This is a genomic window from Pantoea sp. Ap-967, from assembly GCF_011752565.1.
Lineage (GTDB): Bacteria > Pseudomonadota > Gammaproteobacteria > Pseudomonadales > Pseudomonadaceae > Aquipseudomonas.
Window position 1 is genome coordinate 1 of record NZ_VWXK01000016.1, and the last position, 114,651, is coordinate 114,651.

General features: G+C 64.8%; 97 protein-coding genes, 1 other RNA gene and 2 pseudogenes (1 of these 100 only partly in view). 49 read left to right on the forward strand and 51 right to left on the reverse strand.

Translation table 11 applies throughout. The features are described 5' to 3' along the window. The 8 genes from F3J45_RS17510 to F3J45_RS17545 all read left to right on the forward strand — a co-directional run. The coding region (locus tag F3J45_RS17510; RefSeq protein ID WP_167065282.1) for a chemotaxis protein CheA at window positions 1–1,200 on the forward strand (1,200 nt) is incomplete at its 5' end. A 47-nt stretch (window positions 1,201–1,247) separates the two neighbouring features. After that, on the forward strand, window positions 1,248–2,381 hold the full coding sequence (locus tag F3J45_RS17515) for a chemotaxis response regulator protein-glutamate methylesterase (protein ID WP_167065285.1): 1,134 nt from the start codon (window positions 1,248–1,250) through the stop codon (window positions 2,379–2,381). Then, entirely contained in the window at window positions 2,381–3,121 is a 741-nt protein-coding gene (locus F3J45_RS17520; RefSeq protein WP_167065288.1) for a flagellar motor protein, read from the forward strand. The genes F3J45_RS17515 and F3J45_RS17520 overlap by 1 nt, the downstream gene beginning before the upstream one ends. Window positions 3,122–3,124: 3 nt before the next feature. Beyond that, window positions 3,125–3,973, forward strand: a complete 849-nt coding sequence (gene motD, locus F3J45_RS17525) for a flagellar motor protein MotD (protein ID WP_167065291.1) — start codon at window positions 3,125–3,127, stop codon at window positions 3,971–3,973. 154 nt (window positions 3,974–4,127) lie between these two features. After that, window positions 4,128–4,919 (forward strand): ParA family protein, encoded by a 792-nt coding sequence (locus F3J45_RS17530; protein WP_167065294.1) that lies wholly within the window; start codon window positions 4,128–4,130, stop codon window positions 4,917–4,919. Then, on the forward strand, window positions 4,916–5,788 hold the full coding sequence (locus F3J45_RS17535) for a CheW domain-containing protein (protein WP_167065297.1): 873 nt from the start codon (window positions 4,916–4,918) through the stop codon (window positions 5,786–5,788). Before F3J45_RS17530 ends, F3J45_RS17535 begins: the two co-directional genes overlap by 4 nt. A 44-nt stretch (window positions 5,789–5,832) precedes the next feature. Then, window positions 5,833–6,312, forward strand: coding sequence for a chemotaxis protein CheW (locus F3J45_RS17540; protein ID WP_016393802.1), 480 nt, complete (start codon window positions 5,833–5,835; stop codon window positions 6,310–6,312). A 1-nt stretch (window position 6,313) separates the two neighbouring features. Then, window positions 6,314–6,709, forward strand: coding sequence for a DUF2802 domain-containing protein (locus F3J45_RS17545; RefSeq protein WP_167065299.1), 396 nt, complete (start codon window positions 6,314–6,316; stop codon window positions 6,707–6,709). A gap of 1,428 nt (window positions 6,710–8,137) precedes the next feature. On the opposite strand, the gene F3J45_RS17550 is transcribed toward F3J45_RS17545, so the two are convergent. From F3J45_RS17550 to F3J45_RS17565, 4 genes are all read right to left on the reverse strand, one after another. Further along, window positions 8,138–10,891 carry a dermonecrotic toxin domain-containing protein gene (locus F3J45_RS17550; protein ID WP_167065302.1) on the reverse strand — a complete coding sequence of 918 codons (2,754 nt, stop codon included), beginning with the start codon at window positions 10,889–10,891 and terminating at the stop codon, window positions 8,138–8,140. An 83-nt stretch (window positions 10,892–10,974) separates the two neighbouring features. After that, window positions 10,975–13,704: a dermonecrotic toxin domain-containing protein gene (locus tag F3J45_RS17555; RefSeq protein ID WP_167065305.1), complete on the reverse strand. Its 2,730-nt coding sequence runs from the start codon at window positions 13,702–13,704 to the stop codon at window positions 10,975–10,977. A gap of 64 nt (window positions 13,705–13,768) precedes the next feature. After that, complete coding sequence (locus F3J45_RS17560) at window positions 13,769–14,104, reverse strand: EscU/YscU/HrcU family type III secretion system export apparatus switch protein (RefSeq protein WP_167065308.1); 336 nt, start codon at window positions 14,102–14,104, stop codon at window positions 13,769–13,771. Further along, complete coding sequence (locus F3J45_RS17565; protein WP_167065311.1) at window positions 14,101–15,657, reverse strand: flagellar hook-length control protein FliK; 1,557 nt, start codon at window positions 15,655–15,657, stop codon at window positions 14,101–14,103. Before F3J45_RS17565 ends, F3J45_RS17560 begins: the two co-directional genes overlap by 4 nt. A gap of 246 nt (window positions 15,658–15,903) precedes the next feature. On the opposite strand from F3J45_RS17565, the gene ccmA reads away from it, so the two are divergent. The 17 genes from ccmA (at window position 15,904) to F3J45_RS17650 (ending at window position 28,578) form a co-directional block, all read left to right on the forward strand. Then, window positions 15,904–16,536 (forward strand): cytochrome c biogenesis heme-transporting ATPase CcmA, encoded by a 633-nt coding sequence (gene ccmA, locus F3J45_RS17570; RefSeq protein WP_167065314.1) that lies wholly within the window; start codon window positions 15,904–15,906, stop codon window positions 16,534–16,536. Beyond that, window positions 16,533–17,201, forward strand: coding sequence for a heme exporter protein CcmB (gene ccmB / locus F3J45_RS17575; protein WP_167065317.1), 669 nt, complete (start codon window positions 16,533–16,535; stop codon window positions 17,199–17,201). The genes ccmA and ccmB overlap by 4 nt, the downstream gene beginning before the upstream one ends. A 45-nt stretch (window positions 17,202–17,246) precedes the next feature. Continuing rightward, a complete protein-coding gene (locus tag F3J45_RS17580; protein WP_167065319.1) occupies window positions 17,247–18,014 on the forward strand; it encodes a heme ABC transporter permease in 768 nt (255 codons plus the stop codon). Next, the gene (gene ccmD, locus F3J45_RS17585; RefSeq protein ID WP_084858204.1) at window positions 18,011–18,187 is read left to right on the forward strand and encodes a heme exporter protein CcmD; all 177 of its coding nucleotides are present in this window, start codon (window positions 18,011–18,013) and stop codon (window positions 18,185–18,187) included. Before F3J45_RS17580 ends, ccmD begins: the two co-directional genes overlap by 4 nt. Next, window positions 18,184–18,639 (forward strand): cytochrome c maturation protein CcmE, encoded by a 456-nt coding sequence (ccmE, locus tag F3J45_RS17590; RefSeq protein WP_167065322.1) that lies wholly within the window; start codon window positions 18,184–18,186, stop codon window positions 18,637–18,639. The genes ccmD and ccmE overlap by 4 nt, the downstream gene beginning before the upstream one ends. After that, entirely contained in the window at window positions 18,636–20,624 is a 1,989-nt protein-coding gene (locus F3J45_RS17595) for a heme lyase CcmF/NrfE family subunit (protein WP_167065325.1), read from the forward strand. The genes ccmE and F3J45_RS17595 overlap by 4 nt, the downstream gene beginning before the upstream one ends. Continuing rightward, window positions 20,621–21,157: a DsbE family thiol:disulfide interchange protein gene (locus F3J45_RS17600; RefSeq protein WP_167065328.1), complete on the forward strand. Its 537-nt coding sequence runs from the start codon at window positions 20,621–20,623 to the stop codon at window positions 21,155–21,157. The genes F3J45_RS17595 and F3J45_RS17600 overlap by 4 nt, the downstream gene beginning before the upstream one ends. After that, on the forward strand, window positions 21,154–21,630 hold the full coding sequence (locus tag F3J45_RS17605) for a cytochrome c-type biogenesis protein (protein WP_167065331.1): 477 nt from the start codon (window positions 21,154–21,156) through the stop codon (window positions 21,628–21,630). The genes F3J45_RS17600 and F3J45_RS17605 overlap by 4 nt, the downstream gene beginning before the upstream one ends. Further along, complete coding sequence (ccmI, locus tag F3J45_RS17610) at window positions 21,623–22,813, forward strand: c-type cytochrome biogenesis protein CcmI (protein ID WP_167065334.1); 1,191 nt, start codon at window positions 21,623–21,625, stop codon at window positions 22,811–22,813. The genes F3J45_RS17605 and ccmI overlap by 8 nt, the downstream gene beginning before the upstream one ends. A gap of 12 nt (window positions 22,814–22,825) precedes the next feature. Further along, a complete protein-coding gene (locus tag F3J45_RS17615; RefSeq protein WP_167065337.1) occupies window positions 22,826–23,233 on the forward strand; it encodes a hypothetical protein in 408 nt (135 codons plus the stop codon). A gap of 218 nt (window positions 23,234–23,451) precedes the next feature. Continuing rightward, window positions 23,452–24,390 carry a 2-hydroxyacid dehydrogenase gene (locus tag F3J45_RS17620; RefSeq protein ID WP_167065340.1) on the forward strand — a complete coding sequence of 313 codons (939 nt, stop codon included), beginning with the start codon at window positions 23,452–23,454 and terminating at the stop codon, window positions 24,388–24,390. 49 nt (window positions 24,391–24,439) lie between these two features. Further along, complete coding sequence (locus F3J45_RS17625; RefSeq protein WP_167065342.1) at window positions 24,440–25,228, forward strand: PhzF family phenazine biosynthesis protein; 789 nt, start codon at window positions 24,440–24,442, stop codon at window positions 25,226–25,228. 63 nt (window positions 25,229–25,291) lie between these two features. Continuing rightward, on the forward strand, window positions 25,292–25,630 hold the full coding sequence (locus tag F3J45_RS17630; RefSeq protein ID WP_167065344.1) for an FKBP-type peptidyl-prolyl cis-trans isomerase: 339 nt from the start codon (window positions 25,292–25,294) through the stop codon (window positions 25,628–25,630). 123 nt (window positions 25,631–25,753) lie between these two features. Beyond that, window positions 25,754–25,936: a hypothetical protein gene (locus F3J45_RS17635; RefSeq protein ID WP_167065346.1), complete on the forward strand. Its 183-nt coding sequence runs from the start codon at window positions 25,754–25,756 to the stop codon at window positions 25,934–25,936. 5 nt (window positions 25,937–25,941) lie between these two features. Continuing rightward, on the forward strand, window positions 25,942–26,445 hold the full coding sequence (locus F3J45_RS17640; protein ID WP_167065348.1) for a hypothetical protein: 504 nt from the start codon (window positions 25,942–25,944) through the stop codon (window positions 26,443–26,445). A gap of 237 nt (window positions 26,446–26,682) precedes the next feature. Continuing rightward, window positions 26,683–27,345 carry a histidine phosphatase family protein gene (locus F3J45_RS17645; RefSeq protein ID WP_167065350.1) on the forward strand — a complete coding sequence of 221 codons (663 nt, stop codon included), beginning with the start codon at window positions 26,683–26,685 and terminating at the stop codon, window positions 27,343–27,345. Between the two features lie 45 nt (window positions 27,346–27,390). Further along, complete coding sequence (locus F3J45_RS17650) at window positions 27,391–28,578, forward strand: D-amino acid dehydrogenase (RefSeq protein WP_167065352.1); 1,188 nt, start codon at window positions 27,391–27,393, stop codon at window positions 28,576–28,578. A gap of 83 nt (window positions 28,579–28,661) precedes the next feature. On the opposite strand, the gene F3J45_RS17655 is transcribed toward F3J45_RS17650, so the two are convergent. The 3 genes from F3J45_RS17655 to F3J45_RS17665 all read right to left on the reverse strand — a co-directional run bounded on the left by F3J45_RS17655 (window position 28,662) and on the right by F3J45_RS17665 (window position 31,868). After that, complete coding sequence (locus F3J45_RS17655) at window positions 28,662–29,390, reverse strand: aspartate/glutamate racemase family protein (RefSeq protein WP_167065354.1); 729 nt, start codon at window positions 29,388–29,390, stop codon at window positions 28,662–28,664. A gap of 16 nt (window positions 29,391–29,406) precedes the next feature. Continuing rightward, window positions 29,407–30,939: an NCS1 family nucleobase:cation symporter-1 gene (locus tag F3J45_RS17660; protein WP_167065357.1), complete on the reverse strand. Its 1,533-nt coding sequence runs from the start codon at window positions 30,937–30,939 to the stop codon at window positions 29,407–29,409. 491 nt (window positions 30,940–31,430) lie between these two features. Next, window positions 31,431–31,868, reverse strand: a complete 438-nt coding sequence (locus tag F3J45_RS17665; RefSeq protein WP_167065360.1) for an Lrp/AsnC family transcriptional regulator — start codon at window positions 31,866–31,868, stop codon at window positions 31,431–31,433. Window positions 31,869–32,000: 132 nt separating this feature from the next. On the opposite strand from F3J45_RS17665, the gene F3J45_RS17670 reads away from it, so the two are divergent. Then, entirely contained in the window at window positions 32,001–32,897 is an 897-nt protein-coding gene (locus tag F3J45_RS17670; RefSeq protein ID WP_167065363.1) for a DMT family transporter, read from the forward strand. A 32-nt stretch (window positions 32,898–32,929) separates the two neighbouring features. After that, a complete protein-coding gene (locus tag F3J45_RS17675) occupies window positions 32,930–33,856 on the forward strand; it encodes a class I SAM-dependent methyltransferase (RefSeq protein WP_167065366.1) in 927 nt (308 codons plus the stop codon). 70 nt (window positions 33,857–33,926) lie between these two features. Here F3J45_RS17675 and F3J45_RS17680 read toward each other — a convergent pair whose 3' ends face one another. The 9 genes from F3J45_RS17680 to gcl form a co-directional block, all read right to left on the reverse strand. Then, window positions 33,927–35,951 (reverse strand): mechanosensitive ion channel domain-containing protein, encoded by a 2,025-nt coding sequence (locus F3J45_RS17680; RefSeq protein ID WP_167065369.1) that lies wholly within the window; start codon window positions 35,949–35,951, stop codon window positions 33,927–33,929. Between the two features lie 177 nt (window positions 35,952–36,128). Then, window positions 36,129–37,130 carry a sulfate ABC transporter substrate-binding protein gene (locus F3J45_RS17685; RefSeq protein WP_167065372.1) on the reverse strand — a complete coding sequence of 334 codons (1,002 nt, stop codon included), beginning with the start codon at window positions 37,128–37,130 and terminating at the stop codon, window positions 36,129–36,131. 133 nt (window positions 37,131–37,263) lie between these two features. Further along, entirely contained in the window at window positions 37,264–38,085 is an 822-nt protein-coding gene (locus tag F3J45_RS17690; RefSeq protein WP_167065375.1) for an ion transporter, read from the reverse strand. A gap of 45 nt (window positions 38,086–38,130) precedes the next feature. Continuing rightward, on the reverse strand, window positions 38,131–39,003 hold the full coding sequence (locus F3J45_RS17695) for an urea transporter (protein WP_167065379.1): 873 nt from the start codon (window positions 39,001–39,003) through the stop codon (window positions 38,131–38,133). Window positions 39,004–39,188: 185 nt separating this feature from the next. Beyond that, on the reverse strand, window positions 39,189–40,604 hold the full coding sequence (gene pyk, locus F3J45_RS17700) for a pyruvate kinase (RefSeq protein WP_167065383.1): 1,416 nt from the start codon (window positions 40,602–40,604) through the stop codon (window positions 39,189–39,191). Further along, window positions 40,601–41,875 (reverse strand): glycerate kinase, encoded by a 1,275-nt coding sequence (locus F3J45_RS17705; protein WP_167065386.1) that lies wholly within the window; start codon window positions 41,873–41,875, stop codon window positions 40,601–40,603. Before F3J45_RS17705 ends, pyk begins: the two co-directional genes overlap by 4 nt. Window positions 41,876–42,093: 218 nt before the next feature. Further along, complete coding sequence (locus F3J45_RS17710; protein WP_167065389.1) at window positions 42,094–42,987, reverse strand: 2-hydroxy-3-oxopropionate reductase; 894 nt, start codon at window positions 42,985–42,987, stop codon at window positions 42,094–42,096. Between the two features lie 170 nt (window positions 42,988–43,157). Further along, on the reverse strand, window positions 43,158–43,940 hold the full coding sequence (hyi, locus tag F3J45_RS17715; RefSeq protein WP_167065392.1) for a hydroxypyruvate isomerase: 783 nt from the start codon (window positions 43,938–43,940) through the stop codon (window positions 43,158–43,160). Window positions 43,941–44,008: 68 nt separating this feature from the next. Next, the gene (gcl, locus tag F3J45_RS17720; RefSeq protein WP_159411457.1) at window positions 44,009–45,784 is read right to left on the reverse strand and encodes a glyoxylate carboligase; all 1,776 of its coding nucleotides are present in this window, start codon (window positions 45,782–45,784) and stop codon (window positions 44,009–44,011) included. A 256-nt stretch (window positions 45,785–46,040) separates the two neighbouring features. On the opposite strand from gcl, the gene F3J45_RS17725 reads away from it, so the two are divergent. Then, window positions 46,041–46,481, forward strand: a complete 441-nt coding sequence (locus F3J45_RS17725; protein ID WP_167065395.1) for a heme-binding protein — start codon at window positions 46,041–46,043, stop codon at window positions 46,479–46,481. 97 nt (window positions 46,482–46,578) lie between these two features. Here the strand turns inward: F3J45_RS17725 and F3J45_RS17730 are convergent, their stop codons facing one another. After that, on the reverse strand, window positions 46,579–47,190 hold the full coding sequence (locus tag F3J45_RS17730) for a TetR/AcrR family transcriptional regulator (protein WP_167065398.1): 612 nt from the start codon (window positions 47,188–47,190) through the stop codon (window positions 46,579–46,581). Between the two features lie 148 nt (window positions 47,191–47,338). Between F3J45_RS17730 and F3J45_RS17735 the strand changes: the two genes are divergently transcribed. Genes F3J45_RS17735 through F3J45_RS17755 form a run of 5 tightly spaced genes read left to right on the forward strand, consistent with a single transcriptional unit; the run spans window position 47,339 to window position 57,004 of the window. Beyond that, a complete protein-coding gene (locus F3J45_RS17735; RefSeq protein ID WP_167065401.1) occupies window positions 47,339–48,466 on the forward strand; it encodes an efflux RND transporter periplasmic adaptor subunit in 1,128 nt (375 codons plus the stop codon). Window positions 48,467–48,476: 10 nt separating this feature from the next. Next, window positions 48,477–51,548 carry an efflux RND transporter permease subunit gene (locus F3J45_RS17740; RefSeq protein ID WP_167065405.1) on the forward strand — a complete coding sequence of 1,024 codons (3,072 nt, stop codon included), beginning with the start codon at window positions 48,477–48,479 and terminating at the stop codon, window positions 51,546–51,548. Continuing rightward, entirely contained in the window at window positions 51,545–54,625 is a 3,081-nt protein-coding gene (locus F3J45_RS17745) for an efflux RND transporter permease subunit (RefSeq protein WP_167065408.1), read from the forward strand. Before F3J45_RS17740 ends, F3J45_RS17745 begins: the two co-directional genes overlap by 4 nt. Then, entirely contained in the window at window positions 54,622–56,040 is a 1,419-nt protein-coding gene (locus tag F3J45_RS17750) for an efflux transporter outer membrane subunit (RefSeq protein WP_167065411.1), read from the forward strand. Before F3J45_RS17745 ends, F3J45_RS17750 begins: the two co-directional genes overlap by 4 nt. Window positions 56,041–56,089: 49 nt before the next feature. Then, window positions 56,090–57,004: a DUF808 domain-containing protein gene (locus tag F3J45_RS17755; RefSeq protein ID WP_167065414.1), complete on the forward strand. Its 915-nt coding sequence runs from the start codon at window positions 56,090–56,092 to the stop codon at window positions 57,002–57,004. A 181-nt stretch (window positions 57,005–57,185) separates the two neighbouring features. Here F3J45_RS17755 and F3J45_RS17760 read toward each other — a convergent pair whose 3' ends face one another. Then, the gene (locus tag F3J45_RS17760) at window positions 57,186–57,902 is read right to left on the reverse strand and encodes an LTA synthase family protein (RefSeq protein ID WP_370526404.1); all 717 of its coding nucleotides are present in this window, start codon (window positions 57,900–57,902) and stop codon (window positions 57,186–57,188) included. Between F3J45_RS17760 and F3J45_RS30530 the strand changes: the two genes are divergently transcribed. Beyond that, window positions 57,901–58,179, forward strand: a complete 279-nt coding sequence (locus tag F3J45_RS30530; protein ID WP_167065417.1) for a hypothetical protein — start codon at window positions 57,901–57,903, stop codon at window positions 58,177–58,179. The genes F3J45_RS17760 and F3J45_RS30530 overlap by 2 nt on opposite strands. Before the next feature lie 64 nt (window positions 58,180–58,243). On the opposite strand, the gene F3J45_RS17770 is transcribed toward F3J45_RS30530, so the two are convergent. The 7 genes from F3J45_RS17770 to puuE all read right to left on the reverse strand — a co-directional run bounded on the left by F3J45_RS17770 (window position 58,244) and on the right by puuE (window position 65,253). Beyond that, on the reverse strand, window positions 58,244–59,026 hold the full coding sequence (locus F3J45_RS17770) for an outer membrane protein OmpK (RefSeq protein WP_167065420.1): 783 nt from the start codon (window positions 59,024–59,026) through the stop codon (window positions 58,244–58,246). Between the two features lie 354 nt (window positions 59,027–59,380). Then, window positions 59,381–60,166: an outer membrane protein OmpK gene (locus F3J45_RS17775; protein WP_167065423.1), complete on the reverse strand. Its 786-nt coding sequence runs from the start codon at window positions 60,164–60,166 to the stop codon at window positions 59,381–59,383. A gap of 144 nt (window positions 60,167–60,310) precedes the next feature. Then, entirely contained in the window at window positions 60,311–61,666 is a 1,356-nt protein-coding gene (locus F3J45_RS17780; protein WP_167065426.1) for a nucleobase:cation symporter-2 family protein, read from the reverse strand. A 212-nt stretch (window positions 61,667–61,878) separates the two neighbouring features. Next, the gene (locus tag F3J45_RS17785) at window positions 61,879–63,207 is read right to left on the reverse strand and encodes a urate hydroxylase PuuD (RefSeq protein ID WP_167065429.1); all 1,329 of its coding nucleotides are present in this window, start codon (window positions 63,205–63,207) and stop codon (window positions 61,879–61,881) included. A gap of 45 nt (window positions 63,208–63,252) precedes the next feature. Beyond that, a complete protein-coding gene (locus F3J45_RS17790) occupies window positions 63,253–63,756 on the reverse strand; it encodes an ureidoglycolate lyase (protein WP_167065432.1) in 504 nt (167 codons plus the stop codon). Between the two features lie 55 nt (window positions 63,757–63,811). Beyond that, a complete protein-coding gene (uraD, locus tag F3J45_RS17795) occupies window positions 63,812–64,327 on the reverse strand; it encodes a 2-oxo-4-hydroxy-4-carboxy-5-ureidoimidazoline decarboxylase (protein WP_167065435.1) in 516 nt (171 codons plus the stop codon). Then, the gene (puuE, locus tag F3J45_RS17800; protein ID WP_167065438.1) at window positions 64,327–65,253 is read right to left on the reverse strand and encodes an allantoinase PuuE; all 927 of its coding nucleotides are present in this window, start codon (window positions 65,251–65,253) and stop codon (window positions 64,327–64,329) included. Before puuE ends, uraD begins: the two co-directional genes overlap by 1 nt. A 376-nt stretch (window positions 65,254–65,629) precedes the next feature. Between puuE and uraH the strand changes: the two genes are divergently transcribed. Further along, on the forward strand, window positions 65,630–65,983 hold the full coding sequence (gene uraH / locus F3J45_RS17805; protein ID WP_054884130.1) for a hydroxyisourate hydrolase: 354 nt from the start codon (window positions 65,630–65,632) through the stop codon (window positions 65,981–65,983). Window positions 65,984–66,043: 60 nt separating this feature from the next. Here uraH and F3J45_RS17810 read toward each other — a convergent pair whose 3' ends face one another. Together F3J45_RS17810 and F3J45_RS17815 are read right to left on the reverse strand one after the other, a co-directional pair. Beyond that, window positions 66,044–66,784, reverse strand: coding sequence for an RHS repeat-associated core domain-containing protein (locus tag F3J45_RS17810; protein WP_167065441.1), 741 nt, complete (start codon window positions 66,782–66,784; stop codon window positions 66,044–66,046). Between the two features lie 150 nt (window positions 66,785–66,934). Beyond that, window positions 66,935–68,284 carry an NCS2 family permease gene (locus tag F3J45_RS17815; RefSeq protein ID WP_167065444.1) on the reverse strand — a complete coding sequence of 450 codons (1,350 nt, stop codon included), beginning with the start codon at window positions 68,282–68,284 and terminating at the stop codon, window positions 66,935–66,937. 284 nt (window positions 68,285–68,568) lie between these two features. Here F3J45_RS17815 and F3J45_RS17820 point away from each other — a divergent pair, with 284 nt between their 5' ends. Then, window positions 68,569–69,324 carry a GntR family transcriptional regulator gene (locus F3J45_RS17820; protein WP_167065447.1) on the forward strand — a complete coding sequence of 252 codons (756 nt, stop codon included), beginning with the start codon at window positions 68,569–68,571 and terminating at the stop codon, window positions 69,322–69,324. Window positions 69,325–69,457: 133 nt separating this feature from the next. Here the strand turns inward: F3J45_RS17820 and guaD are convergent, their stop codons facing one another. From guaD to xdhA, 4 genes are all read right to left on the reverse strand, one after another. Then, window positions 69,458–70,762, reverse strand: coding sequence for a guanine deaminase (gene guaD, locus F3J45_RS17825; RefSeq protein ID WP_167065450.1), 1,305 nt, complete (start codon window positions 70,760–70,762; stop codon window positions 69,458–69,460). 10 nt (window positions 70,763–70,772) lie between these two features. Next, complete coding sequence (xdhC, locus tag F3J45_RS17830; protein ID WP_167065453.1) at window positions 70,773–71,618, reverse strand: xanthine dehydrogenase accessory protein XdhC; 846 nt, start codon at window positions 71,616–71,618, stop codon at window positions 70,773–70,775. 147 nt (window positions 71,619–71,765) lie between these two features. Beyond that, the gene (gene xdhB, locus F3J45_RS17835; RefSeq protein ID WP_167065456.1) at window positions 71,766–74,165 is read right to left on the reverse strand and encodes a xanthine dehydrogenase molybdopterin binding subunit; all 2,400 of its coding nucleotides are present in this window, start codon (window positions 74,163–74,165) and stop codon (window positions 71,766–71,768) included. Then, entirely contained in the window at window positions 74,158–75,612 is a 1,455-nt protein-coding gene (xdhA, locus tag F3J45_RS17840) for a xanthine dehydrogenase small subunit (protein WP_167065463.1), read from the reverse strand. Before xdhA ends, xdhB begins: the two co-directional genes overlap by 8 nt. A gap of 267 nt (window positions 75,613–75,879) precedes the next feature. On the opposite strand from xdhA, the gene F3J45_RS17845 reads away from it, so the two are divergent. From F3J45_RS17845 to ffs, 6 genes and pseudogenes are all read left to right on the forward strand, one after another. Further along, entirely contained in the window at window positions 75,880–76,539 is a 660-nt protein-coding gene (locus tag F3J45_RS17845) for a GntR family transcriptional regulator (RefSeq protein ID WP_167065470.1), read from the forward strand. A gap of 3 nt (window positions 76,540–76,542) precedes the next feature. After that, window positions 76,543–80,031 (forward strand): chromosome segregation protein SMC, encoded by a 3,489-nt coding sequence (gene smc / locus F3J45_RS17850; RefSeq protein WP_167065491.1) that lies wholly within the window; start codon window positions 76,543–76,545, stop codon window positions 80,029–80,031. A 204-nt stretch (window positions 80,032–80,235) separates the two neighbouring features. After that, on the forward strand, window positions 80,236–81,114 hold the full coding sequence (gene zipA, locus F3J45_RS17855) for a cell division protein ZipA (RefSeq protein WP_167065498.1): 879 nt from the start codon (window positions 80,236–80,238) through the stop codon (window positions 81,112–81,114). Window positions 81,115–81,313: 199 nt separating this feature from the next. Further along, window positions 81,314–83,119 (forward strand): annotated as a pseudogene (gene ligA, locus F3J45_RS17860) (NAD-dependent DNA ligase LigA); the annotation flags it as partial. Between the two features lie 282 nt (window positions 83,120–83,401). Then, window positions 83,402–83,644, forward strand: a pseudogene (locus F3J45_RS30535) (BRCT domain-containing protein); the annotation flags it as partial. 201 nt (window positions 83,645–83,845) lie between these two features. After that, window positions 83,846–83,942: signal recognition particle sRNA small type (gene ffs, locus F3J45_RS17865), an RNA gene on the forward strand. Window positions 83,943–84,299: 357 nt separating this feature from the next. Here the strand turns inward: ffs and F3J45_RS17870 are convergent. Beyond that, window positions 84,300–85,034 carry an ABC transporter substrate-binding protein gene (locus F3J45_RS17870; RefSeq protein WP_167065521.1) on the reverse strand — a complete coding sequence of 245 codons (735 nt, stop codon included), beginning with the start codon at window positions 85,032–85,034 and terminating at the stop codon, window positions 84,300–84,302. A gap of 124 nt (window positions 85,035–85,158) precedes the next feature. Here F3J45_RS17870 and dnaX point away from each other — a divergent pair, with 124 nt between their 5' ends. The 3 genes from dnaX (at window position 85,159) to recR (ending at window position 88,373) form a co-directional block, all read left to right on the forward strand. Beyond that, the gene (gene dnaX / locus F3J45_RS17875) at window positions 85,159–87,216 is read left to right on the forward strand and encodes a DNA polymerase III subunit gamma/tau (RefSeq protein ID WP_167065524.1); all 2,058 of its coding nucleotides are present in this window, start codon (window positions 85,159–85,161) and stop codon (window positions 87,214–87,216) included. A gap of 64 nt (window positions 87,217–87,280) precedes the next feature. Next, complete coding sequence (locus tag F3J45_RS17880; protein ID WP_167065527.1) at window positions 87,281–87,616, forward strand: YbaB/EbfC family nucleoid-associated protein; 336 nt, start codon at window positions 87,281–87,283, stop codon at window positions 87,614–87,616. A 154-nt stretch (window positions 87,617–87,770) separates the two neighbouring features. Further along, complete coding sequence (recR, locus tag F3J45_RS17885) at window positions 87,771–88,373, forward strand: recombination mediator RecR (RefSeq protein ID WP_167065530.1); 603 nt, start codon at window positions 87,771–87,773, stop codon at window positions 88,371–88,373. Between the two features lie 82 nt (window positions 88,374–88,455). Here recR and F3J45_RS17890 read toward each other — a convergent pair whose 3' ends face one another. From F3J45_RS17890 to ccoN (F3J45_RS17965), 16 genes are all read right to left on the reverse strand, one after another. Beyond that, entirely contained in the window at window positions 88,456–89,004 is a 549-nt protein-coding gene (locus tag F3J45_RS17890; RefSeq protein ID WP_054573138.1) for an adenine phosphoribosyltransferase, read from the reverse strand. Window positions 89,005–89,059: 55 nt separating this feature from the next. Next, window positions 89,060–89,794 carry a Crp/Fnr family transcriptional regulator FnrA gene (fnrA, locus tag F3J45_RS17895; protein WP_167065533.1) on the reverse strand — a complete coding sequence of 245 codons (735 nt, stop codon included), beginning with the start codon at window positions 89,792–89,794 and terminating at the stop codon, window positions 89,060–89,062. A gap of 182 nt (window positions 89,795–89,976) precedes the next feature. Then, complete coding sequence (gene hemN / locus F3J45_RS17900) at window positions 89,977–91,359, reverse strand: oxygen-independent coproporphyrinogen III oxidase (RefSeq protein ID WP_167065536.1); 1,383 nt, start codon at window positions 91,357–91,359, stop codon at window positions 89,977–89,979. Between the two features lie 151 nt (window positions 91,360–91,510). Next, complete coding sequence (locus F3J45_RS17905) at window positions 91,511–92,194, reverse strand: sulfite exporter TauE/SafE family protein (RefSeq protein WP_167065539.1); 684 nt, start codon at window positions 92,192–92,194, stop codon at window positions 91,511–91,513. Beyond that, window positions 92,187–92,399, reverse strand: coding sequence for a cbb3-type cytochrome oxidase assembly protein CcoS (ccoS, locus tag F3J45_RS17910; RefSeq protein WP_167065542.1), 213 nt, complete (start codon window positions 92,397–92,399; stop codon window positions 92,187–92,189). The genes F3J45_RS17905 and ccoS overlap by 8 nt, the downstream gene beginning before the upstream one ends. Next, the gene (locus F3J45_RS17915) at window positions 92,378–94,852 is read right to left on the reverse strand and encodes a heavy metal translocating P-type ATPase (protein WP_167065545.1); all 2,475 of its coding nucleotides are present in this window, start codon (window positions 94,850–94,852) and stop codon (window positions 92,378–92,380) included. The genes ccoS and F3J45_RS17915 overlap by 22 nt, the downstream gene beginning before the upstream one ends. Window positions 94,853–95,018: 166 nt before the next feature. After that, on the reverse strand, window positions 95,019–95,546 hold the full coding sequence (locus tag F3J45_RS17920) for a FixH family protein (protein WP_167065548.1): 528 nt from the start codon (window positions 95,544–95,546) through the stop codon (window positions 95,019–95,021). Between the two features lie 15 nt (window positions 95,547–95,561). Further along, window positions 95,562–96,977 (reverse strand): cytochrome c oxidase accessory protein CcoG, encoded by a 1,416-nt coding sequence (gene ccoG / locus F3J45_RS17925; RefSeq protein ID WP_167065551.1) that lies wholly within the window; start codon window positions 96,975–96,977, stop codon window positions 95,562–95,564. Window positions 96,978–97,246: 269 nt separating this feature from the next. After that, window positions 97,247–98,218: a cytochrome-c oxidase, cbb3-type subunit III gene (ccoP, locus tag F3J45_RS17930; RefSeq protein WP_167065554.1), complete on the reverse strand. Its 972-nt coding sequence runs from the start codon at window positions 98,216–98,218 to the stop codon at window positions 97,247–97,249. Continuing rightward, entirely contained in the window at window positions 98,215–98,406 is a 192-nt protein-coding gene (locus F3J45_RS17935; protein WP_167065557.1) for a cbb3-type cytochrome c oxidase subunit 3, read from the reverse strand. The genes ccoP (F3J45_RS17930) and F3J45_RS17935 overlap by 4 nt, the downstream gene beginning before the upstream one ends. Window positions 98,407–98,411: 5 nt before the next feature. Further along, window positions 98,412–99,020 (reverse strand): cytochrome-c oxidase, cbb3-type subunit II, encoded by a 609-nt coding sequence (gene ccoO, locus F3J45_RS17940; RefSeq protein ID WP_012315407.1) that lies wholly within the window; start codon window positions 99,018–99,020, stop codon window positions 98,412–98,414. Continuing rightward, the gene (ccoN, locus tag F3J45_RS17945; RefSeq protein WP_167065560.1) at window positions 99,020–100,462 is read right to left on the reverse strand and encodes a cytochrome-c oxidase, cbb3-type subunit I; all 1,443 of its coding nucleotides are present in this window, start codon (window positions 100,460–100,462) and stop codon (window positions 99,020–99,022) included. Before ccoN (F3J45_RS17945) ends, ccoO (F3J45_RS17940) begins: the two co-directional genes overlap by 1 nt. 411 nt (window positions 100,463–100,873) lie before the next feature. Continuing rightward, window positions 100,874–101,815 (reverse strand): cytochrome-c oxidase, cbb3-type subunit III, encoded by a 942-nt coding sequence (gene ccoP, locus F3J45_RS17950; RefSeq protein ID WP_167065563.1) that lies wholly within the window; start codon window positions 101,813–101,815, stop codon window positions 100,874–100,876. Then, a complete protein-coding gene (locus F3J45_RS17955) occupies window positions 101,812–102,012 on the reverse strand; it encodes a CcoQ/FixQ family Cbb3-type cytochrome c oxidase assembly chaperone (RefSeq protein WP_205299867.1) in 201 nt (66 codons plus the stop codon). The genes ccoP (F3J45_RS17950) and F3J45_RS17955 overlap by 4 nt, the downstream gene beginning before the upstream one ends. 11 nt (window positions 102,013–102,023) lie before the next feature. Beyond that, window positions 102,024–102,632 carry a cytochrome-c oxidase, cbb3-type subunit II gene (gene ccoO / locus F3J45_RS17960; protein WP_054884101.1) on the reverse strand — a complete coding sequence of 203 codons (609 nt, stop codon included), beginning with the start codon at window positions 102,630–102,632 and terminating at the stop codon, window positions 102,024–102,026. A 13-nt stretch (window positions 102,633–102,645) separates the two neighbouring features. Beyond that, entirely contained in the window at window positions 102,646–104,070 is a 1,425-nt protein-coding gene (gene ccoN / locus F3J45_RS17965; protein ID WP_167065569.1) for a cytochrome-c oxidase, cbb3-type subunit I, read from the reverse strand. A gap of 49 nt (window positions 104,071–104,119) precedes the next feature. Between ccoN (F3J45_RS17965) and F3J45_RS17970 the strand changes: the two genes are divergently transcribed. After that, window positions 104,120–104,812 carry an alpha/beta family hydrolase gene (locus tag F3J45_RS17970; RefSeq protein WP_167065572.1) on the forward strand — a complete coding sequence of 231 codons (693 nt, stop codon included), beginning with the start codon at window positions 104,120–104,122 and terminating at the stop codon, window positions 104,810–104,812. Window positions 104,813–104,922: 110 nt separating this feature from the next. On the opposite strand, the gene F3J45_RS17975 is transcribed toward F3J45_RS17970, so the two are convergent. Together F3J45_RS17975 and F3J45_RS17980 are read right to left on the reverse strand one after the other, a co-directional pair. Continuing rightward, window positions 104,923–105,207: a pyrimidine/purine nucleoside phosphorylase gene (locus F3J45_RS17975; RefSeq protein WP_013973489.1), complete on the reverse strand. Its 285-nt coding sequence runs from the start codon at window positions 105,205–105,207 to the stop codon at window positions 104,923–104,925. A gap of 74 nt (window positions 105,208–105,281) precedes the next feature. Beyond that, window positions 105,282–105,833, reverse strand: a complete 552-nt coding sequence (locus F3J45_RS17980) for an exonuclease domain-containing protein (RefSeq protein ID WP_167065575.1) — start codon at window positions 105,831–105,833, stop codon at window positions 105,282–105,284. 163 nt (window positions 105,834–105,996) lie between these two features. Here F3J45_RS17980 and F3J45_RS17985 point away from each other — a divergent pair, with 163 nt between their 5' ends. Together F3J45_RS17985 and F3J45_RS17990 are read left to right on the forward strand one after the other, a co-directional pair. Next, entirely contained in the window at window positions 105,997–106,797 is an 801-nt protein-coding gene (locus tag F3J45_RS17985; protein ID WP_167065578.1) for an ABC transporter substrate-binding protein, read from the forward strand. Window positions 106,798–106,860: 63 nt separating this feature from the next. Next, on the forward strand, window positions 106,861–107,871 hold the full coding sequence (locus tag F3J45_RS17990; protein WP_167065581.1) for a GNAT family N-acetyltransferase: 1,011 nt from the start codon (window positions 106,861–106,863) through the stop codon (window positions 107,869–107,871). 98 nt (window positions 107,872–107,969) lie between these two features. Here the strand turns inward: F3J45_RS17990 and F3J45_RS17995 are convergent, their stop codons facing one another. Next, window positions 107,970–108,500 carry an RNA polymerase factor sigma-70 gene (locus F3J45_RS17995; RefSeq protein WP_167065584.1) on the reverse strand — a complete coding sequence of 177 codons (531 nt, stop codon included), beginning with the start codon at window positions 108,498–108,500 and terminating at the stop codon, window positions 107,970–107,972. 304 nt (window positions 108,501–108,804) lie between these two features. Here F3J45_RS17995 and F3J45_RS18000 point away from each other — a divergent pair, with 304 nt between their 5' ends. After that, window positions 108,805–114,651, forward strand: the 5' portion of a protein-coding gene (locus tag F3J45_RS18000; protein WP_167065587.1) for a non-ribosomal peptide synthetase. It continues 7,095 nt past the right edge of the window; 5,847 of the gene's 12,942 nt are visible here — the first part of the coding sequence; the start codon lies at window positions 108,805–108,807; its stop codon lies beyond the right edge, outside the window.

Genomic DNA, 114,651 nt, shown 5'->3' on the forward strand with positions numbered 1-114,651 from the left:
TCGCCGGCCGCGGAAAAGCACGCCAGCGAAGCGGAAACCACGGTGCGGGTCGACACCGCCCGCCTGGACGAGATCATGAACATGGTCGGCGAGCTGGTGCTGGTGCGTAACCGCCTGGTGCGCCTGGGCCTGAACAGCGGCGACGAGGCCATGTCCAAGGCCGTGTCCAACCTCGACGTGGTGACCGCCGACCTGCAGACCGCGGTGATGAAAACCCGCATGCAGCCGATCAAGAAAGTCTTTGGTCGCTTCCCACGCCTGGTCCGCGACCTGGCGCGCCAGTTGAAGAAAGAAATCAACCTGGAGCTGGTGGGCGAAGAAACCGACCTGGACAAAAACCTGGTCGAGGCCCTGGCCGACCCGCTGGTGCACTTGGTGCGCAACGCCGTCGACCACGGCGTGGAAATGCCCGATGAGCGCGAAGCCTCTGGCAAGGCGCGTACCGGCCGCGTGGTGCTCTCGGCCGAGCAGGAAGGCGACCACATCCTGCTGTCGATTTCCGATGATGGCAAGGGCATGGACCCGAACATCCTGCGCGCCAAGGCCGTGGAAAAGGGCCTGATGGACAAGGACGCTGCCGAGCGCCTGAGCGAGTCGGACTGCTACAACCTGATCTTCGCCCCAGGCTTCTCGACCAAGACCGAGATTTCCGACGTGTCTGGCCGTGGCGTGGGCATGGACGTGGTGAAAACCAAGATTTCCCAGCTCAACGGCTCGATCAACATCTTCTCGGCCAAGGGCCAGGGTTCGAAGATCGTCATCAAGGTGCCGCTGACCCTGGCGATCATGCCAACCCTGATGGTGATGCTGGGCAACCAGGCGTTCGCCTTCCCGCTGGTCAACGTCAACGAAATCTTCCACCTCGACCTGTCGCGCACCAACGTGGTGGACGGCCAGGAAGTGGTGATCGTGCGCGACAAGGCGCTGCCGTTGTTCTACCTCAAGCGCTGGCTGGTACAGGGCCAGGTGCACGAGGAGCAGCACGAGGGCCATGTGGTGATTCTTTCGGTTGGCACCCAGCGCATCGGCTTCGTGGTCGACCAGTTGGTGGGCCAGGAAGAGGTGGTGATCAAGCCGCTGGGCAAGATGCTGCAGGGCACCCCGGGCATGTCTGGCGCCACCATCACCGGTGACGGGCGCATCGCGCTGATCCTCGACGTGCCGAGCATGCTCAAGCGCTACGCGGCGCGGCGTATCTGATTTTCGGCGGCGCACCCTGGCCGGGGGCGCCGCCTAATGGAGTGTTTATGGCAGTCAAGGTCCTGGTGGTGGATGATTCCGGTTTCTTCCGCCGCCGCGTTTCGGAAATCCTCTCGGCGGATCCGACGATCCAGGTCGTGGGCACCGCAACCAACGGCAGGGAAGCGATCGACCAGGCACTGGCGCTCAAACCCGATGTCATCACCATGGACTACGAAATGCCCATGATGGACGGCATCACCGCAGTGCGCCACATCATGCAGCGCTGCCCGACGCCGGTGTTGATGTTCTCCTCGCTGACCCATGAAGGCGCCCGGGTGACCCTCGATGCGCTGGATGCCGGGGCAGTGGACTACCTGCCGAAGAACTTCGAAGACATCTCGCGCAACCCGGAGAAGGTCAAGCAGTTGCTGTGCGAGAAGGTCCACACCATTTCCCGCAGCAACCGCCGCTTCGGCAGCTATGCCAGCCCCGCGCCGGTGCCTGCGCCAGCGCCCACTGCTGCCCCTGCCAGCCATGCCCCGGCCAGCAGCCTGGCCAGTGCTGCGCCAGCGCGCACTGCCGTGCCTGCCCGGGCACCCGCGCCTGCCGCCGCCCACGCCCCGGCACCCAAGCGCAAGCCCTACAAGCTGGTGGCCATCGGCACTTCCACCGGCGGCCCGGTAGCCCTGCAGCGGGTGCTGACCCAGCTGCCGGCCAGCTTCCCGGCGCCGATCGTGCTGATTCAGCACATGCCGGCGGCGTTCACCAATGCCTTCGCCGAACGCCTCGACAAACTGTGCAAGATCAACGTCAAGGAAGCCGAGGACGGCGATGTGCTGCGCCCTGGCCTGGCCCTGCTGGCCCCAGGTGGCAAGCAGATGATGATCGACGGCCGTGGCACGGTGAAAATCCTGCCCGGCGACGAGCGCCTGAACTACAAGCCGTGCGTGGACATCACCTTCGGCTCGGCGGCCAAGTCGTATGGCGACAAGGTGTTGTCGGTGGTGCTCACCGGCATGGGCGCCGATGGCCGTGAAGGCGCGCGCCTGCTCAAGCAGGGCGGCAGTACCGTGTGGGCCCAGGATGAGGCCAGCTGTGTGATCTACGGCATGCCCATGGCCATCGTCAAAGCCAACCTGGCCGATGCGGTGTACAGCCTGGATGAAATCGGCAAACACCTGGTCGAGGCGTGTGTCTGATGGACGTGCTTAGCCTGATAGGCCTGATTCTGGCCTTCGTCGCCATCGTCGGCGGCAATTTCCTGGAGGGCGGCCACGTTGGCGCCCTGCTCAATGGCCCGGCTGGCCTGATCGTGCTCGGCGGCACCCTGGCGGCGGCGCTGCTGCAGTCGCCGCTGTCGGCGTTCAAGCGTGCGCTGCAGATTCTGCGCTGGATCATCTTCCCGCCGCGGGTGGACCTGGCCGGCGGTATCGACCGGGTGGTCAACTGGAGCCTGGTGGCGCGCAAGGAAGGCCTGCTGGGGCTGGAAGGGGTGGCCGATGCCGAACCCGACCCCTATGCGCGCAAGGGCCTGCAGCTGCTGGTGGACGGTGCTGAGCCGGAGGCGATCCGCAGCATCCTCGAAGTGGACTTCCTGACCCAGGAAAGCCGCGATATCCAGGCTGCCAAGGTGTTCGAGAGCATGGGCGGCTACGCGCCGACCATCGGTATCATCGGCGCGGTGATGGGCCTGATCCACGTGATGGGCAACCTCGCCGACCCGTCGCAGCTGGGCAACGGCATTGCCGTGGCCTTCGTCGCCACCATCTACGGCGTGGCCAGCGCCAACCTGGTGCTGCTGCCCATCGCCAACAAGCTCAAGGCCATTGTCATGCGCCAGTCGCGCTACCGGGAAATGCTGCTCGAAGGCCTGTTGTCGATTGCCGAGGGGGAAAACCCGCGCTCGATCGAACTGAAGCTGCAAGGCTTCATGGAGTAAGCCATGCGCCGCCGTCGTCATGTCGAAGAGCACGAGAATCACGAACGCTGGCTGGTGTCGTACGCCGACTTCATCACCTTGCTGTTCGCGTTTTTCGTGGTCATGTATTCGATTTCCTCGATCAACGAGGGCAAGTACAAGGTGGTTTCGCAGGCGCTGCTGGGGGTGTTCAACGACCCCGAGCGCAGCATGCGGGCGATCCCCATTGGTGATGAGCAGCCGCTGTCGGTCAAGCCGGCCGAGCCGTTGATCAAGGACAGCGAGCAGACCGACGCAGGCCTTGCGCAAACCAATGTCGACCCGCTCAAGACCATCAGCGACGACGTGCGCGATGCCTTTGGCGACCTGATCAACTCCAACCAGATGACCGTGCGCGGCAACGAGTTGTGGGTGGAGATCGAACTCAATTCCTCGTTGCTGTTCGGCAGTGGCGATGCCATGCCCAGTGACAAGGCGTTCAACATCATCGACAAGGTGGGGGAAATCCTCAAGCCGTTCGCCAACCCGGTACATGTCGAAGGCTTCACCGATAACCAGCCGATCCGTACCGCCCAGTACCCGACCAACTGGGAGCTGTCGGCGGCGCGGGCGGCGAGCATCGTGCGCTTGCTGGCGATGGAAGGGGTGAACCCGGCGCGCATGGCCTCGGTGGGCTACGGCGAGTACCAGCCGGTGGCCAGCAACGACACGGCCGATGGCCGTGCGCGCAACAGGCGCGTAGTGCTGGTGATTTCCCGCAACCTTGAGGTGCGCCGCAGCCTGACCGGCTCTGGCACTGCCAATGCCACGCCGGATGCGGCCTTGCGCCGTGCTGGCACACAAAGTGCACCGGCAGCGGGAAGCAGCCCATAAGTCAATTCTCCGTCACTGCGTGTCGCCTGTGCAGGCGCGGGCTTGCCCCGTGAACGGGGCGATGCGGTGGAGGGCACGGGCCACGCCCGTGTTCGCGGGACAAGCCCGCTCCTACAAGGGAGGGGTTAACATTCAATGAGTCATGAGTTGTCCTATGAGAGTCTGGGCAGTAGCCAATCAAAAAGGTGGAGTCGGCAAGACCACCAGCACCATCGCCCTGGCCGGGCTGCTGGCCGAGGCAGGCAAGCGCGTGGTCGTGGTTGACCTCGACCCGCATGGCTCGATGACCAGCTATTTCGGGCACAACCCGGACGTTCTGGAACACAGCTGCTACGACCTGTTCCTGCACAAGGGCAGCGTGCCTGAAGGCCTGCCGGGGCAGCTGCTGCTGCCCACCAGCGACGAGCGTATTTCGCTGCTGCCCTCCAGCACCGCGCTGGCGGTGCTGGAGCGCCAGTCACCGGGGCAGAACGGCCTGGGCCTGGTGATCGCCAAGAGCCTGGCGCAGCTGTGGCAGGATTTCGACTTTGCCTTGATCGACAGCCCGCCGCTGCTGGGTGTGCTGATGGTCAACGCCCTGGCTGCCAGCCAGCAACTGGTGATTCCGGTGCAAACCGAGTTCCTGGCGGTCAAGGGCCTGGAGCGCATGATCGGCACCTTGGGCATGGTCAACCGCTCGCGCCGCCAGGCGTTGCCGTACCAGATCGTGCCGACCCTGTTCGACCGCCGCACCCAGGCCTCGCTGGGCACCCTCAAGGCGTTGCGCGATACCTATGAACACCAGGTGTGGCAAGGCTACATCCCGGTGGATACGCGCCTGCGCGATGCCAGCCGCAACGGTGTCACGCCGTCGCAATTCGATGGCAAGAGCCGCGGCGTGATCGCCTACCGGGCGCTGCTCAAGCACTTGCTCACCTACAAGCCCGCCGCGCAGGTGGTCTCATGAATCAGCCCGTCGGCACCCGGCCGCAACTGGCCCTGCAGTCCTACCTCGATGGTTTGCTGCAGGAAGCCACCGAAGCCGAAGAAAGCCTGCCGCCACCGGCCGCGCCGGCACCCAGCGACGAATTCGCCGCTGCGGTGCGCGAAGAGCAGGCACGCGATGCGCGCCAGGCGGTGCCTGCAGCGGTCGCCCGGCCATTTGCCGAGCCCCAGCGCAAGGTGCTGCCAACCCTGCTGCCGGTAGAAAAGCCGGTGGTGACGGTGGTCGAGGAGGCGGTGGTGGCCGAGGCCAGCATCCCGGTACTGACCGAGGTGGAACCGGTTGCGCCGCTGGTCGATGTGCACCTGCCCGCCGCCAGCGCTGCGCTGCCGCCCACCCCACCGCGCACCATCGATGGCCGCCCGCAGTGGGCGGCCGAGCCGTTCGAATGCCTGCTGTTCGACGTCGCCGGGCTGACCCTGGCGGTGCCGTTGGTGTGCCTGGGCTCGATCTACAGCCTGGAAGGCCAGGAACTGACACCGCTGTTCGGCCAACCCGACTGGTTCCTTGGCATCCTGACCTGCCAGGCCGGCAACCTCAAGGTGCTGGACACGGCGCGCTGGGTGATGCCCGACCGCTACCGCGACGACTTCCGCCAGGGCCTGCATTATGTGATTTCCGTGCAGGGCTACGAGTGGGGGCTGGCGGTGCACCAGGTCAGCCGCTCGCTGCGCCTGGACCCTTCCGAGATCAAGTGGCGCAGCCAGCGGGGCCAACGCCCGTGGCTGGCCGGCACGGTCATTGAACACATGTGTGCGCTGCTGGATGTTGCCGAACTGGCCGAGCTGATTGCCAGCGGTGCGGTCAAGCAGCTGCACGCGAAACAGAAATAACACCGAACACAACCGCCAACGAGCGGATTTAGAGGGCTAGGGGAATGAAAAAGTCGTCTGCGCAAGGTTCTGAAGATCCGATCCTGCAGTGGGTAACCTTCCGTTTGGACAACGAGTCCTACGGCATCAACGTCATGCAGGTGCAGGAAGTGCTGCGCTACACCGAGATCGCCCCGGTGCCGGGAGCGCCGAGCTATGTGCTGGGCATCATCAACCTGCGCGGCAATGTGGTGACGGTGATCGACACCCGTCAGCGCTTTGGCCTGATGCCATCGGATGTGACCGACAACACCCGTATCGTCATCATCGAGGCCGACAAGCAAGTGGTCGGCATCCTGGTCGACAGCGTTGCCGAGGTGGTGTACCTGCGCCAGTCGGAAATCGAAACGGCGCCGAACGTGGGCAACGAAGAGTCGGCCAAGTTCATCCAGGGCGTGTGCAACAAGAACGGCGAGCTGCTGATTCTGGTTGAGCTGGACAAGATGATGACCGAGGAAGAATGGTCCGAGCTGGAGAACATCTGAGTTGATCTTCGAGGCGGCGGTAATTTTCCTGGCCTTGCTGTGGGCCCTCAGCCTGTGGTTCTTCCTCAACTACAGCAAGCGCCAGCGTGAGCTGGCCGCGCAGCAGGCGCTGGGCGATGCCTTGCGCGACCAGCGCATCAAGGATTTGGCCAAGCGCCTGGACGACTACCAGAACGGCAGCGTGCGCATGGGTGAGGCCATCCATGAGCTGCGCACCACCCTGGCGCCGCTGCCGGAGAAGGTCCAGCAGCTGGAGCAGCGCGACCCCAACAGCGTGACCTTCACCCAGGCCGCCAAGCTGGTGGGCATGGGCGCCAGCGTGGCAGAGCTTACCGAAACCTGCGGCCTGACCCAGGCCGAGGCGGAGTTGATGAGCAAGCTGCACCGCAGCGGCTAACCAGGTATACCGAGCGTTTGGCCGGGGCTGCTTTGCAGCCCATCGCGAGCTGCGCTCGCTCCTACCAGGTATACCGCCAATGGGTGAAAACGCACCTCAGGTGTTGGCCCAGGCCGAGGCGGAGTTGATGAGCAAGCTGCATCGCAGCGAATAGCTCGGTATACCAAACGTTTGGTAGGAGCGAGCGTAGCTCGCGATGGGGCGCGCAGCGGCCCCAGGTTTTCAGCTTCGCGGCACAGGATGCCGGGGCGGCTTTGCAGCCCATCGCGAGCTGCGCTCGCTCCTACCAGGTTTACCGCCAATGGGTGAAAACGCACCTCAGGTGTTGGCCCAGGCCGAGGCGGAGTTGATGAGCAAGCTGCGTCGCAGCGACTAGCCGGGTATACCGAGCGGTTGGTAGGAGCGAGCGTAGCTCGCGATGGCGCGCGCAGCGGCCCCAGGTTTTCAGCTTCGCGGCACAGGACGCCGGGGCTGCTTTGCAGCCCATCGCGAGCTGCGCTCGCTCCTACCAGGTTTACCGCCAATGGGTGAAAACGCACCTCAGGTGTTGGCCCAGGCCGAGGCGGAGTTGATGAGCAAGCTGCATCGCAGCGACTAGCCGGGTATACCGAGCGGTTGGTAGGAGCGAGCGTAGCTCGCGATGGGGCGCGCAGCGGCCCCAGGTTTTCAGCTTCGTGGCACAGGACGCCGGGGCTGCTTTGCAGCCCATCGCGAGCTGCGCTCGCTCCTACCAGGTATACCGCGAATGGGTGAAAACGCACCTCAGGTGTTGGCCCAGGCCGAGGCGGAGTTTATGAGCAAGCTGCATCGCAGCGACTAGCCGGGTATACCGAGCGGTTGGTAGGAGCGAGCGTAGCTCGCGATGGGGCGCGCAGCGGCCCCAGGTTTTCAGCTTCGCGGCACAGGATGCCGGGGCTGCTTTGCAGCCCATCGCGAGCTGCGCTCGCTCCTACCAGGTTTACCGCCAATGGGTGAAAACGCACCTCAGGTGTTGGCCCAGGCCGAGGCGGAGTTGATGAGCAAGCTGCATCGCAGCGACTAGCCGGGTATACCGAGCGGTTGGTAGGAGCGAGCGTAGCTCGCGATGGGGCGCGCAGCGGCCCTGGTTTTTCAGCTTCGCGGCACAGGACGCCGGGGCTGCTTTGCAGCCCATCGCGAGCTGCGCTCGCTCCTACCAGGTTTACCGCCAATGGGTGAAAACGCACCTCAGGTGTTGGCCCAGGCCGAGGCGGAGTTGATGAGCAAGCTGCATCGCAGCGACTAGCCGGGTATACCGAGCGGTTGGTAGGAGCGAGCGTAGCTCGCGATGGGGCGCGCAGCGGCCCCAGGTTTTCAGCTTCGCGGCACAGGACGCCGGGGCTGCTTTGCAGCCCATCGCGAGCTGCGCTCGCTCCTACCAGGTTTATCGCCAATGACTGAAAACACGCCTCAGGTCCTGGCCCACGACAGGTTGCCGCCAACCCTGGCAAACCGGTTCAGGGGCGTGAGCGCACGCCAGGCCTGCTCGACCAGGTCGGGGTCGACGAACAGCCAGCTGTTCACCTTCGGCAACAGCCCCAGGTTGAACGCCTGGCGCAGCCGGTACAGATGCCCCAGGCGCTGGTCGACGATGTCGGTCAGCAGCCTTGGCCCGGTCAGCCTGCTCAGTTCGTTGGCATAGCGATAGAACCCGGCCGGGTCGCTGGCAAAGCTGGGCCTGCTGTCGTAGAAGTCCAGCCTGCCTTGGTACCGTGCGTGCATCTCTTCGAGCAGGGCCTTGAGGGTCGGGTTGTTGGCATGGCTGCCGATCAGGCTGTTGTTGAACAGGCAGTTCATCCCCAGTTTTTCATTGGACACCGGCGGCGGTAGCAACAGGCCGTCGGCGGGCGCCAGCAGCGCAACGTCATCGATCGGCTCGCCAGGCCGGCCCAAGGGAACGCCATTGACCACCTGAGGGTACTGGCCAGGCGCCAGGATGCTGTCGTCGACATCCATGTACAGCCCGCCATCATGGTCGAGCATGAAATAGCGCAGGTTGTCGCACGCCGAGGCGAAATTGCTGGCCACCCCCCCGTTGCCATCCACCGCCGCCTGGTACTGGGCATGGTAGCGGCTGGCGCTGAAGGCTTGATAGAACGGCTGGTCTTCCAACGTCAGCACCTGCAAGCCCGGCGCGTGTTCGGCCAGCAGTCGCAGGTTCTGCTCGTAGGCCGGCAAGGTGGCCCGCGACAGGAACAGCCGGTAGGCATATTGGCTGGACTGCAGCCGGGCGGCATTGGTTGCCATGTTGCGAATCAGTGCCGAGCTGATGGCCTTGTCGCCAACCCACAAGCACGAGATGGTCTTGGGGATCGCTTGGCTATCGGCAGCCGTGACCGGGGCCAGTTCGAACGGCAGTTGCAGGTCGACGCCCAGGGCGCGCAGGGTGGCGCTGCGCATTGGGTGAGTGACGGGGCGGTCACGCGCCACCGGGCGCAAGTCCCGGGAGCCTGCGCGGGCGACATACAGGGTTGGGGAAACCTCGTTGGCGTCCCGTGCGATCATGAACGCATCCTGTTGCATGTCGTACACCACCGCCTCGTTGTAGGTATCGATGCTGCTCTCCAGGCGATCTGGCCGGCCATCGTAGCGGGGCGTGCGGATCACCGCGCCGGCGGTAGCTTCGTCGGCGCCGGGCAGGGGCGCGATGTCGTCGGGAATGTGGAAGTAGCGCGCAACCTCCAGGTCCGGTAACCGAGGTGCGCCCACCGGGCTCAGCGGGTAGCCCCATTGGTCGTTGATCCGGCCGGGCAGGATGAAGCCTTCGCTCTTGACCCGGAACAGCTGGCCGACTTGCTCGGCGGCAGTGGGCAGCACCACGGCATTGAGCAGGCCGGCGCTCAGCGTTTCGACGCCTTCGGCCTGCTGCCGGGCATCCTTGCCTTCGATGGCCTGGTCCAGGCCCAGGCCGAACTGGGCGATGCCACCGGCGGCAACGATCACCAGCAGCTCCGGCACGACGATCGCCAGCGGTGCCAGCAGGGTCATGGCCGAATTCAGGTAGCCGCGCCAGCGGGCCTGGGTCACCTCGCTGTCGCGGGTGATGAGGAAATCGGCGTCGGCATAGCTGCGGGCCTTTTGCCGCAGGGCAAGGGCCTGGAACAGGTCGCCGGTGATGGGCGCGCTGTAGTGCGCGGGCCGGTAGTGCACGTATTGGCGCGGTGCCCACGGGCCATCGGTGGTGAACCCGGAGCGCCGGGGCGAACGGTGGTGAATGGCCGGGTAGCTGCCAAGGCCGATCAGGGCCTCGTCCAGGCCGCTGAAGTCCAGCCCATCCGGCCCGTCGGCCTGGGCGAAATAGCCCTTCAGGGCGGCGCGCTTGAGCGGGTCCTGGCATTGCACGGCTACCCAGTCGCGCAGCGCGTCCAGGTGTGCGAACTCGTGCAGGGGCGCGCTGTTGCCAGGCAGGTAGAGCACGACCAGCGGGCTTTCGCCGCTGCTGAGCAGCAGCGCGTCGGTGCTGGCGTAGCCGTAGATGTTCAGGCTGCAGGCCGTGAACCCGCGCACCGTGGTGCCCAGCCCTGCCGCCTGCCAGGCGAGCTGGCGCGCCGCATCGCTCAGGCTGCCTTGCTGCACCTGTTGGTTGCAGGCGGTGATGAAGGCGAGCTTGGCCGACAGGCGATGGCTGCCCAGGTACGCAGCCCAGTAGTCGTCGAGCATCGCCAGGTAACGGTCGTGCAGGTCCAGGTTGCAGATGAAAGCCTGGAAGGCCTCGGCTGGGAGTAGCACGTGGGTACTGGCATCGAGGTTGCCTGCTGGGGTGATGTGGAACAGGCCGTTGTAGACCTGGTGATGGATGCCCGGTTGCCATTGGCTGAACGCGGGCAGGGTGTCCACCAGGGTCACCTTGCCCACGGGGAACGTGCCGGCCCAGGGGCCGGCGAACAGCGCACCGAGCAGGTTGCGGTTGCTTTCGCCCTGCCAGTTGGCCAGCACCGCCTGGGTCAGGGTCATGCGCTCGGTGATGACGGCCAGGTAGCCCTGGGGGCCGTCTGGCTGGTAATGAAGCGTCACCACCTCGACCCGGTCCGGGTCCAGCGGCTGGCCGCGCTCGGCGCTCCAGGCACGGATGGCATTGGCCGCCTCCCGGTCGGGGCGGGGGAAGCCCTTGAGGTGATTGCGAACGTACTGCACGCCGGTGGCGTTGATGTTGAGTGTGCTCATGGTGCGGGCCCGATGGTGAATGAGGCCTGCATGGTTGGCGCAAAGGCACTGGCGCTTGCGGTACTTAACGCAGCGCCTTGGCGTCATTGGTACTGCCAGCTGTGGGCCTGCCCCATCTCCACGAAGCGGTCCAGCGGTGCATGCTCGCGCATCAGCCGGGTCAATTCGCGCAGGTTGATGGCGCTGTGCAGGTCATGCACCGGCGACACCAGCAGGCTGCACAGCTCACGCAGCTGCCTGAGCCAGGGCAGGCGCGTGTCGATCACATCATTGAGCACGCCAGGGCCGGTCAGGCGGTTCAGGCGCTTGGCGTAGGCGTTGAAACCCACCGGGTTGAACACGGCGTCGGGCCGCCCGGTGTAGAACAGTGGGTCTTGCTGGAAGCGCCGCAGGATCTCGTCGGAAATGGCGTCCAGCGTCGGGTTGTTCGGGTGGCTGCCAATCATGCTGCTGTTGTACTTGATGTACAGCCCCAGCTGGTCGCTGGACACCGGCGGTGACAGCAGCAGGCCGTCAGCGGTGGTTTGCAGGGTATGGTTGGCCAGCGGCAGCCGCCCTGGCCCGGCGCCGATGCTGAACAGGCGATCGTCGGCATCCAGGTAGAGCCCGCCGAAATGCTTGAGTACCCGGTAGCGCAGGATATCGCTGGCAGAACTGAAGTTGGTGGCGTGGCTGCCGCTGTCGCCCAGGGCGGCCTGGTACTGGCGAAAATAGGGGGAGCGGGCGAAGTCCTGGTAGAACGCCTCGTCTTCGAGCGGATGCACGCTCAACTGGGGCGCCCGGGCCTGCAGTTGCCGGAGGTTGGCTTGGTACACCCTGGGGTTCTGCCGCGACAGGAACAGCTGGTACTGGTAGTCGGTGCCCTGCACCGCTGCGGCATTGTGCGCCAGGGCATCGAGGAACAGGCCCGAGATCCGCTGGTCGCCTACCCACAGGCTGGAGATGATCCGCGGTATCGGGGTGCGCTCCAGGTTGTCCAGGAAGGCGTAGTCGATGGGCAGGTCCAGCCGGATGCCCAGTTGCTGCAAGGTGGCGATGCGTTGGGCGTCGCTGACGGTACGCTGCAGGTCGGCCAGGTGCACCAGGGCCTGGGAGGCGCCGCTGCCGAACACCCAGCGCTGCGGCGCTGGCAGTTGGTGTTCACTGGCTTTGATGAAACAGTCGCCTTGCAGGTCATACACCACAGGCTCGGTGCGCGTATCGCCTGCCGTTTCGAAGCGGCCTTCGAAGTAGTGGTTCAGCGCTTCATCCACGCGCGTTACCACCGAGGCTGCTTGCACGTTCTGCGGCGCCGGTGCTCGGAAAGCGTACTCCGCTGGCAGCAATTCGAAGGTTTCCACCGGTGTGGCGGAGCCGGCCAGAGGGCCCAGCAGCTCGGCCAGGCGCGGGGCGCGGAGAAAACCTGGCCTGAGGTAACTGAACAGTTGGCTGGCACGGGCGACGCCGGCTGCCAGCGGCGCGGCGTTGAGCAGGCCGAAGGCCTGGTTCTCCAGCCCTTCGACCTGTTCGTCGAGCGTGTGGCCATTGATCGCCTGGTCCAGCCCCAACCCGAACTGGGCCAGGCCGCCGAGCACCAGCACCGGGATCAGTTCAGGCAGTACCAGGGCGAACGGGCCCAGCATGCCCACTGAAATACTCAGGTAGCTTCCCCAGCGGCGTTTGTCGACCTGGTGGTTGGTGACAACGCGGTAGTCCATGTCGTCGTAGCTGCGTTGTTTCTGCTGCTGGGCCAGGTAGTCGAACAGGTCGCCGGTGATCGGTGGGCTGTGGGTCGCAGCGGCATAGTTGACGGTGTCGTCGGGGTTCCACACGCCGCTGCTGGCGAAACCTGGGTGGTCGATGGGCAGGCGGTGGGGGCGCGGGTACAGGCCAAGCCCCTGCAGGGCGGTGCCCAGGCCGCTGTACTGCAGGCCGTCGGGCCAGGTGCTGGGGGAGAAATACTGCTGCAGCCATTGCTGGCGATCGCTGTCCTGGCACTGGCTGGCGAACCAGTGCTTGAGTGCCAGCTCATTGTCGAATTGGTGCAGTGGCGATGAGTTGCCGGGCACGTACAGCAGCACGGCGTTGCTGTCCGGGCCCTGGATGTACAGCAGCGAAGTGCTGACGTAGCCATACACGTTGAGCAGCCGGCACTGCACCTGGGGCGCACCGGGCAGCAGGCCGGCTGCCTGCCAGGCCAGGCGCCGGGCCGGCTCACTGAGGCTGCCCTCGCTCACCTGCTTGTTGCAGGCGCTGATGAAGGCGATCTTCAATGCCCGTGCGTAGCGCTGCAGGCCGTTTCCCCAATAGTTATTCAGCGCTTGCTTGAGACGCCCATGCAGCGCCAGCCCCCACACGTAGCTCTGGAAATCCTCGGCGCGAATGGCCAGGCGTGTGGCGGGGCCGTAGGCCTGGCTTGCGCTACGCCGGTACAGGCCATTGAAGACCATGTAGGGGGCGGAATTGGACCAGGCCGACAGCGGCTCCAGGCGCTCGACCACGGTCACCGCCTGGGGCGGCGCGATGCCGGCCCAGTCGCCGTAGTGAAAGCCGTTGTAGCCGCCGGCAGGTTCCCCTTGCCAGTTGCCCAGCAAGGCTTCCACCAGGTTTACCCGCTGCCTGATTTGCGCATTCAAGCGGTACTGCGCGGGGTCTTCATCCAGGCGGGTGTATTGGTAGTGCAGGGTGACGACGTCGATTTCCAGGGGGGAGAGGGTGATTCCCCGGCTGCCAAGCCAGTCACGCAACAGTGTTTCGGCCAGGGTATCGGGGCGTGGGAAGTCGACCAGGGCGTTGCGCAGCAGCGGCTGGTGCAGGGGGGCAGGGGTGGTCATCGGAGGCGGTCCTGAGCGGTTGGGCCGACCAGCCTATGCCCCTGCCTGGGCCAGGACGTGTTAGTTAAATGCTGCCTGGCAGCGGCAGCACGGTTGGGGTGATGTCGCGTTCAGCCTCGGGTTCGTCGGCGAAGCCGACCGGCACCTTGCCGCGCAGTTGCCAGGCGAAGGCGATGATCTCGGCGATGGTCAGGTACAGCGCTTCGGGAATCTGCTCGCCCAGCTCCAGGCGTGCCAGCAGGCGCACCAGCTCGGCGTTTTCATAAATCGGCACTTCGTGCTCGCGGGCCAGGGCCAGGATGGCCTCGGCCAGCTCGTCGTCGCCCTTGGCGGTGAGGGTAGGGGCCTGCTGGCCATCGTAGCTCAGGGCGATGGCCTGGCGCGGTTGCTTGTCGATCATGCGGTTTCATCCACCCAACGTTGTTCCACCCGCGTGCGCGGGCCCTGTGGCGGAAGGCCGGGGTGGCATTCCAGGTCGCCGACATCCAGGCCGCGGGCCAGCAGGCGCTCGCGCAGGGTGCCGAGCTGGCTGTCGATCAGCCGTGCGGTTTGTTCGCGTTCTGCCCACAACTGGCCAGACAAGCGGCCGTCAAGCAGCTGCGCCTCGACCTGCAGCGGCCCCAGCGGCGCCAGGTCGAAGGCCAGGTCGATGCGCCATAGCGCCTGCAACGGGTCTTGTGCCTCACGCTGGCGTTGCTGGTGTTGCTCGGGGGTTTCCTCGCGCTGCAGCTTCACCTGCAAGGGGATGAAATCCTGGCCGTGGCGGATCGGCACCTCGGTTTGCCAGGTGGTCTGCTGGTTGCCGTTTTCCAGGCTGCCGGATTGTTGCAGGCTGCTCAGGGCGTGGCTCTGCAGGCGCGAAATGGCGGCAGCAGCCAGGCGCAGCAACTGTTGCAGGTCGCCTTCGTGCTCCATTGCCTGGAGCAGCCGCGAGGGCAGCGGGAAGGCCCCAGGCGGGGTGCGCGGGGTGACGCGGTCGAGCATGCCCAGGGCACTGCGGGCCATGGCCGGCAGCGCCTGGGCCAGGGCGGCAGAGGCGACCGCCGGGTTGTTCGGCGCGCTTGCCGAGGCCTGCGCCACCAGCCGTACCAGTTGCGCCTTGAGGTCGGTGACCACGCTGGCGCCCAGCCCGCCCAGCAGCTTTGCCTCCAGGAAAGCGCCGCTGTTGTTCAGCGCCTGGGCCACCGCCTTGCCATCGCTGAGCTGGCGCGCATCGGGCAGGCTGGCCAGCAGATCGCTGGCCGCACTGCGCAGTTCGCCGTTGCCGCCTGGGCTGCTGGCCAGCTGCTGCAGGGCATTGAGCAGGCCGGGCAGGGACGCTTGGCGGCCTTGCTGGGTGAGCAACTGCTGGGCGATGTTCAACTGCTCCTGGCGGCCACTCAGGGGTACGAAGCGCAGCGACTGGTCGCCTTGTACCAGGGCGCTGAGCAAGCTGCCGACCGGCAGTGGGCGCGGGCTGTCGATGGTCAGGGTGGCGCCGGCCTGGGCGCTGTTGAGCAGGTTGACCAGCGAGCGGAAGCTGGCCGCCTGGCCCGGGTTTGGCGCCAGCGCCTGGCTGGTCAGCACCTTGCCCTGCAACAGGGTGCCGACTGGCACTTTGCTGGTGTCCAGTTGAGTCAGGGTGGCGACATTGCTGGCACTGGCCTGCTGCAGCGTGACCGCCAGGCGGTCGGCCTGCGGCTGGCTGAGCGTGAGCTGGCTGCCTTGGGGAAATGGCTGGTTGGCCGTGACCTGAACCTGGGCCTGGCTGCCGTTGGCCTGCAGCACCTGCAGCACCAGTTGGAAGGTGCTGCCGCTCTGGCGCAGGCTCAGCACATCGGCCTGGGCGGTTTCGCCGGGCTTGATCAGGCCGGGCTGCGCCTGGGTCAGGTTCAGCAGTTCACCGGTCAGTTGCGCCTTGATCGCCTGCGGGTTGAGCGCGGTTTGTGCGCCGAGACTATTGATTTCAGTCATGATTGTATACAACCTGTCGAACCCGTCATCTTGCTTGGCGGGGCAGGCATGTATAATGCCGACCGCTCGTCACTGGCCAGTATAACGGCAGCGTGAAGGGCGACTTGAGACACAGGGTTGAGGATTGGCGGCGCCTGCTTCGCGGGGCAAGCACGCTCCTACAGAAAAAATGCCACCTGTAGGAGCGGGCTTGCCCCGCGAAGCAGGCGCCGCCAATCCCAAACCCGACAAAGATAAGGCGAAACCGTGACCCTCCACCTCCAAGCGGCAGGCCTGGCCTGCGAGCGCGACTGGCGCCTGCTGTTCGAGCACCTGGACTTCGAACTGCACCCCGGCGACATGCTGCAGATCAGCGGCCCCAACGGCAGCGGCAAAACCAGCCTGCTGCGCCTGTTGGCCGGGCTGATGCAGCCGACCGCCGGGCAGATCCTGCTGGGCGGCCAGCCGCTGGCCGAGCAGCGCCATGCCCTGGCCAGCATCTTGCTGTGGATCGGTCATGCCGCCGGCATCAAGGACCTGCTCAGCGCCGAGGAAAACCTCGCCTGGCTGTGCGCCTTGCACCGCCCGGCCAGCCGCGAGGCAATCTGGGCGGCCCTGGCGGCGGTGGGCCTGCGCGGTTTCGAGGACGTACCCTGCCATACCTTGTCGGCCGGGCAGCAGCGCCGCGTGGCGCTGGCCAGGCTGTACCTGGACAGCCCGCCGCTGTGGATTCTCGACGAGCCTTTCACCGCCCTCGACAAACAAGGCGTCGCCCAGCTTGAGGCGCACCTGGCGGCCCATTGCGAGCAGGGCGGCACGGTGGTGCTGACCACCCACCACAGCCTGGCGCACCTGCCGTCGGGGTACCGTGAACTGAACCTGGGGCAGTGGGCGGCATGAGCGTGTTCATCCTGTTGCTGCGCCGCGAAGCGCGCCTGCTGTTCCGTCGCCCGGCAGAGCTGGCCAACCCGCTGGTGTTCTTCGCCATCGTGGTGGCGCTGTTCCCGCTGGCGGTCGGCCCGGAAAGCCAATTGTTGCAAACCTTGTCGCCGGGGCTGGTCTGGGTGGCGGCGTTGCTGGCGGTATTGCTGTCGCTCGATGGCCTGTTTCGCAGCGATTTCGAGGACGGCTCGCTGGAGCAGTGGGTGCTTTCGCCCCACCCGCTGGCGCTGCTGGTGCTGGCCAAGGTGCTGGCGCACTGGATTTTTTCCGGCCTTGCCCTGGTATTGTTGGCGCCCTTGCTAGCCTTGATGCTGGGCCTGCCCGGCCATTGCCTGCCGGTGCTGCTCGGTTCGCTGCTGCTCGGCACCCCGGTACTGAGCCTGCTGGGGGCGGTGGGCGCGGCGCTGACGGTCGGTTTGAAACGCGGTGGGTTGCTGCTGGCGTTGCTGATTCTGCCGTTGTATATCCCTGTATTGATCCTGGGCAGTGGTGCGTTGCAGGCGGCGTTGCAGAATATGCCGGCCACCGGCCACTTGCTCTGGCTTGCCAGCCTGACTGCCCTGGCGGTAACCCTGGCACCTTTTGCGATAGCGGCCGGCCTGAAGATCAGCGTCGGCGAATAACGAGTCCTGGGCTTCCAAGCCCGGCCAACACCCTGGATGTACCTGATGAAAATAAGCTGGACGTGGTTCCACAAACTGGGCTCGCCGAAATGGTTCTACGCCATCAGCGGCCGCATGCTGCCCTGGCTGGCCGTTTCCGCCATCGTGCTACTGGCCACCGGCGTGGTCTGGGGCCTGGCCTTCGCCCCGGAGGATTACCAGCAGGGCAATAGCTTCCGCATCATCTATATCCACGTGCCGGCGGCCATGCTGGCGCAGTCCTGCTACGTGCTGCTGGCGGTGGCCGGGGTAGTGGGGCTGGTGTGGAAGATGAAACTGGCCGACGTGGCCCTGCAGTGCGCGGCGCCCATCGGCGCCTGGATGACCGCCGTGGCGCTGGTCACCGGGGCGATCTGGGGCAAGCCGACCTGGGGCAGCTGGTGGGTGTGGGATGCCCGGCTGACGTCGATGCTGATTCTGCTGTTCCTGTATTTCGGCATCATCGCCCTGGGCCAGGCCATCAGCAACCGCGACAGCGCCGCCAAGGCCTGCGCGGTGCTGGCCATCGTCGGCGTGATCAACATCCCGATCATCAAGTATTCGGTGGAGTGGTGGAACACCCTGCACCAGGGCGCCACCTTCACCCTCACCGAGAAACCGGCGATGCCGGCCCAGATGTGGTTGCCGCTGCTGTGCACGGCGCTTGGGTTCTACTGCTTTTTCGGCGCGGTGCTGCTGCTGCGCATGCGCCTTGAAGTGCTAAAGCGCGAAGCCCGCGCCAGCTGGGTGAGGGAAGAAGTGCTGAACAGCCTGGGGCGGAGGGCCGCACCATGAGTTTCGCATCCTTCGGCGACTTCCTCGCCATGGGCCACCATGGCCTGTACGTCTGGTCGGCCTACGGCATCTGCCTGGCGGTGCTGGCGCTGAATGTCGCCGCCCCGTTGCTGGCCCGCCGTCGTTACCTGCAAGAAGAGGCGCGCCGTTTGCGCCGGGAGAACAACCAGTGAATCCGCAGCGCAAGAAACGCCTGTTCCTGATCCTCGGCCTGCTGGCCGGGGTTGCGGTGGCCGTCGGCTTTGCCTTGAGCGCCCTGCAGCAGAACATCAACCTGTTCTACACCCCCACCCAGATCGCCAACGGCGAGGCCCCGCTGGACACGCGCATCCGCGCCGGCGGCATGGTGGAAAAGGGCTCGGTGCAGCGCTCCTCGGACTCGCTCGACGTGCGCTTCGTGGTCACCGACTTCAACAAGTCGGTGCCGATCACCTACCGCGGCATCCTGCCTGACCTGTTCCGTGAAGGGCAGGGCATCGTCGCCCTGGGCAAGCTCAACGCCGACGGCGTGGTGGTGGCCGACGAGGTGCTGGCCAAGCACGACGAGAAGTACATGCCGCCGGAAGTCACCAAGGCCCTGAAGGAAAGCGGCCAGGCGGCAGCCGGTGCGGAGGCCAAGCCATGAACGCCGCCCTGGTCATTCCCGAACTCGGCCAGTTGGCGATGATTCTGGCGATCTGCTTTGCCGCCGTGCAGGCCACGCTGCCGCTGCTCGGCGCCTGGCGTGGCGACAGCCTGTGGATGAGCCTGGCGCGCCCGGCGGCCTGGGGGCAGTTCACCTTCCTGGCGTTCGCCTTCGCCTGCCTGACCCACGCCTTCATGACCGACAACTTCTCGGTGGCCTATGTCGCCAGCAACTCCAACAGCGCCTTGCCCTGGTACTACAAGTTCAGCGCCGTGTGGGGCGCCCACGAAGGCTCGCTGCTGCTGTGGGCGCTGATCCTCGGCGGCTGGACCTTCGCCGTGTCGATCTTCTCGCGCCAACTGCCACAGGTGATGCTGGCCCGCGTGCTGGCGGTAATGGGCATGATCAGCGTGGGCTTCCTGAGTTTTCTGATCATCACCTCCAACCCGTTCCAGCGCCTGTTGCCGCAAGTGCCGGCCGATGGCCGTGACCTCAACCCATTGCTGCAGGACTTCGGCCTGATCGTCCACCCGCCCATGCTGTACATGGGCTACGTGGGCTTCTCGGTGGCCTTCGCCTTTGCCATTGCGGCATTGCTCGGCGGGCGCCTGGATGCCGCCTGGGCTCGCTGGTCGCGGCCCTGGACCATGGTCGCCTGGGCCTTCCTCGGGGTGGGCATCACCCTCGGCTCGTGGTGGGCCTACTACGAGCTGGGCTGGGGCGGCTGGTGGTTCTGGGACCCGGTGGAAAACGCCTCGTTCATGCCATGGTTGGTGGGCACGGCGCTGATTCACTCGCTGGCGGTGACTGAAAAACGCGGCGTGTTCAAAAGCTGGACCGTGCTGCTGGCGATTGCCGCGTTCTCCTTGAGCCTGCTCGGCACCTTCCTGGTTCGCTCCGGCGTACTGACCTCGGTGCATGCCTTTGCCGCCGACCCGGCGCGCGGTGTGTTCATCCTGATCTTCCTGCTGTGCGTGGTCGGCGGCTCGCTGACCCTGTTCGCCCTGCGCGCCCCGGTGGTCAAGAGCCAGGTGGGCTTTGGCCTGTGGTCGCGTGAAACGCTGCTGCTGGCCAACAACCTGATCCTGGTGGTGGCCGCCTCGATGATTCTGCTGGGCACGTTGTACCCGCTGGTGCTCGATGCCCTGACCGGGGCCAAGCTGTCGGTTGGCCCACCGTACTTCGATGCCCTGTTCCTGCCGCTGATGGCGCTGCTGATGGTGGTGCTGGGCGTGGGCGTGGTGGTGCGCTGGAAGGACACCCCCGGCAAGTGGCTGGCAAGCATGATGACCCCAGTGCTGGTTGGCGCTGCGGTGCTGGCGCCGGTGGCCGGGCTGATCGTCGACGATTTCGACTGGCCTATCTTGAGCGTGTTTGCCCTGGCTGCCTGGGTGGTACTCGGCGGGCTGCGCGATATTGTCGACAAAACCCGCCACAAGGGCCTGGCCAAGGGCGTGCGCGGCCTTACCCGCAGCTACTGGGGCATGCAGCTGGCGCACCTGGGCCTGGTGGTGTGCGCCCTGGGCGTGGTGCTGTCGAGCAACAACAGCGCCGAGCGCGACCTGCGCATGGCGCCGGGTGAGAGCATGGAGCTGGGCGGTTACCACTTCCTGTTCGAGGGTGCCAAGCACTTCGAGGGCCCGAACTTCGTGTCCGACAAGGGCACCATCGTGGTCAGCCGCGAGGGCCGTGAAGTCACCACCCTGCACCCGGAAAAGCGCCTGTACACCGTGCAGCAGTCGATGATGACCGAGGCCGGCATCGACGCAGGCTTCACCCGCGACCTCTACGTTGCCCTCGGCGAGCCGCTGGAAAACGGCGCCTGGGCGGTGCGCGTGCACATCAAGCCTTACGTTCGCTGGATCTGGCTGGGCGGTCTGCTGACCGGCCTGGGCGGCTTGCTGGCGGCCTTCGACCGGCGCTACCGCGTCAAGGTCAAGACCCGGGTGCGTGAAGCCCTGGGCGTGTCTGGAGCAACTGCATGAAGCGTTGGATCTTGGTAGTGCCACTGGCGGTGTTCCTGCTGATGGCGGTGTTTCTCTACAAGGGGTTGTTCCTCAAGCCCGAGGAATTGCCCTCGGCAATGATCGGCAAGCCGTTCCCGGCGTTCGCCCTGGCTTCGACCCAGGGTGAGCGCAACCTGACCCAGGCCGACCTGCAAGGGCGCCCGGCGCTGGTCAACGTGTGGGCCACCTGGTGCCCGTCGTGCAAGGTCGAGCACCCGTATCTGAACCAACTGGCCGAGCAAGGCGTGGTGATTCACGGCATCAACTACAAGGACGACAACGCCGCCGCGCGCAAATGGCTGGCCGAGTTCCACAACCCGTACCAGCTGGACATCCGCGACGAACAAGGCAGCCTGGGCCTGGACCTGGGCGTGTACGGTGCGCCGGAAACCTTCCTGATCGACGCCAAGGGCATCATCCGTTACAAGCACGTGGGCATCATCGATGCCAGCGTATGGCGCGAGCAGCTGGCGCCGCTGTACCAGGGCCTGGTCGACGAGGCCAAGCCATGAGGCGCTGGCTGGCTGCCGCCGTGCTGGTGATGGGGGTGATGGGGGTGGCCAGGGCGGCCATCGACACCTACCAGTTTCGTGACGACGCCGAGCGCGAGCGTTACCAGCAACTGACCAAGGAACTGCGCTGCCCCAAGTGCCAGAACCAGGACATCGCCGACTCCAACGCGCCGATTGCTGCCGACCTGCGCCGGGAAATCTTCCGCATGCTTGGCGAAGGCAAGAGCAACCAGCAGGTTATCGACTTCATGGTCGACCGCTATGGCGACTTCGTGCGCTACAAACCGGCACTCAGTGGCCGCACCTGGCTGCTGTGGTTCGGCCCGGGCATCCTGCTGGCGGGTGGCTTCGTGGTGTTGGCGGTGATCGTGCGCCGCCGCCGCGGGGCGGCGGCGCAAGGGGGCCAGGCATTGTCTGACGAAGAACGCGAGCGTCTCGCCCAATTGCTGGAAAAAGAACAGACCCATGATTGAATTCTGGCTTAGCGCGGGCCTGCTGCTGCTCGCCGCCCTCAGCTTCTTGCTGATCCCGATCCTGCGTGGCCGTCGCCAGCAGCAGGAAGAAGACCGCACCGCCCTGAACGTGGCGTTGTACCAGGAGCGTATCGCGGAACTGGCTGCCCAGCAGGCAGCCGGGGTGCTCGACGATGGGCAGATGGCCAAGGGCCGGGACGAAGCCGCCCGCGAGCTGCTGGCCGACACCGAGGGTGCAGAATCTGCGCGCCAGGCCCGCCTGGGCAAGGCCGTGCCGTTGCTGGCCGCACTGCTGGTGCCGTTGGTGGCACTGGGGCTGTACCTGCATTTTGGCGCGGCAGGCAAGGTCGAGCTGACCCAGGAGTTCGCTGCGGCGCCAAAGAGCCTGGAGGAAATGACCACGCGCCTGGAACGTGCCGTCGAGGCCCAGCCGGACTCAGCCGAAGGCCTGTATTTCCTTGGCCGCGCCTACATGGCCGAACAGCGCCCGGCGGATGCTGCGCGCACCTATGAGCGCGCCGTGGCCCTGGCCGGTCGCCAACCCGAATTGCTCGGGCAATGGGCCCAGGCGTTGTACTTTGCGGCGAACAAGCAGTGGAGTGCACAGGTGCAGGCGCTGACTGACGAGGCGCTGAAGGCCGACCCGAACGAGGTCACCAGCCTTGGCCTGCGGGGCATTGCCGCGTTCGAGGGCGAGCGCTATCAGGAGGCGATCGACTACTGGAAGCGCCTGCTGGCGCAACTGCCTGAAGGCGATGCCTCGCGGGCTGCGCTGCAGGGCGGCATCGACCGCGCCGGCGAACGCCTGGGCAGCAGTGCGGCGCAGCCGGCACCGGCCTCTGCGACGCGCCTGAAGGTGCGGGTGGAACTGGCGGCGGCGCTGAAGGACAAGGTCAGCCCGCAAGATACTGTGTTCATCTTCGCCCGTGCCAGCAACGGCCCGCCGATGCCGCTGGCGGCCAAGCGGGTCACGGTGGCGCAGTTGCCGCTGGAGGTCGAGCTTTCCGATGCCGACGCGATGATGCCGCAGATGAAACTGTCGGATTTTGCCGAAGTCCAACTGGTTGCACGTGTCTCGCGCGCCGGCCAACCGACCCGTGGCGAGTGGGTTGGCAAGGGCGCGCCGCTGGCCAGCAGCACCCAGGCGACCCAGCACCTGACCATCGACAGCCCCGACTTGTAAGAGAGCCCCACCATGCACAGCACCGTTCGCCTGACCCTGATTACCCTGGCACTGGGTTTGTCCGCGTGTACGGTACAGCGGCCGTATGAGCAGCCCTCGCCGCCGATCGAGCGCCTGCCGCCGCAGCAGGGGCCGGTGGTGAAGCCGTTGCCAGGTGGGCAGCCGAGCAAGCCAGCGGCGATTCCAAAGCCGATGCCGCGCACCTCGGCAAGCTTTGCGCCGCCACCGGGTGGGGCTAGCCATTGGGACCCGAAGCTTGGGGTGTATGTGCTGGAGAAAAAGCCCAATACTTTCTATCGCCAGCGTACCTATTACCGGTATGACAACGGCTGGAGCTGGTCGCTGAGCCCGGATGGCCCGTGGCAGGACACCGACAGTAGCGGCGTGCCGGGTGGCTTGGGCCGGGCGTTTGCGCAGTAGACCGAGCGCGAATCTCCCAGGAATAATTGGCCCGAAACAAACGTAGGAGCGAGCGCAGCTCGCGATGCGCCGCGCGGGCGGCGCTCGATCTCCCAGGCGACACACCGCGACCGTCAAACACCCCAACCCATACAGTACAGTTCCCCGCTGTTTTTCCGATTGACTGTACCGCCCGCTAACTCCGCATAATGCCCCTTCGAACAACCCCCGGAGGTGGCATGAGCAAGACAGTCCTGGTACTGGTGGAAACCGTCGACGATTACCTGCCGCTGCTTGAGCAGGCCGGTTACCGCCTGATCCGTGCCCCGTCCCCCCACCTGCGCGCCGAGGCCATCCAGCGCCATGCCGGCGAGATCGACGCGGTGCTCACCCGCGGCCCCTTGGGCCTGACCGCCACCGAAATCGATACCTTGACGCAGTTGCAGATCATCTGCGTGATCGGCGCCGGTTACGAGCAGGTAGACCTGGCCGCCGCCCGCGCCCGTGGCATCACCGTCACCAACGGCGCCGGTGCCAACGCCGCGACCGTTGCCGACCACACCCTGGCCCTGCTGCTGGCGCTGCTGCGCGACATCCCTCGTGGCGATGCCAGCACCCGCCGGGGCGAGTGGAACCGGGTCATCAGCCCATCGGTGAGCGGCAAGCGCCTGGGTATCCTCGGGCTTGGTGCGGTGGGCCTGGCCATCGCCAAGCGGGCGAACCTGGGCTTTGACATGAACATCAGCTACCACAGCCGCACCCCACGCCAGGACGTGCCCTACACCTGGTACGACAGCCCGTTGCACCTGGCCGATGCCGTCGACATCCTGGTGGTCGCCACCCCCGGTGGGGCCGGTACCCAGCACCTGGTCGATGCCCAGGTGCTCGATGCACTGGGCGCCGAGGGTTACCTGGTGAATATCGCCCGCGCCAGCGTGGTCGACACCCAGGCATTGGTCAGCGCCTTGCAGCATGGCCAACTGGCAGGCGCGGCACTGGACGTGTTCGATGACGAGCCGAACGTGCCCGATGCCCTCAAGGCCCTGGGCAACACCGTGCTTACCCCCCATGTGGCCGGCCAGTCGCCGGAAGCTGCCCGCGATACCGTAACCCTGGTGCTGCGCAACCTGCAGGCCTTCTTCGCCGGCGAACCGGTGCTCACCCCCGTCCAGCCCTGACCCATTCGAACAATCGCCCGGTATTGGCCGGGCTACAAGGAGCGTGTGCATGCAACTCGAAATCTTCCAGGTCGATGCGTTCTCTGCCGAGCCGTTCGGCGGCAACCCGGCAGCGGTGATCCCGCTGCAAAGCTGGCTGCCGGACGATGTGCTGCAGCGCATCGCCGAGGAAAACAACCTCTCGGAAACCGCCTACTTCGTGCGCAACGGCGAACGCTTCGACCTGCGCTGGTTCACCCCGACGGTGGAAGTGGACCTGTGCGGCCATGCCACCCTGGCCTCGGCCTATGTGTTGTTCGAGCAGCTGGGCGAGCAGGCCGAGGTGCTGCGCTTCAACACCCGTAGTGGTGAACTGCGCGTCAGCCGTGGTAACGACGGCTTGCTGGCGATGGACTTCCCGGCCAAGCAGCCGCAGCCGGTGGAGGCGCCAGCCGGGTTGCTGCAGGCGTTGGGCCTGGGCAGTGCCAAGGCGGTGTACCGTTCCGACGACTACGTGGTGGTGGTCGATGATGCAAGCGTGATCGCCCCGTTGCAGCCTGATTTTGCCGCCCTGTCGGCAATCGACACCCGCGGCATCGCCGTAACGGCCGCCGGGCGCGGCTTCGATTTCGTCACCCGCTGGTTCGGCCCGCGCGTGGGCGTCAACGAAGACCCGGTAACCGGCTCGGCGCACACCTCGCTGGCGCCGCTGTGGGCTGCCATGCTCGGCAAGGCCGAGCTGAGCTGCGAGCAGGGCGGTGCCCGCAAGGGCCAGCTGCACTGCCAGGTACCGGGCAATGGCCGGGTCATCATCAGTGGGCGCGCGGCGTTGTACCTGCGCGGCACCGTGTTCATCTGAAACTTGCCAAACCCGCGCATTCCTGAGAAAACGGCGCCCCGAACCACAGCTTGGAGCCTGCCCATGAGCAGCGAACTGCAGATCACCGACCTCGTCGAAGGCGACGGCAAGGCCGCCGTCAAAGGCGCCCTGATCACCACCCAGTACACCGGGTGGCTGGCCGATGGCAGCGAGTTCGACTCGTCCTGGTCACGCGGCAAGCCGTTTCAATGCGTGATTGGCACAGGCCGCGTGATCAAGGGCTGGGACCAGGGCCTGATGGGCATGCGCGTGGGCGGCAAGCGCCGGCTGCAGGTGCCAGCGCAGCTCGGGTATGGCGAGCGCAGCGTGGGCAAGATACCACCCGGGTCGGACCTGACCTTCGAGATCGAATTGCTGGAAGTGTTGACGCGGGAGGATTGAGTAGTCCTATTCCGGCTTAAAGCGGAAAAGGACTACACGCCCTGTCGGCCGGCGTCTGATTGAGATGCGTGATAGGGATGGATACCCTTGGAACTCTGATGGAGTGAAAGAGGGAAAATACCCATGAAATCGCACTTTTCGTCGCGTGTGGTGCGTGAAGCGAACGCAATGCTGATCGCATCCGGTGCCCGCATGGAGATCCAACTGCCTAGGGAGCTGGCCGGGGTGCTGAGCAGCACCCGGAAAACCCGGTCGGAACTCAATGCTGCATTTGAAACTGCGCTCAACCGCCTGCGCAAGGCGTAACAGCCATGGCCGGTGGCTGTTACAACCACATCTTTTCGGTTCTGGTCGAGCACGAGCAGGATACGCTGGGGATCATTGCTTATTCGCTCTATAAGCGGCAAAAAATCGAGTTCATCCAGGCCTTCAAGGCCAAGCATGGCAGAGAGCCTAAAGATGAAGAGCTGACACCTTTTCACGATGTGAGCAATAGCCCCTCGCAATTGGAGAGCTATCGGGGCCAGGCAAGCCAGCTTGTTCACGGTTTTCTTGACGCCTCAATCGTCGCGCAGGCTGCGGAGCTTGATCGCTACTACTCCGAGAAGGCGAGTAACGAAATTCGCAGTACCAAGCCTGGGTTTTGGTTGGGGGTCACACAGAGCCTTGTCGGCTCGGTCCTATTCGTTTTCTTGCTTGGTTTTCTGGTGTTCTTCACCTGGAGTTTGAACCAAGGTCCAAAACAGGTCATAGAGCAGGTCTTTGATGTGACCATCACCGACGTGCCAACCCCTGAACCGGCCCCCCTTCCTTGATAGCAACATGGAGGGTGGTCGCGCTCTGCTGGACATAATTGTGCAACACAGCTGCTCTAACGTAGGCCTTGCCTAGGGAACGGCATCCACACCCAGGGAGGAACCAAACGGGTATCGGGCACTCTGACCCCTACTCGTTGCCAAGGACGGCATTCACTACAGGGACGCCCCGCGGCTTCGGCCGCGGGGCAATGTGGCGGGTGAATCCGATTCCTTGCGTCCCAAGAGCCTGCCTCGATGAAGTTGCCCTCATTCTTCCGGCGTCCTCGCCACCTGTTGCCAACGCTGGCACTCATTACCGCTGCCGTGCCGCTGGCCCTGGATATCGTCGAGAGCCGGGCACAACCGGTTGACGGTACCCAGACGCTGGTCTTCCTGCGCCATGCCGAAAAGCCCGGAGAGGGCCTTGGGCAGCTCAATTGCCAGGGGCTCAACCGGGCGATCGACCTGGCGACGTTACTGCCCGAGCGCTTCGGCAAGGCCGACTACGTGTTCGCCGCCAACCCCTCCCGGCATGTCGAGGAAGGCAGCCAGGACCTCAGCTACAGCTATATCCGTCCCTTGATGACCATCACCCCCAGCGCCATCCGCCTGGGCTTGCCGGTGAACATTGACTATGACGCCAATGACACCGACGACCTGGCCGACGAGCTGCTGAGCGAGAAGTACCGCAATGCCACGGTGTACACCGCCTGGTCCCACGGCTACCTGCCCGAGCTGATCAACACGGTTGCCGGCAAGGCCCTGGGTGACAAGCGGATCATCACCCAGGACTGGAGCGGCGATGATTTCGACACCCTCTACGTGCTGACCCTGACCTGGCACAACGGCAAGGCCAGCCTGCTGAGCCGCAACGTGCGCCAGGGCCTCGATGGCGGCGCCCATAGCTGCCCGACCTGATTCGCTGCTACTGTGCCGGTATATGGACCGGGGCAGGGATGAACCATGGGACAACGGGTGACGGTGATCGGTGGCGGGGTGATTGGCCTGGCCACAGCCTATGCGCTGGTGCGCGCGGGGCTGTCGGTGGTGCTGGTCGAGGCGCGCGACAGTTTGGCGCTGGCGACCAGTTACGCCAATGGTGGGCAACTGTCCTACCGCTATGTGGCCCCCCTGGCCGATGCCGGTGTGCCGTGGCAGGCGTTGGGCTGGCTGCTGCAAGGGGATTCACCACTGCGCTTGCGCCTGCGCATGGACCCCACCCAATGGCGCTGGCTGTTGGCCTTCCTGATGGCCTGCCGCAGCAGCGTCAACCGGCGCAGCGGCGCACAGTTGCTGGAGCTGGCGCGGCACAGCCAGGCCACCTTGGCGCGTTGGCGTGATGAAGATGGGCTGAGCGACTTCGCCTGGCGTTGTAACGGCAAGCTGGTGGCATTTCGCAGTGAGCGTGCATTCAGCAAAGGGCGCGCCCACTTGCTTGACCCCGCCCGTCAGCGGGTAGTCGATGGCGCCGAGCTCCGGGCGCTGGAGCCAGCTGTAGCCGAGGCGCCGTTCATCGGTGGCGTGCTGACGCCCGATGAAGAGGTTGCCGATTGCCACCGGTTTTGCGAGCGCCTGGCCGAGCGCCTGCGCGCCTCCGGGCAATGCAGGTTTCTGCTGGGCAAGACCGTGACACGGATGATAACCCGCAAGGACCGCGTGGTTGCCTTGCAGGTGGGCCACAAGCACGTCGAGGTCGAGCGCCTGGTGTTATGTGCCGGGCACCGCAGCGCAGGGTTGGGGTTGCCGGGGATGCGCCTGCCGGTCTACCCACTCAAGGGTTACAGCCTGACCGCCCCTGTCGCGTCGCAACCGCCACAGCTGAGCATCACCGACTATGAGCGCAAGATCGTCTATGCGCGGTTGGACCAGCAGCTGCGCGTGGCGGCGATGGTGGATATCGTCGGCTACGACGATTCAGTGGATGCCGGCAGGCTGCAAAGCATGCGCCAGCTGGCACTGGAGGCGTTGCCACTGGCTGCAGATTACGGCCAGGCGGTGGAATGGGCAGGCATGCGCCCGGCAACGCCTACCGGTGTGCCGATCATCGGGGCTTCTGCCTACCGGAACCTCTGGTTGAACGTGGGGCATGGGGCCCTGGGGTTTACCTTGGCCTGTGGCAGCGGTGAGCGCCTGGCCAGGATGCTGTGTTGATTGTGCGGGCCTCTTCGCGGGGCAAGCCCGCTCCTGTAGGAGCGGGCTTGCCCCGCGAAAGGGCCCGCACAGGCTAAGCCGGCCTAGCGCCCGATTCGCATCGGCCAACCCAGCACTTTCTTCGCCCGGGGCGTGGCATAGGTGCGTACCTTCGAGGTGCTGAGCCCCATGCGCACCAGCGACTCGGCAATGGTCACCGCTGCGCTCACACCATCGACCACCGGCACGCCGGTGCGCTGGCGAATCTGCTCATCCAGCCCGGCCATGCCGCCGCACCCCAGGCAGATCACCTCGGCCTTGTCATCGCGCACGGCGCGCTCGGCCTGCTCGACGATGGCCTCCACCGCGCGCAGCGGGTCTTCTTCGAGCTCCAGTACCGCCAGGCCGCTGGCGCGCACCGAGGCGCAGCGGTCATGGAGGCCTGAGAGTTTCAGGCGGTCTTCGATCAAGGGCACGGTGCGGTCCAGGGTGGTCACCACCGAGTAGGCGTGGCCCAAGTACATCGCGGTGCTGGCGGCGGCATCGGTGATGTCCACCACCGGCACGTTCAGCAGCTCCTGCAGGCCCTCGCGGCCATGCTCACCGTAGCCCGCCTGGATCACCGCGTCATACGGCTGGTCGTAGGCCAGCACGCGGTCCATTACCGCAATGGCAGCCAGGTAGCTTTCGAAATTGCCCTCCACCGACTCGGCACCAAACCATGGGGTCAGGCCGATGATCTCGGTGCCCGGGGCGGCGACGCTGCGGGCTTGTTCGGCAATGGCTTCGGTAATGGCTTCGGTGGTGTTGACGTTAACGATCAGAATACGCATGAACGGTCCTCGCTGATCAGTGGCTGCTGTGGTCGACGGCGATGCATTCGCCGCTGACGTCGTGGTAGTGGCGCTTGCGTGGGGCGATCAGCAGGTACAGCGCAGCGGCGATACCGGCACCGATCAGCCAGGAGAAGGGCGCAATGCCATGGAAGTTCGGCACCAGGGCCAGGACGATGGCCAGCAGCGCAGCTGGCACGAACGCGGCCACGGCGCGCAGGTTGATGCCTTTGCTGTAGTGGTAGGCCCCGGCCGGGTGCTCGGTGTACAGCTCTGGCACGTTGATGCAGCCTTTGCGCAGCAACCAGTAGTCGGCCATGATCACGCCGTACAGCGGGCCGAGCAGGGCGCCAAGGCCCGACAGGAAATACACGATCACCAGCGGGCTGTTGTAGAGGTTCCACGGCAGGATCAGCACCGCCAGGGTGGCGCTGATCAGCCCGGCGCGCTTGAAGTTCAGGTGGCGTGGCGCCAGGTTGCTGAGCACGAAGGCCGGGGCGACGAAGTTGGCCATGATGTTCACCGCCACGGTGACGATCAGGAAGGCCAGGCAGCCGAGCACCAGGAACGCGGTGCTGGGAATGGCGGCGACGATTTGCGTGGGGCTGTCGATGACCTGGCCGTTGATCTGGAACTGCGCGCCGCACAGCACCACGGTGATGACCGCGAACACCAGGATGTTCACCGGCAGGCCCCAGAAGTTACCCACGCGGATGGTCCGGCGGCACGGCGAGGAACGGGCGAAGTCGCAGAAGTTCAGCACCAGGGTGCCGTAGATCGCCAGCCACAGCGCGCCACCGGCAAAGATGTTGCGCCACATCTCATAGCCGGTCAGCGGTTCGGCCACCGACCAGGCGATGCGGGCATCGGCCTTGAAGTACATGAACACCGCCAGGCTCGCCACGGTCAGCAGGATCACGGGGCCTGCGAAGCCTTCGTAGCGGCGCACCATCTCCATGCCGTAGGCCAGGATCACCAGCTGGACCAGCCAGATCGCCACGAAGCACACCCAGCCCAGGCTCGACAGGCCAAGAATGCTGTCGTGGTCGTAGGCGGCCATGTGCGGCCACACGGCGGTCAGCAGCACGCGCAGCACCACCGAGGCCAGGTAGGTCTGGATGCCGAACCAGGCGATGGCGATGACGGCACGGATCAGTGCCGGAATCTGTGCGCCATGGATGCCGAAGGCGATGCGGCTGATGACCGGGAACGGCACGCCGGTTTTCTGCCCCATGTAGCCAGACAGGTTCATGAAGAAGTACACCAGCGCGGCGCCGATGGCCAGGGACATGAGGATTTGCCAGCCACCCAGGCCCAGGGCGAACAAGCCCATGGCGAACGAATAGTTGGCGATATTGTGCACATCGTTTGTCCACAACGCGAAGATGCTGTAGCCGCCCCAACGGCGGCCTTCGGCGCGGGTGGGGGCAAGGTCACGGTTATGCAGGCGTGGGCTCAGGCCAAGCTGCGGCATATCGCCGGCTTGGGCCGTTGTGGGGTTGGTGCTGGCGACGGATTGTTCAGGGGCAAGGTTGAGGCTGGTACTCATTCCGGCAGGCTCCTGATGCGCGCGGACTGCGATGAGCGGGCATGCGCACGGGCTCGCCATCTCGTCGGTGCAGCTTGGCATCACTGGGTTCTGGGCGTGGCGGTCGGCCTGGGGCCGACGTCACGGGTTCTTGTGTATTTATGTTTTGTTTGGTTTGTATACAAAACATGTGCACACGAAAGCGAGTTCCATGCCAGCCGAAAGTCGGTTGCTAGATGGGTATTTTTTGAAAGATCAGTTGTTTGAAGATAAGTGAATGAAATATTGGAAATATAAATTGACTAGATGAACAGGTTTTATTTTTTAGTGGGTCACTTAGTTGATCGAATGGTCAGAATTTAATAAACAAAGTGTGTAACGTATTGGGGCGCTATTGGGGTAAGTGCACACAAAAATGGCACTTAAGGTGACATTCTTGTGTACATAAATTAGTCAGGTTTTTTGCGGCCCTATCGCGAGCTGCGCTCGCTCCTACCACGCGGGGGGCTGGGTCACGCCATCGGGGGTAACCGCCGTTTTACCGGGCTTTTCTTGATGATCGCGGTGTTGGTTTCGGCCAGCACATTGATGCGGTCGAGCAGGGTGTCCAGCTGCTCCATCGACCGCACATGCAGGCGGGCGATGAAGCAATCCTCACCGGTTACCTTGTCGCACTCGGTGAATTCCGTGATGGCGATGATCTGCCGTTCCACTTCCTGCAACTGCCCCGGCAATGGGCGGATGCGCACGATGGCCTGCAGCTGGTAACCGAAACTGCGCGGGTCGACATTGACTGTGTAACCCTGCAACACACCACGTTCTTCCAGGCGTCGCAGGCGTTCGCCAACGCTGGGGGCGGAAAGGCCGCTGAGCTGCGCCAGCGCTTTGAGCGAACGGCGCGAGTCGTCCATCAGGGCGTTGATCAACAGTTGGTCGATGGCATCGGTCATAGGCATCTCGTAAGGCAGTTTTGGGAATTTGCCTTGATAGTAAAGGTGAGCCGAGCAGTTGGCCTTGTTTATCCGCTGGAAGGTGCCCTGCGGCCCGCCGCATACTGAGCCATCGTCAACGGGAGGTACGCGATGGACAGTTCACTGCGCCGCGGCACGCTGGAAATGATCGCCGCCATGCTGATTTCCGGCACCATCGGCTGGTTCGTACTGGTGTCCGGGCAACCGGTGCTGGAGGTGGTGTTCTGGCGCTGCGTGTTCGGCGCCGGCACCTTGCTGGTGATTTGCGCGGCGTTGGGCTTGCTCAGGCCTGGCGTCATCGGCCGCACGGGTTTGCTGTTGGCGGTCGCCAGTGGGGTGGCCATCGTCGGCAACTGGGTACTGCTGTTCGCCTCTTATTCACGGGCGTCGATTGCCATCGGCACCGCGGTGTACAACGTTCAGCCGTTCCTGCTGGTGGGGCTCGCGGCGCTGTTTCTTGGCGAGAAAATCACCGCCGCCAAGCTCACTTGGCTGAGCGTGGCCTTTCTCGGCATGCTGGCCATCGTCAGCGCCCACGGCGCGGGGCAGGGCAGTGGCGACGGCTACCTGGCGGGAATTGCCCTGGCGCTGGGGGCGGCCCTGTTGTATGCCATTGCCGCCTTGATCATCAAGCGCCTCAACGGCACGCCACCGCACCTGATTGCCCTGATTCAGGTGGCCACCGGCGTGCTGTTGCTGGCGCCCTGGGCCAAGCTGGGCGGCTTGCCAGGCGCGCCCACGGCGTTGGCCAGCCTGCTGACCCTGGGCGTGGTGCATACCGGCGTGATGTACGTGTTGCTGTACAGCGCCATCCAGCGCCTGCCCACGGCGCTGACCGGCGCGCTGTCGTTCATCTACCCGATTGCCGCGATCCTGGTCGACTGGGTGGCCTTCGGGCACCGGCTGGCGCCACTGCAGTGGCTGGGGGTTGGCCTGATTCTGCTGGCTGCGGCCGGCATGCAGCAAGGCTGGTGGTTTCGCTCGGCGCGGGTGACGGTCAAGGGGTAGAATGCCGGCTTTTACCCGCCAGTGACCCCGCCATGACTTCGCCAATCCACACCCTGGAGCAGCATCTGCTCACCGCCCTTGACCCTGCCCCGGCAGAAACCCGCCGCCTGTTCCATGGCCGTGGCCGGTGCTGGGAAGGCCTGGAGCAGGTCACGGTGGACTGGCTGCAAGGCGTGCTGTCGGTGGCCCTGTTCCGTGAACCCCCGCAGGGCCAGCTGGCCGAGCTGCAGGCGATGTTGCAGCGCCTGGCCGAGCGCCCGCAATGGGCGGGCCAGGCGATACTCATTCAGCACCGCTACCTGCCCGAAAGCCCCGGCCAGTGGCTGCTGGGCGAGCCGTGCCAGCAGCGCGAGGTGGTCGAGGACGGCCTGACCTACCTGCTGGACCTGGGCGTGCGGCAGAACAACGGCCTGTTCCTCGACATGCGCTATGGCCGCCGCTGGGTGCGCGAGCAGGCTGCAGGCAAGCGCGTGCTCAACCTGTTCGCCTACACCTGCGGGTTTTCGGTGGCGGCGATCGCCGGGGGCGCCGAGCAGGTGGTCAACCTGGACATGGCCAAGTCGGCGCTGTCGCGCGGGCGCGACAACCATCGCCTCAATGGCCACGATGCATCGCGAGTGGCTTACCTTGGCCATGAACTGTTCAAGTCGTGGGGCAAGGTGCGCAAGTACGGGCCGTATGACCTGATTATCATCGACCCACCGACCTTCCAGCGTGGCAGTTTCGTGCTGACCCAGGACTACGCCAAGATCCTGCGGCGCTTGCCTGAGTTGTTGAGTGAGGGCGGGACGGTGCTGGCGTGCGTCAATGACCCGGGGATCGGGCCTGAATTCTTGGTCGAAGGGATGGCCGAGCAGGCGCCTGGGCTGGCCTTTGTCGAGCGGCTGGAGAATCCGCCGGAGTTTCCTGACGTGGACCCGGCGGGCGGGTTGAAGGCTTTGGTATTCCGGCAAGGGTGATGTTGCCTGGGCCAGCCCTTTCGCGTGTAGGAGCGGGCTTGCCCCGCGAAAGGGCCGGTACAGGCCGGCATCAGGCCGAAACCCCGCGCACCGGCATGGGATACACCTGGGCAAAACTCACCTTGTCGGTTTGGTCCACGCGCTTCTTCAGCCGCTCGTTGAACGCCCGGCTCACCGCATACTGGCCCCCGGAAATGGTGCGGAACTGCGCCGTCAGTACGAACCCGTTCAAATCCATGCGGTCCACCCCGAACACCTGCAGCGGCCCTTGCAGGTTGATGCGCAGCAGCGGGTCGTCGCTGATCGACTGCCCCACCTCATGAATCAACCCCAGCGATTCGTCCACGTCGCTGTCATAGGTGAACTGCACCGAGAAAAACGCATAGGCGAACTGCCGCGACTGGTTGGTAACGGCCTTGATCTGCCCGAACGGCACCGAGTGCACGAAGCCCTTGCCGTCGCGCAGGCGCAGGGTGCGGATGGTCAGGCTCTCGACGGTGCCGGCGTGGCCAGAGTCGAGCACCACCCAGTCGCCGATGGAGATGGTGTCCTCGATCAGGATGAACAGGCCGGTGATCACATCCTGCACCAGTTGCTGCGAGCCAAAGCCGATGGCCAGGCCGATCACCCCGGCGCCGGCCAGCAGGGGCGCGACGTTGATGCCCAGGTTGGCCATGGTGGTGATGGTGCAGATCACGATCAGGATGACTTTCACCGCGTTGCGCAGCATCGGCAGGATGGTGCGCACCCGGGTGCTGGGCTGGCGCGAGGCGCGCCGGCCTACCGCGGGCTTGAGGGCTTCCTGGATGGCGGTGTCGAGCACCACCCAGAGCAGCCAGGTCACCAGCAGGATCAGGCCGATGCTCGACAGCGAATTGCTGATGGCCTGGCCGAGGCTGTTGCTCAGGGCAAAGTCGATCACCGAGAAACCCCAGATACGCCCCAGCAGCTCGATGAAGGCCACCGCCATGAGGATGCGCAGCAGCGCGTGGGCCAGGCTGCGCAGCAGTTCCTTGTAGGGCCGCACGCGCTGCGCCGGGTCGTTTCCACGGGGCGCCAGCAGGTGTTGCAGCAAGGTGCTGAGAAACACCGTCGACACCAGCAGCACGGTGGTCAGCAGGGCTTTTTGCAGGGCTTTCTGGCTCTCTTCGCCTGCCCCAAGCAGGTGGATGGCCGATACCAGGATCATCAGCAGAATCGGCAGGTACCACAGGGCAGAAAAGATCCGCAGGGTTTCCTGCACCGCGCGGTGTTGCACGCGGTCCTGGTAGGCGCGGTTGCGGATCAGGTGGGCGACCGGGCGGCGCAGGCGGATCACCAGGCTTGCGAAAATGAAGGTGGCGGTGAGGCCGGTGATCACCGCGATGCTGGCGGTGATGTTGCCGCCCAGCTGGCGCGCGATCTGTGGGCTGGTCAGGGCGTCGCTCCAGGCGGCGAGAAAGCCGATCAAAAACAGCGGGCGCGGGGCCATGCGCTTGATCACCGCCACCGCGGCGCGCTTGTGGCCGGCGTCGAACAGGGTGATCAGGCAGAGGATGATCGAGGTCGAGAACAGGCCACTGCTGGTGGCGTAGGCCAGGCTCAGGCCCAGGGCGCGGGCCACCGACGGGTCGAGAAAACGGCTGACGTAGAGCGTCAGTGGCAGGCTGGCCAGGGCCGGCAGGGTGTAGGGCAGCAGGTAGCCGAGCAGGCTGCTGGCGCGTTTGCGTGAACGCAGCCAGGCCATGCCAGCCAAGCGCTTGGCAAGCCAGCGGCCCAGGGTGGTGAGCACGGCGAAGCTGGCGGCCCAGGCGAGGGTCAGCAGCACGAAGTTGCCGGCCAGCTGCAGCGAGTCGCTGGCCGAGTGGCGGTCGACCAGGCGCTCGACTTCCTGGGCGGCGCGGTCGGTGCGCAGGCGCCAGGCGTCGACCAGGTGGGCGTCGAGGTCAAGCTCCTGGGCGGCGCTGTCCAAGCCATCGGCCAGGGCACCGAGCAGGCCGCCTTGCAGCACTGCTTCCGGTTCGGCTGGGGGCGCATCGGCCGGGGCGGGGTCTGCGGCCAGCAGGTGGGTGCTCAGCAGGCAGCCGAGCAGCAGGGTGGAGAGAAAGCGCAGCACTGGAGTACTCCTTGGGCAGGGTTACTCAAGGAACTGATTGTGCTTGGGGCGGGAAAGTTCGAAGTGGTGTGCTGTCAGGGCCGGCCCTTTCGCGGGGCAAGCCCGCTCCTACAGGGTCCGTACGGTCCTTGTAGGAGCGGGCTTGCCCCGCGAAGAGGCCGGCCCTGCGTACATCTTCTACTGCTGGTTGGTGTAGATCTGGTCAAACACCCCACCATCATTGAAGTGGGTCTTCTGCACGGTCCGCCAGTCACCAAAGGTCTTCTCCACCGACAGGAAATCCACTTTCGGGAAGCGGTCGGTGTACTTGGCCAGCACCGTTGCATCGCGTGGGCGCAGGTAGTTCTGCGCGGCGATTTCCTGGGCTGCCGGCGACCACAGGTACTTCAGGTATTCCTCGGCCACGGCCTGGGTGCCTTTCTTGGCCACCACCTTGTCGACCACGCTCACCGGCGGCTCGGCTTCGGCCGATACGCTTGGATAGATCACTTCGAACTGATCGCGGCCGAATTCGCGGGCGATCATCTCGGCTTCGTTCTCGAAGGTGACCAGCACGTCGCCGATCTGGTTGGTCATGAAGGTGGTGGTGGCGGCGCGGCCACCGGTGTCGAGCACGGGTGCCTGCTTGAACAGCTTGCCGACGAAGGCGCGGGCCTTGGTTTCGTCGCCGCCCTGTTTCAGCACATAGCCCCAAGCCGACAGGTAGGTGTAGCGGCCGTTACCCGAGGTCTTGGGGTTGGGCACGATCACCTGCACACCGTCCTTGAGCAGGTCGGGCCAGTCTTTCAGGGCCTTGGGGTTGCCCTTGCGCACGATGAACACGGTGGCGGAGGTGAACGGGGCGCTGTTGTTGGGCAGGCGGCTTACCCAGTTGTCTGGCACCAGCTTGCCGTTGTCGGCCAGGGCGTTGATGTCGGTGGCCATGTTCATGGTGATGACATCGGCCTGCAGGCCATCGATCACCGCCCGCGCCTGCTTGCTCGAACCGCCGAAGGACATCTGCACATTGAGCTTTTCGTTGTGCTCGGCTTCCCAGTGCTTCTGGAAGGCTGGGTTGTAGTCCTTGTAGAAGTCGCGCATCACATCGTAGGAAACGTTCAGCAGGGAAGGGGCTGCCTGGGCCAGGTTGCCCAGGGCAAGGCCTGCGGCGAGCAGTGAGGCGGTGAAGAGTTTTTTCACGTTGCGTCCTTGTTCTTGGTGGATGTTGGCAGTTTGATGGCGACTATAGCGGGTGTGATTGTGCGGGCTAAAGAACTAAAAAGACTTTGGTTATAGCGCTGCCTGTACCGGCCCTTTCGCGGGGCAGGTGGCATCAGTGCTTGGGAAATAGCGCATTCCCGCAGCGGGAACAGAATGCCGCGCCATGCTCATGGCTCTTTTTGCTGCACGTCGGGCAGTCATGCTGCAGCTGCTCGCCGCGCATGGCATTGGCAAGCTCGGCGGTAAAGATGCCGGTCGGCACGGCGATGATCGAGTAACCGGTAATCATCACCAGCGACGACAGCACCTGCCCCAGCGGCGTCTTCGGCACGATATCGCCAAAGCCCACGGTGGTGAGTGTGACGATGGCCCAATAGATGCCCTTGGGAATGCTGGTAAAGCCATGCTCCGGCCCTTCGATCACGTACATCAAGGTGCCGAACACCGTCACCAGGGTCGACACGCTGACCAGGAACACGATGATCTTCTGCTTGCTGCCGCGTAGCGCGTCCAGCAGGTAGTGGGCCTGTTTGAGGTACGGGCTGAGCTTGAGCACGCGAAAGATCCGCAGCATGCGGATGACCCGGATAATCAGCAGGTACTGGGCATCGCTGTAGTACAGCGCGATGATCCCCGGCACGATCGCCAGCAAGTCGACCAGCCCGTAGAAGCTGAAGGCATAGCGCAGGGGCTTGGGCGAGCAGTACAAACGGGTGAGGTATTCGGCCAGGAAGATCGCGGTGAACCCCCATTCGATACCCGCCAGCAGGCCGGCATAGCCCTGGTGCACCTCGTCGATGCTGTCGAGGATGACCGTGATCAGGCTGGCGAGGATGATCAGCAGGAGGATCTTGTCGAAGCGTCGGCCGGCGACGGTGTCGGTCTGGAAGACGATGACGTAAAGCCGCTCGCGCAGGCTCGCAAGGTTGTTCATTGGCTCGTTCCACTGTTGCGATGGGCTGAGCCTAGGGACTGCGATTCAGCTGTGCAAGCGGCGGGTGCGGCCGTGCCGAAGCTGGGCCAGGTGATTGCCCAGGTGCATCAGCCAGCAGGCGGCGACGAAGGGGGCGGTCAGGCCAGGCACCGGCAGCAGCTTGAGCAGCGGTTGCAGCAACAGGGCCAGTGCTATGGCCAGCAACGTCACCCAGGGTTTCTCGCCCTGGCGGCTGAACGCCAGCGCGGCCAGCGCGGCGTTGAAGCCATACAGCCCCAGCCACGCCGCCTGGGCCTGGTCGGCGAGCAGCGCCACGCCGCCGCCAATGGCCGAACCGAGCACGGCCCACATCGCCGCATAGGGGTTGGCGATGAACATCCCGATGATGATCAACAACCCGGCCAGGGGCTGGTCGAGCAGGAAGATCTGCCCCACGCCCCGCGCCAGCGCATACGCAGGTTCCGCCTCGACGAAGCCGCTGGGCGCAGGGCTGGCGAACAGCAGGGCCACCCAGCCCAGTAGCACGAACGGTGCGGTGTAGGCGACCAGCAGTTTGCCGCCGCGCTTGCGCCATTGGTGGGTGATGATGCTCGACAGGCCGCCGGCGGCAATGATCAGTGGCGGCAGGATAGCCGACCAGGGCAGCACGGTGCTGATCAAGATGCCGATCAGCACGCCGTTGTAGCAATACAGCCCAGCCTGGCGGTCGGCGCGGTCGTAGCCGCGGCGCTGCGCGGTGAGCAGGCCGGCGAGGGCGCCGAGCAGGGCGCCGCCGACCAGGTCGGGGGCGGTCAGCAGGATGGCCAGCAGGCAGCACAGGCCGCACAGGGGGTTGCGCAGCAGCAGCACCTGGCTGAAACCGTTGAGCAGCGCCGTGGCCCAGTCGGGGCACGGGTTGACGAAATTTTTGGTGTACATGGGCAGTCAGCAAGGTTGATGGGCGAGCGGTGGGCCTCTTTGGGCCTCGGTTTTCCGCAGTTATGTGAAGCGTCGCCGCCCCTGTGGGAGCGGGCTTGCCCGCGAAGCGGTCAGCAGGTGTAGCCGTGTTGCCTGGGCTGACGCATTCGCGGGCAAGCCCGCTCCCACAGGGGAGGTGCGGGGCTTTAGGCCAGCGTCTCGATGCGCAAGGTATTAGTCGAACCCGGCTTGCCGAAAGGCACACCGGCGGTGATCAGCAGCGTGTCGCCACGGCTGGCCATGCCTTGTGCCTGGGCAATTTCCAGGGCGGTGGTCACCACCTCGTCCACTTGGCGCAGGCGGTCGTTGACCACCGAGTGCACGCCCCAGGCCACGCTCAGGCGCCGCGCGGTCTTGAGGTTCGGCGTAAGGTTCAGGATCGGCGCCCGTGGCCGTTCGCGTGCCGCACGCAACGTCGAGGTGCCCGACTCGCTGTAGTTGACCAGCACCGCCACCGGCAAGATGCCGCTGATGCGGCGGATCGCGCAGCTGATGGCGTCCGACACGGTTGCCTCGGCCTTGGGCCGGCCCACGTCCAGCTGGGCCTGGTAGTCCGGGCCATTCTCCACCTGGCGGATGATCTTGCTCATCATCTGCACCGCTTCGAGCGGGTAGTCACCCGAAGCCGTTTCGGCCGACAGCATCACCGCATCGGCGCCTTCGGCCACGGCATTGGCCACGTCGGTGACCTCGGCACGGGTCGGGGCTGGCGAGAAACGCATGGATTCGAGCATTTGGGTGGCCACCACCACCGGTTTGCCCAGCTGGCGGCAGATGCCGATGATGCGCTTCTGGATTTGCGGCACGCTCTCGGCGGGCACTTCCACACCCAGGTCGCCGCGGGCGACCATGATCGCGTCGGACAACTCGGCAATCGCCTGCAACTGCTCCACCGCCGAAGGCTTCTCGATCTTGGCCATCAGGTAGGCGCGGTCACCAATCAGCTGGCGTGCTTCCTGGATGTCTTCGGGGCGCTGCACGAACGACAGGGCCACCCAGTCCACGCCCAGCTCCAGGCCGAAGTTCAAGTCGCGGCGGTCTTTTTCGGTGAGCGGGGAGAGGTCGAGCACCGCTTGCGGCACGTTGACGCCCTTGCGGTCAGACAGCTCGCCACCGGCCAGTACTTCGGTGTCGATGGCGTCGCTGTGCTTGGCGGTGACCCGCAGGCGCAGCTTGCCGTCGTCCAGCAGCAGGTCCATGCCAGGCTGCAGGGCCGCGATGATTTCCGGGTGCGGCAGGTTGACCCGACGGCTGTCGCCTGGGGTGGTGTCCAGGTCCAGGCGCAGGGCCTGGCCGCGTTGCAGCTGCACCTTGCCTTCGGCGAAGCGGCCCACGCGCAGCTTTGGCCCTTGCAGGTCCATGAGGATGCCCAGCGGGCGGTTCAGCTGCTGCTCGACTTCACGAATCCACTGGTAGCGCAGGGCGTGGTCGGCGTGCTCGCCGTGGCTGAAGTTCAGGCGGAAGATGTTCACGCCCGCTTCGACCAGCTGGCGGATGTCGTTGATGCCTTTGATCGCCGGGCCGAGGGTGGCGAGGATCTTCACTTTTTTATCAGGCGTCATGATTGGGCAGTCTCAAGGATCAGGATGGCGCGGAAGTCGTTGACGTTGGTGCGGGTCGGCTCGGTGACGATCAGCGCGTCGAGGGCGGCGAAGTAGCCATAGCCGTTGTTGTTGTCCAGCTCGTCGCTGGCCGACAGGCCCAGGGCCTCGGCACGGGCGTAGCTGGCCGGGGTCATCACGGCGCCGGCGTTTTCTTCCGAGCCGTCGATGCCGTCGGTGTCACCGGCCAGGGCGTACACGCCCGGCAGGCCCTTGAGGCTTTCGGTCAGGCTGAGCAGGAACTCGGCATTGCGCCCGCCACGGCCATTGCCGCGCACGGTGACGGTGGTTTCGCCTCCCGACAGGATCACGCAAGGCGCCTTCAGCGGCTGGCCGTGCTGGACGATCTGCCGGGCGATGCCAGCGTGCACCTTGGCCACTTCGCGCGATTCACCTTCCAGGTCGCCAAGAATCAGCGGGCTGAAGCCGGCCTGGCGGGCTTTTACCGCGGCAGCCTCCAGCGACTGCTGGGGCTTGGCGATCAGCTGGAAGTGGCTGCGGGCCAGGGCCGGGTCACCGGCCTTGACGGTTTCCGACGCGGGGTTGTTGAGCCAGTCGATCACCGCTTTCGGCGCATCGATGTTGTAGCGCTTGAGGATCGCCAGGGCTTCGGCCGAGGTGCTCGGGTCGGCCACGGTGGGGCCGGAGGCGATGACGGTGGCCAAGTCGCCTGGAACGTCGGAAATTGCATAGGTGTAGACGGTGGCCGGCCAGCAGGCCTTGGCCAGGCGGCCGCCCTTGATCGCCGAGAGGTGCTTGCGCACGCAGTTCATCTCGCCGATGGTGGCGCCGGACTTGAGCAGCGCCTTGTTGATCTGTTGCTTGTCGGCCAGGGTCAGGCCTTCGGCAGGCAGGGCCAGCAGGGCCGAGCCACCGCCGGACAGCAGGAAGATGACGCGGTCCTCTTCGTTGAGGTTGCTGACCAGCTCCAGCACGCGCTTGGCCACGGCCAGGCCGGCGGCGTCGGGGACCGGGTGGGCGGCTTCGACCACCTCGATCTTCTGGCAATTGGCGCCGTGGCCGTAGCGGGTCACGACCAGGCCGGACACATCGCCCTGCCAGCTTTTTTCGACCACTTCAGCCATGGCGGCAGCGGCCTTGCCCGCGCCGATGACGATCACCCGGCCGCTGCGGTCGGCGGGCAGGTAGGGTTCGAGGACTTGGCGCGGGTGGGCGGCGGCGATGGCTGTGTCGAACAGGTCGCGGAGAATTTTTTGCGGATCGACCGACATGGCAGGCTCCCAGTTATTGTTGTTCTGCAGAATCGAAAACGCCCCTGGAACTGCCTCCGTGCAGGCCGAACCAGGGGCGGGTGTTGCTCGGGTTCACCTCATGAACCTGTGGTCGCAGGTTCAGCGGTGTGGGCTTCATCGCGAGCTTTGCTCGCTCCTACCGGCGTTGCGCTGATCCCGTAGGAGCGAGCGCAGCTCGCGATGAGGCCGGTAAGGTCTTACTTGTCGTCGCGGATCGAGAAGTTGGCCATGTGCTCCAGGCCTTTGATCAGCGCCGAGTGGTCCCAGTTGCCGCCGCCCAGGGCCTGGCAGGTGTTGAACACTTGCTGGGCATTGGAGGTGTTGGGCAGGTTGATGCCCAGTTCCTTGGCGCCTTGCAGGGCCAGGTTGAGGTCTTTCTGGTGCAGGTTGATGCGGAAGCCTGGGTCGAAGGTGCCTTTGATCATGCGCTCGGCGTGTACTTCAAGGATCTTCGAGGAGGCGAAGCCGCCCATCAGCGCCTCACGTACCTTGGCCGGGTCCGCGCCGTTCTTGGCGGCGAACAGCAGGGCTTCGGCAACGGCCTGGATGTTCAGGGCGACGATGATCTGGTTGGCGACCTTGGCGGTCTGGCCGTCGCCGTTGCCGCCCACTCGGGTGATGTTCTTGCCCATGGCTTCGAACAGCGGCAGGGTGCGCTCGAAGGCTTTCGGGCAGCCACCGACCATGATGCTCAGGGTCGCAGCCTTGGCACCGACTTCACCGCCAGACACCGGGGCGTCGAGGTAGGCAGCGCCGGTGGCCTTGATTTTCTCGGCAAAGGCTTTGGTGGCGGTAGGGGAGATCGAGCTCATGTCGATCACCACCTTGTTCGGGCCGACACCTTCGGCCACGCCGTTTTCACCGAACAGGACGGCTTCGACCTGCGGGGTGTCCGGCACCATGACGATGATGAACTCGGCTTCCTGGGCCACTTCCTTCGGGTTGGCCAGGGCCACGGCGCCAGCGGCGATCAGGTCGGCCGGAGCGACATCGTGGTGGGTGGAAACGAACAGGCTGTGACCTGCTTTTTGCAGGTTCTGGGCCATGGGCTTGCCCATGATGCCGGTGCCGATGAAACCGATTTTAGCCATGAGAATGTGCCTCTTTTTATTTGTGATATCTCAAGCAAGCATTGGCCCCCTGTGGGAGCGGGCTTGCCCGCGAAGCAGGCACCGCGGTGGATGGCACCGGCTATGCCGGTGTTCGCGGGCAAGCCCGCTCCCACAGTGTCTGGTGTTTTCCTGGGGCTGGTGTTCGGCCCTCAGATCGCGTTGTGCGTTTTCAGCCAGCCCAAGCCCGCTTCGGTGGTGGTCAGCGGCTTGTACTCTGCGCCCACCCAGCCCTGGTAGCCGATGCGGTCCAGGTGCTCGAACAGGAAGCGGTAGTTGATCTCGCCGGTGCCTGGCTCGTTGCGGCCCGGGTTGTCGGCCAACTGGATGTGGTTGATCAGTTTCAGGTTGGCTTCCATGGTGCGGGCCAGGTCACCTTCCATGATCTGCATGTGGTAGATGTCGTACTGCAGGAACAGGTTGTCGCTGCCCACCTCGGCCTGGATTTCCAGGGCCTGTTTCGTGGTGTTCAGGTAGAAGCCTGGAATGTCGCGGGTGTTGATCATTTCCATGACCAGGCGAATCCCAGCGGCCTTCAGCTTGTCGGCGGCGTAGCGCAGGTTTTCCACGAAGGTCTTGCGCACGTCGGCGCACTGCAGGCCTTGCGGGCGAATGCCAGCCAGGGCGTTGACCTGGGTGTTGCCCAGCACCTTGGCGTACTCGATGGCCTTGTCGACGCCTGCGCGGAATTCTTCGATGCGGTCGGGGTGGCAGGTGATGCCGCGCTCACCTTTGGCCCAGTCGCCCGCCGGCAGGTTGAACAGCACCTGGGTCAGGCCGTTGGCGTCCAGCTGCTGCTTGATTTCGGCTGCGCTGAAGTCGTACGGGAAGAGGTATTCGACACCGCTGAAACCGGCGTCGGCGGCAGCCTTGAAGCGGGCCAGGAAGTCCTGTTCGGTGAACAGCATGGACAGGTTGGCAGCGAAGCGAGGCATGGTGTGTCTCCTTGCGATGAAGGCCCCCGGCGCCCTCATTCAGGGGCCGGCACGGGGGCGTCAGGCGATCAGTCCAGCAGCGAGATAGCGGTTGGCGCGTCGTTGCCGACCAGGGCCAGGTCTTCGAACTCGTTGACCGCGTTGATCTCGGTGCCCATGGAAATGTTGGTCACGCGTTCGAGGATCACTTCGACCACCACCGGCACGCGGAACTCTTCGGCCATCTTCTGTGCCTTGAGCAGGGCAGGGGCGATTTCTGCCGGCTCGAACACACGGATGGCCTTGCAGCCCAGGCCTTCGACCACGGCAACGTGGTCGACACCGTAGGTGGCAGCGTCGGTCGAGTTGATGTTCTCGAACGCCAGTTGTACACAGTAATCCATGTCGAAGCCACGTTGCGCCTGGCGAATCAGGCCCAGGTAGGCGTTGTTCACCAGCACGTGGACGTACGGCAGGTTGAACTGCGCGCCCACCGCCAGCTCTTCGATCATGAACTGGAAGTCGTAGTCACCCGACAGTGCGACAACCTTGCGTTTCGGGTCGGCCTTGACCACGCCGAGGGCGGCAGGAATGGTCCAGCCCAGCGGGCCGGCCTGGCCGCAGTTGATCCAGTGACGTGGCTTGTACACGTGCAGGAACTGCGCGCCGGCGATCTGCGACAGGCCGATGGTGCTGACGTAGCAGGTGTCTTTGCCGAACACCTGGTTCATCTCTTCGTACACGCGCTGTGGCTTGACTGGCACGTTGTCGAAGTGGGTCTTGCGCTGCAGGCTCGATTTGCGCTGCTGGCAGTCTTCCAGCCAGGCCTTGCGGCATTTGAGCTTGCCGGCGGCTTTCCACTCGCGGGCCACTTCCAGGAACACGTCCAGGGCCTTGCCGGCGTCGGAGACGATACCCAGGTCCGGGGTGAACACGCGGCCGATCTGGGTCGGTTCGATGTCCACGTGCACGAACTTGCGGCCTTCGGTGTACACGTCCACGGAACCGGTGTGGCGGTTGGCCCAGCGGTTGCCGATGCCGAACACCAGGTCGGACTTGAGCAAGGTGGCGTTGCCGTAGCGGTGCGAGGTTTGCAGGCCGACCATGCCGACCATTTGCGCGTGGTCGTCAGGGATGGTGCCCCAGCCCATCAGGGTCGGGATCACCGGCACGCCGGTCAGTTCAGCAAACTCGACCAGTTTGTCGCTGGCGTCGGCGTTGATGATGCCACCACCGGCCACCAGCAGTGGGCGCTCGGCGTCATTGAGCAGGGCCAGGGCTTTTTCCGCCTGCACGCGGGTAGCGGACGGCTTGTTGATTGCCAGTGGCTCGTAGGCGTCGATGTCGAATTCGATTTCGGCCATCTGCACGTCGAACGGCAGGTCGATCAGTACCGGGCCTGGGCGGCCGGTGCGCATTTCATAGAAGGCTTTCTGGAAGGCGTAGGGCACCTGGCCCGGCTCCAGGACGGTGGTTGCCCACTTGGTCACCGGCTTGACGATGTTGGTGATGTCGACGGCCTGGAAGTCTTCCTTGTGCAGGCGTGCACGTGGGGCCTGGCCAGTGATGCAGAGAATCGGGATGGAGTCGGCCGAGGCGCTGTACAGGCCGGTGACCATGTCGGTGCCGGCCGGGCCGGAAGTACCGATGCACACGCCGATGTTGCCTGGGTTGGCGCGGGTGTAGCCCTCGGCCATGTGCGAGGCGCCTTCGACGTGACGAGCGAGGACGTGATCGATGCCACCGACTTTCTTCAGGGCCGAGTACAGCGGGTTGATGGCAGCCCCTGGGATGCCGAACGCGGTATCTACACCTTCACGGCGCATGACCAGAACGGCTGCATCGATTGCTCTCATTTTGCTCATGGTTTGTGCCTCATTGATTTTGTAATTGTATACAACTTTCTTTGTGCCAGAGTGTATTCACGGCTGGCGGCTCAGGTCAATGGGTTTTCATCGGGAGCGCCAGGATTCGTCAGAGCGCCCGAGAAAACGACGATTTGCACGCTCGCATACGATCGTTTCAATTTATTGTATACAAAAACATCTACAGTTGTGTTCTATTGAGTCATCAGATTTCAACTGCCCTCAGGGCTTCTCACAACAAGAAGAGGACCTTTCCATGAACGCTTTGAACCTGAACGTGGCTGTCAGCCTGGTGAACGCCGCGCTGGCAGCGGGCCGCAAGATCAACGCCGCGCCGCTGACCGTGGCGGTGCTGGACGCCGGGGGGCACCTGCTGGCTTTGCAGCGCGAAGACGGCGCCAGTCTGATGCGCCCGCAAGTGGCCACCGGCAAGGCCTGGGGCGCAATTGCCCTGGGCAAGGGCTCGCGTTTGCTGGCGCTGGATGCCCAGCAGCGGCCGGCGTTCTTTGCAGCGCTGAACGGGCTGGGCGAACGGCCGGTAGTGCCGGCGCCGGGTGGCGTGTTGATTCGTGATCGGGATGGGAAAGTGCTGGGTGCGGTGGGGATCAGCGGCGATACGTCGGATATCGACGAGCAGTGCGCGATCAGTGCGATCGAGGAGGTGGGGTTGACGGCGGATGCCGGGGTGGCGGCTTAAGAGCGGGCCGCTTTGCGGCCCAATCGCGACCTTTGGTCGCTCCTACACAAAGGGTGCGTTCCCGGTAGGAGCGACCGCAGGTCGCGATTGCGGCCTGTCAGGCCACTTCAGGCTCACAACCCTTGAGCACCAGGCGGATGATGGTTTCGGCCGCCGCTTCGTAGTCACTGTCGGCCAGCTTGGCCTTGCCGGTGATCACCGAAATCTGCCAGTCGAAATCCGCGTAGGTCTGGGTCGCCGCCCAGATGCTGAACATCAGGTGGTGCGGGTCGACCTTGGCGATCTGCCCGCGCTCGATCCAGCGCTGGATGCAGGTAATGTTGTGGTGCGCCTGGGCGTTCAGCTGCTCGACCTGGTTCGGCGACAGGTGCGGCGCGCCGTGCATGATCTCGCTGGCGAACACCTTCGAGGCGTGGGGCAGGTCGCGGGAGATGCGAATCTTCGAGCGAATGTACGCGCTCAGCACCTCTTTCGGGTCACCGTCGGCGTTGAACGGCGTCGATGCCTGCATGATCGGCGCAATGATGCTTTCCAGAACTTCCCGGTAAAGGTTGTCCTTGGACTTGAAGTAGTAATACACGTTCGGCTTGGGCAGGCCGGCCTTGGCAGCGATGTCGCTGGTCTTGGTGGCGGCGAAACCCTTGTCGGCGAATTCTTCACTGGCTGCGCGCAGGATCAGCTCCTTGTTGCGCTCGCGAATGGTACTCATGGTGCTGGCGGTCCTTTGGCGCTGCGAGCCCGGATGGTAGCACTGAATGGCAGGCTGTCGCTTGCCTGAACGAGACGAGGAAAGGCCGTTGCCCGGTTTGGTACGCTGCTAATGTTTCTAGCGGGTCGGCCTTCGTGGAAGCACAGTCGTGAACAACGGCAAACGGTCAAGGAAAGGACTGCTGATTGGCCTGGGAGGGCTGCTGGTGCTAGGCCTGTTGGCCTGGTGGCTGCTCTCTGGCCCTGCACACCCGCCGCGCCAGGCGGCTCCCGGCGAGCCCGTGACGGCAGTGGCCGTGGCCCTGCAGGACGTGCCGGTGTACATCGATGCGCTGGGCACGGTGACACCGTCGCGCAGTGTCAGCGTTATCACCCAGGTCAATGGCATTCTTGCCACCGTGGAGTTCAGCGAAGGCCAGGCGGTGCGCCAGGGCCAGGTGATCGCCCGCATCGACGACCGCGCGCTGAAGGCGCAGCTGGCCCAGGCGCGTGGGGTACTGGCCCACGACCAGGCCGTGCTGGACAATGCCCGGCGCGACCTGGCGCGCTTTCGCGAGCTGATCAAGGCAGGCTCGGTCAGCCAGCAAACCCTCGACACCCAGGCCTCCACCGTGCAGCAGCAGGCCGGTACGGTGGCTGCCGACCAGGGCGCGGTGCAGAACCTTGAGGTGCAACTGAGCTACTGCACCATCACCTCGCCGGTGGATGGCGTGGTCGGCCTGCGCCAGGTCGACCCGGGCAACTACGTCAGCAGCACCGGCACCACACCCATTGCCGTGATTACCCAGTTGCGCCCGGCGCTGGTGGTGTTCGCCGTGCCCGAGGACGACCTGGGCACGATTCACCAGGCGCAGCTCAAGGGGCCGGTCAGCGTGCTGGCCTACGACCGCGACAAGCGCAGCCTGCTGGCCACCGGTACGTTGCTGGCGCTGGACAACCAGGTTGACGTGACCACCGGCACGGTCAAGGTCAAGGCGCGCTTCGACGATGCCGGCACGGCGCTGTTTCCCAACCAGTTCGTCAACGCCCGGCTCAAGGCCGACACCCTGGCCCAGGCGCCGGTGGTGCCGACGCGGGCGATCCAGCATGGCAGCCAGGGCGATTTCCTGTTCATCGTGCAGGGCAGCAAGGCGCAGTTGCGCCACGTGCGCAGCGGGCCCAGCAGCGGTGATGTCACCGCCATTCTCGATGATGGCGTGCACCCGGGCGAGCAGGTAATTACCGACGGCGCCGACAAGCTCGACGACGGCTCGGCGATCAAGGTGGTGGCGCCATGAGGCGCAGCCAGTGAACATCTCGCGCCCGTTCATCGAGCGGCCGGTCGCCACCTGCCTGCTGATGTGCGCGGTGTTGCTGCTGGGCATGCTCGGCTACCGGCTGTTGCCGGTGTCGGCGTTGCCGCAGGTCGACTACCCGACCATCCAGGTATTCACCCAGTACCCCGGGGCCAGCCCGGAAGTGGTCAGCTCGTCGATCAGTGCGCCGCTGGAGCGCCAGCTGGGTGAAATGCCGGGCCTGCGTTCGATGGCCTCGACTAGCTCCGATGGGGTGTCGGTGGTGACCTTGCAGTTCGACCTGAGCCTGTCGCTGGATGTGGCCGAGCAGGAGGTGCAGGCGGCGATCAATGCCGCCGGCACTTTCCTGCCGGCCAACCTGCCGTACCCGCCGGTGTACAGCAAGGTCAACCCGGCCGATGCGCCCGTGCTGACCTTGTCGCTGACCTCCGATGTGCTGCCGCTGACCAAGGTCCAGGACCTGGCCGACACCCGCCTTGCACAGAAGATCTCGCAGATCACCGGCGTTGGCCTGGTGAGCATCAGCGGCGGGCAGCGCCCGGCCGTGCGCATCGAGGCCAACACCTCGGCGCTGAACAGCCTGGGCCTGTCGCTGGACGACCTGCGCACGGTGCTGGGCAGTGCCAACGTCAACCAGGCCAAGGGCAATATCGACGGGCGCTTCCAGGCCTACTCCATCGGCGCCAACGACCAGTTGCAGAAGCCTGAGGACTACCGCGACCTGGTGATCGCCTACCGCAATGGCGCTGCCATTCGCCTGTCCCAGGTGGCTAGCTCGGTACTTGGCCCGGAAAACCCCCGGCAGGTCGCCTGGACCAACGCCACCCCGGCCATCGTGCTGAATATCCAGCGCCAACCCGGGGCCAACGTGATCGACGTGGTAGACCGGGTGCAGCACCTGTTGCCGACCTTGCGCGCCGGCCTGCCCGGCACGCTGAAGGTGGCGGTGCTGACCGACCGTACCCAAACCATCCGCGCCTCGGTCAGCGACGTGCAGTTCGAACTGGGCGTGGCGGTGGTGCTGGTGGTGCTGGTGATTCTGCTGTTCCTGCGCAGCCTGTCGGCCACCCTGATTCCGGCACTGACCGTACCCCTGACCCTGGTCGGCACCCTGGCGGTGGTCTACACCCTGGGCTTTTCCCTGAACAACCTGACTTTGATGGCCCTGACCATTTCCATCGGTTTCGTGGTCGACGATGCCATCGTCATGGTCGAGAACATCACCCGTTACCTGGAGGCTGGCGACACGCCCCTGCAGGCTGCGCTAAAGGGTGCCGCGCAGATTGGCTTCACCATCGTCTCGCTGTCGATCGCGTTGATTGCGGTGATGATCCCGCTGCTGTTCATGGGCGATGTGGTGGGCCGGCTGTTCCGGGAGTTCGCCATGACCGTGGCGGTGGCCATCGTGATTTCCGCACTGATCACCCTGAGCCTGACGCCGATGCTGTGCGCGCGCCTGCTGCACCGGCGCCCGCAAGCGCAGCAGCCCGAGCGCTTCAGCCGGGTGGAGAACCGCTACCTGCAGGGCCTGGACTGGGTATTGGCGCACCGCGGCCTGACCCTGCTGTCGGTGCTGCTGACCGGCGCCTTGACCTTGCTGACCCTGTCGGCCATGCCCAAGGGCTTCTTTCCCGAACAGGACACCGGCCTGATCCAGGGGATTTCCCAGGCCGCGCCAACCACCTCGTTCAGCAACATGCAGGCGCAGCAGCAGCGCTTGGTCGCGCGCGTGCTGCGTGACCCGGCGGTGCAAAGCCTGTCATCGTTCGTTGGCATCGACCAGAACAACCCCACGCTCAACCAGGGCAGCCTGCTGATCAACCTCAAGCCTCGCGGCGAGCGTGACAGCGCGGCAGTGGTGATCCGCCGGCTGGCCGATGCCAACGCCGACGATGCCGGTATCCGCCTGTACCTGCATGGCGTGCAGGACCTGACCCTGGATGCCACGGTGTCGACCACCAGCTACCGCCTCGGCCTGCAGGCGGCCGACATGCAAACCCTCGAACGCTGGGCCGCCAAGTTGCTCGCGGCCATCGGCCAGGACCCGATGTTCACCGACGTGCAAAGCCAGGCCCTGCAGTTCGGCAACCAGATCCAGCTGGATTTCGACCGAGCCACTGCGTCACGCCTCGGGGTCACGCCCCAGGCCATCGATGACGTGCTCTACGATGCCTTCGGCCAGCGCCAGGTATCGACCCTGTACACGCAGCTCAACCAGTACCATGTGGTGATGGCCAGCGACCGCCCGCCGCATAACCTGGCCGACCTGCTCACCGGGCTGTACGTGAGCCTGCCGGGCGGTGGCGTGGTGCCGCTGTCGAGCATGGCCCGCCAGCAGGTGCAACGGGTGCCGCTGACGCTCAACCGCCTGGGCCAGTTCCCCTATGCCGACATCGCCTTCAACCTGGCCCCAGGGCAGACGTTGGGCGCGGCGGTGGACCGGCTCAAGGCCATCGAGGCGCAGGCGGGCCTGCCGGCTTCGGTGCAAGTGTCGCTGGAGGGCGCGGCTGCGACCTTTGCCGACTCGCTGGGCAACCAGGCGTTCCTGGTGGCGGCGGCGATCGTCGTGGTGTACCTGATGCTCGGCATCCTCTATGAAAGCTTCGTGCACCCGGTGACCATCCTTTCCACCTTGCTCTCGGCGGCGCTGGGCGCGTTGCTGGCGCTGTGGCTGACCGGCTTGCAGTTCGACATCATCGGCTTGATCGGCATCGTGCTGCTGATTGGTATCGTCATGAAGAACGGCATCATGATGGTCGACTTTGCCCTGGAGCTGCAGCGCCGCGAGGGGGCCGAGCCGTTGCAGGCCATTCGCCGCGCCGCGCAGCTGCGCCTGCGGCCGATCCTGATGACCAGCCTGGCCTCGCTGTTCGGCGCCGTGCCGCTGGCGCTGGGCACTGGGGTCGGCTCCGAGCTGCGCCACCCGCTGGGCATCGCGATCATTGGCGGGTTGCTGTTGAGCCAACTGCTGACGCTGTTCACCACGCCGGTGATCTACCTGGCCATGAACAGTTTGTCGCAGCGCTTCGGCCGGCGCCGGGCGCTGCAGGACGCCAGGCCATGAACCTCAGTGCGCCGTTCATCCAGCGCCCGGTGGCCACGGCGCTGATGGCCCTGGGCCTGGCGCTGTTCGGCAGCCTGGCCTTCACCTTGCTGCCGGTGGCGCCGCTGCCGGAGGTGGACTTCCCCACCATCAGCGTGCGCGCCACGTTGCCCGGCGCCGACCCTTATACCGTGGCCACCTCGGTGGCCACGCCGCTGGAGCGCCAGTTCGGGCAGATTGCCGGGGTTACCCAGATGACCTCGTCCAGCACCCTGGGCGCCACCCGCATCAACCTGCAGTTCGACCTGGACCGCAACATCGACGGCGCGGCCCGCGATGTGCAGGCGGCGATCAATGCGGCGCGCAGCAACCTGCCCAGCGACCTGGTCGGCAACCCCACCTACCGCAAGGTCAACCCAGCCGACTCGCCGATCCTGATTATCGGCCTGACCTCAGACAGCGCCACCCCGGCGCAGATGTACGACGTGGCCTCCACGCTGCTGGAGCAGCGCCTGCTGCAAACCCGCGGCGTCGGTGATGTGACGGTGGGCGGCGGGGCCTTGCCGGCGGTGCGTGTGGAACTCAACCCGGACCGCCTCAACCACTACGGCGTAAGCCTGGAACAGGTGCGCTCGACCCTTGCCAGCGCCAACGTCAACCTGCCCAAGGGGGTGGTCGACCTGGGCGGGCAGAGCCATGTGCTGGCGGCGAACGACCAGTTGTATACCCCCGCTGACTACGCACCGCTGGTGGTCAAGCAAGCTGGCGCCAGCCCGGTGCGCATCGCCGACCTTGGCCAGGTGCGCGAGGACGTCGAGGACCTGCGCAACTTTGGCCTGTTCAATGGCAAGCCTGCGGTGTTGCTAGTGCTGTTCAAGCAGCCGGGGGCCAATGTGATCGACACCGTGAACGCGGTGAAGGCGCAATTGCCGATGCTGCAGGCTTCGATTCCCGCGACCATCAAGCTGAGCGTGCTGATGGACCGCAGCACCACCATTCGCGCCTCCTTGCGCGATGTGGAAATTACCCTGCTGGCGGCGATCCTGCTGGTGACCCTGGTGACCTACGGCTTTTTCCGTGACTGGCGCAGTACCCTGGTGCCGGCCACTGTCGTGCCGCTGTCACTGCTGGGCACCTTTGGCGCCATGTACTTTCTTGGCTATAGCCTGAACAACCTGTCGCTGATGGCGCTGACCATCGCCACTGGCTTCGTGGTAGACGACGCCATCGTCGTGGTCGAGAACATCATGCGCCACCTGGAGCGCGGTGCCTCCCGGCGTGAAGCTGCGCTGGAGGGGGCGCGGGAGGTGGGGTTCACCGTGCTCAGCATCAGCGTGTCGCTGGTGGCGGTGTTCATTCCGCTGCTGCTGATGGGCGGCATCGTCGGCCGCTTGTTTCGCGAGTTTTCCGTTACCTTGTCGCTGTCGATCGTGATTTCCATGCTGGTGTCGCTGACGGTGACGCCGGTGCTGGCCAGCGTGCTGCTGCGCCCGCCGCGTCACACGGTGGAGGCAGATACCCCGGATTCGCGCTTTCACAGGTTCTACGACCGCAGCCTGGCCTGGGTCATCGGCCATTCCCGGCTGATGGGGCTGGTGACCCTGATGGTACTGGTGCTGGCGGTGGTGCTGTACGCCGTGGTGCCCAAGGGGTTCTTCCCGCAGGAAGACAGCGGCCGCCTGAGCGGCACCATCCTGGCCTCCCAGAGTATTTCCTATGCGGCGATGCAGGCAGACTTTCGCGAGATCAACCGCCAGGTGGTGAGCAACCCCAACGTCGCCACCGTGGGCGGCTTCGTCGGTGGCGGCGGCGGTGGCTCCGGGGCGATCAACAGCGCCCAGTTGTTCGTCGCGCTCAAGCCCAAGGGCGAGCGGCAGGTCAGCGCCGACCAGGTGATCGGGCAGATCCGCCACACCCTGGGGGCCATGCCAGGCACCCGCCTGTACCTGCAGTCGGCCCAAGACATCACCGTCGGTGGCCGGCAGAGCGGGGCGCAGTTCCAGTACACCCTGACTGCCGACGACCAGGACAGCCTCGACCTCTGGGTGCCCAAGGTGGTGGCAGCGCTGCGCAGCCTGCCGCAGCTGACCGACGTCAACACCGACCAGCAGAATGCCAGCTTGATGACCCACCTGCAGGTGAACCGCGATGCCGTCTCGCGGCTGGGCGTCAGCCTGTCGGCGGTGGACCAGACCCTGTACGACGCCTTTGGCCAGCGCCAGGTGTCGACCCTGTACCGGGCTGCCAACCAGTACCACGTGGTGATGGGCCTGGCGCCGGCCTATTGGGCCGACCCTGCGGCGCTCAAGGCCATCTACCTGCCCAGCAAGCAGCCTGGCGCGCCGCTGGTGCCGCTGATGGCGGTGGCCAGCCAGTCGCTGGCGCGTACCGCCATCGCCATCAACCACCAGGGCACCTTTCCGGCGGTAACGGCCTCGTTCAACCTGGCGCCGGGGGTGTCCATTGGCCAGGCCACCGCGCTGGTGGACCAGGCCGTTGCCCAGCTGCGCATGCCGGCCAGCGTGGTCGGCGAGTTCGCCGGCACTGCGCAGGTGTTCAAGGCTTCGCTGGCAGGTGAGCCGTTGTTGATCGCGGCGGCGTTGTTGTCGGTGTACATCGTGCTGGGCATTCTGTACGAAAACCTGGTGCACCCGCTGACCATCCTCTCCACCTTGCCGTCGGCGGGGGTGGGGGCCTTGGTGGCGCTGTTGCTGACCGGCACCGAGCTTTCGATCATCGCCTTGGTGGGGGTGATCCTGCTGATCGGTATCGTCAAGAAGAACGCGATCATGATGATCGACTTCGCCCTGCACGAGCGGCGCGCCCAGGGCAGCGATGCCCGCAGCGCCATCCGCCGGGCATGCCTGGTGCGGGTGCGGCCGATTCTGATGACCACCCTGGCGGCGACCCTGGGCGCCTTGCCGCTGGTACTGGGCAATGGCTATGGCGCCGAGTTGCGCCGGCCGCTGGGTATCTCGATCATCGGCGGGCTGTTGTTCAGCCAGCTGCTGACGTTGTACAGCACGCCGGTGATCTACCTGTGGCTGGACCGCCTGGCGGGCCGGCTGGGTAACCGGCACAAGGAGCAAGGCACATGAAGCGGCATGTGATAGGCCTGATGCTGTGCCTGCAATTGGCCGGCTGCATGGTTGGGCCGGACTACCAGCGCCCGGCCATGGCGCTGCCCGAAGGTTTCAAGGAAGGCGCCCAGTGGCAGCGCGCTGCGGCCAACCCGCAAGGGGCGCTGGACAGCCGCTGGTGGCTGGCCTTCGGCGACGCGCAGCTCAACGGCCTGGTGGAGCAGGCGGCCCGGGCCAACCAGTCGATCGTCGCGGCCGAGGCGGCCTGGCGCCAGGCCAAGGCCCAGGTCGACATCAGCCGCGCCGGGTTGTGGCCGACGCTCAGCGCCGGGTTGTCGATGAGCCGTGGCGTGGGCGGCAGCGCGGGTTCGGGGGCTGCCGCTGGCGGCTCAGGTGGTTCGGCTGGGGTGGAGCAAACCGTCAGTGCCACCCTGGGGGCCAGTTGGGAGCCTGATCTCTGGGGCCAGGTACGGCGTACCATCGAGTCGAACAAAGCCCTGGCCGAGGTGTCGGACGCGCAACTGGCCGGTGTGCGCCTGTCGATCGCCAGCAGTGTGGCGAGCAATTACCTCGGGCTGCGCCAGCTGGACCTGGACATCGGCCTGCTCGAACGTCAGCAGCAGCTCAACCAGCAGTTGCTGGACATGACCCAGGCCAGTTTCGTGCAAGGCACGGCGTCCAACGACCAATTGCTGGTGGCCCAGGACCAACTGAGCACGGTGGTCGTCAGCCTGCAGACCGCCCAGCGCAGCCGCGAGCAGTTCGAGCATGCCCTGGCGGTGCTGGTGGGCCAGGCACCGGCGCAGTTCAGTGTGGCGCCCAGGGCCGACTATGCCTTCGCCGTGCCGCGCCCGCCATTGAGCCTGCCCTCGGCATTGCTGCAGCGCCGGCCTGACGTGATCGCCGCCGAGCGCACGGCGGCGGCGGCCAATGCGCGCATCGGCGTGGCCGAGGCTGCGTTTTTCCCCAACCTGGACCTCACGGCTGAAATCGGTTTTCGCGGCAGCGCCCTGGGTGGGCTGTTCAACACGGCCAACCGCATCTGGAGCCTGGGCCCTGCGCTGTCGGCGACCTTGTTCGACGGCGGCGCGCGTGAAGCGGCCCTGCGCCAGGCCTATGCCGGGTACGACCAGGATGTGGCCAACTACCGTGGCACGGTGCTGGCGGCGCTGCAGAATGTCGAGGACAACCTGTCGGCGCTGAACCACCTGCAACGCCAGGCCGACACCTTTGGCCAGATTCACCAGCGCAACCAGCAACTGTTCGCCAGCCAGCAGTCGCAGCAACGGGCTGGGGTGGTGAGCCAGCAGGCGGTGGTTACCCAGCAGTTGCTGTTGCTGCAGAGCGAGCAGAGCCTGCGCGACGCCCAGGGCCAGCAGAGCCAGGCCAGCGTGGCGTTGATCCAGAGCCTGGGCGGTGGCTGGGCACCTTGAGCGGTGCGGGGTATGCTGCGGTTTTTGAACGGCAAGGAAGTATTTACCCATGGCGGCCAGCAGCCTGCTCGTATTGATCGACGATATCGCCACGGTGCTCGACGATGTGTCGGTAATGACCAAGGTCGCGGCGAAGAAAACCGCTGGGGTGCTGGGCGACGACCTGGCACTGAACGCCCAGCAGGTCACCGGTGTGCGCGCTGACCGTGAGCTGCCGGTGGTGTGGGCGGTGTGCAAAGGCTCGCTGATGAACAAGGCGATCCTGGTGCCAGCGGCGCTGCTGATCAGCGCGTTCATTCCCTGGGCCGTGACGCCGCTGCTGATGCTCGGTGGCGCCTACCTGTGTTTCGAAGGCTTCGAGAAGCTGGCGCACAAGTTCCTGCACAGCCAGGAAGAGGATGACGCCCAGCATGCGGCGCGCAAGGAGGCAGTGGCCGATGCCAATGTCGACCTGGTGGCGTTCGAGAAGGCCAAGATCAAGGGCGCGGTGCGCACCGACTTCATTCTTTCGGCAGAAATCATCGCCATTACCCTGGGGATCGTCGCCGAATCGCCGTTGGGCCAGCAGGTGATCGTGCTGTCGGGTATTGCGGTGGTGATGACCATTGGCGTGTATGGCCTGGTGGGTGGGATCGTCAAGCTCGATGACCTGGGGTTGTGGATGACCCAGACGTCTTCAAGGCTGGCCCGTTCGGTAGGCAGCGGCATCTTGCGGGCGGCGCCGTACATGATGAAGGGGTTGTCGGTGGTTGGCACCGCGGCGATGTTCCTGGTGGGCGGCGGCATTCTGGTGCATGGGGTGGCGCCGTTGCATCACGCGGTGGAGGCGTTCAGCGAGGGGCGCGGCGGGGCGTTGACCAGTGGCTTGCTCAATGGCCTGGCTGGGGTGATGGCTGGCGCGGTGGTGCTGGCCGTGGTGGCGGTCGCTGGGAAATTGTGGCGCCTGGTTCGCCCGGCAAATTGAGGGGACAAGCCCCGCAGCTCGAACCTGGTAGGAGCGAGCGTAGCTCGCGATGGGGCGCGCAGCGGCCCCGTTTTTTCCGTTTCGCGGCACAGGATGCCGGGGCTGCTTTGCAGCCCATCGCGAGCTGTGCTCGCTCCTACCAAGTCCAGTGTCAGGGGTGAAAATGCGATTTTCTGTGCGGCTAGCGACGGGCCGCGACATCCTGCTGTTCAGCCTTCCACGCCAGCAGCCCACGGCTGAAGCCATAGGCGGCACTCTGGTAATAGGCGATAGCCCGCCGAACCAGCGGGTTGTCACCGGTCACCGTGGTTTCCCGGCTGTTGCCCAGCGCATCCTCATGCACCCGCATGCCACCGCGGGGGCTGAGGATGGCCAGGTCCTTGCCATCGAACAGCCCCAGGTGCTGGTAGTTACCGATCAGCACACGCGCCGGCAGGGCATCGCCCTTGAGCAAGTCGCGGCCAAAGAAGGTCGAGGTGTAGTCGACGCCAAGCAGGCCCAGCAGGGTCGGCGCCAGGTCGATCTGGCTGGCCAGCTGGTTGTCGTCGCGCGGCGCGATCAGCTTCGGTGCGTAGATGAACAGCGGTATCTGGTAGTTGCTCACCGGCAGGTCCTCCACCCCCGCGCTGCCGGCAGTGTGGTCGGCGACGAAGACGAACAAGGTGTCGTCGAACCACGGCTTGAGCCTGGCGGCCTGCAGGAACTGGGTAATGGCATGGTCGGTGTACTTCACCGCACCTTCGCGGCCATCGCCTGACGGGATGTCGATACGGCCATCGGGGTAGGTATAAGGGCGGTGGTTCGATGTGGTCATCAGTTGCAGGAAGAACGGTTGCTGCCTGGCATGGTCGGCATCGGCCAGCTTCAGTGTTTGCCGGTACAGGTCCTCGTCGGCCATGCCCCAGGCGTTCTTGAAGCTGATGTCCTGGAGTGCTTTAGGGCTGGGCCTTCTGGTGCGTGGCACGGGCGCGTCGGCGCTGTTGCGCTGCGTCACGATGCTGGGTGTAGCGCTACTGGTATGCGCGCTGATGCTGGTGCTGGATATCTGGCGGGTGCTGGAACAACACGAAGTCGAGGGTGCCTTGCTGTGCCTGGGCGTATTGTTGCCGGCTGGGTTGGCGCTGGCCTGGAAGGCAAGTTTAATGGCAAGTAAGTTACAACTTAAAAAGGTGTAAGCAAAGGCTTGCATCGGAGCGTAACAGCACCGTTGGTGAACGGTGCTGTTACGGTTCAGTTCACTTAGAAGTGCACTTTCACCAACAGGCTGGCGGTGTTCTGGTCGGTGGTGAAACCGTCGCTGTCCTTGATGCCGTACTTGTCCTTCCAGTAATCGTATTCGATACCCACGTACAGTTGCTTCTCGCCCAGGTGCAAGGCCTTGCCCAGGTCGTACTTGATCTGCGGGTTGAAGTGCAGGTTGGCGTGGTAGGTGCCGTGGCGGTTTTCGTCGTTGTCCACCACCCAGTCCATGAAGCCATCGATCAGCACGTCGGACGAACCCACGGGGATGGTGTAGGACCATACCGGGGTGATCTGCCAGATGTTCTTGCCGGCGCGGCTGCCATCGGGAATACGGTTGTAGAAGTTCAGCTGGAAGTAGTCGAAGCCTGGGATGGCCAGGTCGAAGCCTGGGCCGATCAGGTACGAATCGACATCACCTTCGCCGAACTCGTACGTGGCGGCCAGCAGCACGTCCTTGACCGGGCCGAACTCCAGCTTCTGGTCGAAGATCTTGCCGAACGACAGGCGCGGGCTGAACTCACCGTAGTAGGTGTTGGGGCCGTTGCTGGCGTCTTTCTTGCCCTGGTAGAAAATCTTGTCGATGAACAGGAAGTTGTCACCGTACTTCCAGGCGTCGGCGTGCTCGAAGGTGAAGGTCTGTTGGGTGTCCGGGTTGACCTTGAAGTTCTTGCCCCACAGGTAGGTCAGGCTGTTGTTCTGCCACTGCAGCAGGTCACCGGCGTAGGTGGTGCCGCAGGCCAGCAGGCCGCCGGCGAGAATCAGGCTGTTGATGGTACGCATTGCGAGTGTCGCTCCCTTGATTGATCTGTTGTCAGCGCTCGTGATGGCGCCTGTTTGTTGTCTTTTGAGTCAGCTTTTTTCGATTGGCCACAGTTTATTGGCAAGCGCTGCGCCAACTTTCCGGGTTAGCTGCAACCTTCCTGCTCGACTCGTTCTGAACGGATGAAAATGGGTATCTCAGGCTGGCAACACGTTGGCCAACCGCCCGAATTCATTGACTGAGCGGTCAGTAAACGCAGGCAGGATCCATCCTGCCCTGATCGAGGGGGCGCGCAGATTACTGGCTTGCGCGCCGCGCCTCAAGTGCTCCTTCCTGGCGCACTGTGATTCAAACCTGGGCGTTCGATCAAGTTTTTAGAAATGGACCTTGATCAACGCACTGGCGACACTCTGGTTACTCTGCAAATTGCCACGGCTGTCGATGCCGTACTTGTCTTTCCAATAGCTGTATTCGAAGCCGACGTAGAGCTGCTTGGCGCCCAGGTTCAGGGCCTTGCCCAGGTCATACTTGACCTGCGGGTTGAAGTGCAGGTTGGCGTGGTAGGTGCCGCGGCTGTTCTGGTCGTTGTCGGTGACCCAGTCCATGTAACCGTCGATCAGAATGTCGGATTTGCCCACTGGTATGGTGTAGGACCAACCGGGGGTGATCTGCCAGACGTCGTCACCGGGGCGGCCGCCTTCGGTGTTGCGCAGGTAGAAGTTCAGGGTGAAATAGTTGAAGCCGGGAATGTCCAGGTCGAAGCCGGGGCCGATCAGGTAGGCCTCGTTGTCGCCTTCGCCGCGCTCGTAGGTCATCGCCAGCAGCACGTCCTTGACCGGGCCGAAGGCCAGCTTGCGGTCGAGGATCTTGCCGAACGACAGGCGTGGGCTGAATTCGCCGTAGTAGGTGTCTTCGCCTTTGCTGCGGTCAGCTTTGCCGTTGTAGAAAATCTTGTCGACGAAGAAGAAGGTGTCGCCGTACTTCCATTTGTTGGCGTGCTCGAAGGTGATGGTCTGCTGGATATCGGGGTTGATCTTGAAGTCCTTGCCGTACAGGTACGTCAGGCTTTCGCCGTGCCACAGCAGCCAATCGCCTGCATGCGCGGGGAGGGTGGCCAGCAGGCTGCTGCCCAGCAGCAGGGATGAGGTGATGCGCTTCATGTTGTGATTCCCGGACTTATTGTTTTTGTTGGCGGTTTTTTCGGCGCGCAGGCGCCCCGAGCGGCCCATTCCGGCGGGTCGACGGTCAAGCGGTTACTGCATGAAGTAAGAAGGGGCGGCAAACGGCGCCGCCCCTGGACGGGCTCAGTGCTCGTGGCAGGCGTCGTTGTGCACGGCGCGCTCGGCACCCCCGAGGATGTTGAACAACACGTTCAGCACCAGGGCACTGATCGTGGCCATGGCGATGCCGCTGTGGGTGATGGGTTCCATCCACTGGGGCATCTGCGAGAAGAACGCCGGCTTCACCACCGGAATCAGGCCAAAGCCTATGCTTACCGCCACCAGCAGCTGGTTGCGGCGGTCGCCGATGTCGGCTTCCTGAAGGATCTTGATGCCGGTGGCGGTGACCATGCCGAACATGGCGATGGACGCGCCGCCCAGTACCGCAGGCGGAATCGAGGCGATCAGGAAGGCCGCCTTGGGCAGCAGGCTGAGCAGGATCAGCAGGCCGCCGGCAGTGACCGTGACATAACGGCAGCGCACACCCGTCATCTGCACCAGGCCAATGTTCTGGGCGAACGAGGAGTGGGTGAAGGTGTTGAAGAACCCGGCGATGAACGATGCACCGGCATCGCACAACAGGCCGCGACGCAGCATCCCGGGGGTAACCTCGCGATCCGTGACCTTGCCCAGGGCCAGGAACATGCCGGTGGACTCGACGAAGATGATCACCACCACCAGGCACATCGACAGGATCGGCGCCAGGCTGAAGGTCGGCATGCCGAAGTGCAGGGGGGTGACCACCTGCAACCACGGCGTTTCGGCCAGCCCCGAGAGGTCGACCATACCGATGGAGCCGGCCAGGATGTAACCCAGGCCCATGCCCACCAGCACCGACACGTTGACCCAGAAGCCGCGCATGAAGCGGTTGATCAACAGGATCACCGCCAGCACCAGGCTGGCCACCAGCAGGTAGATCGGCGAGCCGAAGGTGGTCGCTTGCTGGCCGCCACCGGCCCAATCGACCGCCACCGGGAACAGCGACAGGCCAATGGAGGTGATCACCGTACCGGTGACCAGTGGCGGGAAGAAGCGCACCACCTTGGACATGAACGGCGCGACCAGCATGCCGAAGAACCCGGCAGCGATGGTTGCGCCGAAGATCCCCTGCAGGCCGACGCCGGGCATGCCGGCCATGGCCACCATGCTGCCGACGGCGGCGAAACTGGCACCCATCATCACCGGCATGCGGATTCCGACCGGGCCGATGCCGAACGACTGGATGATGGTAGCGACGCCAGCGACCAGCAGGTCGGCGTTGATCAGGAAAGCGACTTCTTCGCGAGACAACCCGGCGGCCTGGCCGATGATCAGTGGCACGGCAATCGCGCCTCCGTACATCAGCAGCACATGTTGCAGGCCAACCAGGATCAGTTGGAACAGGGACAGAGGCTGTCGCGGCGGCGCAACTGGAATGTACGCCTTGCGGGACTCGGACATGCAGCACCTCGAGTTTTGTTTTTATTCTCGGATCCAAGCGCCGGTTGCAGGCGTCAGGCCCGGTGAAGGCAGCCTGGGGTTCGCGCTTGCGGTCGAACGCTCGATGCTTGCTTGTTGCATGAAACGGTAAGTGCGAGGCCGGGCATGCCGGCCTCTTCGCGGCGCAAGGCCGCTCCTACAAAGGCGCGCGGACGCCTTCGCAGGAGGGTGGGTCAGTTGACCTGGGCGCCTTTGGCGATCCAGTCACCGACCAGCTTGCGCTCCTCGGCGGTCATCTGGGTGATGTTGCCCAGCGGCATGATCTGGCTGGCGACCGCTTGCGCCTGGATGCGCGCAGCCTGGGCCTGGATCTGTTGCGGGGTGTCGAACATCACGCCGGCAGGGGCTGCGCTGAACAGTGGGCTGGTCGGCTTGGCCGAGTGGCACACGCTGCAGCGTTCCTGGATGACCTTGTGGATCTTGTCGAAGTCGCCACCGGCGGCCTGTGCAGTCGCCTGGGCCGGGGCCTCGGCGGGTGCGGCTGGCGCTTCGGCGGCCTTGGCGGCTTCCTCGGCGCGCAGCTCGGCTGCGGTCTTGCCACCCACGGCGGTAGCCGGCAGTGGTTGGTACTCGACCTTCGCGGCGGCTTGCTCCGGGCTGGTTGGCAGCGGCTTGGGGCCGGTGACGTAGGCCAGGCAGATCATTGCCAGGGCACCGACCGGCAGGGTCCAGGCGTACTTGTTGCTGTCGTGGCGGGTGTTGAAGTAGTGGCGGATCAGAACCGCGGCTACTGCGATACCGGCCAGGATCAGCCAGTTGTACTGGCTACCGTAGGTGCTCGGGAAGTGGTTGCTGATCATGATGAACAGCACCGGCAGGGTGAAGTAGTTGTTGTGGCGCGAACGCAGCAGGCCCTTGGCCGGCAGTACCGGGTCAGGCGTCTGGTTGTTCTCGATCGCCGCCACCAGCTGGCGCTGGGCCGGCATGATGATGCGGAACACGTTGCCGACCATGATGGTGCCGATGATCGCACCGGTGTGCAGGTACGCACCACGGCCGCTGAACACCAGGCTGAAGCCGAAGCAGGCCGCGATGATCAGCACGAACAGCACGGCGCCCAGCAGGGCAGGGTGCTTGCCCAGGGGCGAGTCGCACAGGAAGTCGTAGATGAACCAGCCGGCCACCAGCGAACCGATACCGATGGCCACGCCTTCGGCACCGCTCAGGGTGCTGCCAGGTGCCAGCAGGTACAGGCTAGGGTTCCAGTAGAACACCACGCACAGCAGGGCGATACCGGACATCCAGGTGAAGTAGGCTTCCCATTTGAACCAGTGCAGGTTCTCGGGCATTTTCGGGGGCGCGAGTTTGTATTTCTCCAGGTGGTAGATACCACCGCCGTGAATCGCCCAGAGATCACCCGACAACCCATCGCGCGGGTTGCTGCGGTTCAGGTGGTTCTCCAGCCAGACGAAGTAGAACGATGCACCGATCCAGGCGACACCGGTGATCATGTGAACCCAGCGAATGCTCAGGTTCAGCCATTCGTGAAGGTGTGCTTCCACAGTATGTACCTCTGCCGGTCACCGTGAACGATGACCGACCTTTTCTTATTGGTGGGGATTGAGGATCAGCATCTGTTCCTCGGTGAAGTAATGCTCATCGCAGTTGTTGCCAGAACCACTGCGATCAACCACCAGGAAGTCATCCCGCTTTTCGATCGTCAGCACCGGGTGGTGCCAGACGCCGCGATGGTAATTAACGCCCTGCCTGCCGTTACTACGGAAGGCGCGGACCAAGCCTGATACAGGTGCATCGCCAACCGGCGCGACCACGATCAGAAAGGGGTTGCCGAGCAGCGGAATGAAAGCCTGGCTGCCCAGCGGATGGCGCTCCAGCATGCGCACGGTCAGCGGCATGTCCAGCGCGTCGGCGCGGAAGATGCTGATGATCGCCTTGTCTTCAGGCTCGGCGGTTTCCACCGTGGCGAGCTTGTGAAAACGCATGGTCGAGCCGTTGTTGATCATGAAGTGGTCGCTGCCATCGGTTTCGATCACGTCTCCGAATTCGGCGAAGGCTTCTTTGGTCAGGGGCTCGATCATCAGGGTGCGCATGGGTTATCTCTTCTAAGTTCGTTGTTCTGGATAAGGCTCTAACGTTGCGGCAGCGTTACAGCTGCAGCAGGCGGAACAGGGCGATCAGGTTGATCTGCGCCAGGGCTTCCTTGAATTCGGCATCGGCGTCGTTGTGGATGCGTTTTTCGAAGGCGGCAAGGATCTGGTGCCGGTTGCTGCCTTTTACCGCCATGATGAACGGGAACTGGAACTTGGCCTTGTAGGCGTCGTTCAGTTCGGTGAACCGGGCGAATTCCTCGGCGGTGCACTGGTGGATACCGGCGCCGGCCTGTTCGTTGGTGCTCGATTCGGTCAGCTCGCCCTGGATGGCGGCCTTGCCGGCCAGGTCCGGGTGAGCGTTGATCAGTGCCAGCTGGTCCGCGTGGTTGGCGCTGAGCAGGATGTCGCTCATGCGCTGGTGCAGCGCCTCGATCTCGTCCAGCTCGGCCAGTTGGCCCAGGTCGTAGGCTTTTTCGGCCACCCACGGCGAGTGCTCGTAGATGTCGGCGAAGGCCTTGACGAAGGCGTCACGGCTGAGGGTGGAGGGCTTGAGGGTGTTGAAGGCGGTCATCAGGCGTTCTCTTTCTTGTACGGGTGGGTGGCGTGCCAGTGGCGGGCGATGTCCACGCGACGGGCGAACCAGACCTGCTCGTGGCTCTTGGCGTAGTCGACGAAACGCTTGAGCGCAGCCAGGCGCGCCGGGCGGCCGACCAGGCGGCAGTGCAGGCCGATGGACAGCATCTTCGGCGCTTCGGCACCTTCGGCGTAGAGCACGTCGAAGGCGTCCTTGAGGTACTGGAAGAACTGCTCGCCGCAGTTGAAGCCCTGTACCTGGGTGAAGCGCATGTCGTTGGTGTCCAGGGTGTAGGGGATCACCAGGTGCGGCTTGCCGGTGGGGTTGTTCGGCTCCCAGTAGGGCAGGTCGTCGTCGTAGGTGTCGCTGTCGTACAGGAAACCGCCTTCTTCCATCACCAGGCGGCGGGTGTTCGGGCCGGTACGGCCGGTGTACCAGCCCAACGGGCGCTCGCCGGTCAGTTCGGTGAGGATGCGGATGGCTTCGAGCATGTGCTCGCGTTCCTGGGCCTCGTCCATGTTCTGGTAGTCGATCCAGCGGTAGCCGTGGCTGCAGATCTCGTGGCCGGCTTCGGCCATGGCGCGGATCACGTCGGGGTGGCGCTGGGCGGCCATGGCCACGGCGAAGATGGTCAGTGGCACGCCGCTGTCCTTGAACAGCTTGAGCAGGCGCCAGACGCCGGCGCGGCTGCCGTACTCGTAGAGCGATTCCATGCTCATGTTGCGCGCGCCCTGCAGGGGCTGGGCGGCTACCATTTCCGACAGGAAGGCTTCGGATTCCTTGTCACCGTGCAGGATGTTGCGCTCGCCGCCTTCTTCGTAGTTGAGGACGAAAGACAGCGCGATGCGAGCGTTGCCCGGCCATTGCGGGTGAGGAGGGTTGTTGCCGTAACCGATCAGGTCGCGAGGGTAGTCAGCGCTCACTGCAGTCTTCCTTCTTGTGTGTTGGTGCGGGGTGGGCGGGCCGCGTCGGGATGTCGCACCACCGGATGGGCTGATTGTATACAACTTCTGAAATCTTTTGTAAGCCTGTTTTTCCGCATTTCTTCCCTTTTGTCGCCTGGCAATCCGTTGCAAGAAACCTGCCTGGTTGGTCAGTTTAGAATCTTGGCGTCGGCACAGCGCCTGTATTTGCGACTGGTGGCCTGTTTCTGGGGGTTGCGACGGAAGGGCTCAAAAAATTGTGTACAATCTGGCGGTGAAATGTCTTAATGGCGTCATTCCCGCACATCGCAGGCCCCGTTTCGGGGCGCAAGCTGTGTATTTTTTGCCCATAGAATGAACAAGAGGCGACAAGCAGATGGGACGTTTGACCACACACGTACTGGATGCCGCGCATGGCTGCCCGGGCAGCTCGATCAAGGTCGAGCTGTACCGCGTCGAAGGCCAGCAACTGGAATTGGTGAACACTGCCCTGACCAACAGCGATGGCCGCGTCGATGCGCCGCTGCTGCAGGGGGATGACTACCGTACTGGCGTCTACCAGCTGCAATTCAGCGCTGGCGCCTATTACCGTGCCCGCGGCGTGCAGCTGCCGGACACGGCCTTTTTGGATGTTGTCGTGCTGCGCTTCGGCATTGATGAAAAGCAGGAGCACTACCATGTGCCGCTGCTGATCTCGCCGTACAGCTATTCGACCTATCGCGGAAGCTAGTTGGTCGCTAGAAGAATCTTCGTAGGTCCTTTGGCCCGCTCCCACACTGGCGGGCTTTTTTTATTTTCGGATTTTGGATTGCTGATTTGCCGGGACGGACAGTACTCGGCCGGTCTTGTAGCCCGAATGAACCGTTGCGCCTACCATGATGCCGCCAGCGGAATTAAAGGCAAGCCCTACAGCTGCAGCCCCTGCCGCTTCAGATTGACCCTGCTTCCATGCTTGCGCTGCCACTTCGCCCCACTCAAACGCGGAGCCGAAAAACAGCGTGGGCTCGCTCAAACTCTGTTTCTTCAGTCGGTTTGGACTGGTCGAGGCATTCCACGAGCGGTTGATATAGCTGTCAGCCTTCCACTCAGGAATGCTGTTATCCCCATTGCTACCCAGTGCTTTATTGATGGATGCGGTGGCTTGGCCCCACAGCGAGGAGGTGTCGACGTTGTGGTGTAATCGTTTGCGGGTAGGGGAGAATTGTTCAGTCGGCACATCGCCGGGAATGAATATATTTGTGAGCGTTTTCGTGATCCCTTTGAAGAACGGGCTGCTCCCCTTGGGATCGGTGAAATTTATGGGGTCTCCCAAGCAGTAGGCATAAGCATTCAACCCACCTTCCCTGAAGGGGCTGTAACGGTCGGGGTTCAAGAACCGCATCAGAGCAGGGTTGAATGCCCTGGTTCCATTGCCTAGTGCGTACAGGCGGGAAACCGTATCTTGGAACTCACCATTGAAGCCGAGCAGGCTTTTGTTGATCTGGCTATGGCCATAGGGGGCGAAAATGTTCACGGCAATAGCATTGTTCATGGAGCGATCCTCCTCGACAGTGCTTGGTGAGAAGTTGTAGCAGTCCCCACCACAAGCTGCACCTGACAAAAATATCAGGCTGACATGGACAGGGAGTGGCGCTGAAAATAACAAAGGACGCCGAGGCGCCCTTTGTGGGTGTTGCGGGGGTTAGAGAAACACAAACTTGGCAATGAAAATCGCGCACAGCACCCACAGGCTGGCCGAGATTTCCTTGTACTTGCCGGTCCCCGCCTTCAGCGCCACATAGCTGATAAAGCCCAGGGCAATACCATCGGCGACCGAGAAGGTCAGCGGCATCATGATCACCGTGACGATTGCCGGAATGCTGTCGGTGGCTTCATCCCAGTGGATGTGGGCCATGCTGCCCATCATCAGCATCGCCACGTAGATCAGCGCACCGGCAGTCGCGTAGGCCGGAATCATCCCGGCCAGCGGGGCGAAGAACATCGCCGCGACGAACAGCAGGCCGACCACTACAGCCGTGAGGCCGGTACGGCCGCCCGCCGCAACGCCTGCCGCACTTTCCACGTAGCTGGTCACAGGTGGCACGCCGACCACCGCGCCGAACACGCTGGAGGCGCTATCGGCCTTCAGTGCCCGCGACAGGTTTTCGATGCGCCCGTCCGGTGCCACCAGGTTGGCCCGCTGCGCAACGCCCATCAGCGTGCCGGCGGTGTCGAACATGTGCACGAAGAGGAACGCCAGCACCACGCTGATCATGCTGACGTTGAATACGCCGGCCACGTCCATGGCCATCCAGGTCGGGGCCAGGCTTGGCGGCATCGACATCACCCCGCCGAACTTCACCAGGCCCAGGCCCCAACCGGCCAGGGTGACGCCAATGATGCTGATCAGGATCGCGCCGAACACCCGCTTGTAGCTGAGAATGGCGATCAGCAGGAAACACAGCGCCGCCAGCAGTGGCCCAGGCTCATGCAGCGAGCCCAGCTTGATCAGGGTGGCCGGGCTGTCGACGATGATGCCGGCCGTTTTCAGGCCGATCAGCCCGAGAAACAAGCCGACCCCGGCGCCCATGGCATGGCGCAGGCTGACCGGAATGCTGTTGAGCAGCCACTCGCGCACCCGCGACAAGGTCAGCAACATGAACAGCACGCCCGAGACGAACACCGCCCCCAGCGCCGTTTCCCAGTTGTAACCCATGGTGCCGACCACGGTGTAGGTGAAGAAGGCGTTCAGCCCCATGCCCGGCGCCAGGCCCACCGGCCAGTTGGCGTATAGGCCCATCAGCAGGCAGCCCAGCGCGGCGGCGATGCAGGTGGCGACGAAGGCGGCACCATGGTCGATGCCGGCGTCGGCCATGATGTTGGGGTTGACGAAGATGATGTAGGCCATGGTGATGAAGGTGGTCACCCCGGCAATCAGTTCGGTCTTGACGGTGCTGCCATGTTGCTTGAGTTTGAAAATCCGCTCCAGCCAACTCGTTTCGAGCGGTGGTGCGAGATCCAGCGTAGGGGCTTCGGATTTGCGGCTTTCCACAGCGAGTACTCCTCAAGTCTTTCTTGTTGTTGTTGGAGCCAGGTTCCTGCGCATTGCACTTGGCGGCTCCACGAGGGAAGGCAGACGTCCGACCGGTTAGTTGACTCATGGGTCAAGAAGTTGCTGGGTGGATTATGCTTTTGTGTACAAAGAATGCAAATAATGTTTTATCTTTTGTGTGCGCAATGCGTCGTACAACGGCTATATAGGCAAAACGCCCCCTGCTCAATCGCCTCAGCCTGTGTACAATGGCGACATACTTTCTCTTCGTGCTTCGAGAGCCCATGAACGAACAGCTGCAACCTCTGAAGAAACCTGCGCGTGCCGGCAAGGCTGGCCGCAGTGGTACCCAGGACGACATCGTCTACGCGCACATCTTCGAGGCGATCCTCGAGCAGCGCCTGGCGCCAGGCACCAAGTTGAGCGAGGAAGCGCTGGGCGAGATCTTTGGCGTCAGCCGCACCATCATCCGCCGTGCGCTGTCGCGCCTGGCCCACGAAAGCGTGGTGCTGCTGCGGCCCAACCGCGGTGCGGTGGTGGCCAGCCCGACGGTGGAGGAGGCGCGCCAGGTGTTCTTCTCGCGGCGCATGGTCGAGCGGGCGATCACCGAGCTTGCGGTGCAGCACGCCACGCCCGAGCAATTGAACGAACTGCGCCAGATGGTGCGCGAGGAGCGCGACAGCTTCTCCCGTGGCGACCGGGGTGCCGGCATTCGCCTGTCCGGCGAGTTCCACCTCAAGCTGGCCGAGGCCGCGGGCAATGCACCGCTGGTAAGCTTCCAGCGCAGCCTGGTGTCGCAAACGTCGCTGATCATCGCCCAGTATGAAAGCGGCAACCGTTCGCATTGCTCCTATGACGAGCACATGCAACTGATCGACGCCATCGAAGCGCGCAACGCCGAGCAGGCGGTAAGCCTGATGATGCACCACATGGACCATATCGACAGCAAGCTCAACCTCGACGAGGAAAGCGCGTCGGACGACCTGCATGCGGTGTTCTCGCACTTGCTGAAAAAACCCAAGGCGTCGGCCAAGGGTTGATCGTTTGCCTGGATGACTGAAGGGGCTGCTTTGCAGCCCATTCGCGGGGCAAGCCCGCTCCTACAGGGGATCACGGTTCCTTGTAGGAGCGGGCTTGCCCCGCGAATGGGCCGCAAAGCGGCCCCTTGCATTCTTAGCGCTGATGCACACAACGCCCTGCCGCGTAGGTTTCCCGCACCGTGCGGTCATCCCCCAGGGTTGTAAGCACGAACAAGGTTTCCTCAATGCTCTTCGACTGCGCAATACGGTAATCCAGCAACGGCGTGGCCTTGTAGTCGAGCACCACGAAATCGGCATCGTTACCCGCCCGCAGGCTGCCGATACGGTCATCCAGGCGCAGTGCCCGCGCACCGCCCAGGGTGGCCAGGTACAGCGACTTGAACGGGTGCAGCCGCGCGCCCTGCAACTGCATCACCTTGTACGCCTCGTTCAACGTGTTCAGCAGCGAGAAGCTGGTGCCGGCACCCACGTCGGTGCCCAGGCCCACATTGACCTTGAAACGCTCGGCCTGGGGCAGGTTGAACAGCCCGCTGCCCAGGAACAGGTTCGAGGTTGGGCAGAACGCCACCGCCGAGCCGGTTTCCGCCAGGCGCTGGCATTCGCTGTCGCACAGGTGCACGCCATGGGCGAACACCGAGCGCTCGCTCAGCAGTTCGAAGTGGTCGTAGACGTCCAGGTAGCCTTTCTGCTCGGGGAACAGTTCCTTGACCCAGTCGATCTCCTTGAGGTTTTCCGACAAGTGAGTGTGCAGGTACAGGCCCGGGTATTCCTTGAGCAACTGCCCGGCCAGGGCCAGTTGCTCGGGGGTGCTGGTGGGGGCGAAGCGCGGGGTGACGGCGTAGTGCAGGCGGCCCTTGCCGTGCCAGCGCTCGATCAGTTGCTTGCTTTCGCGGTAGCCGGATTCTGCAGTGTCGGTCAGGTAGTCCGGGGCGTTGCGGTCCATCATCACCTTGCCGGCGATCATCCGCAGGTCCAGGCGTTCGGCCTCTTCGAACAGGGCATTGACCGACTGCGGGTGCACGCTGCCGAACACCAGCGCGGTGGTGGTGCCGTTGCGCAGCAGTTCCTCAACGAAAATTTTCGCCACCTTGTCGGCGTGGTCCTTGTCGGCGAACTGCTTCTCGCAGGGGAAAGTGTAGGTGTTGAGCCAATCCAGCAACTGCTCGCCGTAGGAGCCGATCATGCCGGTTTGCGGGAAATGGATATGGGTGTCGATGAAGCCTGGGGTAATCAGGGCATCCTGGTAGTGCACCACCTCGATGTCGGCGGCCAGGCTTGGCAATAGCTCGCTGGCTGGGCCAACGGCGCTGATGCGGCCGTCGTCGATCACCAGCAGGCCGTCTTCGAAATACTCATGGGAGGCTTGCAGGCCAACCTCGGCCGGGTCGGCGATGCTGTGCAGGATAGCGGCACGGTAGGCTTTGCGGGTAACGGTCATAACACACTCGTCAAAGGGCTGGGCTGCGCCGGGAGGGCGGCAGCAACTGGGCAATGGGGCCGGCGTTGGCGGCAGCGTCATGCTGGCCGAAGCAGGCGTTGTAGGTGGCAATGATTTCACCGGCGATGGACACGGCAATTTCGATCGGCAGCTTGCCCTTGACCTCGGCCAGGCCCATCGGGCAGCGCATGCGCGCCAGGGTTGCGTCGTCGTAGCCGCGCTCGCGCAGGCGGTGCTCGAACTTGACACGCTTGGTCTTCGAGCCGATCAGGCCGAACCAGGTGAAATCGTTGCGCTTGAGAATGGCGGCGGTCAGTTCCAGGTCGAGCTGGTGGTTGTGGGTCATGACGATGCAATAGCTGCCTGGCGGCAGTTCGGCCACTTCGTCGACCGGTTCTTCACTGACCACCTTGGTCACCCCATGGGGGATGAGTTCGGGGAATTCCTGTTCACGCGAGTCGACCCAGCGCACCCGGCAGGGCAGCGCGGCGAGCAAGGGTACCAGAGCCCGGCCAACATGGCCCGCGCCGAACACGGTGATCTGCGCCTGCACCGCTGCCATCGGCTCGAACAGCAGCACGGTGGCGCCACCACAGCACTGGCCGAGGCTGGCCCCCAGGCTGAAGCGCTCCAGGTGCGGGGTGGTGCGGTGTTCTTCGAGCATCAGGCGGGCGATGTGCAGGGCCTTGTACTCAAGGTGCCCGCCACCGATGGTGTCGAACAGGCCAGTGGCGCTGACGACCATCTTCGAGCCGGCATTGCGCGGGGTAGAACCGCGCTCCTCGATGATGGTCACCAGCACGCAGGCTTCGCCACGGGACTGGTGGTCGGCGAGGGCGTTGATCCATTGGTGCATGTTTCAATTCCTCTTCAAGGCAACCCGGCCCGCTTTTCGGTAGGAGCGACCAGAGGTCGCGATGGGTCGCGCAGCGGCCCCGACATGCTTCACTCAGGCACAAGGCCCTATCGCGACCTGCGGTCGCTCCTACAGGAAAGCGGGTTGTCAGTGACTCACGGTTTCCAGTTGTGGCTCGGCAGGTTGCGTGGCCGCTGCCGCCTTGCGCATCTGCTCGCAGCCCCACAGCACCCGCTCCGGCGTTGCCGGTGCATCCACCAGGGGTTGCACACGGTAGTCGGCAATGCTGGCCACCGCGTCCTTGATCGCGCACCAGGCCGCGATGCCGAGCATGAACGGCGGTTCGCCCACGGCCTTGGAGTGGAACACGGTGTCTTCGGGGTTCTTGCGGTTTTCCACCAGCTTCACCCGCATGTCCAGCGGCATGTCGGCCACCGCCGGGATCTTGTAGCTGGCCGGGCCGTTGGTCATCAGCTTGCCCTTGGCGTTCCACACCAGCTCCTCGGTGGTCAGCCAACCCATGCCCTGGATGAAACCGCCTTCCACCTGGCCGATGTCGATGGCCGGGTTCAGCGAGTCGCCCACGTCGTGCAGGATGTCGGCGCGCAGCATCTTGTACTCGCCGGTGAGGGTGTCGACGATCACTTCCACGCAGGCCGCGCCAAAGGCGAAGTAGTAGAACGGCCGGCCGCGGGCCTGGCTGCGGTCGTAGTAGATCTTCGGCGTGCGGTAGAAGCCGGTGCTCGACAGCGACACCTGGCCGAAGTAGGCCTGCTGCACCAGTTGCTCGAAGCTCAGCAACTGGTCGCGCACGCGCACATGGCCGTTGCGAAACTCCACGTCTTCCTCGGTAACCTGGTAGTGCCGTGCGGCGAACTCGGTGAGGCGCTTCTTGAGGATTTCGGCGGCGTTCTGCGCCGCCTTGCCGTTCAGGTCGGCGCCGCTGGAAGCTGCAGTGGGTGACGTGTTGGGCACCTTGTCGGTATTGGTGGCGGTGATCTGGATGCGGCTGAAATCCACTTGGAACACCTGCGCCACCACCTGCGCCACCTTGGTATTGAGGCCCTGGCCCATTTCGGTGCCGCCGTGGTTCAGGTGGATGCTGCCGTCGGTATAGATGTGAATCAGGGCACCTGCCTGGTTGAGGAAGGTGGCGGTGAACGAGATGCCGAACTTCACCGGGGTCAGCGCCAGGCCTTTCTTGAGCACCGGGCTGTTGGCGTTGAAGCGGCGGATCGACTCGCGGCGCTCGGCGTAATCGCTGCTGGCCTCCAGCTCTGCGGTCATTTCTTCGAGCATGTTGTGCTCGACGGTCTGGTAGTAGTGGGTGACGTTGCGCTCGGTCTTGCCGTAGTAGTTGGCCTTGCGCACCGCCAGCGGGTCACGGCCCAGGTGGCGGGCGATGTGGTCCATCACCTGCTCGATGGCAACCATCCCCTGTGGCCCGCCAAAGCCGCGGTAGGCGGTGTTGGAGGCGGTGTTGGTCTTGCAGCGGTGGCCGTGGACCGTGGCATCGCCCAGGTAGTAGGCGTTGTCGGAGTGGAACATGGCGCGGTCGACGATCGAGCCGGACAGGTCGGGCGAATAACCGCAGTTGCCGGCCAGGTCGAAGTTGATGCCGTGCAGGCGGCCATCGTCGTCGAAGCCGACGTCGTACTCCACGTAGAACGGGTGGCGCTTGCCGGTCATGGTCATGTCTTCGACCCGTGGCAGGCGCATCTTGGTCGGCTGGCCGGTCAGGCGTGCGATCACCGCGCACAGGCACGCGGGGCTGGCGGCCTGGGTTTCCTTGCCGCCAAAACCGCCGCCCATGCGGCGCATGTCCAGCACCACCTTGTTCATCGGCACATCGAGCACTTCGGCCACCAGCTTCTGCACTTCGGTGGGGTTCTGGGTGGAGCAGTAGACGATCATGCCGCCGTCTTCGGTCGGCATCACCGAGGAAATCTGCGTTTCCAGGTAGAAGTGCTCCTGGCCACCGATGTGCAGGCTGCCCTGCAGGCGGTGCGGGGCGCTGGCCAGGGCGGCGGCGGAGTCACCGCGCTGGTGGGTGTGGCTGTCGAGCACGAAGTGCTTCTTGCGCAGCGCCTCGACCACGTCCAGCACCGGCTCCAGGTCTTCGTACTCGACGATCGCCGCCAGCGCCGCGCGGCGCGCAGTGTCCAGGTCGCGGGCGGCCACGGCAAGCACCGGCTGGCCGAAGAACTCCACCTTGTCGATGGCCAGCAGTGGGTCGCCGGCGACCACCGGGCCGATGTCCTTCAGGCCTGGGATGTCTTCGTGGGTAATGGCGATGCGCACCCCCTCGAAGGCGTAGCAGGGCGTGGTGTCGATGCGCAGGATGCGGGCATGGGCACGGTCAGCCGTGCGCGCATACACGTGCAACTGGTTGGGAAATTCCAGGCGGTCGTCGATGTACACCGCTTCGCCGGACACGTGCTTGTCGGCGCTGTCGTGCTTGACGCTGCGGCCAACCCCGGTGGCCAGGTCCTGGCTGAACAGTTCGGCCATCTCGGCCTGGCTTTTGGCTACCTGATGGTCAGACATAGTCGGTCACCCGGGTTTCGATGTAAGGCGTTTGCTGTTCGATGAAGTACTTGCGCAGCAGGTTCTGCGCGGTCAGCAGGCGGTATTCCTTGCTGGCGCGAAAATCGCTGAGCGGGCTGAAGTCCTCGGCCAGGGCCTGGCAGGCGCGCTCGATGCTGGCCGGGTTCCACGGTTTGCCGCGCAGGGCCGCTTCGCAGGCGCGGGCACGCTTGGGGATCGCGGCCATGCCGCCGAAGGCGATGCGCACGCCACTGACCACACCGTTCTCGATGCTCAGGTTGAAGGCGCCGCACACGGCGGAAATATCGTCGTCCAGGCGCTTGGACACTTTATAGGCACGGAAGGCCCATTCGTTGCTGGCGCGGGGCACGATGACCTTCTCGATGAACTCGCTGTCCTGGCGGGCCGTGATGCGGTAGTCGATGAAGTAGTCTTCCAGCGGCATCACCCGCTGGCGCTCGCCCTGGCGCAGGACGATCTGCGCATCCAGGGCGATCAGCAGGGGCGGGGAGTCACCGATGGGCGAAGCATTGCCGATGTTGCCGCCCAGGGTGCCCTGGTTGCGGATTTGCAGCGAGGCGAAGCGGTGCAGCAGGTCGCCGAAGTCGGGGTACTCGGCGTTGAGCGCGCCGTAGCAGTCGGTGAGCGGGGTGGCGGCGCCGATTTCCAGGTGGCTGGCGGTCTTGTCGATGCGCTTGAGCTCGGCAACATGGCCAACGTAGATCATCACCGGCAGGGTCTTGTGGAACTGGGTCACTTCCAGCGCCAGGTCGGTGCCGCCGGCCAGCAGGCGCGCTTCGGGGTGCGAACTGTACAGGTCGGCCAGGTCGGCCACGGTCAGTGGCACCAGGCAGCGCTTGTCACCGCTGTTGAGCTCGCCGGTCTGGCTGGGGGCGATGGCCTTCAGGCGGGCGATGGTCTGCGCCTGCTGGGCGTCGAACTGGTCATGGCAGGGCTGGCGGCAGCTTTGCTCGGCCGCGTCGAGAATCGGCCGGTAACCGGTGCAGCGGCACAGGTTGCCAGCAAGGGCTTCCTGGGCCTGGTGCAGGTCGTGGCCCTGGCTGTTCTTCTGCAGGGCGAACAGCGACATCACGAAGCCTGGGGTGCAGAACCCGCACTGCGAGCCATGGCAGTCGGCCATGGCCTGTTGCACGCTGTGCAGTTGGCCCTGGTGCTTGAGGCCTTCGACACTGATCAGTTGCTTGCCATGCAAGGCGGAAACGAACGTCAGGCATGAGTTGAGGCTGCGATAGCGCAGGCTGTCTTCACCCTGGGCATCCTCGACCAGCTCACCCACCACCACGGTGCAGGCGCCGCAGTCACCGCTGGCGCAGCCTTCCTTGGTGCCGGGTTGGCCCAGGTGCTCGCGCAGGTACTGCAGCACCGTCATGTTCGGGTCCAGGGCGTGCTCGCTATGCAGCGCCTGGTTGACAAGAAACTGGATCACGGGGGTGGCCTCGCAATGGTTTTATTGTTGTTGGGCGGACAATAAGCAGGCCTGACACAGCGGTCAACAATTTTCTGACTCAAAGGTCAAGAAGTGCCCCGTGCCAATGCCCGGCCCAACGTCGTACCCTTGTCTGAAGCATAGATCGCGCCGGTCGCCGGGTTGTCTGGCGGGTCAAATAAACCACCGCCGCCCTCTGCGCGTGCGTTGGCCAATTACGCTACAATCGCCCCCTTGTGCCCAGTTCAATGATTTTGAAGGAAAACCATGACGTTCAAGGCGCCGGACAGCCTCTCCGAGCAGATTGCCGACTACCTGGCCGAACGCATCATCCGCGGCGAACTCGCCCCGGGTGAACGCATCCAGGAGCAGAAGGTTACCCAGGCCCTCAGCGTCAGCCGGGGCTCGGTGCGCGAAGCGCTATTGATCCTGGAACGCCGCCACCTGATCGCGATTCTGCCGCGCCGTGGCGCCCATGTGACCGAGCTGGACGAGCGCAGCGTGCGCAGCCTGTGCACCCTGATGGGCGAGTTCTACATCCTGCTGGGCAATGCGGTTGCACAAAAGTGGCGCCTCGAGGCCGACCTGCGCCCGTTCCTGGACATCCAGCAACGCCTGCGCCAGGCCCGCGAACAGCAGGACATCAAGGTGTTCGTCGCCGAAAGCTTCGCGGTGATGCGCGCGGCCTACCCCTTCGCCGACAACCCCTACCTGCAGGAAACCGTGGAAAACCTGCAGCCGGCCATGAGCCGCGCCTACTACCTGGCCCTGGACCAGCGCCAGGCCAACATGGACGACTACCTCGACCTGTTCGCCCGCCTGCTCGAAGCCGTGGTCGCCCGCGACCTGCCGCGCATCCGCGAGGTGCTTACCGCCTATGGCCAGCGCAGTTGCGAGCTGGTGCTGGCGGCATTGGCCCGGGCCTGACCGATGCGCCTGAAGTGCATTCGCCTGGCCGGGTTCAAGTCGTTCGTCGACCCGACCACGGTCAATTTTCCCAGCAACATGGCGGCCGTGGTTGGCCCCAACGGCTGCGGCAAGTCCAACATCATCGACGCCGTGCGCTGGGTGATGGGCGAAAGTTCGGCGAAAAACCTGCGCGGCGAGTCGATGACCGACGTCATCTTCAACGGCTCCACCAGCCGCAAGCCGGTCAGCCAGGCCAGCATCGAACTGGTGTTCGACAACAGCGAAACCACCTTGCTTGGCGAGTATGCCGCCTACGCCGAGATTTCCATCCGGCGCAAGGTTACCCGCGACGGGCAGAACAGCTATTACCTGAACGGCACCAAGTGCCGGCGCCGCGACATCACCGACATTTTCCTTGGCACTGGCCTGGGCCCGCGCAGCTACTCGATCATCGAACAGGGCATGATCTCCAAGCTGATCGAGGCCAAGCCTGAGGAGTTGCGCAACTTCATCGAGGAAGCCGCCGGCATCTCCAAGTACAAGGAGCGCCGCCGCGAAACCGAGAACCGCATTCGCCGCACCCAGGAAAACCTGGCGCGCCTGACCGACCTGCGCGACGAGCTGGAACGCCAGCTCGAACGCCTGCACCGCCAGGCCCAGGCCGCCGAAAAATACCGCGAGTACAAGGCCCTGGAGCGCCAGCTCAAGGCGCGCCTGTCGGCCCTGCGCTGGCGTGACCTGGACGCGCGCGTGCGCCAGCGCGAGACGGTGATCGGCGACCAGGACGTGGCCCACGAGGCCTTTGTGGCCGAACAGCGCGACGCCGATGCCAGTATCGAGCGCCTGCGCGACGGCCACCACGAGCTGTCCGAGCGCTTCAACCAGGTGCAGGGGCGCTTCTATTCGGTGGCCGGTGACATCGCTCGGGTCGAGCAGAGCATCCAGCACGGCCAGCAGCGCCTGCGCCAGTTGCAGGACGACCTCAAGGAAGCCGAGCGCACCCGCCAGGAAACCGAGTCGCACCTGGGCCACGACCGCACCTTGCTGGCGACCCTGGGCGAAGAGCTGGCCATGCTCGAACCCGAGCAGGAAATGACCCTGGCCGCTGCCGAGGAAGCCGCCGCCACCCTGGAAGAAGCCGAGCTGGGCATGCACAGCTGGCAGGAACAGTGGGACAGCTTCAACACCCGCTCTGCCGAGCCACGGCGCCAGGCCGAAGTGCAACAGGCGCGCCTGCAGCAGCTGGAAAGCAGCCTGGAACGCCTGGCCGAGCGCCAGCGCAAGCTGAGCGAAGAAGGCGAGCTGCTGGGCGCCGACCCGCAGGACGCCAGCATGCTCGAACTCGCCGAGCAGGTGGCCAGCAGCGAAATGCTGCTCGAAGAGTTGCACCTGCAGGAGCAACAGGTGGTCGAGCGCCTGGAAGAGGTGCGTGGGCAATTGCAGCAGGCCACCCAGGCCCAGCAGCAACAGCAGGGCGACCTGCAGCGCCTGGGCGGGCGCCTGGCTTCGCTGGAAGCACTGCAGCAAGCTGCGTTGGAACCGGGTGCTGGCGCTGCCGACTGGCTGCGCGACCAGGGCCTGGAACAGCGCCCACGGCTGGCCGAGGGGCTGCGTGTGGAGCCGGGCTGGGAACTGGCGGTGGAAACCGTGCTGGGCGCCGACCTGCAGGCGGTGTTGGTCGACGACTTCAGCGCTTTGGACTTCAGCGCCCTGCAACAAGGCGACCTGCGCCTGTTGCAGGCAGGCGGCAGCAGCCCGCGCCAGCCCGGCAGCCTGCTCGACAAGGTGGAAGGCAGTAGCGATCTGGCGGCCTGGCTGGGCCAGGTGCTGCCGGTGGAAAACCTGGCCGAGGCGCTGGCCCGGCGTGCTTCGCTGGCTGCAGGGCAGAGCCTGGTCAGCCGTGACGGCTACTGGGTTGGCCGGCATTTTCTGCGGGTCAGCCGCGGTGGCGAGGCCCAGGGCGGCGTGTTGGCCCGCGGCCAGGAAATCGAGCGCCTGGGCGAGGAGCAACTGGCGCTGGAAGCGGCGCTGGAGCAGCGCGAACAACAGCTGCAGGGCACCCGCGAGCAGCAGCTGGGCCTTGAGGAGCAGCGCGAGCAACTGCGCCGCCGCACCCAGGAAGAAAGCCGCCAGCACGGCGAGCTCAAGGCCAGCCTGTCGGCCGGGCGCGCCCGCGCCGAACAGGTCGAACTGCGCCGCCGTCGGCTGCAGGAAGAGCTGGCCGAACTTCAGGAACAACGCGCTTTGGAGCACGAGCAACTGGGCGAAGCCCGCCTGGTGCTGCAGGAAGCCCTGGACCTGATGGCCCACGACACCGAGCAGCGCGAGCAGTTGATGGCGCGCCGCGACACCCTGCGCGAAGGCCTCGACCGTATCCGCCAGGAGGCCCGCCAGCACAAGGACCATGCCCACCAGCTGGCCGTGCGCCTGGGCTCGCTGCGCGCCCAGCACGACTCCACCCGCCAGGCCCTGGAGCGCCTGGAGCAGCAGGCCGCGCGCCTGAGCGAGCGTCAGGAACAGCTGAGCCTGAACCTGGAAGAAGGCGAGGCGCCGCAGGAAGAGCTGCGCCTGAAGCTCGAAGAGCTGCTGGAGCGGCGCATGAGTGTCGACGAGGAAATGCGTCAGGCCCGCCTGCACATGGACGAAGCCGACCGCGCACTGCGCGATGCTGAAAAGCGCCGTACCCAGGCCGAGCAGCAAGCCCAGATGCTGCGCGGCCAGCTGGAACAGATGCGCCTGGAGAACCAGGGCCTGGACATTCGTCGCAAAACCCTACAGGAACAATTGCTGGCCGACGGCTACGATTTGCAGGGTGTGCTCGCCACGGTCGAGGCCGATGCCAGCGAGCAGGGCACCGAGCAGGAACTGGAGCAGGTCGAGGGCCGCATCCAGCGCCTGGGCGCGATCAACCTGGCGGCCATCGAGGAATACGAGCAGCAGTCCGAACGCAAGCGTTACCTCGATGCCCAGGACGCTGACCTGGTCGAGGCCCTGGAAACCCTGGAAAGCGTCATTCGCAAGATCGACAAGGAAACCCGCAACCGCTTCAAGGATACCTTTGATCAGATAAATGCCGGATTACAGGCACTTTTCCCAAAAGTTTTCGGTGGTGGCAGCGCCTATCTGGAACTGACGGGCGAAGATTTACTCGATACAGGGGTGACGATCATGGCGCGCCCGCCGGGCAAGAAGAACAGCACCATCCATTTGCTGTCCGGCGGCGAGAAGGCACTGACCGCATTGGCGCTGGTGTTTGCCATCTTCAAGTTGAACCCCGCACCGTTCTGCATGCTCGACGAGGTCGATGCGCCGCTGGACGATGCCAACGTCGGCCGGTACGCCCGGCTGGTCAAGGAAATGAGTGAAAGCGTGCAGTTCATCTACATCACCCATAACAAGATTGCCATGGAGATGGCGGATCAATTGATGGGGGTGACCATGCACGAGCCAGGTTGTTCACGTCTTGTTGCAGTTGATGTGGAGGAGGCGTTGGCCATGGTAGACGCCTGATGAGCGAAGATTAGGCGAATTCTGTAGGCAAATGCCCCTGTCAGGTGCGACAGACGGTGTAAAGTTGTCTTTGGTCGTGCTAGCTTAATGTCACTCGTTTTTTGCGTGGGTAAAACGCCTGTCAGAACATAGAGTTGGCGCCACGTGTTAAAGGGCTTTGAACCCTTTGTTTTCAAGCATATTTTTATAGAGGCACGGGATTACATGGAAATCGGTCTGCGCGAGTGGCTGATCCTCATCGGCATCATTGTCATCGCCGGTATTCTTTTCGACGGCTGGCGCCGCATGCGCGGCGGCAAGGGCAAGTTGAAATTCCGCCTGGATCGCAGTTACTCCAACCTGCCGGACGAGGAGGGCAGCGCTGAAGTGCTCGGCCCGTCGCGGGTGCTCGATACCCAGAAGGAGCCGGAACTGGACGAAAGCGACCTGCCGTCGCTCAGCGCCCCGGCGCGTGAACGCGAACGTGAGGTGAAGCCGGCCAAGGCCAGCAAGCGCGCCAAGCGTGCGGCTGAAGCCCAGCAGCAGGGTGACCTGAACCTGGCCGCCGAGCCGCGCGAGCCCGACCTGTTCGCCGACAGCGAAGACGATTTCGCCGCCGACACGCGCAGTGGCGCCGCCGCCAGCGCCAGCCCGGCCAAGGAACTGCCACCGGCCGAGGAAGTGCTGGTGATCAGCGTGATCTCCCGCGACGAGGGTGGCTTCAAGGGCCCGGCGCTGCTGCAGAACATTCTGGAAAGCGGCCTGCGTTTCGGCGAAATGGACATCTTCCACCGCCACGAAAGCATGGCCGGCCACGGCGAGGTGCTGTTCTCCATGGCCAACGCCGTGAAGCCTGGTATCTTCGACCTGGACGACATCGACCACTTCAGCACCCGTGCCGTAAGCTTCTTCCTCGGCCTGCCTGGCCCGCGTCATCCGAAGCAGGCCTTCGACGTGATGGTGGCCGCGGCGCGCAAGTTGGCCCACGAACTCAACGGCGAGTTGAAGGACGACCAGCGCAGCGTGCTGACCGCCCAGACCATCGAGCATTACCGCCAGCGCATTGTCGAGTTCGAGCGCCGCGCGCTGACCCAGAAGCGCTGATAGATCCAGACGAAAAAGCAGCCTGTTGGGTTTGCTGGTTGGTTCAAGGTTGGTTTCACCTGTGCCGGCCCTTTCGCGGGTAAACCCGTTCCTGTAGGAGCGGGCTCGCCCCGCGAAAGGGCCGGCACAGGCTTTAACCCCCCCTGAACCCCAAGCACCTCTTCAGGCTGCTTTTTTGCTTTGCAAGAGAACCTGAGAAATGACCGCCGAAACCCGAATCCACGCCCTGCGCGCCGAACTCGACCAGCACAACTACCGCTACTACGTGCTCGACGAGCCAAGCGTGCCCGACGCCGAATACGACCGCCTGTTCAACGAACTCAAGGCGCTGGAAGCTGAAAACCCGCACCTGGTCACCCCCGACTCGCCCACCCAGCGCGTTGGCGGTGCTGCCCTGGCGGCCTTCAGCCAAGTGCGCCACGAAGTGCCGATGCTCAGCCTGGGCAACGCCTTCGAAGAAGCCGACCTGCGTGAATTCGGCCGCCGCGTGGTCGACGGCCTCGATCAACCCGGCGCCGTCGACTTCAGCTGCGAGCCCAAGCTCGACGGCCTGGCGGTAAGCCTGCTGTACCGCGATGGCCAACTGGTGCAGGGCGCCACCCGCGGCGACGGCACCACCGGTGAAGACATCAGCGCCAACGTGCGCACCGTGCGCAACATTCCGTTGAAGCTGCAGGGCGAGGGTTGGCCTGCCGTGCTTGAAGTGCGCGGCGAGGTGTACATGAGCAAGGCGGGTTTCGACCGCCTCAATGCCGCCCAGGCCGAAGCAGGCGGCAAGACCTTCGCCAACCCGCGCAACGCCGCTGCCGGCAGCCTTCGCCAGCTGGACTCGAAAATCACCGCCAGCCGCCCGTTGGAGTTCTGCTGCTACGGCGTGGGGCAGGTCAGCGAAAGCATCGGTGAAAGCCATATCGGCATCCTCGAACAGCTCAAGCAATGGGGACTGCCGATCAGCCGCGAGCTGCGCCATGCGGCCGGCATCGAAGAGTGCCTGGCCTACTACCGCGACATTGGCGAGCGGCGCAACAGCCTGCCGTACGAGATCGACGGCGTGGTGTTCAAGGTCAACAGCCTGGCGGCCCAGCGCGAACTGGGCTTCCGCGCCCGTGAACCGCGCTGGGCCATCGCCCACAAGTTCCCGGCGATGGAAGAGCTCACCGAAGTGCTCGACGTGGAGTTCCAGGTTGGGCGTACCGGTGCGGTGACGCCGGTGGCGCGCCTGAAGCCGGTCAAGGTGGCGGGCGTGACGGTATCCAATGCCACCCTGCACAACATGGACGAAATCGCCCGCCTGGGCCTGCGCATCGGTGACACGGTGATCATTCGCCGCGCCGGCGACGTGATTCCACAGGTGATGCAGGTGGTGCTCGAGCGCCGCCCGGAAGATGCCCGCCCGGTCGAGGTGCCCACCGAGTGCCCGGTGTGCGGCTCGCAGGTCGAGCGCACCCAGCTGGTCAAGCGCAGCAAAGGCAAGGAAACCACCAGCGAAGGCGCTGTGTACCGCTGCGTAGGCCGCCTGGCCTGTGGCGCCCAGCTCAAGCAGGCGATCATCCACTATGTGTCGCGCCGGGCCATGGATATCGACGGCCTGGGCGAGAAAAGCGTCGAGCAGTTGGTGGACGAGGGGCTGATCGGCTCGCCGGCTGACCTGTACAAACTGCAGTTCGAGCAGATCGTCGGCCTGGAAGGTTTTGCCGAAGTGTCCAGCAAGAAGCTGCTCGATGCCATCGAGGCCAGCAAGCGCCCAAGCCTGGCACGTTTCATCTACGCCCTGGGCATTCCGGACGTAGGCGAGGAAACCGCCAAGGTCCTGGCCCGCTCCCTGGGCAGCCTGGCGCGGGTGCAGCAGGCTTTGCCGCAGGTGCTGACGTATTTGCCGGACATCGGCCTGGAAGTGGCGTACGAGATCCACAATTTCTTCGAGGACGCGCACAACCGCACGGTCATCGAACAGTTGCTGGCCAGTGGCATGCAGCTGCAGGACGAAGGTGAGCTGGCGGCCGAGTTCGCCGCCAGCACCACCCTGGCCGGCATGATCGCCAAGCTCGACATCGCCTCGGTTGGCCCCACCGGTGCGGAAAAGCTGGTGGCCAAGCTCGACAGCCTGGACAAGATCATCGCCGCCGACGGCATCGACCTGCGCCAGGCCCTGGCCGCCAAGCAGGCCGAAGCCGTGCGTGAGTTCTTCAAGGACGAGGCCAACCAGCAACTGGCCCGCGACATCGAGGCGCAGCTGCTGGCCTTCGGCATGCACTGGAGCTGCGAGAAGAAGGTGGCCGAAGGCCTGCCCCTGGCTGGCCAGACTTGGGTACTGACCGGGAGCTTGGAGCGCTTTAGCCGCGACATCGCCAAAGAGAAGCTGGAAGGGCTGGGCGCCAAGGTGGCCGGCTCGGTGTCTGGCAAGACCCACTGCGTGGTGGCAGGCCCCGGTGCCGGCTCCAAGCTGGCCAAGGCCAGCGAACTGGGGGTGAAGGTGCTGGATGAAGAAGCCTTCGTCGCTTTCCTGGCAGGGCACGGCATTACCGTGTGACCTGGCGCTCCTACAGGCATGTGCGGCCCCTGTAGGAGCGAGCGCAGCTCGCGATGCGCCGCGCAGCGGCGCTATCTCCCGCCCAGAACCCTGACAAGTCATTGAGAAATGATGACTTTTTCTCATCTAGCGCTTGTATCTTCGCCCCAGACCGTTACAATGGCGCGGCTCGCTGCTTGGCGAGCCATGTAGTGGTGGCCCCATCGGTCCCCCCGCATTGATTACCCGTTAACCTGGTCAGGCCCGGAAGGGAGCAGCCATAGCGGGAACATCGAGTGCCGGGGTGTGGCTGGTGGGGCCGCCTCCATTTCTGGGGTCCGAAAATTCGATTCGCCCCTGCATGTGTTTTGGCGCAGTGCTCGCCATCCTATTTTCGGCGCCTGTGAGATCGAGCGCCGCCCGCGCGGCGCATCGCGAGCTGCGCTCGCTCCTACGTTTGTTTCCGGCCAATGTTCATGTTGCCTGCGCGCGCGGCCCCTTGGCGCATGGCTCGATATCGAGGTGAACGAACAAGGCGGTCGCGCGCGACGGCGCAGGCGTAACTGGCCCGAAACAAACGTAGGAGCGAGCGTAGCTCGCGAAGCGCCGCGCGGGCGGCGCTCGATCTCATAGGCGCTAAACCTCTCACGCCAAGCACCTGGCCGCCCTGACACGCTCACCCACCCCCATACCGCCCCACAATCCGCGCAATCTCCCCCGATTCCGTCATCCGCACCAGCGCCCTCAACAACGCCTGAGTCGGCACCGCCGGATCATTCCTCACCATGCACCCCAGCGACTGTTCTTCCAGCACCGCCAACACCTGCAGCCGCTCCCCAGCCGGCAAGCGCTGATTGAACCAGTGCAGCGACAGCGCGTTGCTGACCGCATGCCGATAGCGCCCAATCTGCAGTTTCTTCAGCGCCAGTTCCTGGCTCCGGCTGTCTTCACGCTGCAGCCGCCCCGCGGCGAAAAAAGGCTCCAAGGTGGTGTAGGTATACCCAAGCACCGTGCCAATGGCCTGCACCGGCAGCTGTTCCGGGCGGGTAGGGCCGCTGTCGCCGGCGCGCCCCACCAGCACATCGCGTTGGTGGATCAACGGCACGCTCCACACGAAATTCCCCGGGCGGTCATTGAGCCACTGGGTGCTGACATAGCAGCGCACATCGATATCGCCGTCCTCCATGGCCTGCTGCAGGCGTAGCCTTGCCATCACGTGATATTCCGGGCGCACGCCGGTTGCGCGGGCCATGGCCTGCATCAGGTCGAACAGCAAACCCTCCACCGGCTGGCCGCCTTGCACCCGCATCAGCGGCATGCTCCAGCTCTCGGCAATGGAAAAACGCAGCACCGGCGGCTCCGCCAGGCTGTGCGTGGTCCACAGAAGCAGCAGGGTCAGCAGTCTTCGCAAGGCACTTCCTCCCTGAACGGCGCGCCAGTTGCTTAGCTTAGACGAGCCAGGCAGGGTGCAATTTTGGCCCCGCTCCGCTAGCATTAGCGCTCTTTCCGCTCGATCAGGCTGCGATGGTTTTTCGATGAGTTATCAGGTTCTTGCACGTAAATGGCGTCCGCGCTCGTTCCGCGAAATGGTCGGCCAAACCCATGTGCTCAAGGCCTTGATCAATGCCTTGGACAATCAGCGCCTGCACCACGCCTACCTGTTCACCGGTACTCGCGGCGTGGGCAAGACCACCATCGCGCGGATCATCGCCAAATGCCTCAACTGTGAAACCGGCATCACCTCGGCGCCGTGCGGCACCTGTTCGGTGTGCCGGGAGATCGACGAGGGCCGCTTCGTCGACCTGATCGAGATCGACGCCGCCAGCCGCACCAAGGTGGAAGACACCCGCGAACTGCTCGACAACGTGCAGTACGCGCCGAGCCGTGGGCGCTTCAAGGTCTACCTGATCGACGAAGTGCACATGCTCTCTACCCACTCGTTCAACGCCTTGCTCAAGACGCTGGAAGAGCCGCCACCCTACGTCAAGTTCATCCTCGCCACCACCGACCCGCAGAAGCTGCCCGCTACCATCCTCTCGCGCTGCCTGCAGTTCTCGTTGAAGAACATGAGCCCGGAGCGGGTGGTGGAGCACCTGAGCCACGTGCTGCAGGCCGAAAACGTACCGTTCGAGCCCGATGCCCTGTGGCTGCTCGGGCGCGCCGCCGACGGTTCGATGCGCGATGCCATGAGCCTGACCGACCAGGCCATCGCCTTCGGTGAAGGCAAGGTGCTGGCCGCCGACGTGCGTGCCATGCTCGGCAGCCTCGATCACGGCCAGGTGTACGGTGTGCTGCAGGCGCTGCTCGAAGGCGATGCGCGGGCGCTGCTGGAGGCGGTGCGCAACCTGGCCGAGCAAGGCCCGGACTGGAGCGGCGTGCTGGCCGAAATGCTCAACGTGCTGCACCGGGTGGCCATCGCCCAGGCCCTGCCCGAAGCGGTGGACAACGGCCAGGGCGACCGCGACCGGGTGCTGGCGCTGGCGGCGGCGCTGCCGGCCGAAGACGTGCAGTTCTATTACCAGATGGGCCTGATCGGCCGCCGCGACCTGCCGTTGGCGCCAGACCCGCGAGGCGGTTTCGAGATGGTGCTGCTGCGCATGCTGGCATTCCGCCCAGCCGACGCCGACGATGCGCCCAAACCCGTGCTAAAGCCAGTGGGGATCAGCCAGGCCACAGCTGATCCGGCAACCCCGGTGGCAGCAGTGGCGCCGGTGGCTGCCCTGGCGCAGCCGGTGGCCGCCGAGCCAGCCCCGCAGGCCGAGCCCGCACCGGCCGTGGCGCCTGCGCCTATAGCTGCGCCGGCACCTGAGCCTGAGCCTGAGCCCGAAGCTGTTGCGCCCGAGCCGGTGGCCGTGGAAGCGGTGATCGACCTGCCGTGGGAAGAGCCAGCTGCCGCGCCGGCGCCTGCGCCTGTCGCTGTGCAGCCTGAACCGGCCCCAGCTCCCGCTCCAGCCCCTGTTGCCGCGCCCCCCAGTGCCCAGCCGGCCTATGACGAGCCGCCATTCGACCCGTCCGCCTATGCCTCAGCCGGCATGGACCGCGACGACGAGCCGCCATTGGACGAGGACTACTACGGTGGCGAAAGCGACCCGGTCGGCTTCAGCTACCTCGACGAGCTGGCAGAGCATGTTCAGGAAGAGCCACCGGCCGTGGCCGCGCAGCCTTTGCCGGCGGCCAAGCCTGCAACCGGCCTGGCCCTGCAATGGCTGGAATTATTCCCACAGTTGCCTGTGTCCGGCATGACAGGCAACATCGCGGCAAACTGTACGCTGATCGCAGCCGACGGCGACGACTGGCTGCTGCACCTGGACCCTGGCCAGGGCGCCCTGTTCAACGCCACCCAGCAACGGCGCCTGAACGAGGCGCTGAACCAGCACCTGGGGCGCACGCTGAACCTGCGCATCGAGCTTATCCTGCCGCAGCAGGAAACCCCGGCCCAGGCCGCGTCGCGCAAGCGCGCCGAGCGTCAGCAGGATGCCGTGGCCTCCATCGAGCAGGACCCGCTGGTCCAACAGATGATCAAGCTGTTCGGTGCCAAGGTGCGACAGGATACTATTGAGCCTGTGGATGCCCTGGTGAGCCAGGGCCAGTAACCGATAACCATGCGGCCGGCCCCGTGCAGGGCCGCATCACACGACCCAATCGAGGTATACCCCCATGATGAAAGGTGGCATGGCCGGCCTGATGAAGCAGGCCCAGCAGATGCAGGAAAAGATGCAGAAGATGCAGGAAGAGCTGGCCAACGCCGAAGTGACCGGCCAGTCTGGTGGCGGCCTGGTGAGCGTGGTGATGACCGGTCGTCACGACGTCAAGCGTGTCAGCATCGACCAGAGCCTGATGTCGACTGAAGAAGACGACAAGGAAGTGCTGGAAGACCTGATCGCCGCTGCGCTGAACGACGCCGTGCGCAAGATCGAGCAGAACAGCCAGGACAAGATGGGCAGCATGACCGCCGGCATGCAACTGCCACCGGGCTTCAAGATGCCGTTCTAAGGTATCCGCAGGGCCTGAAGCCGCCGCTGAGTGTTCAGCGGCGGTTTTTTTTCGCCTGCTGGATTGGGCGTCGGGCGCGGCGCGGGTATTGAATTTGACGGGCAGGTCCGTGGTGGGTATAAACCGCCTCTTATTGTTTTGTCAGGCCTTTCCCATGAGCTTCAGCCCCCTGATCCGCCAACTGATCGACGCCCTGCGCACCCTCCCAGGCGTCGGCCAGAAAACCGCCCAGCGCATGGCCCTGCAGTTGCTTGAGCGCGACCGCAGCGGTGGCCTGCGCCTGGCCCAGGCGTTGACCCAGGCCATGGAAGGGGTAGGGCATTGCCGCCAGTGCCGCACCCTGACCGAGCAGGAGCTGTGCCCGCAATGCAGCGACCCCCGCCGCGACGACACGCAATTGTGCGTGGTGGAAGGGCCGATGGATGTGTACGCGGTGGAGCAGACCGGCTATCGCGGGCGCTACTTCGTGCTCAAGGGCCACCTGTCGCCACTCGATGGCCTGGGGCCGGAGGCGATTGGCGTGCCGCAACTGATGGCGCGGATCGAGGAGCAGGGCACGTTCACCGAAGTGATTCTGGCCACCAACCCGACCGTGGAAGGGGAGGCGACGGCGCATTACATCGCCCAGTTGTTGAATGAGAAGGGCCTGGTGGCCTCGCGGATTGCCCACGGCGTGCCGCTGGGTGGGGAGCTGGAGCTGGTCGATGGCGGCACCCTGGCCCATGCTTTTGCTGGGCGCAAGCCGATCACGCTTTGAGCCTAGCCCGCATCGCGAGCTGCGCTCGCTCCTACAGCCCGGCGCCGGTAGGAGCGAGCGTAGCTCGCGAATGGGCCGCAACTCAATACTCGCTCAAGGAAAACTCGGTCAGGCAGAAAGTCGGCACCCCGGCCGCCTGCAGCCGGCGCGAGCCTTCGAGCTCGGGCAGGTCGATGATCGCCGCTGCCTCGAACACCTGTGCCCCGGTGCGGCGCACCAGGTTGGCCGCCGCCAGCAGCGTGCCACCCGTGGCAATCAGGTCATCGAAGATCAACACCGAATCGCCTTCGCACAGGCTGTCGGCATGAACCTCCAGGAACGCCTCGCCGTACTCGGTCTGATACCCCTCGCTCAGCACGTCAGCCGGCAGCTTGCCCTGCTTGCGGAACAGGATCAGTGGCTTGTTCAGCTGGTGGGCGATGATCGAGCCGATCAGAAAGCCCCGGGCGTCCATCGCGCCGATGTGGCTGAACTCGGCCTCGACGTAGCGCTCGATGAACTGGTCGGCAACGTAGCGCAGCCCGCGTGGCGACTGGAACAGCGGGGTGATGTCGCGGAAGATCACGCCCGGCTTGGGGAAGTCCACTACCGGGCGGATCAGGGCTTTGAGGTCGAAGGCGTCGCTGTGCATTGTTGCAGGTATCCTGGGAAAACGAATGCCCCAGTATACCTGCTAACGGCAGGCTTCACGCCTCCATCGCACCGCCGGCCAGCGCGCACAGCTGGATCGGGTCGAGAATGTGCACTTCCTTGCCTTCGGCGCGCAGCAGGCCGTTTTGCTGGAAGCGGGTGAACACCCGCGACACGGTTTCCACCGCCAGGCCCAGGTAGTTGCCCATCTCGTTGCGCGACATGCTCAGGCGGAACTGGTTGGCCGAATAACCACGGGCACGGAAGCGTGCCGACAGGTTGACCAGGAAGGTGGCGATGCGCTCGTCGGCGGTTTTCTTCGACAGCAGCAGCATCATCTGCTGGTCGTCACGGATTTCCCGGCTCATCACCCGCATCAGTTGGCGGCGCAGCTGCGGCAGCTGCACCGACAGCTCGTCGAGGCGTTCGAAGGGAATTTCGCACACCGAGGTGGTTTCCTGGGCTTGCGCCGACACCGGGTAGGCCTCGGTGTCCATGCCCGATAGCCCGACCAGCTCGCTGGGCAGGTGGAAGCCGGTGATCTGCTCCTCGCCACTGTCGCTCAGGCTGAAGGTTTTGAGGGCGCCGGAACGTACTGCGTAGACCGAGCCGAAATTGTCACCCTGGCGGAACAGGAACTCACCCTTTTTCAGCGGGCGCCCGCGCTTGACGATTTCATCCAGTGCATCCATGTCTTCCAGGTTGAGCGAAAGAGGCAGGCACAGGGGGGCCAGGCTGCAATCCTTGCAATGGGCCTGGCTGTTTGGGCGCAGTTTGACTGGCTCGGACATTTGAATCGATCCTTGTGGGAAAGCACACATAAGTCGTAAGGGTAACTCACGACGTAGGGTGTAGGCCAGTTACGCGTTTTTGGGCGCACCGGCGATACCCCGGCAGGCAAGGTGCCGGGAGGCCTTACAGCCCATAGTGTGCCTGGTCGGGGGCATTGTCCATGTGGACACTGGCTTGGCGGTCAGATTACCCGTGAAAAGCGCTGGCGGTTGTGCTGCGCCAGGTAGGCATCGAACACCATGCACACCGAGCGTGCCAGCAGGCGGCCGGCCGGCAGGATGCGGATGCCCTGGTTGTCGAGGCTGATCAGGCCATCACGTTGCATGGCCTGCAGCTCTGGCCACAGCGCCTTGAAGTAGCCACGAAAGTCGATGGTGAAGGCGCTTTCGATCTGTTCGAAGTCAAGCTCGAAGTGGCAGATCAGTTGCTGGATCACCGCGCGGCGCAGGCGGTCGTCGTGGTTGCAGATCAAGCCGCGCTGGGTGGCCAGCTGGGCGTTGGACAGGGCGTCCTGGTAGGTGTTCAGGTCGCTGCTGTTCTGGCAGTAGAGGTCGCCGATCTGGCTGATCGCCGACACCCCCAGGCCGATCAGGTCGCAGTGGCCGTGGGTGGTGTAGCCCTGAAAGTTGCGCTGCAGGGTGCCTTCTTCCTGGGCGATGGCCAGCTCGTCATCTGGCAGGGCGAAATGGTCCATGCCGATGTAGCGGTAGCCGGCGGCGGTGAGCTGTTCGATGGTGTTGTGCAGCATCTGCAGCTTGGCCGCCGGGGCCGGCAGGTCATTGCTGTCGATGCGCCGCTGGGGCATGAAGCGCTCGGGCAGGTGGGCGTAGTTGAACACCGACAGGCGCTCGGGCTGCAGGCGGATCACTTCCTCGACGGTACGGGCGAAACCTTCCGGGGTCTGCTTGGGCAGGCCGTAGATCAGGTCGAGGTTGATCGAGCGAAACTGCAGGGTACGGGCGGCGTCGATCAGGGTGCGAGTCTGCTCCAGGCTTTGCAGGCGGTTGACCGCCCGTTGCACGGCCGGGTCCAGGTCCTGCACGCCGAGGCTGACGCGGTTGAAGCCCAGTTCGCGGAGCAGGCCCATGGTCGACCAGTCGGCTTCGCGCGGGTCGATCTCGATGCCGTAGTCGCCGGAATCGTCATCCACCAGGTTGAAATGCTGGCGCAGGGTGGCCATCAACTGGCGCAGTTCCACGTGGCTGAGGAAGGTCGGGGTGCCGCCGCCGAAATGCAGCTGTTCCACGCGCTGCTTGGGGTCCAGGTGGCAGGCAACCAGCTGGATCTCCTGCTCCAGGCGCTGCAGGTAGGGCGCCGCACGGGCACGGTCTTTGGTGATGACCTTGTTGCAGGCGCAGTAGTAGCAGATGTTCGCGCAGAACGGCACGTGCAGGTACAGCGACAGCGGGCGCACGGCCCGGCGGCTCTCACGCAGGGCGTGGAGCAGGTCGAACGAGCCTACCTCGCTGTGCAGTTGCACGGCCGTCGGGTAGGAGGTGTAGCGCGGGCCGGCCAGATCGTAACGGCGGATCAGGTCGGCATCCCAACGCAGGTCGTCGAGCATGTGGGCAGTCCCCGGATTATGCAGCAGTGATCCGGAGTCTAGGGTTGTCTGTAAGAAACTGTGTTGATTTGTATCAAGGCAAGTGGGGGCTGCTGTGCAGCCCATTCGCGGGGCAAGCCCGCTCCTACAGCGAATGGGCCAAAGCGCCCCCTCAATGCCCCATCAACCAATGCTGGTGCGGCCCAGGCAAGGTCCAGATGCCAAACAGGATCACCAGCATCCCACCCGCCACGCGCACGCTACGCCGTCGCAGCAGCGCATTGACCCGCTCTGCCGCCAGCCCCGTAGCCAGCAGCACCGGCCAGGTCCCCAGCCCGAACGCCAGCATCAGCGCGGCGCTGTACCCGGCATTGCCCTGGCTCGCTGCCCACAGCAAGGTGCTGTACACCAACCCACAGGGCAACCACCCCCACAGGGCGCCGAGCAACAGCGCCCGGGGCACGCTCGATACCGGCATCAACCGCGAGGCCAGCGGCTGGATATGCCGCCACAAGCCCCTGCCCAGCGCCTCGACGCGGGTCAGCCCACTCCACCAGCCTGCCAGGTACAAGCCCATGCAAATCAGCAGCAACGCCGCCACCACCCGCAAGCCCAGTGCAGCGGGGCTGCTGGCCACGGCCCAGCCGGCCAGGCCCAGCAGCAAGCCAGCACTGGCATAGCTGAGAATGCGCCCCAGGTTGTAGGCCAGCAGCAGGCGCAGGCGCCGGCCACGTTGTTCGGGGGGAATGGCCAGGGTCAGTGCACCCATCAGGCCGCCGCACATGCCCAGGCAATGGCCGCCGCCAAGCAGGCCGAGCACCAGTGCCGAACCCAGCAGGGGAAGCAGCTCAGGCACGGGGTGGCGGCTCCTGGTCATCGGCGGCGTGTTCGTCTGGGTGCACCGCCGCCTGGTGGCGCGGGTCCTGGTCGTCGAACAGGATGCTGTGGGCCGGGCCCTCCAGGTCGTCGTACTGGCCGCTGTCCACCGCCCAGAAGAAGATGTACACGGCTACCCCGACAAGCAGCAGCGCGGCCGGAATCATGACATAGAGGGCGGGCATGGCGACTTCCTTGGGTAGGGCGCTGCAGCGTGCGCGGGCAGGGCCGAGGCCCTGGGCAGGCGGGTGAGGCGCAGGGCATTGAGCACCACGATCAGCGAGCTGACCGACATGCCGATGGCCGCCCACACCGGGGTGATCCAGCCGAGCGCGGCGAACGGCAACATCAGGCCATTATACAAGGTCGCCCACAGCAGGTTCTCAAGGATGTTGCGGCGGGTGCGGCGGGCCAGCTCGAAGGCTTGCACCAGCGCCTGCAGGCGGTTGGACAACAGCACCGCATCGGCGCTGGTTTTTGCCAGGTCCGTGGCGCTGCCCATGGCGATGCTGATGTCGGCGGCCGCCAGCACGGGCACGTCGTTGACCCCGTCGCCCAGCATCAGCACCTTGCGCCCGGCCGCCTGCAGCGCCTTGAGCCGGTCGAGCTTGTCGTCCGGGCGCAGGCCGCCGATGGCCTGGTCGATGCCCAGCTGCGCGGCCACCTCGGCCACCATCGGCGAGCTGTCGCCCGACAGCAGCAAGGTACGCCAGCCGCGTGCCTTGCAGGCGGCGAGCAGGGCCGGGGCGTCGTCGCGCAGGCGGTCGTCCAGGCCGAACCAGGCCAGCGGGCCCTGGCGGTCACCCAGCAGCAGCCACTGGCCGCGCGGCTCTGGCACGCTGGGGATTTCAGCGCCACTCAGGGCGCAGACGAAGGTGGCCTGGCCGATGCGCAGGCGCTGGCCGTCAAGCTGCCCTTCAAGGCCCAGCCCGGGCACGCTTTGCACCGCGTCGGCCGGCGCCGCGCTGCGGCCAAAGGCGCGGGCGATGGGGTGTTCGGAGCGGTTTTCAAGCGCCGCTGCCAGGGCCAGGCAGCGGTCGGCGGGCAGGCTGCCGAGCGGGCGAATGCTGCGCAGGGCCAGGCGGCCTTCGGTGAGGGTGCCGGTTTTATCGAAAATCACCGTGTCGATCTGGTTCAGGCCTTCCAGCACATGCCCGCGGGTCACCAGCAGGCCGAGCTTGTGCAGGGTGCCGGTGGCGGCGGTCAGCGCGGTGGGGGTCGCCAGCGACAGCGCGCACGGGCAGGTGGCCACCAGCATGGCCAGGACGATCCAGAACGCCCGGGATGGGTCCAGGTGCCACCACCATAGGCCAATGGCGATGGCGGCCAGCAGCGACACCAGCAGGAAATACTGCGAGGCGCGGTCGGCGATCTCTGCCAGGCGCGGCTTCTCGGTTTGCGCACGTTCCAACAGGCGGACGATGGCCGACAGGCGCGAGTCGTGGCCCAGCGCCTCGACTTCCACATGCAGCGTGCTATCGACGTTCAACGTGCCGCCGGTGACCCGTTCGCCCACCCGGCGTGGCTGCGGCAGGTATTCACCGGTCAACAATGACTCGTCGACACTGGAGCGGCCCTCGACGATGCGCCCGTCGGCGGGGATCACCGCGCCGGGCAGCACCTGCACGGTGTCGCCGCACTGCAGCTCGCCCAGCAGGATGCGCTCGGCGTGGCCCCGGGCATCCAGGCGCAGGCACGAAGCCGGCAGCAGGTTCACCAGTTGCGCGGTGGCCGCTGCCGTGCGCTCGCGGGCGCGGCGCTCCAGGTAGCGGCCGGTGAGCAGGAACAGGGCGAACATGCCCACGGTGTCGAAGTACAGCTCGCCACTGCCGGTGACGGCAGTCCATATCCCGGCGCCGAAGGCCAGGCCGATGGCCAGTGACACCGACACGTCCATGGTCAGGTGGCGGGTACGCAGGTCGCGGGCGGCGCCCTTGAAGAACGGCGCGCAGCTGTAGAACACGATAGGGATGGTCAGAAACAGCGCCACCCAGCGCAGGATGGTGTGCATTTCGGCCGACAGGTCGATGTTGAATTCCGGCCAGGTGGCCATGGTCGCCATCATTGCCTGGAACCACAGCAGCCCGGCCACGCCCAGGCGGCGAAGGGCGCTGCGGTTGTCGCGGGCCAGCTGCTCGGCGGCCTGGTCGGGCTGGTAGGGGTGGGCGGCGTAGCCGATCTGGCGCAGCTCGGCCAGCAGGTGCGACAAGGGTTGCTGCTGGTCGTCCCAGTTCAGTTGCAGGCGGTGGTTGGACAGGTTCAGGCGTGCTTCGGCCACACCTGGCACGTTGCGCAGGTGTTTCTCGATCAGCCAGCCACAGGCGGCGCAGCTGATGCCTTCGACCAGCAGGGTGGCCTCTGCGAGGTTGCCGGCATGGCGCACGAAGCTTTGTTGCACGTCGCAGCGGTCGTACAGGGCCAGTTCGTCCTGCAGCTGCCTGGGCAGCGCTTCGGGGTTGGCGCTGCTGTCGCTGCGGTGCTGGTAGTAGTGCGCCAGGCCCCCGGCGACGATGGACTCGGCCACTGCCTGGCAGCCGGGGCAGCAGAACTGCCGCGGTTCGCCTAGGACCACGGCGGTGAAGCGGCTGCCGGCGGGAACGGGCAGGGCGCAGTGGTAGCAGGGGGTGGGTTGGGTCATGAGCTGAACTACAAAAGGCCTGGCTGGAATGCATTCTCATTGTAGGAGCGGGCTTGCCCCGCGAAAGGGCAGGGCCTGCAAACCGATGTTCACGGGGCAGGCCCTTTCACGGGGCAGGCCCTTTCGCGGGGCAAGCCCGCTCCTACAGGGTGTTGTGGTGCTGTTGTCAGTGGTGCTCGGCACCCTGGATAGCTTCATCGCCTAGCTGCAAGGTCACGCCATGTTCGACCTTCTCCTCCTCGAACAACCGCCACACCTGCTCACCCTGGCTACCCAGCAGCTCGACGAAGCGCCGGCCATCGACCTTGTCGTCCAGCTGCCCCACGTAACGCCCCGCGTCCACCCGGCTCAGCAGCACCTTGCGGTCCTTGCCCGGCTGGGTTGGCGAGATCAGGTTCAGCTCCAGGCTTTTCGGGTCGCTGTTGCCGGTCAGGCGCAGGTCCACTTCGCCGGTCAGTTCATCCAGGTGCACACTGGCCTTGAGATTGAGGGTCTGGGCCAGCATCTCGCGGTCCAGCGAGCGGTTGATACCCTTGCCGGCCTCGTAGTAGTTGTCGTTCACCAGGTTGTCCGGGTTGCGCACGGCGATGCTGACCATGCTCAGGCTCAGGCCCACGGAGGTGGCGAGCATGCCGATGATGATCCAGGGCCAGCGGTGCTTGTACCAGGGGCTGGTGGCGGTGGCGGTAGCCATTGTCGTGGTTCTCTCTCAGCGGATCTGTGGGCCGATGAATCGGCTCTTGGCTTCAACCTCGGCAGCGCTGTCGTCGGCGCTTTTGAGGATGAAGGTGATTTCGTTGGTGGTCGAGGGCAGTTTTTCCGGCGCCACCGACAACTGCACCGGCAGGCTGACGATGTCGCCGGCCGCCACGCGGATCTCGCGCTGGCCTTCGAGCTTGAGGTCGGGCAGGCCGGCGGCGTCCAGCACATAGACGTGGTCGCGTTGGTCCTTGTTCATGACCTTCAGGCTGTACACGTTCTCGATTCGCCCCTGGGCGTTCTCGCGGTACAGCACGCGGTCCTTGCTGACGTCGAAGCCGACCAGCGAGCGGGTGGCGAAGGCGGTGGCCAGGGCGCCGATCATCACCAGCAGCACCACCGCGTAGCCGATCAGGCGTGGGCGCAGCATGTGGGTTTTCTGCCCCGACAGGTTGTGCTCGGTGGTGTAGCTGATAAGGCCCTTGGGGTAGTTCATCTTGTCCATGATGCTGTCGCAAGCGTCGATGCAGGCCGCGCAGCCGATGCACTCGATCTGCAGGCCATCACGGATGTCGATGCCGGTGGGGCACACTTGCACGCACATCGTGCAGTCGATGCAGTCGCCCAGGCCCTTGGCCTTGTAGTCGATGTCTTTCTTGCGTGGGCCGCGGGTTTCGCCGCGGCGCGGGTCGTAGGAGACGATCAGGGTGTCTTTGTCGAACATCACGCTCTGGAAGCGTGCGTAGGGGCACATGTACACGCACACCTGTTCGCGCAGCCAGCCGGCATTGCCGTAGGTGGCCAGGGTGAAGAAACCCACCCAGAAGTAGGCCCAGCCATCGGCCTGGCCTGTGAAGAAGTCGCCCAGCAGCTCGCGGATCGGCGAGAAGTAGCCAACAAAGGTCATGCCGGTGACGAAGCCGATCAGCAACCACAGGCTGTGCTTGGCGAACTTGCGCAGGAACTTGTTGCCGCTCATCGGCGCCCGGTCAAGCTTCATGCGCTGGTTGCGGTCGCCCTCGGTGACCTTTTCGCACCACATGAAAATCCACGTCCACACGCTTTGCGGGCAGGTGTAGCCGCACCACACGCGGCCAGCGAACACGGTGATGAAGAACAGGCCGAAGGCGGCGACGATCAGGATGCCCGACAGCAGGATGAAGTCCTGGGGCCAGATGGTGGCGCCGAAAATGTAGAACTTGCGCTCGGGCAGGTTCCACCACACCGCCTGGTGGCCGCCCCAGTTCAGCCACACGGTGCCGAAGTAGAGCAGGAACAACACCGCCCCACCGACCATGCGCAGGCGGCGGAACAGCCCGGTGAAGGCGCGGGTGTAGATTTTCTCGCGGGAGGCGTAGAGGTCGACGGAATCCTTCCCTTTGCTGGCAGGCGGGGTCACGTCATGTACCGGAATGTGCTTGCTCATCATCAATTCCCACGGCAGTGGTGAAATGCCGCGGCCAGTGCGTGCCGGCCGTGGTCGTGCGCAGTCTGGCTGCTGCGATCCATGATACGCCGGTGATGGCGACCTGGGGCCGCACTGCGACCTTTAGTCGCGTTGGGTTCGTGGTATGAATCGTGTTATGGCGGGTGTCAATTGATCCAGGTCAGCTTGTGCTGCATTTGCCGGCCCTTTCGCAGGGCAAGCCCGCTTCTGTAGGAGCGGGCTTGCCCCGCGAAAGGGCCAGGCCTGCCTTACTCGGCAGGCTCCGGCTGATGCGACAGGCTATACACATAAGCCGCCAGCAAGTGCACCTTGTCGTTACCCTGCAGCTGCTCCTGCGCCGGCATCTGCCCCTGGCGGCCATAGCGAATGGTCTGCTGCAACTGGGCAAAGCTCGACCCATAGATGAACGCCTGCGGATGGGTCAGGTTCGGCGCGCCCATGGCCGGTGTGCCCTTGCCCTCAGGCCCGTGGCAGGCCACGCAGTTGGCGGCGAACAGCTTCTGGCCATTCTCGGCATCGGCCTTGCTGCCCTCTGGCACGCTGCGGCCATCGAGCTTGCTGGTCACGAACGCGGCCACGTCGGCCACGCCCTGTTCACCCAGCACCTCGCCCCAGGCCGGCATCACGCCGTGGCGGCCACCCATGATGGTGGTCTTGATGGTTTCCGGCTCGCCCCCCCAACGCCAGTCGTTGTCGGTGAGGTTGGGGAAACCATAGGCACCCTTGGCGTCGGAACCGTGGCACACCGAGCAGTTCGAGGCGAACAGCCGTGCCCCCATTTTCAGTGCCTGCGGGTCCTTGGCGACTTCTTCGATGGGCATTGCCGCGAACTTGGCGAAGATCGGCCCGAAGCGCGCATTGGCCTTGGCCATCTCCTTTTCCCACTCGTGCACGCCGGTCCAGCCTGGCTCGCCGTTGGAGAACTCGGTCTGCTTGTCGTTATCCAGGTACGAATAGCCCGGCAGGATGCCTTTCCAGTTGCCCAGGCCCGGGTACAGCACCAGGTAGCCCAGGGCGAAGACGATGGTGCCGACGAACAGCCAGAACCACCATTTGGGCAGTGGGTTGTCGTACTCCTCGATGCCGTCGAAGGCATGCCCGACGGTTTCGTCGGTGGCCTCTTCGCGCTGGCCCTTGCGGGTCGACAGCAGCAGCCAGGTCAACGAGAAGATGGTGCCCAGGGTCAGGACGGTAACGTACAGACTCCAGAAGGTTGTCATTGTTGTTTGCTCCCAGAAGCTTTTGCTTGCTCGACGTGCCTGCTGGCCCCGGGATCATCCGCGAAGGGCAGTTGGGTCGCTTCGTCGAAGTCCTTCTTGCGCCGCGGGCTGAACACCCACAGCGCCAGGCCCACGAAGGCCACCATCACCACGACGGTGCCCAGGCCGCGAATCATCCCGATATCCATCAGCGTCACCGTTTGCTTTTGATGATGGTGCCAAGGCCTTGCAGGTACGCGACCAGGGCGTCCATTTCGGTCTTGCCCTTGACCGCGTCACGGGCGCCGGCGATATCGGCGTCGGTGTACGGCGTGCCCAGGGTCCGCAGCACTTCCAGTTTCTTCGCGGTGTCCTTGCCATCGAGGGTGTTCTCGACCAGCCATGGGTAAGCCGGCATCTTCGACTCCGGCACCACGTTGCGCGGGTTGTACAGGTGCGCGCGGTGCCAGTCATCGGAGTAGCGCCCACCGACCCGGGCAAGGTCCGGGCCGGTGCGCTTGGAACCCCACAGGAACGGGTGGTCCCACACGCTTTCACCGGCCACCGAGTAGTGGCCGTAGCGCTCGGTTTCGGCGCGGAACGGGCGAATCATCTGCGAGTGGCAGCCCACGCAGCCTTCGCGGATATAGATGTCGCGGCCTTCGACTTCCAGCGCGGTGCGCGGCTTCATGCCTTCGACGGGTTTGTTGGTGACGTCCTGGAAAAACAGCGGGACGATCTGGGTCAGGCCACCGACGCTCACGGCGATGACCATGAAGAAGGCCAGCAGGCCTATGTTCTTCTCGACGGCTTCATGCTTCATCAGTGCGCTCCCACGACGACGATCTTGGCGGCTTCCTCAGCCTGTTCCGGGTTGGCGGCACGTACGGTACGCAATACGTTGTAGGCCATCAGCAACATGCCGGAGGCGAAGAACGTGCCGCCCAGGGCGCGAACGATATAGCCAGGGTGGCTGGCCTGCAGGGCTTCGACGAAGGAGTAGGTGAGCGTGCCGTCATCGTTGATGGCGCGCCACATCAGGCCTTGGGTGATGCCGTTGACCCACATCGAGGCGATGTACAGCACGGTGCCGATGGTCGCCAGCCAGAAGTGCGCGTTGATCAGGCCGATGCTGTGCATCTGCTCGCGGCCGTAGAGTTTCGGAATCATGTGGTAGACCGCGCCGATGGAGATCATCGCCACCCAGCCCAGGGCACCGGCATGCACGTGGCCGATGGTCCAGTCGGTGTAGTGCGACAGCGAGTTCACGGTCTTGATGGCCATCATCGGGCCTTCGAAGGTGGACATGCCGTAGAACGCCAGGGACACCACCAAAAAGCGCAGGATCGGGTCGGTGCGCAGTTTGTGCCAGGCACCGGAGAGGGTCATCATGCCGTTGATCATGCCGCCCCAGCTCGGTGCCAGGAGGATGATCGACATCACCATGCCCAACGACTGCGCCCAGTCCGGCAGGGCGGTGTAGTGCAGGTGATGCGGGCCGGCCCAGATGTACAGGGTAATCAGCGCCCAGAAGTGCACGATCGACAGGCGATAGGAGTAGATCGGCCGTTCGGCCTGCTTGGGCACGAAGTAGTACATCATCCCCAGGAAGCCGGTGGTCAGGAAGAAGCCCACGGCGTTGTGCCCGTACCACCACTGGATCATCGCGTCGGTGGCGCCGGCGTAGGCCGAGTACGACTTGAACAGGCTCACCGGCAGCGAGATGTGGTTGACGATGTGCAGCATCGCGGTGACCACGATGAACGCGCCGTAGAACCAGTTGCCGACATAGATGTGCTTGGTCTTGCGCTTGACGATGGTGCCGAAGAACACCAGCCCGTAGGTTACCCAGACGATGGCCAGGAGGATCGCCAGCGGCCATTCCAGCTCGGCGTATTCCTTGGTGGTGGTGTAGCCCATCGGCAAGGTGATCAGCGCACCGACGATCACGGCCTGCCAACCCCAGAAGGTGAAGGCGGCCATGCTGTCGGAGATCAGCCGGGTCTGGCAGGTGCGCTGCACCACGTAGTAGCTGGTGCCGAACAGCGCACAGCCACCGAAGGCGAAGATCACCAGGTTGGTGTGCAGGGGGCGCAGGCGGCCGAAGCTGGTCCAGGGCAGGTCCAGGTTCAGTTGCGGCCACACCAGCTGCGAGGCGATGAAGACGCCGAGGCCCATGCCAAGGATCCCCCAGACCACCGTCATGATGGCGAACTGGCGGACGACCTTGTAGTTATAAGCAGTCGGACTGATTGCTGTGCTCATGCTAAGGTTCCACGGTTTTGGTGTTCTTGTTGATTGAGTGCCGTCGATTGTACACAAATAAATATTTGTAATGTGTACCGTTTTTCGCCTTTTTCTGATCGATCGGTCAAGCTTTTTTTGGCCGGCGACAGGCTGCGCGCCGGGGCTGAATCGGTGCATGTGCAGCGATTGCCACTGTGGCATGAAGCTTAGTTCCGTTCGAGGGGGCTGCAAGGGAGGGGGTACTGCGGGGGAGGGGTGTAGGGAATGGCTTTGGAGGTGTGGTGGGTTTGAGATCGAGCGCCGCCTGTGCGGCGCTTCGCGAGCTTTGCTCGCTCCTACATCGCAAACATGCGTAGGAGCGAGCAGAGCTCGCGATGCGCCGCGCGGGCGGCGCTGGGTGTCACAGGCGCCGAATTTCTCCCGGCGAACTCACTGGGCGCTCACCGCTTCCGCGGCCCCACCCTGCGACAGGCTATACACATAAGCCGCCAGCAGATGCACCTTGTCATTGCCCTGGATCTCCGCCTGGGCCGGCATCTGACCCTGGCGCCCATAGCGAATGGTCTGCTGCAACTGGGCAAAGCTCGACCCATAGATGAACGCCTGCGGATGGGTCAGGTTCGGCGCGCCCATGGCCGGGGTGCCCTTGCCTTCAGGCCCGTGGCAAGCCACGCAGTTGCTGGCGAACAGTTCCTTGCCCTTCGCTGGGTCGGCCTTGGCGCCATCGGGCAGGCTGCGCCCATCGAGATTGGTCAGCACGAACGCGGCCACATCCGCCACGCCCTGTTCACCAATCACCTCGGCCCAACCCGGCATCACCCCATGGCGCCCGTTCATGATCGACGCCTTGATGGTTTCCGGCTCGCCGCCCCAGCGCCAGTCACTGTCGGTCAGGTTGGGAAAACCATAGGCGCCCTTGGCATCGGAGCCGTGGCACACCGCGCAGTTGGAGGCGAACAGGCGGCCCCCCATCTTCAGCGCTGCCGGGTCCTTGGCCACTTCCTCCACGGGCATGGCAGCGTACTTGGCGAAGATCGGGCCGAACTTGGCGTCGGCCTTTTGCATTTCCTTCTGCCACTCGTTGGCGCCGGTCCAGCCGTTCTCGTAACCGGGCAGGATGCCCTTCCAGTTGCCCAGGCCCGGGTACAGCACCAGGTAGCCAGCGCCGAACACCAAGGTGCCGACGAACAGCCAGAACCACCACTTGGGCAGCGGGTTGTCGTACTCCTCGATGCCATCGAAGCTGTGCCCCATGGTCTGGTCGGTGGTGCTGTTGCTCTGGCCCTTGCGGGTCGACAACAGCAGCCAGGCCAGGCCGATCAGGCTGCCGAGGGTCAGTACGCTGATGTAGGTACTCCAGAAGGTGGTCATTGCGCTTCGCTCCTCACAGCCGCAGTCATGGCAGCAGGTTCCTGCCCGGCAGGGGGCAGGCGGTCGTCGACGAAGGGCAGCAGGCGCGCTTCGGCGAAATCATGGTCGCGGCGGCGGTTGAACACCCACAGCGAGAGGCCGATGAAGGCGACCATCACCACCAGGGTGCCCAGGCCGCGGATCATGCCGATATCCAGTTCCATGGCGGTTACCTCTTGTTCTTGATGGCGGTGCCGAGCACCTGCAGGTAGGCCACCAGCGCGTCCATCTCGGTCTTGCCCTTGACCGCATCGCGGGCACCGGCGATGTCTTCGTCGGTGTAGGGCACGCCGAGGGTGCGCAGGGTGCGCATCTTGGTGTCGGTGTGGCTGTTGTCGACTTTCTCGGCGACCAGCCATGGGTAGGACGGCATCTTCGACTCCGGCACCACGTTGCGCGGGTTGTACAAGTGCGCGCGGTGCCAATCGTCGGAGTAGCGCCCACCGACCCGGGCCAGGTCTGGGCCGGTGCGCTTGGAGCCCCACAGGAACGGGTGGTCCCACACGCTTTCACCGGCCACCGAGTAGTGGCCGTAGCGCTCGGTTTCGGCGCGGAACGGGCGAATCATCTGCGAGTGGCAGCCCACGCAGCCCTCGCGAATGTAGATGTCGCGGCCTTCGAGCTGCAGCGCGGTGTAGGGTTTCATGCCTTCGACCGGCTTGTTGGTCACGTCCTGGAAGAACAGCGGGACGATCTGGGTCAGGCCGCCGATGCTCACGGCAAACACCATCAGCAGGGCCAGCAGGCCTACGTTTTTCTCGATGACTTCATGTTTCATCAGGCAAGTCTCCTCAAGCCAGCTGGGCGTTCGCAGGGGCGCTGTCGAGCGCCGGCGAACGGACGGTGCGCCAGGTGTTCCAGGCCATCAGGAACATGCCGCTGAGGAAGATCGCGCCGCCGATGAAGCGCACGATGAAGCCTGGGTGGCTGGCCACCAGGGTTTCCACGAACGAGTAGGTCAGCGTGCCGTCGCTGTTCACCGCGCGCCACATCAGGCCCTGGGCGATGCCGTTGACCCACATCGAGGCGATGTACAGCACGGTGCCGATGGTCGCCAGCCAGAAGTGCGCGTTGATCAGGCCCAGGCTGTGCATCTGCTGCTTGCCGAACACCTTGGGAATGGTGTGGTACAGCGCGCCGATGGAAATCATCGCCACCCAGCCCAGGGCCCCGGCGTGCACGTGGCCGATGGTCCAGTCGGTGTAGTGGGACAAGGCATTGACCGTCTTGATGGCCATCATCGGGCCTTCGAAGGTGGACATGCCGTAGAACGCCAGGGAAACCACCAGGAACCGCAGGATCGGGTCGCTGCGCAGTTTGTGCCAGGCACCGGAGAGGGTCATCATGCCGTTGATCATGCCGCCCCAGCTTGGCGCCAGCAGGATCAGCGACATCACCATGCCCAGCGATTGCGCCCAGTCGGGCAGGGCGGTGTAGTGCAGGTGGTGCGGGCCGGCCCAGATGTACAGGGTAATCAGCGCCCAGAAGTGCACGATCGACAGGCGATAGGAATACACCGGGCGTTCGGCCTGCTTGGGCACGTAGTAGTACATCATTCCCAGGAAGCCTGCGGTGAGGAAGAAGCCCACCGCGTTGTGGCCGTACCACCATTGCACCATGGCGTCGGTGGCCCCGGCGTACACCGAGTACGACTTGGTCAGGCTGACCGGCAGTTCCAGGTTGTTGACGATGTGCAGCAGCGCCACGGTGAGGATGAAGGCGCCGAAGAACCAGTTGCCCACGTAGATATGCTTGGTGGTGCGTTTCATCAGTGTGCCGAAGAACACGATGGCGTAGCCCACCCAGACGATGGTGATCAGAATGTCGATCGGCCATTCCAGCTCGGCGTATTCCTTGGAGCTGGTGTAGCCCAGCGGCAGCGTGATGGCCGCCAGCACGATCACCAGTTGCCAGCCCCAGAAGGTGAAGGCGGCCAGGCGCGGCGCGAAGAGGGTGGTCTGGCAGGTGCGTTGCACCGAATAATAGGACGTGGCGAACAGCGCACAGCCGCCGAAGGCGAAGATCACCGCATTGGTATGCAGGGGGCGCAGGCGGCCGAAGCTGGTCCAGGGGAGGTCGAAGTTGAGGGACGGCCAGGCAAGCTGGGCGGCGATGAAGACGCCGAGCCCCATCCCGACGATTCCCCACACCACCGTCATGATGGCGAATTGGCGGACCACCTTGTAGTTATAGGCGGTACTGCTGGTTGTGTTCATGTATGGGTTCCCATCCACGGTTATTGGCAGGCTATGAAGCGAGGCAAGCATGAAAGACGGGCAAATTGCCGGTATTGACGGGGATCAATGGGCGAAGATCGGAAATGTCCCAGGCTTGCGCTGCGATCCCCCGCAAACCGGGGGGCAGGGGGGCGCTGGCGACTGCCTGATCCTGGCCCATGGCGCCGGGGCGCCGATGGACAGCGATTTCATGAACGACATGGCGCAAAGGCTGGCCGCGCTTGGGGTTGGGGTGGTTCGCTTCGAGTTTCCCTACATGGCCGAACGGCGCGCGGGCGGTGGCAAGCGGCCACCCAATCCACAGAAAGTGCTGCTTGAATGCTGGCGCGAGGTGTACCGCCAGGTGCGACCTTTGGTCACGGGGCGGTTGGCGGTTGGCGGCAAGTCGATGGGCGGGCGCATGGCCAGTTTGCTGGCCGACGAACTGGGGGCCGATGCGCTGGTGTGCCTGGGGTATCCGTTCTATGCCGTGGGCAAGCCGGAAAAACCACGTGTCGAGCACCTGGCGGGTTTGCACACGCGCACGTTGATCGTGCAGGGCGAGCGCGATGCGTTGGGCAACCGGGAAGCGGTTGAAGGGTACGCCTTGTCACCCTCGATCGAGGTGAGCTGGCTGGTGGCGGGGGATCATGACTTGAAGCCGTTGAAGGCTTCGGGGTTCAGCCATGCGCAACATCTGCAGGTTGCAGCCGAAGCGGTGGCGGGTTTCTTGAAGGATTAGTGCTGGATGCTTCGCGGGGCAAGCCCGCTCCTACAGGGGGTTGCATGACCCTAGGGCATGGCATTGTAGGAGCGGGCTTGCCCCGCGAAAGGGCCGGTACAGGCCAGCGCTTAGTCGCGGTACTCGCACAGGTAAGCGGTATCGACCTTCACCTGCAGCTGGAACTTGCTGTCAGCCGGTACGTTGAACTTGTCACCGGCGTTGAAGGTTTCCCAGTTGTCGCTGCCTGGCAGCTTCACGGTCAGCGCGCCGGACACCACGTGCATGATCTCGCGCTTGGCAGTACCGAACTCGTATTCGCCCGGGGCCATCACGCCCACGGTGGCAGGGCCTTCTTCGCCGGCAAAGGCGATCGACTTGACGGTGCCGTTGAAGTACTCGTTGACCTGGAACATGGGCGACTCCTGAAAAGGGGGGATGAAAAAGGGCTGGCCAGTATGCCCAAGCCCACTGGCCCCGTCATCTGCTTTCAGGCGCCGTTGGCGGGCAGGCTCAATGGCAGCAACCGGGCGGTGTTGCGCGCGTCTTCCAAGGCCCGGTGCTGCTGCCCGCAAAACTGCATGCCGGCCAGCTGCAGGGCGCCGTTGAGCCCCGTTGGGCGCTGCAGGTGGCGAGCCTTGGCGAAGCGCTGCTTGAGGTTGATGTGCGGCAGCTGGCGCAACAGGCTGTCGACGGCGTGCTGCTGCCATTCCTGGAGCAGCTGCTGGCGGTCGTAGTCGCCCCAGCTGACCCACGCCTGCAACTGCCCACGGTGGTGCCCGAGCCAGCGTTCGAAACGCTCCCATACTTCAGGAAACGCCGCGGCGCTGTCGACGCTGGCCTGGCTGATGTGCGTAAGCTCCCGGCAGAACGGCGTCAGTTGCGGCCGCCGCCTGGGCCGCACGAAGCGCTGGAAGTGGTCCACCTCGCGGCCTTCCCGGGTCACCAGGCTGGCGCCGATTTCAATGATTTCCATCTCCGTGACCGGCCAGCCGCCGTCATCGGTGGTAGCTTCCAGGTCGATCACCAACCAGTGGCCCATACCAGGCTCCGTCGTCATACATGCCCAAGCAGCGTAGCCAATGTGCGGCCACACGGCATCCCCTGGCACTTTGCCCTCACTTTGGCTTAACCAGCGGTTGTGCCCTGGCGGGAAAACGCCTAGCTTAGGCGCATCCAGGTATGAACCGAGATGAGCGTCCGTCTTGACTCCCACGCCCGGCCTCAAGGCCCTGTCCACCCTGTTGATGCTGGCCATGGCATGGCTGGCGGTGCCAGCGTGGGCCGGCCAGCCCCTGGACGTGAAGATCGGCGCTGCGCATTTCCCACCGTATACCGTGCGCCCGGAGCAGGGCGCCGACACCGGCCTGTTGCCGCAACTGGTCGAGGCGCTGAACCGTTTGCAGGCCGATTACCGCTTCGTCCTGGTGCCCACCTCGATCCAGCGCCGCTTCGGTGATTTCCAGCAAGCGCGCACCGACATGGCGATCTTCGAAAACCCCGAGTGGGGCTGGCAGCAAATTCCCCACCAGACCGTCGACATGGGCCTGGAGGACGCCGAGGTGTTCGTGGCACGCAAGGCCGCCGACCGCGACCAGCATTACTTCGATGAGCTGGAGGGCAAGCGCCTGGCGCTGTTCAACGGCTACCACTACGCCTTCGCCCGCTTCAACCCCGACCCCAATTACCTGCGCAAGGCCTTCAACGCGACGCTGACCTATTCCCACGACAGCAACCTGCTGATGGTGCAGTACGGCCGCGCCGACATCGCCCTGGTGACGCGCTCGTACCTCAGCGATTTCCTGCGCCGCAACCGTGAAAGCGACAGGCAGCTGTTCGCATCCCAGCGCGTTGACCAGGTGTACCACCACTATGCCCTCCTACGACCGGGCTCGCCCATCAACGATCGGCAGTTCGCTGCCTTGCTGCGCGGCTTGCGCGAAAACGGCGAGCTGGCGCGCATCTTCCAGCCGTACCAGATCAGCGTTGCTGTGCCGGGCGACTAAATTCCGGGGCTTTGACGACGTTTCACCAGTCAGCCTTCCTTCCATTGTCATGTGAGCCCAACCATGCCGTTCGATGCCGCTTCACCGCCTCAGTCACTGCCCCGTTGGCGCAGCCTCAGCGCCGATGAGGGCGACAGCCAGCTAAGCCTCACCCTTGAAGGCCGGCCATTGATTCAGGTGCAACTGGAGCCGGGTGACACGCTGGCCGTGCATGTTCGGCAACTGTGCCCCGAGCGCCCACAGCAGGCCTTGTGGGCGGTGTGCTATTGGTTGCTGTCGCGCGAGCCTGCGCGCCAGCGCCTGGTCGTGCACCTGCCCGAGGTACTCGACGGGGCACTGGCCAGCGGCTTGCTGCTGGCCACGGAGCAGGCCGGTGTATACCTGTGCGAGCGGGCGTTGTTCTGGCAGTTGCCGGAGCCTTGGCTCGTCGCGCCCTCAAGCCCCTACCCACAGCAGATGCTGCTCAGCAACGGCAAGCGCCATCCACGCCGCGCACCCAAGGCCCAGGGCGAGGTGTACCGGCGTTTCGATGCGCGCCTGGGGAGCTGGGTGTCGCTGCGTACCCTGGACGTCGACCAGGACCTGGAGCGCTTCAACCGCTGGCAGAACAACCCGCGGGTGGAAAAATTCTGGCAGGAAGGGGGTTCGCTCGAGCAGCACCGCGAGTACCTGACCAAGCAGGCGGACGACCCGCATACCCTGACCCTCATCGGTTGTTTCGACGACCAGCCGTTCGCCTACTTCGAGGCGTACTGGGCCAAGGAAGACCGCATTGCGCCGTTCTACCCGGCCGATGACTACGACCGTGGCATCCACATGCTGGTGGGCGAGGAAAGCCACCGTGGCCCGCACAAAGTGGCCAGCTGGCTATCAGCGCTGGTGCACTACCTGTTCCTCGACGACCCGCGCACCCAACGGGTTGTGGCCGAGCCGCGCGCCGACAATGCCAAGATGATCGGCTACATGCACGACCAGTGTTTCCATTGCGACAAGGAATTCGATTTCCCGCACAAACGTGCGGCACTGATGATTCTGGGGCGGGAGCGGTTCTTCGACCGTTGCAAGCTGGTTTGAACGCACCGCGACCCACGCTCGCCCCTACCACGTATCGCGCCAATGGTAGGAGCGACCGCAGGTCGCGATAGGGGCGCGAAAAGCGCCCCTGGCAAATCTCAAGCCTGCCGATTAGCCGTCTTGCGGCAATGCACCAGGGCATCGCGGATCATGAAGTTCACCAGGGTTGGCGATACGCCAAGCTCCTTGGCAATGTCCTTCTGCGGCACGCCATGCAAGCGATACATTTCAAAGGCATAGCGGGTGCGCTGGGGCAGCTCGTTCAACGCCTCGGCAATGTTTTCCAGGGCCGCCAGGTTGATATGGGTGGCTTCGGGAGATGCGTTGGCAATTACCACGTTCATGCCTTCCTCTTCACTGCCCGAGTACTTCAGCTCCATGGCCTGCTTGCGGTAGTGATCGATGGCCAGGTTGCGCACGATCTGGAACAGGTAGCTGAGTTGAGCTTTGAAAGAAGAGGTGATCTGCGGGGCGGCGCTGAGCCGGAAGAAGGCGTCTTGCACCACATCCTCGGCGCGCGAGCGGCAGCCAGTGATGCGGGCCGCGATCTTCACCAGGATGCTGCGATTGTCGACGAACGCCTGGAGTAATGGTGAATCGCACTTACTTGTGGATAGTTGTTCCGCCATGGAAATCACCTTGTCTCGAAGGGGAAAGGGAGCGCACTGATTTGGGACGCTTCCTACGACGTGCGACAAACTATTCGTAATGATAATGATTGTCAAATACGGAAGTTAATGAGTATCCATTGGTTTCGGTTCTAAGCCGCCAGGCGTGAAGCCGTTCGCTTTTCGGCGGCCCTGGCGCACTGGCTAGCCGGTAATTTCTTGCCAGGCCCATCCGTTCCCCTCTGTACATCCGGCCGCCGCACGTTGCCCCGCACCCTCGCGCGGGCAGTCGGCCCGACACTACAGACACTGGCAGGAACACCCCATGACGGACGCCTTCGAACTCCCGCTCTCGCTGGTCCAGGCCCTGGCGCAACGCGCCGCGCACACCCCGGACCGCATTGCCCTGCGCTTTCTGGCCGACGCCCCCGGCGAGCAAGCCGTGCTCAGCTACCGGGAACTGGACGCGCGTGCGCGCACCATCGCCGCCGCCTTGCAGGCCCGCGCAGGCTTCGGCGAGCGTGCCGTACTGCTGTTCCCCAGTGGCCCTGACTATGTGGCAGCGTTCTTTGGTTGCCTGTATGCCGGGGTTATCGCCGTGCCGGCCTACCCGCCGGAGTCTTCGCGCACGCACCACCAGGAGCGCCTGCTGTCGATCATCGACGATGCCGAGCCGCGCCTGCTGCTGACCGTGGCCGCGCTGCAGGAAAGCCTGCAGGGCCTCGAAGCCCTGGCTGGCGCCAATGCCCCTGAGTTGCTGGCCGTCGACGGCCTGGACCCCGCGCTGGCCGACCGCTGGCAGGCGCCTGTGCTCAAGGGCGATGACATCGCCTTCCTGCAGTACACCTCCGGCTCCACTGCGCTGCCCAAGGGCGTGCAGGTCAGCCATGGCAACCTGGTGGCCAATGAGCAGCTGATTCGCTCGGGCTTTGGCATCGACCTGAACCCGGACGACGTGATCGTCAGCTGGCTGCCGCTGTACCATGACATGGGCCTGATCGGCGGGCTGCTGCAGCCGATCTTCAGCGGCGTGCCTTGCGTGCTGATGTCGCCGGGCTATTTCCTCGCCCGGCCCCTGCGCTGGCTGCAGGCGATCAGCGAATACGGCGGCACCATCAGCGGTGGCCCGGACTTCGCCTACCGCCTGTGCAGCGAGCGGGTCAGCGAAGCGGCCCTGGCTGGCCTTGACCTGAGCAAATGGCGCGTGGCCTATTCCGGCTCCGAGCCCATCCGCCAGGACAGCCTCGATACCTTCGCAGGTAAGTTCGCTGCCTGCGGCTTCCAGGCCAGCAGCTTCTTCGCCAGCTATGGCCTGGCCGAGGCCACCCTGTTCGTCAGCGGCAGCCGCCGTGGCCAAGGCATTGGCGCGCTGGAGCTGGACGCCGAAGCCTTCGCCGCCAACCGCGCCGAAAACGGCACGGGCAGCGTGTTGATGAGCTGCGGCTACCCGCAACCGGGGCATGCCGTGCGCATCGTCGAGCCACAGCGCCTGGAGGTGCTGGCCGACAACCTGGTTGGCGAGATCTGGGCCGGTGGCCCGAGCATCGCCCTGGGCTACTGGCGCAACCCCGAGGCCAGCGCGCGCACCTTCGTCGAAATGGACGGCCAGACCTGGCTGCGCACCGGCGACCTCGGTTTCATGCGTGACGGCGAGGTGTTCGTCACCGGGCGCCTGAAAGACATGCTGATCGTGCGCGGCCAGAACCTTTACCCGCAAGACCTGGAAAAAACCCTGGAGCGCGAAGTCGAAGGGCTGCGCAAGGGCCGCGTGGCGGTGTTCGCCGTCGACGACCAGGGCGAGGAGGGCATCGGTGTGGCGGTGGAGATCAGCCGCAATGTGCAAAAGGCCGTGCAGCCACAGGCGCTGATCAAGACCCTGCGCCAGGTGATCGCCGATGCCTGCCGCCAGGCGCCGGCCGCGGTTCTGCTGCTCAACCCAGGCGCGCTGCCCAAGACCTCCAGCGGCAAGCTGCAGCGCTCGGCCTGCCGCCTGCGCATGAACGATGGCAGCCTGGATTGCTACGCACGCTTCCCGATGCCGGCCGAGCAGGCCCAGGCCAGCGCTGTGGGTGATGGCCTGCAGGCGCGGATTGCGGGTATCTGGCGCGAGGTGCTGAAGGTCGAGGCCGTCGCGGCCGATGACCACTTCCTGCTGCTCGGTGGCAACTCGATTGCCGCTACCCAGGCCACCGCGCGCCTGGCCGACGAACTGGGCATTCACCTGGGCCTGCGCACCCTGTTCGAAGCGCCGCAACTGGCCGACTACAGCGCCGCCGTGGCCGCCATCCTGGCCGCAGGCGGCGCCCAGGCCCAGGCCATCGCGGCCCAGGACCGTGCCACGGCACTGCCGCAGTCGCTGGCCCAGAACCGCCTGTGGCTGCTGTGGCAACTGCAGCCGCAGTCGGCCGCCTACAACATCCCGGCCGGCCTCAAGCTGCGCGGTGAACTGGACCCAGCTGCACTGCAGGCTGCCTTCCAGGCCCTGGTCGCCCGCCACGAGTCGCTGCGCACCGTGTTCAGCGAGCAGGATGGCCAGGCCCTGCAACAGGTGTTGCCGGAGCAGCCGTTCAACCTGCAGCGCCTGGACCTCGAAGGCCTGGCCGCCGAAGACGTGGCGGCGCGCCGGGAAGACGAGGCGCAGCAGCCCTTCGACCTGACCCAGGGCCCGCTGCTGCGGGTTACCCTGGTGCGCCTGGACGATGAAGACCACCAACTGTGGGTGACCCTGCACCACATCGTCGCCGACGGCTGGTCATTGAACATCCTGCTCGATGAGTTCGCCAAACTCTATGCCGCCCAGTGCCAGGGCCTTGAGGCCAAGCTGGCGCCGCTGACCCTGGGCTACGCCGACTACGGCAACTGGCAGCGCCAGTGGCTGGCCGAAGGCGAAAGCGCGCGCCAGCTGGACTACTGGAAAACCGCCCTGGGCGATGAGCTGCCGGTGCTCGACCTGCACCCCGACCAGCCGCGCACCAGCCAGCCAAGCAACCGCGCCGCCCGCTACAGCCTCAAGGTGCCGGCTACACTGAGCGACGCGCTGGAGGGCCTTGCCCGCGACCAGCAGGCCAGCCTGTTCATGGTGCTGCTGGCCGCCTGGCAAGGGCTGCTGCACCGCTACACAGGGCAAGCCGACATCCGCGTCGGCGTGCCCAATGCCAACCGCCCGCGCCAGGAAACCCAGGGCATGGTCGGCTTCTTCATCAACACCCAGGTACTGCGCGCCCAGCTCGACGGCCGCTTGCCGTTCGCGCAGCTGCTGGCCCAGGTACGCCAGGCCACCCTCGGCGCCCAGGCCAACCAGGACCTGCCGTTCGAGCAACTGCTCGAAGCGCTGCCCGAGGCCCGCGAGCAGGGCCTGTTCCAAGTCATGTTCAACCACCAGCAGCGCGACCTCTCGGCCCTGCGCCGCCTGCCGGGCCTGCTGGCCGAAGAACTGCCGTGGCACAGCCGCGAGGCCAAGTTCGACCTGCAGTTGCACAGCGAGCAGGACCACCAGGGCCGCCTGAGCCTGGCCTTCGACTACGCCGCCGAGCGTTTCGATGCCGCCACGGTCAAGCGCCTGGCCCAGCACCTGCTGGCGTTGCTGGAACAGGTGAGCGCGCAGCCGCAACTGGCCTTGGGCGAGGTGCAACTGCTCGGCGCACAAGGCCGCGAGCAGCTGTTGGCCTGGGGCCAGGCCCCAGCCCCTGCGCCGCAGCGCCTGCTGGTGGAGCAGCTCAATGAACAGGCGCGCCTGACGCCGCAGCGCACCGCATTGGTGTGGGAGGGCGGCAGCCTCGACTATGCCGAGTTGCACCAGCAGGCCAACCGCCTGGCCCACTACCTGCGTGACAAAGGCGTCGGCCCTGATACCTGCGTGGCCATCGCCATCGAGCGTTCGCCGCAACTGCTGGTCGGCCTGCTGGCCATTCTCAAGGCCGGTGGCGCCTATGTGCCGCTGGACGTGGACTACCCGGCCGAGCGCCTGGCCTACATGCTCAACGACTGCCAGGCCAGCCTGCTGCTCAGCCACAGCAGCCTGCTTGGCACGCTGCCGCAGGTTGAAGGGGTCAGTGCCATCGCCCTTGACCAGCTGCACCTGGACAGCTGGCCGAGCCAGGCACCGGGCCTGCACCTGCATGGCGACAACCTCGCCTATGTGATCTACACCTCCGGCTCCACCGGCCAGCCCAAGGGCGTGGGCAACACCCACGCGGCCCTGGCCGAGCGCCTGCAATGGATGCAGGCCACCTATGCGCTGGAACCGAGCGACGTGCTGATGCAGAAGGCACCGATCAGCTTCGATGTGTCGGTGTGGGAATGCTTCTGGCCGCTGGTCAGCGGTTGCCAGCTGGTGCTGGCCGGCCCCGGTGAGCACCGCGACCCACAGCGCATCGCCGCGCTGGTGCAGCAGCATGGGGTGACCACGCTGCACTTCGTGCCGCCGCTGTTGCAGGTGTTCGTGCAGGAGCCCCTGGCCGCTGGCTGCAGCAGCCTGCGCCGGCTGTTCTCAGGTGGTGAGGCGCTATCGGCGGCTTTGCGCGACCGTGTGCTGCAGGTGCTGCCGCAGGTGCAATTGCACAACCGCTACGGCCCGACCGAAACGGCCATCAATGTCACCCACTGGCACTGCCAGGCCGAGGATGGCCTGCGCTCGCCCATCGGTCGCCCGCTGGGCAACGTGCTCTGCCGGGTGCTGGATGAAGAGCTGGAACTGGCAGCGCCCGGTGTGCCGGGCGAGCTGTACCTGGGTGGTGCGGGCCTGGCCCGTGGCTACCTGGGGCGCCCAGGGCTGACCGCCGAACGCTTCGTGCCCCAGGCCGATGGCAATGGCGAGCGCCTGTACCGCAGTGGCGACCGTGCCCGCTGGCAGGTTCAAGCCCAGGCCCTGGAATACCTGGGCCGCCTCGACCAGCAGGTGAAGGTGCGCGGCTTCCGGGTTGAACCGGAGGAGGTGCAGGCCTGCCTGCTGGCGCAACCGGGTGTGGAACAAGCGCTGGTGCTGATCCACAAGGATGCCGTCGGTGCGCAACTGGTCGGCTACTACAGCGGCCCGGCCCAGGCGCCGCAACTGCTGGCCGCGCTCGCTGAGCAGCTGCCTGCGTACATGGTGCCTGCCCAGTTGCTGGCGCTGGCGCACATGCCGCTGGGCCCCAGTGGCAAGGTCGACCGCAAGGCCCTGCCGGCGCCGGTGTGGCAGCAGCGTGAGCACGTTGAACCGCAGACCGCGCTGCAACAGCAGGTTGCTGCCATCTGGCGCGAAGTGCTGAACCTGCCGCAAGTGGGCCTGCACGATGACTTCTTCGCCCTGGGCGGCCACTCGTTGCTGGCCACCCAGATCGTCTCCCGCACCCGCCAGGCCTGTGATGTCGAACTGCCGCTCAAGGAGCTGTTCGAAGCCAGTGAGCTGGGTGCCTTCTGCGAACGTATTGCGCAGATTCGCGCCGCCGGCGGGCATAACCAGCAAGGCGAGATCACCCGCGTCGACCGCCGCCAGGCCGTGCCGCTGTCGTACTCGCAACAGCGCATGTGGGTCCTTTGGCAGATGGAGCCGGACAGCCCTGCCTATAACGTTGGCGGCATGGCACGCCTGCGCGGCACCCTGCACGTGGACGCCTTCGAGCGTGCCCTGCAGGCCCTGATCGTGCGCCACGAAACCCTGCGCACCACCTTCCCCAGCATCGATGGCGTGCCTTACCAGTGCGTGGCCGACGACAGCGGCCTGCAGCTGCATTGGCAAGACTTCAGCGCCTTGCCTGCCGACGCCCGCCAGCAGCGCCTGCAGCAACTGGCCGACGACCAGGCGCACCAGCCGTTCGACCTGGAGCGCGGCCCGCTGCTGCGCGCCTGCCTGGCCAAGACCGAGGAGCGCGAGCACTTCTTCGTGCTGACCTTGCACCACATCGTCACCGAAGGCTGGGCCATGGACATCTTCGCCCGCGAGCTGGGCGAGCTCTACGAAGCCTTCGTCGACGAGCGTGAGTCGCCGCTGGCACCGCTGCCCGTGCAGTACCTGGACTACAGCGTGTGGCAGCGGCAATGGCTCGAAGGCGGCGAGGGTGCCCGCCAGCTGGCCTATTGGAAGGCCCGCCTGGGCGATGAACACCCGGTGCTGGCACTGCCCGCCGACCGCCCGCGCCCGGCCGTGCAAAGCCACCGCGGCGAGTTGTTCCGCTTCGACCTCGACCCGGCC

Excerpts from the sequence above, each read along its gene's own strand:
- F3J45_RS17650 (WP_167065352.1), top strand. The coding sequence starts at position 27,391 with ATGGGACAACGGGTGACGGTGATCGGTGGCGGGGTGATTGGCCTGGCC.
- recR (WP_167065530.1), top strand. The coding sequence starts at position 87,771 with ATGAGCTTCAGCCCCCTGATCCGCCAACTGATCGACGCCCTGCGCACC.
- ccoS (WP_167065542.1), bottom strand. The coding sequence starts at position 92,399 with ATGCCCGCCCTCTATGTCATGATTCCGGCCGCGCTGCTGCTTGTCGGG.
- F3J45_RS17790 (WP_167065432.1), bottom strand. The coding sequence starts at position 63,756 with ATGCGCACCCTGATGATCGAGCCCCTGACCAAAGAAGCCTTCGCCGAA.
- F3J45_RS30530 (WP_167065417.1), top strand. The coding sequence starts at position 57,901 with ATGCCCCAGGCGTTCTTGAAGCTGATGTCCTGGAGTGCTTTAGGGCTG.
- F3J45_RS17820 (WP_167065447.1), top strand. The coding sequence starts at position 68,569 with ATGAACGAACAGCTGCAACCTCTGAAGAAACCTGCGCGTGCCGGCAAG.
- smc (WP_167065491.1), top strand. The coding sequence starts at position 76,543 with ATGCGCCTGAAGTGCATTCGCCTGGCCGGGTTCAAGTCGTTCGTCGAC.
- F3J45_RS17975 (WP_013973489.1), bottom strand. The coding sequence starts at position 105,207 with ATGTTCCAGGTCAACGAGTACTTCAACGGCACCGTCAAGTCGATCGCC.
- ccmI (WP_167065334.1), top strand. The coding sequence starts at position 21,623 with ATGATTGAATTCTGGCTTAGCGCGGGCCTGCTGCTGCTCGCCGCCCTC.
- dnaX (WP_167065524.1), top strand. The coding sequence starts at position 85,159 with ATGAGTTATCAGGTTCTTGCACGTAAATGGCGTCCGCGCTCGTTCCGC.
- guaD (WP_167065450.1), bottom strand. The coding sequence starts at position 70,762 with ATGACCGTTACCCGCAAAGCCTACCGTGCCGCTATCCTGCACAGCATC.
- hyi (WP_167065392.1), bottom strand. The coding sequence starts at position 43,940 with ATGCCTCGCTTCGCTGCCAACCTGTCCATGCTGTTCACCGAACAGGAC.
- ccmB (WP_167065317.1), top strand. The coding sequence starts at position 16,533 with ATGAGCGTGTTCATCCTGTTGCTGCGCCGCGAAGCGCGCCTGCTGTTC.
- pyk (WP_167065383.1), bottom strand. The coding sequence starts at position 40,604 with ATGACGCCTGATAAAAAAGTGAAGATCCTCGCCACCCTCGGCCCGGCG.
- F3J45_RS17730 (WP_167065398.1), bottom strand. The coding sequence starts at position 47,190 with ATGAGTACCATTCGCGAGCGCAACAAGGAGCTGATCCTGCGCGCAGCC.
- F3J45_RS17880 (WP_167065527.1), top strand. The coding sequence starts at position 87,281 with ATGATGAAAGGTGGCATGGCCGGCCTGATGAAGCAGGCCCAGCAGATG.
- F3J45_RS17750 (WP_167065411.1), top strand. The coding sequence starts at position 54,622 with ATGAAGCGGCATGTGATAGGCCTGATGCTGTGCCTGCAATTGGCCGGC.
- F3J45_RS17640 (WP_167065348.1), top strand. The coding sequence starts at position 25,942 with ATGGCCGGTGGCTGTTACAACCACATCTTTTCGGTTCTGGTCGAGCAC.
- F3J45_RS17595 (WP_167065325.1), top strand. The coding sequence starts at position 18,636 with ATGAACGCCGCCCTGGTCATTCCCGAACTCGGCCAGTTGGCGATGATT.
- F3J45_RS17660 (WP_167065357.1), bottom strand. The coding sequence starts at position 30,939 with ATGAGTACCAGCCTCAACCTTGCCCCTGAACAATCCGTCGCCAGCACC.
- F3J45_RS17515 (WP_167065285.1), top strand. The coding sequence starts at position 1,248 with ATGGCAGTCAAGGTCCTGGTGGTGGATGATTCCGGTTTCTTCCGCCGC.
- F3J45_RS17775 (WP_167065423.1), bottom strand. The coding sequence starts at position 60,166 with ATGAAGCGCATCACCTCATCCCTGCTGCTGGGCAGCAGCCTGCTGGCC.
- F3J45_RS17560 (WP_167065308.1), bottom strand. The coding sequence starts at position 14,104 with ATGATCGACAAGCAACCGCGCCAGGCCATCGCCCTGAGCTACGATGGC.
- ccoO (WP_054884101.1), bottom strand. The coding sequence starts at position 102,632 with ATGAAACATGAAGTCATCGAGAAAAACGTAGGCCTGCTGGCCCTGCTG.
- F3J45_RS17695 (WP_167065379.1), bottom strand. The coding sequence starts at position 39,003 with ATGTACACCAAAAATTTCGTCAACCCGTGCCCCGACTGGGCCACGGCG.
- F3J45_RS17675 (WP_167065366.1), top strand. The coding sequence starts at position 32,930 with ATGACTTCGCCAATCCACACCCTGGAGCAGCATCTGCTCACCGCCCTT.
- F3J45_RS17915 (WP_167065545.1), bottom strand. The coding sequence starts at position 94,852 with ATGACCCAACCCACCCCCTGCTACCACTGCGCCCTGCCCGTTCCCGCC.
- F3J45_RS17555 (WP_167065305.1), bottom strand. The coding sequence starts at position 13,704 with ATGACCACCCCTGCCCCCCTGCACCAGCCGCTGCTGCGCAACGCCCTG.
- F3J45_RS17935 (WP_167065557.1), bottom strand. The coding sequence starts at position 98,406 with ATGGATATCGGGATGATTCGCGGCCTGGGCACCGTCGTGGTGATGGTG.
- F3J45_RS17890 (WP_054573138.1), bottom strand. The coding sequence starts at position 89,004 with ATGCACAGCGACGCCTTCGACCTCAAAGCCCTGATCCGCCCGGTAGTG.
- F3J45_RS17665 (WP_167065360.1), bottom strand. The coding sequence starts at position 31,868 with ATGACCGATGCCATCGACCAACTGTTGATCAACGCCCTGATGGACGAC.
- F3J45_RS17615 (WP_167065337.1), top strand. The coding sequence starts at position 22,826 with ATGCACAGCACCGTTCGCCTGACCCTGATTACCCTGGCACTGGGTTTG.
- F3J45_RS17745 (WP_167065408.1), top strand. The coding sequence starts at position 51,545 with ATGAACCTCAGTGCGCCGTTCATCCAGCGCCCGGTGGCCACGGCGCTG.
- zipA (WP_167065498.1), top strand. The coding sequence starts at position 80,236 with ATGGAAATCGGTCTGCGCGAGTGGCTGATCCTCATCGGCATCATTGTC.
- F3J45_RS17970 (WP_167065572.1), top strand. The coding sequence starts at position 104,120 with ATGAAAGACGGGCAAATTGCCGGTATTGACGGGGATCAATGGGCGAAG.
- F3J45_RS17770 (WP_167065420.1), bottom strand. The coding sequence starts at position 59,026 with ATGCGTACCATCAACAGCCTGATTCTCGCCGGCGGCCTGCTGGCCTGC.
- F3J45_RS17780 (WP_167065426.1), bottom strand. The coding sequence starts at position 61,666 with ATGTCCGAGTCCCGCAAGGCGTACATTCCAGTTGCGCCGCCGCGACAG.
- F3J45_RS17690 (WP_167065375.1), bottom strand. The coding sequence starts at position 38,085 with ATGAACAACCTTGCGAGCCTGCGCGAGCGGCTTTACGTCATCGTCTTC.
- uraH (WP_054884130.1), top strand. The coding sequence starts at position 65,630 with ATGGGACGTTTGACCACACACGTACTGGATGCCGCGCATGGCTGCCCG.
- F3J45_RS17535 (WP_167065297.1), top strand. The coding sequence starts at position 4,916 with ATGAATCAGCCCGTCGGCACCCGGCCGCAACTGGCCCTGCAGTCCTAC.
- F3J45_RS17520 (WP_167065288.1), top strand. The coding sequence starts at position 2,381 with ATGGACGTGCTTAGCCTGATAGGCCTGATTCTGGCCTTCGTCGCCATC.
- F3J45_RS17605 (WP_167065331.1), top strand. The coding sequence starts at position 21,154 with ATGAGGCGCTGGCTGGCTGCCGCCGTGCTGGTGATGGGGGTGATGGGG.
- hemN (WP_167065536.1), bottom strand. The coding sequence starts at position 91,359 with ATGCTCGACGACCTGCGTTGGGATGCCGACCTGATCCGCCGTTACGAT.
- F3J45_RS17995 (WP_167065584.1), bottom strand. The coding sequence starts at position 108,500 with ATGGCGGAACAACTATCCACAAGTAAGTGCGATTCACCATTACTCCAG.
- F3J45_RS17810 (WP_167065441.1), bottom strand. The coding sequence starts at position 66,784 with ATGAACAATGCTATTGCCGTGAACATTTTCGCCCCCTATGGCCATAGC.
- ccmD (WP_084858204.1), top strand. The coding sequence starts at position 18,011 with ATGAGTTTCGCATCCTTCGGCGACTTCCTCGCCATGGGCCACCATGGC.
- ccoP (WP_167065563.1), bottom strand. The coding sequence starts at position 101,815 with ATGACCACCTTCTGGAGTACCTACATCAGCGTACTGACCCTCGGCAGC.
- F3J45_RS17540 (WP_016393802.1), top strand. The coding sequence starts at position 5,833 with ATGAAAAAGTCGTCTGCGCAAGGTTCTGAAGATCCGATCCTGCAGTGG.
- F3J45_RS17705 (WP_167065386.1), bottom strand. The coding sequence starts at position 41,875 with ATGTCGGTCGATCCGCAAAAAATTCTCCGCGACCTGTTCGACACAGCC.
- ccoN (WP_167065560.1), bottom strand. The coding sequence starts at position 100,462 with ATGAGCACAGCAATCAGTCCGACTGCTTATAACTACAAGGTCGTCCGC.
- F3J45_RS17625 (WP_167065342.1), top strand. The coding sequence starts at position 24,440 with ATGCAACTCGAAATCTTCCAGGTCGATGCGTTCTCTGCCGAGCCGTTC.
- gcl (WP_159411457.1), bottom strand. The coding sequence starts at position 45,784 with ATGAGCAAAATGAGAGCAATCGATGCAGCCGTTCTGGTCATGCGCCGT.
- F3J45_RS17530 (WP_167065294.1), top strand. The coding sequence starts at position 4,128 with ATGAGAGTCTGGGCAGTAGCCAATCAAAAAGGTGGAGTCGGCAAGACC.
- F3J45_RS17655 (WP_167065354.1), bottom strand. The coding sequence starts at position 29,390 with ATGCGTATTCTGATCGTTAACGTCAACACCACCGAAGCCATTACCGAA.
- F3J45_RS17725 (WP_167065395.1), top strand. The coding sequence starts at position 46,041 with ATGAACGCTTTGAACCTGAACGTGGCTGTCAGCCTGGTGAACGCCGCG.
- F3J45_RS17755 (WP_167065414.1), top strand. The coding sequence starts at position 56,090 with ATGGCGGCCAGCAGCCTGCTCGTATTGATCGACGATATCGCCACGGTG.
- F3J45_RS17635 (WP_167065346.1), top strand. The coding sequence starts at position 25,754 with ATGAAATCGCACTTTTCGTCGCGTGTGGTGCGTGAAGCGAACGCAATG.
- F3J45_RS17620 (WP_167065340.1), top strand. The coding sequence starts at position 23,452 with ATGAGCAAGACAGTCCTGGTACTGGTGGAAACCGTCGACGATTACCTG.
- F3J45_RS17565 (WP_167065311.1), bottom strand. The coding sequence starts at position 15,657 with ATGACTGAAATCAATAGTCTCGGCGCACAAACCGCGCTCAACCCGCAG.
- F3J45_RS17980 (WP_167065575.1), bottom strand. The coding sequence starts at position 105,833 with ATGGGCCACTGGTTGGTGATCGACCTGGAAGCTACCACCGATGACGGC.
- F3J45_RS17990 (WP_167065581.1), top strand. The coding sequence starts at position 106,861 with ATGCCGTTCGATGCCGCTTCACCGCCTCAGTCACTGCCCCGTTGGCGC.
- xdhC (WP_167065453.1), bottom strand. The coding sequence starts at position 71,618 with ATGCACCAATGGATCAACGCCCTCGCCGACCACCAGTCCCGTGGCGAA.
- motD (WP_167065291.1), top strand. The coding sequence starts at position 3,125 with ATGCGCCGCCGTCGTCATGTCGAAGAGCACGAGAATCACGAACGCTGG.
- fnrA (WP_167065533.1), bottom strand. The coding sequence starts at position 89,794 with ATGTCCGAGCCAGTCAAACTGCGCCCAAACAGCCAGGCCCATTGCAAG.
- F3J45_RS17670 (WP_167065363.1), top strand. The coding sequence starts at position 32,001 with ATGGACAGTTCACTGCGCCGCGGCACGCTGGAAATGATCGCCGCCATG.
- ccoO (WP_012315407.1), bottom strand. The coding sequence starts at position 99,020 with ATGAAGCATGAAGCCGTCGAGAAGAACATAGGCCTGCTGGCCTTCTTC.
- F3J45_RS17845 (WP_167065470.1), top strand. The coding sequence starts at position 75,880 with ATGACGTTCAAGGCGCCGGACAGCCTCTCCGAGCAGATTGCCGACTAC.
- F3J45_RS17580 (WP_167065319.1), top strand. The coding sequence starts at position 17,247 with ATGAAAATAAGCTGGACGTGGTTCCACAAACTGGGCTCGCCGAAATGG.
- xdhB (WP_167065456.1), bottom strand. The coding sequence starts at position 74,165 with ATGTCTGACCATCAGGTAGCCAAAAGCCAGGCCGAGATGGCCGAACTG.
- F3J45_RS17550 (WP_167065302.1), bottom strand. The coding sequence starts at position 10,891 with ATGAGCACACTCAACATCAACGCCACCGGCGTGCAGTACGTTCGCAAT.
- ccoG (WP_167065551.1), bottom strand. The coding sequence starts at position 96,977 with ATGAGCAAGCACATTCCGGTACATGACGTGACCCCGCCTGCCAGCAAA.
- F3J45_RS17760 (WP_370526404.1), bottom strand. The coding sequence starts at position 57,902 with ATGGCCGACGAGGACCTGTACCGGCAAACACTGAAGCTGGCCGATGCC.
- ccoN (WP_167065569.1), bottom strand. The coding sequence starts at position 104,070 with ATGAACACAACCAGCAGTACCGCCTATAACTACAAGGTGGTCCGCCAA.
- uraD (WP_167065435.1), bottom strand. The coding sequence starts at position 64,327 with ATGACCGCCTTCAACACCCTCAAGCCCTCCACCCTCAGCCGTGACGCC.
- F3J45_RS17645 (WP_167065350.1), top strand. The coding sequence starts at position 26,683 with ATGAAGTTGCCCTCATTCTTCCGGCGTCCTCGCCACCTGTTGCCAACG.
- ccoP (WP_167065554.1), bottom strand. The coding sequence starts at position 98,218 with ATGACAACCTTCTGGAGTCTGTACGTTACCGTCCTGACCCTGGGCACC.
- F3J45_RS17920 (WP_167065548.1), bottom strand. The coding sequence starts at position 95,546 with ATGGCTACCGCCACCGCCACCAGCCCCTGGTACAAGCACCGCTGGCCC.
- F3J45_RS17600 (WP_167065328.1), top strand. The coding sequence starts at position 20,621 with ATGAAGCGTTGGATCTTGGTAGTGCCACTGGCGGTGTTCCTGCTGATG.
- F3J45_RS17630 (WP_167065344.1), top strand. The coding sequence starts at position 25,292 with ATGAGCAGCGAACTGCAGATCACCGACCTCGTCGAAGGCGACGGCAAG.
- F3J45_RS17710 (WP_167065389.1), bottom strand. The coding sequence starts at position 42,987 with ATGGCTAAAATCGGTTTCATCGGCACCGGCATCATGGGCAAGCCCATG.